The 88218-nt window shown below is 71.8% G+C and carries 67 protein-coding genes and 2 pseudogenes; 45 read left to right on the forward strand and 24 right to left on the reverse strand.

What is annotated here, in order from left to right; genetic code table 11:
* Together EOE48_RS21445 and EOE48_RS21450 are read right to left on the reverse strand one after the other, a co-directional pair.
* On the reverse strand, window positions 1-287 hold a 287-nt coding region (locus tag EOE48_RS21445), incomplete at its 3' end, for a hypothetical protein (protein WP_148239793.1).
* Between the two features lie 180 nt (window positions 288-467).
* Window positions 468-917 (reverse strand): CesT family type III secretion system chaperone, encoded by a 450-nt coding sequence (locus EOE48_RS21450; protein ID WP_127732929.1) that lies wholly within the window; start codon window positions 915-917, stop codon window positions 468-470.
* A 425-nt stretch (window positions 918-1342) separates the two neighbouring features.
* On the opposite strand from EOE48_RS21450, the gene lhpI reads away from it, so the two are divergent.
* The 8 genes from lhpI (at window position 1343) to EOE48_RS21490 (ending at window position 11051) form a co-directional block, all read left to right on the forward strand.
* Window positions 1343-2290, forward strand: coding sequence for a bifunctional Delta(1)-pyrroline-2-carboxylate/Delta(1)-piperideine-2-carboxylate reductase (gene lhpI, locus EOE48_RS21455; protein WP_246154673.1), 948 nt, complete (start codon window positions 1343-1345; stop codon window positions 2288-2290).
* Between the two features lie 129 nt (window positions 2291-2419).
* A complete protein-coding gene (repA, locus tag EOE48_RS21460) occupies window positions 2420-3649 on the forward strand; it encodes a plasmid partitioning protein RepA (RefSeq protein ID WP_127732930.1) in 1230 nt (409 codons plus the stop codon).
* A gap of 146 nt (window positions 3650-3795) precedes the next feature.
* On the forward strand, window positions 3796-4650 hold the full coding sequence (gene repB, locus EOE48_RS21465; protein ID WP_246154674.1) for a plasmid partitioning protein RepB: 855 nt from the start codon (window positions 3796-3798) through the stop codon (window positions 4648-4650).
* Window positions 4651-4989: 339 nt separating this feature from the next.
* On the forward strand, window positions 4990-5883 hold the full coding sequence (locus tag EOE48_RS21470; RefSeq protein ID WP_127732932.1) for a class I SAM-dependent methyltransferase: 894 nt from the start codon (window positions 4990-4992) through the stop codon (window positions 5881-5883).
* A 138-nt stretch (window positions 5884-6021) separates the two neighbouring features.
* Entirely contained in the window at window positions 6022-7131 is a 1110-nt protein-coding gene (locus tag EOE48_RS21475; protein WP_127732933.1) for an ABC transporter substrate-binding protein, read from the forward strand.
* Entirely contained in the window at window positions 7128-8870 is a 1743-nt protein-coding gene (locus EOE48_RS21480) for an ABC transporter permease (RefSeq protein ID WP_127732934.1), read from the forward strand. Before EOE48_RS21475 ends, EOE48_RS21480 begins: the two co-directional genes overlap by 4 nt.
* Window positions 8863-9906, forward strand: coding sequence for an ABC transporter ATP-binding protein (locus EOE48_RS21485; RefSeq protein ID WP_127732935.1), 1044 nt, complete (start codon window positions 8863-8865; stop codon window positions 9904-9906). The genes EOE48_RS21480 and EOE48_RS21485 overlap by 8 nt, the downstream gene beginning before the upstream one ends.
* Before the next feature lie 257 nt (window positions 9907-10163).
* The gene (locus tag EOE48_RS21490) at window positions 10164-11051 is read left to right on the forward strand and encodes an HpcH/HpaI aldolase/citrate lyase family protein (protein ID WP_127732936.1); all 888 of its coding nucleotides are present in this window, start codon (window positions 10164-10166) and stop codon (window positions 11049-11051) included.
* Window positions 11052-11070: 19 nt separating this feature from the next.
* On the opposite strand, the gene EOE48_RS21495 is transcribed toward EOE48_RS21490, so the two are convergent.
* The 5 genes from EOE48_RS21495 to EOE48_RS21515 all read right to left on the reverse strand — a co-directional run bounded on the left by EOE48_RS21495 (window position 11071) and on the right by EOE48_RS21515 (window position 18939).
* Window positions 11071-13281 (reverse strand): SLC26A/SulP transporter family protein, encoded by a 2211-nt coding sequence (locus EOE48_RS21495; RefSeq protein ID WP_127732937.1) that lies wholly within the window; start codon window positions 13279-13281, stop codon window positions 11071-11073.
* 469 nt (window positions 13282-13750) lie between these two features.
* Window positions 13751-14668 (reverse strand): glutathione S-transferase family protein, encoded by a 918-nt coding sequence (locus tag EOE48_RS21500; RefSeq protein ID WP_127732938.1) that lies wholly within the window; start codon window positions 14666-14668, stop codon window positions 13751-13753.
* A 16-nt stretch (window positions 14669-14684) separates the two neighbouring features.
* Window positions 14685-15902, reverse strand: a complete 1218-nt coding sequence (locus tag EOE48_RS21505) for an iron-containing alcohol dehydrogenase (RefSeq protein WP_127732939.1) — start codon at window positions 15900-15902, stop codon at window positions 14685-14687.
* Between the two features lie 361 nt (window positions 15903-16263).
* Entirely contained in the window at window positions 16264-17778 is a 1515-nt protein-coding gene (locus EOE48_RS21510; protein ID WP_127732940.1) for a fumarate hydratase, read from the reverse strand.
* A 12-nt stretch (window positions 17779-17790) separates the two neighbouring features.
* Complete coding sequence (locus EOE48_RS21515; protein WP_127732941.1) at window positions 17791-18939, reverse strand: CaiB/BaiF CoA transferase family protein; 1149 nt, start codon at window positions 18937-18939, stop codon at window positions 17791-17793.
* A 398-nt stretch (window positions 18940-19337) separates the two neighbouring features.
* On the opposite strand from EOE48_RS21515, the gene EOE48_RS21520 reads away from it, so the two are divergent.
* Entirely contained in the window at window positions 19338-20549 is a 1212-nt protein-coding gene (locus EOE48_RS21520) for an ABC transporter substrate-binding protein (protein ID WP_127732942.1), read from the forward strand.
* Window positions 20550-20563: 14 nt separating this feature from the next.
* On the forward strand, window positions 20564-21157 hold the full coding sequence (locus EOE48_RS21525) for a glutathione S-transferase family protein (protein ID WP_127732943.1): 594 nt from the start codon (window positions 20564-20566) through the stop codon (window positions 21155-21157).
* Window positions 21158-21200: 43 nt separating this feature from the next.
* On the opposite strand, the gene metC is transcribed toward EOE48_RS21525, so the two are convergent.
* Both metC and EOE48_RS21535 read right to left on the reverse strand, forming a co-directional pair.
* Window positions 21201-22388 (reverse strand): cystathionine beta-lyase, encoded by a 1188-nt coding sequence (gene metC, locus EOE48_RS21530; protein ID WP_127732944.1) that lies wholly within the window; start codon window positions 22386-22388, stop codon window positions 21201-21203.
* Window positions 22389-22459: 71 nt separating this feature from the next.
* On the reverse strand, window positions 22460-22909 hold the full coding sequence (locus EOE48_RS21535; protein ID WP_127732945.1) for a hypothetical protein: 450 nt from the start codon (window positions 22907-22909) through the stop codon (window positions 22460-22462).
* A 226-nt stretch (window positions 22910-23135) separates the two neighbouring features.
* Here EOE48_RS21535 and EOE48_RS21540 point away from each other — a divergent pair, with 226 nt between their 5' ends.
* Genes EOE48_RS21540 through EOE48_RS21555 form a run of 4 tightly spaced genes read left to right on the forward strand, consistent with a single transcriptional unit; the run spans window position 23136 to window position 27407 of the window.
* Entirely contained in the window at window positions 23136-24155 is a 1020-nt protein-coding gene (locus EOE48_RS21540; RefSeq protein WP_127732946.1) for an amino acid ABC transporter substrate-binding protein, read from the forward strand.
* Between the two features lie 58 nt (window positions 24156-24213).
* Window positions 24214-25422 (forward strand): amino acid ABC transporter permease, encoded by a 1209-nt coding sequence (locus EOE48_RS21545; RefSeq protein WP_246154675.1) that lies wholly within the window; start codon window positions 24214-24216, stop codon window positions 25420-25422.
* A 12-nt stretch (window positions 25423-25434) separates the two neighbouring features.
* Window positions 25435-26592, forward strand: a complete 1158-nt coding sequence (locus EOE48_RS21550; RefSeq protein ID WP_127732947.1) for an amino acid ABC transporter permease — start codon at window positions 25435-25437, stop codon at window positions 26590-26592.
* A 5-nt stretch (window positions 26593-26597) separates the two neighbouring features.
* Complete coding sequence (locus tag EOE48_RS21555) at window positions 26598-27407, forward strand: amino acid ABC transporter ATP-binding protein (protein ID WP_127732948.1); 810 nt, start codon at window positions 26598-26600, stop codon at window positions 27405-27407.
* A 199-nt stretch (window positions 27408-27606) separates the two neighbouring features.
* Here the strand turns inward: EOE48_RS21555 and EOE48_RS21560 are convergent, their stop codons facing one another.
* A complete protein-coding gene (locus EOE48_RS21560; RefSeq protein ID WP_187371505.1) occupies window positions 27607-27942 on the reverse strand; it encodes a helix-turn-helix domain-containing protein in 336 nt (111 codons plus the stop codon).
* 166 nt (window positions 27943-28108) lie between these two features.
* On the opposite strand from EOE48_RS21560, the gene EOE48_RS21565 reads away from it, so the two are divergent.
* The 9 genes from EOE48_RS21565 to glgB all read left to right on the forward strand — a co-directional run bounded on the left by EOE48_RS21565 (window position 28109) and on the right by glgB (window position 48357).
* Window positions 28109-28843, forward strand: coding sequence for a LuxR family transcriptional regulator (locus EOE48_RS21565; protein ID WP_127732950.1), 735 nt, complete (start codon window positions 28109-28111; stop codon window positions 28841-28843).
* A 148-nt stretch (window positions 28844-28991) separates the two neighbouring features.
* The gene (locus EOE48_RS21570; protein WP_127732951.1) at window positions 28992-29648 is read left to right on the forward strand and encodes an acyl-homoserine-lactone synthase; all 657 of its coding nucleotides are present in this window, start codon (window positions 28992-28994) and stop codon (window positions 29646-29648) included.
* A 48-nt stretch (window positions 29649-29696) separates the two neighbouring features.
* Entirely contained in the window at window positions 29697-29969 is a 273-nt protein-coding gene (locus EOE48_RS21575; RefSeq protein WP_127732952.1) for a hypothetical protein, read from the forward strand.
* A 79-nt stretch (window positions 29970-30048) separates the two neighbouring features.
* Window positions 30049-32160 carry a glycogen debranching protein GlgX gene (gene glgX / locus EOE48_RS21580; RefSeq protein WP_127732953.1) on the forward strand — a complete coding sequence of 704 codons (2112 nt, stop codon included), beginning with the start codon at window positions 30049-30051 and terminating at the stop codon, window positions 32158-32160.
* A 147-nt stretch (window positions 32161-32307) separates the two neighbouring features.
* Window positions 32308-34128 carry a malto-oligosyltrehalose trehalohydrolase gene (treZ, locus tag EOE48_RS21585; protein ID WP_127732954.1) on the forward strand — a complete coding sequence of 607 codons (1821 nt, stop codon included), beginning with the start codon at window positions 32308-32310 and terminating at the stop codon, window positions 34126-34128.
* Window positions 34129-39057 carry a malto-oligosyltrehalose synthase gene (locus EOE48_RS21590; RefSeq protein ID WP_127732955.1) on the forward strand — a complete coding sequence of 1643 codons (4929 nt, stop codon included), beginning with the start codon at window positions 34129-34131 and terminating at the stop codon, window positions 39055-39057.
* A 191-nt stretch (window positions 39058-39248) separates the two neighbouring features.
* Window positions 39249-42629 (forward strand): maltotransferase domain-containing protein, encoded by a 3381-nt coding sequence (locus EOE48_RS21595; RefSeq protein WP_127732956.1) that lies wholly within the window; start codon window positions 39249-39251, stop codon window positions 42627-42629.
* A gap of 163 nt (window positions 42630-42792) precedes the next feature.
* On the forward strand, window positions 42793-46059 hold the full coding sequence (treS, locus tag EOE48_RS21600) for a maltose alpha-D-glucosyltransferase (RefSeq protein ID WP_127732957.1): 3267 nt from the start codon (window positions 42793-42795) through the stop codon (window positions 46057-46059).
* 42 nt (window positions 46060-46101) lie between these two features.
* Window positions 46102-48357, forward strand: a complete 2256-nt coding sequence (glgB, locus tag EOE48_RS21605) for a 1,4-alpha-glucan branching protein GlgB (RefSeq protein WP_246154684.1) — start codon at window positions 46102-46104, stop codon at window positions 48355-48357.
* A gap of 76 nt (window positions 48358-48433) precedes the next feature.
* On the opposite strand, the gene EOE48_RS21610 is transcribed toward glgB, so the two are convergent.
* Window positions 48434-49960 (reverse strand): sensor domain-containing diguanylate cyclase, encoded by a 1527-nt coding sequence (locus EOE48_RS21610; RefSeq protein WP_246154676.1) that lies wholly within the window; start codon window positions 49958-49960, stop codon window positions 48434-48436.
* 516 nt (window positions 49961-50476) lie between these two features.
* Between EOE48_RS21610 and EOE48_RS21615 the strand changes: the two genes are divergently transcribed.
* The 10 genes from EOE48_RS21615 (at window position 50477) to trpB (ending at window position 59260) form a co-directional block, all read left to right on the forward strand.
* Window positions 50477-50887 (forward strand): hypothetical protein, encoded by a 411-nt coding sequence (locus tag EOE48_RS21615; RefSeq protein WP_127732959.1) that lies wholly within the window; start codon window positions 50477-50479, stop codon window positions 50885-50887.
* A gap of 96 nt (window positions 50888-50983) precedes the next feature.
* Window positions 50984-51229, forward strand: coding sequence for a DUF4170 domain-containing protein (locus tag EOE48_RS21620; protein WP_127732960.1), 246 nt, complete (start codon window positions 50984-50986; stop codon window positions 51227-51229).
* A 130-nt stretch (window positions 51230-51359) separates the two neighbouring features.
* Complete coding sequence (locus EOE48_RS21625; RefSeq protein ID WP_127732961.1) at window positions 51360-52304, forward strand: ribose-phosphate pyrophosphokinase; 945 nt, start codon at window positions 51360-51362, stop codon at window positions 52302-52304.
* 246 nt (window positions 52305-52550) lie between these two features.
* Window positions 52551-53273, forward strand: coding sequence for a DUF1013 domain-containing protein (locus EOE48_RS21630; protein WP_127732962.1), 723 nt, complete (start codon window positions 52551-52553; stop codon window positions 53271-53273).
* A gap of 288 nt (window positions 53274-53561) precedes the next feature.
* Window positions 53562-55271: a 30S ribosomal protein S1 gene (gene rpsA / locus EOE48_RS21635; protein ID WP_127732963.1), complete on the forward strand. Its 1710-nt coding sequence runs from the start codon at window positions 53562-53564 to the stop codon at window positions 55269-55271.
* A 251-nt stretch (window positions 55272-55522) separates the two neighbouring features.
* The gene (sppA, locus tag EOE48_RS21640; RefSeq protein ID WP_127732964.1) at window positions 55523-56500 is read left to right on the forward strand and encodes a signal peptide peptidase SppA; all 978 of its coding nucleotides are present in this window, start codon (window positions 55523-55525) and stop codon (window positions 56498-56500) included.
* Between the two features lie 20 nt (window positions 56501-56520).
* The gene (locus tag EOE48_RS21645; protein ID WP_127732965.1) at window positions 56521-56841 is read left to right on the forward strand and encodes an integration host factor subunit beta; all 321 of its coding nucleotides are present in this window, start codon (window positions 56521-56523) and stop codon (window positions 56839-56841) included.
* Between the two features lie 57 nt (window positions 56842-56898).
* Window positions 56899-57270, forward strand: a complete 372-nt coding sequence (locus EOE48_RS21650) for a lipopolysaccharide assembly protein LapA domain-containing protein (RefSeq protein WP_127732966.1) — start codon at window positions 56899-56901, stop codon at window positions 57268-57270.
* Between the two features lie 8 nt (window positions 57271-57278).
* Complete coding sequence (locus tag EOE48_RS21655) at window positions 57279-57920, forward strand: phosphoribosylanthranilate isomerase (protein ID WP_127732967.1); 642 nt, start codon at window positions 57279-57281, stop codon at window positions 57918-57920.
* A gap of 119 nt (window positions 57921-58039) precedes the next feature.
* Entirely contained in the window at window positions 58040-59260 is a 1221-nt protein-coding gene (gene trpB / locus EOE48_RS21660; protein WP_127732968.1) for a tryptophan synthase subunit beta, read from the forward strand.
* A 97-nt stretch (window positions 59261-59357) separates the two neighbouring features.
* Here the strand turns inward: trpB and EOE48_RS21665 are convergent, their stop codons facing one another.
* Window positions 59358-60143: an HpcH/HpaI aldolase family protein gene (locus EOE48_RS21665; RefSeq protein ID WP_127732969.1), complete on the reverse strand. Its 786-nt coding sequence runs from the start codon at window positions 60141-60143 to the stop codon at window positions 59358-59360.
* Between the two features lie 344 nt (window positions 60144-60487).
* Here EOE48_RS21665 and purC point away from each other — a divergent pair, with 344 nt between their 5' ends.
* Window positions 60488-61282, forward strand: a complete 795-nt coding sequence (gene purC / locus EOE48_RS21670; RefSeq protein WP_127732970.1) for a phosphoribosylaminoimidazolesuccinocarboxamide synthase — start codon at window positions 60488-60490, stop codon at window positions 61280-61282.
* Between the two features lie 91 nt (window positions 61283-61373).
* On the opposite strand, the gene EOE48_RS21675 is transcribed toward purC, so the two are convergent.
* On the reverse strand, window positions 61374-62234 hold the full coding sequence (locus EOE48_RS21675) for a DMT family transporter (protein WP_127732971.1): 861 nt from the start codon (window positions 62232-62234) through the stop codon (window positions 61374-61376).
* A 123-nt stretch (window positions 62235-62357) separates the two neighbouring features.
* On the opposite strand from EOE48_RS21675, the gene EOE48_RS21680 reads away from it, so the two are divergent.
* On the forward strand, window positions 62358-63749 hold the full coding sequence (locus EOE48_RS21680; protein ID WP_127732972.1) for an aminotransferase-like domain-containing protein: 1392 nt from the start codon (window positions 62358-62360) through the stop codon (window positions 63747-63749).
* A gap of 67 nt (window positions 63750-63816) precedes the next feature.
* Entirely contained in the window at window positions 63817-65085 is a 1269-nt protein-coding gene (locus tag EOE48_RS21685) for a serine hydrolase domain-containing protein (RefSeq protein WP_127732990.1), read from the forward strand.
* A gap of 3 nt (window positions 65086-65088) precedes the next feature.
* On the opposite strand, the gene EOE48_RS30395 is transcribed toward EOE48_RS21685, so the two are convergent.
* The 4 genes and pseudogenes from EOE48_RS30395 to EOE48_RS21700 all read right to left on the reverse strand — a co-directional run bounded on the left by EOE48_RS30395 (window position 65089) and on the right by EOE48_RS21700 (window position 70473).
* Window positions 65089-66711, reverse strand: a complete 1623-nt coding sequence (locus tag EOE48_RS30395) for a glycosyltransferase (protein WP_342791868.1) — start codon at window positions 66709-66711, stop codon at window positions 65089-65091.
* A 219-nt stretch (window positions 66712-66930) separates the two neighbouring features.
* A pseudogene (locus EOE48_RS30015) lies at window positions 66931-69234 on the reverse strand (Tex family protein); the annotation flags it as partial.
* Between the two features lie 77 nt (window positions 69235-69311).
* A complete protein-coding gene (locus EOE48_RS21695; RefSeq protein ID WP_127732974.1) occupies window positions 69312-69722 on the reverse strand; it encodes a hypothetical protein in 411 nt (136 codons plus the stop codon).
* A 40-nt stretch (window positions 69723-69762) separates the two neighbouring features.
* Window positions 69763-70473, reverse strand: coding sequence for a chemotaxis protein (locus tag EOE48_RS21700; protein WP_127732991.1), 711 nt, complete (start codon window positions 70471-70473; stop codon window positions 69763-69765).
* Between the two features lie 239 nt (window positions 70474-70712).
* Here EOE48_RS21700 and EOE48_RS21705 point away from each other — a divergent pair, with 239 nt between their 5' ends.
* Entirely contained in the window at window positions 70713-71477 is a 765-nt protein-coding gene (locus EOE48_RS21705; protein ID WP_246154677.1) for a L,D-transpeptidase, read from the forward strand.
* Window positions 71478-71515: 38 nt separating this feature from the next.
* On the opposite strand, the gene EOE48_RS21710 is transcribed toward EOE48_RS21705, so the two are convergent.
* Window positions 71516-72289, reverse strand: coding sequence for a DUF2076 domain-containing protein (locus EOE48_RS21710; RefSeq protein ID WP_127732975.1), 774 nt, complete (start codon window positions 72287-72289; stop codon window positions 71516-71518).
* Between the two features lie 280 nt (window positions 72290-72569).
* Here EOE48_RS21710 and EOE48_RS21715 point away from each other — a divergent pair, with 280 nt between their 5' ends.
* Together EOE48_RS21715 and aqpZ are read left to right on the forward strand one after the other, a co-directional pair.
* Window positions 72570-74741, forward strand: a complete 2172-nt coding sequence (locus EOE48_RS21715) for a malate synthase G (RefSeq protein ID WP_127732976.1) — start codon at window positions 72570-72572, stop codon at window positions 74739-74741.
* 524 nt (window positions 74742-75265) lie between these two features.
* Window positions 75266-76005, forward strand: a pseudogene (aqpZ, locus tag EOE48_RS21720) (aquaporin Z).
* 156 nt (window positions 76006-76161) lie between these two features.
* Here aqpZ and parE read toward each other — a convergent pair.
* Entirely contained in the window at window positions 76162-78261 is a 2100-nt protein-coding gene (parE, locus tag EOE48_RS21725; protein ID WP_127732977.1) for a DNA topoisomerase IV subunit B, read from the reverse strand.
* A gap of 272 nt (window positions 78262-78533) precedes the next feature.
* On the opposite strand from parE, the gene EOE48_RS21730 reads away from it, so the two are divergent.
* From EOE48_RS21730 to EOE48_RS21740, 3 genes are all read left to right on the forward strand, one after another.
* Window positions 78534-78728: a hypothetical protein gene (locus tag EOE48_RS21730; protein ID WP_127732978.1), complete on the forward strand. Its 195-nt coding sequence runs from the start codon at window positions 78534-78536 to the stop codon at window positions 78726-78728.
* 178 nt (window positions 78729-78906) lie between these two features.
* Window positions 78907-81582 carry a pyruvate, phosphate dikinase gene (gene ppdK, locus EOE48_RS21735; RefSeq protein WP_127732979.1) on the forward strand — a complete coding sequence of 892 codons (2676 nt, stop codon included), beginning with the start codon at window positions 78907-78909 and terminating at the stop codon, window positions 81580-81582.
* Between the two features lie 231 nt (window positions 81583-81813).
* Complete coding sequence (locus tag EOE48_RS21740) at window positions 81814-83016, forward strand: cell wall hydrolase (protein WP_425463682.1); 1203 nt, start codon at window positions 81814-81816, stop codon at window positions 83014-83016.
* A 141-nt stretch (window positions 83017-83157) separates the two neighbouring features.
* Here EOE48_RS21740 and EOE48_RS21745 read toward each other — a convergent pair whose 3' ends face one another.
* Complete coding sequence (locus tag EOE48_RS21745) at window positions 83158-83430, reverse strand: hypothetical protein (RefSeq protein WP_127732980.1); 273 nt, start codon at window positions 83428-83430, stop codon at window positions 83158-83160.
* Window positions 83431-83826: 396 nt separating this feature from the next.
* On the opposite strand from EOE48_RS21745, the gene EOE48_RS21750 reads away from it, so the two are divergent.
* The 3 genes from EOE48_RS21750 (at window position 83827) to greA (ending at window position 85967) form a co-directional block, all read left to right on the forward strand.
* Window positions 83827-84408: a hypothetical protein gene (locus EOE48_RS21750; protein WP_127732981.1), complete on the forward strand. Its 582-nt coding sequence runs from the start codon at window positions 83827-83829 to the stop codon at window positions 84406-84408.
* Window positions 84409-84477: 69 nt separating this feature from the next.
* A complete protein-coding gene (gene acuI / locus EOE48_RS21755) occupies window positions 84478-85464 on the forward strand; it encodes an acrylyl-CoA reductase (NADPH) (protein ID WP_127732982.1) in 987 nt (328 codons plus the stop codon).
* Window positions 85465-85505: 41 nt separating this feature from the next.
* Window positions 85506-85967, forward strand: coding sequence for a transcription elongation factor GreA (gene greA, locus EOE48_RS21760; protein ID WP_127732983.1), 462 nt, complete (start codon window positions 85506-85508; stop codon window positions 85965-85967).
* 164 nt (window positions 85968-86131) lie between these two features.
* Here the strand turns inward: greA and EOE48_RS21765 are convergent, their stop codons facing one another.
* The 4 genes from EOE48_RS21765 to EOE48_RS21780 form a co-directional block, all read right to left on the reverse strand.
* Complete coding sequence (locus tag EOE48_RS21765; RefSeq protein WP_127732984.1) at window positions 86132-86719, reverse strand: CarD family transcriptional regulator; 588 nt, start codon at window positions 86717-86719, stop codon at window positions 86132-86134.
* 465 nt (window positions 86720-87184) lie between these two features.
* Entirely contained in the window at window positions 87185-87523 is a 339-nt protein-coding gene (fdxA, locus tag EOE48_RS21770; protein WP_127732985.1) for a ferredoxin FdxA, read from the reverse strand.
* A gap of 216 nt (window positions 87524-87739) precedes the next feature.
* The gene (locus EOE48_RS21775; protein WP_127732986.1) at window positions 87740-88015 is read right to left on the reverse strand and encodes a S4 domain-containing protein; all 276 of its coding nucleotides are present in this window, start codon (window positions 88013-88015) and stop codon (window positions 87740-87742) included.
* A gap of 6 nt (window positions 88016-88021) precedes the next feature.
* Window positions 88022-88218, reverse strand: a 197-nt coding sequence (locus EOE48_RS21780; RefSeq protein ID WP_148239794.1) for a hypothetical protein, incomplete at its 5' end; no start/stop codon positions are given.

Genomic DNA, 88218 nt, shown 5'->3' on the forward strand with positions numbered 1-88218 from the left:
GCCGCGACCGCCGGTGCCGCCGCCGCGACGGGCGCCGGGGCCCGGGGCGGCGCGAAGGCCCGCTGCAGCCGGCCGAGCATCAGCGCCCCGCGGCCGGTCGGCCGCGCCAGGACGTCGTCCCCCTTGAAGCGCCCCGCGCTCACCTTCGGCCGCTCGTCGGTCGGCGCGCGCTTGAACGACGGCAGCCCGATCGTCCGCGCCTTGTTCTCCGCCCTGCCCCCGCCGGCCGGAGCCGTGGGCGTGAGGGCGTGCTTCAGGGTGACTTGAGCGCTGATGGGCGGGGACATGGCCGACTCCCTCGGACGATCCCGGATTCCCGGCGCCCGGCGTGGTCTGCCGGTGCCGGCCGGTCCGCCGCCGCGGCGGCGTTGGAATGGAACTGTCTCGGGGCGTGACCGCCCCGGGCCGCGCCGCGGCGGCGTTGGAATGGGACTGTTCCGGGGCGCGACCGCCCCGGGCCGCGCCGCTCAGATGCGGATCCAGTTCGGGCCGTCGGCGACCGGCGCGGTCGCCTCCTCGGCCGCCGGTGCGGTCCGGCGCGCCTGCAGGTCCCGGGCCGCTCCGGCCATCGCCTCGATCAGCGCGGCGAGGTCGTCGGGCGCGAGGCCGGCGCTGCGCGCGGCCGAGCACAGGACGACCTCGTCGCTCGCCCCGTCGAGGGCGAGCCACGCGCCCGACAGCGGCAGGCCGAACAGGTTGGCGCGCATCGCCTCCTCGATCTCCCGCGCACGGTCGGGCCCGAGGCGCCACAGGGCGGCGTGCAGGTAGAGGAACGGGCTTTCCTCCGGACATTCGATCGAGATCCTGACGCCGTCGAGCAGGACGGTCGCGACGCCGTCCGCGTCGGGGGTCAGGTCGATGCCGGCCAAGTCGCCCAGCTCGGCCAGGAGCCGGTCGGTGTGCTGCCCCAAGCCCATCGGTGTCTTCCCGGCCTCTCGCCTCCACTTAACCGGGGCCGTCGTGGCGGGCAATCCATCGCAGAATCCCACAGGGCAATCGGGTGACCCCGCTTGCCCTGGGTTCCTTGCTTGGCCTCAGGCGCCGGCAGTCACATCCGTGACTTTGGCTTTCGCTCCGCTCTGCGTCCGAGAGGACATTCGTCCTCCCGGACCCGCTGCGCGGGGCGCTCTTCGCGCCCGCCGGATCGACAATCGGGTTTCACCCGATTGCCCTGGAGTCCCACAGGAGAGCGAGCCGGCTCATCTTCCCGGGAGTGATACCCGTCCCCGCCCCGACCGCCGGGCCTGGACCGGCGACCCGCGCGGGTCCATCAAGCACCCGGTTCATCGGAGGCCGGGGGACGGCAGCCCGCCGGCCTCCCTGCGGGATCGAGGAGGAACCGGTGTCGAGTACGCTGCGCCACTACACCGCCGCCGAGGTCGAGGCCGGGCTCGACTATCCCCGGCTGATCGACGCCCTCGACGACGCCTTCCGGCGCGGCGGCGAGCCGATGCCGGTGCGCCGCGCCTACGAGGTCGGGGCCGAGGACGCCCCCGGCCACCTCCTGACGATGCCGGCCTGGGAGCGCGGCCGGCGGCTCGGCGTCAAGCTGGTCTCGGTGTTTCCGCGCAACGCCGAGCGCGGCCTCGGCGCGGTGTCGTCGCTCTACGTGCTGTTCGACGGCCGCACCGGGGTGCCGCGGGCGCTGGTCGACGGCGAGGCGCTGACCAACCGGCGCACCGCCGCCGCCTCGGCGCTGGCGTCGCGCTACCTGTCGCGCCCCGACAGCCGAACCCTGCTCCTCGTCGGCACCGGCCACGTCGCCGCCCACCTGCCGCAGGCCCACCGGGCGGTGCGGCCGATCGAGCGGGTGCTGGTCTGGGGCCGCAGCCCGGAGCGGGCCCGCGACCTCGCCGCGACCCTGTCGGAGCGCGGCTTCGACGCGACGCCGGCCGCCGACCTGCCGGGCGCGCTGGCGCAGGCCGACATCGTCTCCTGCGCCACCACCTCCCGCGCGCCGATCGTCCTCGGGCGCGACCTGAGGCCCGGCACCCATCTCGACCTCGTCGGCGCCTTCACGGCCGCGATGCGCGAGACCGACGACGAGGCGGTGGCGCGCGCCCGGGTCTACGTCGACACCCGGGCCGGGGCGCTCGCCGAGGCCGGCGACCTGCTCCAGCCGGCCGCCGCCGGGGCGTGGTCCACCGACGCCATCGTCGGCGACCTGCACGACCTCGCCAGCGGCGCGCGGCCCGGCCGCGGCGGCGGCGACGAGATCACGCTGTTCAAGTCGGTCGGCGCCGCGATCGAGGATCTCGTCGCCGCCGGGCTGCTCGCCGACGCCGGATAGCCGGGCCGCCGGAATCCGTTGCTTGCGCGAGGCTTGCGCCGGCCTCGGCCCCGGGCACGGAAGCGGTCCCCCCGGCTCGCTTGCGGTGCTATGACGGTTTTCGCCGTTTCGCCGCAAACGAGAGGGGACATGAACCAGCACGTCCAGGCCAGCGGGGCGCCCGTGCCGCCGCCGAGCGAGACCGCCGGGCACGACGCCCGCCTCCTCGGCGCCAAGCTCCGCGAGATCGCCTCGGTGGTGTTCTCGCCGGCCGAGGCCAAGACCCTCCGGCGCTTCACCTCCGGCGAGGTCGCGCGGATCCTCGGGCTCACCGACAGCCGGGTGCGCCAGCTCTCGCCCGACCTGCTCGTCTCCCCGCCCGAGGTCGCCCCGGGCGGGCGCCGGCTCTACACCCTCGCCGACATCCACGCCCTGCGCGCGCATCTCGACGGCATCGACCGGGTCGGGCGCCGCTACCTCCCGCACCGCGACCCGGCGGCGGGCGAGCACCTCCAGGTCGTCGCCTGCGTCAACTTCAAGGGCGGCTCGGGCAAGACCACGACGGCGGCGCATCTGGCGCAGTCGCTGGTGCTGCGCGGCTACCGGGTGCTCGCCGTCGACCTCGACCCGCAGGCGAGTCTCTCGACCCTGCTCGGCGTGCGGCCGGAGAGCGAACTCGACCCCTATCCGACGATCTACGACGCAATCCGCTACGGCGCCGGCCAGCGCCCGCTCGGCGCCGTCATCCGGCCGACCTACTTCACCGGCCTCGACCTCGTGCCGGCCGACCTCGAACTCGAGGTGTTCGAGTTCGAGGCGCCGATGCACTCGGCCCGCCGCCGGCCCGACGACCCCGAGCCGCCGTTCTTCGCCCGGATGGGCCTCGTCCTCGACGAGGTCGCCGACCGCTACGACGTGGTGGTGGTCGATTGCCCGCCGCGGCTCGGCTACCTCACCATCGCGGCCCTGTGCGCCGCGACCTCGCTGCTCATCACCATCCATCCGCAGATGCTCGACGTGTCGTCGATGCGCCAGTTCCTGACGATGATGGACGAGCTGATGGAGCCGGTGCGCGCCCAGGGCGGCGCTCCGACCCACGACTGGTTCCGCTACCTCGTCACCCGGTTCGAGCCGCAGGACACGCCGCAGACCGAGGTGGTGGCGATGCTGCGCGGGCTGTTCGGCGAGCGGGTCCTCACCAAGGCGATGCTGCAATCGGCGGCGGTGTCGAATTCCGGCCTGCGCGGCCAGACCGTCTACGAGACGCCGTTGCGCCGCGACGAGGTCACCGGCTCGACCTACCGGCGGGCGCTCGACGCCCTCGACGCGGTCAACGGCGAGATCGAGGGGCTGATCCGCAGGGCCTGGGGGCGGGCATGAGCCAGAAGAAGCGACTGAGCGCCATCATGGGCGCGCCGCTGCGCAGCGACGCGCCGGCACCGCCGGACTCAGACATCGCAACGACTTACGCCCCTGTAGCAGGTGCTACGGCCACGCCCGAGAAGCGCCCGAGCGCCGCCCGGTCGATGGCCGCGATGTGGGCCGCCTCCCGGTCCGGGCCGGCCGACCCGGAGGCGACGGTGGTCGAGATCGACCCCGACCTGTGCGACCCCTCGGCGATCGCCGACCGCGTGCCCGACGCCACCGACGCCGCCTTCGCGGCCTTCGTCGAGCAGATCCGCGACGAGGGCCAGCATACGCCGATCCTGGTGCGCCGCCACCCGTCCTCGGCGGGCCGCTACGAGATCGCCTACGGCCGCCGCCGGACCCGGGCGGCGCGGGCGATCGGCCGGCCGGTGCGGGCCCTGGTGCGGGACCTGAGCGACGCCGACCTCCTCGTCGCGCAGGGCTCGGAGAACCTCGCCCGCGAGGACCTGAGCTACATCGAGCGCGCGCATTTCGCCCGCAACATGGAGCGGGCCGGCGTGGCCCGCGAGGTGATCCTGAAGGCGATGGGCGTCCACCGGCCCGACCTCGCCAACTACCTCGCGGTGGCGCAGAGCATCCCCGAGGCGGTGATCGCCGCGATCGGCCCGGCGCCGAAGATCGGCCGCCCGCGCTGGCTCACCCTCGCCGACCGGATCCGGACCGCCGATCGCGACCGCATCGACGCCGCCCTGGCCTCGCCGTCCCTCGCCGGCAAGACCTCCGACGAGCGCTTCGCCGCGATCCTGGCGGCCCTGGCGACGGCCCCGAAGGCGGCGGCGCGGCCGAAGGCCGAGACGGTGAAGGACGGCCGCGGCGTCAGGTTCGCCCGCGTCGAGCGCAGCGCCGCGGGGCTGCGCGTCACGGTCGAGGAGGCGGCCGAGCCCGGCTTCGGCGAGTATCTCGCCGGCCGGCTGCCGGAACTGATCGCAGCGTACCGCGCCAGCCGGGGCTGAGCCCGGGTTCGGCCGCCGGGAGGGGAGGGGACTGTCGGGTGGGCTGGTCGAAAGCGAGCCTGTCCCCGGCGGAACGGCAACCGGGGCCGAAAGGTATTTATGATGAAATAATTGAGGTATTTTTAAATATGCAAGATATTTTGAAATATCGACGCTCAACCAGGATGCAAAACTCCCCTCTCCAGGCGATCCCGCGCTTGATCCGCAAAGGACTTTCCCCGGATCGCTGTCCGCTCGCGGTCCCACGGCGCGGCGGCCCAGCTTCCGAAGCACTCCCCCCCTGCGCGGCCCGGAGTCGCCTCTCGACGCCCCCGCCCGGGCTACCGTAAGGTCCCGGCCATGCATCCAGGCTCCCTCTCCCTCGACGCCTTCCTGAACCGCCGGTCCGCCGACCGGCGCCTCGCCCGGCTCACCCACGACATCGTGCTGCCGGAGGCGAGGGGGCTCGAATTCGGTCCCGGCACCAATCCGACGCCGCTTCCGGAGGGACTGTCCGTCGCCTATGTCGACCACGCCGCCGCCCCGCCCGACGCGCCCCCCGGCACGGCGCCGGTCGACCACGTCTGGGCGGGCTCCGGCCCGCTCGCCGCGGTACTCGACCGGACCGGCCACGACTTCGCCATCGCGGCGCAGGTGGCGCAGTACGTGCCGAACCTCCTCGGCTGGTTTCGCGGCATCCACGCGGTGCTGCGTCCCGGCGGCGTGCTCAACCTGTCGCTGCCCGACCGGCGCTTCATGTTCGACGTCGCCCGCCGCGAGAGCACGATCGCCGAACTGGTCGAGGCCGACCTGCTCGCCTATGCCCGCCCGAGCCCGCGGCAGGTCTTCGCCCACACCTACGAGGCGCGCGCCGTCGAGCCGGCGGCGATCTGGGCCGGCGAGGATCCGGCCGGGGCGCCGCGCCTGTGCGGCGAGGCGGCGCTCGCCCTGGCGCGGCTGCGCGCCACCGAGGCGCTCGATCCGGAGCGCACGCTCGACTGCCATTGCTGGGTGTTCACGCCGCTGTCGTTCCTCGACGTGATCGAGGAGGCGGTGCGGCTCGGGCTGTTCCCGTTCGTGTTCAACCAGATCGCCGGGACCGAGCCGGGCGGCTTCGAGTTCTTCGTCTCGATGCGCCGCGACGCCGAGGAGGACCCGGACGCTCTCCGGGGATTGCAGACCGGTGCGATCGGCCACCTGCGCGGCATCCTGGAGCGGCAGCGGCGCACGGCCCGGCTCCTCGCCGGCGCCTGAGGCATCCCCCCGGTCATCAGGAAAACCGGGGACCGCCCTCGCAAAACGCGATACCGCCCCGGCCGCGAACCGCTCTACACTCCCCCACAACGATCATCGAGCAGCCCGTCCGAGCGCTGCCGGGGAGGAGACATCGCCGTGCCGAAGACACTGCTGTGGATGGCCGTGGCCGCGCTGACGCTCGCGCCGGTCGCGGCCCGGGCCGAGGGGGCGCCGGCCGGCTACCCGGCGGACTACGCCAAGCTGATCGAGACCTCGAAGGGCGAGCAGGGGGTGCTGGTCTACTCGGTGATGGCCGCCTTCAACTGGAAGCCGGTGATCGAGGGCTTCGCGAAGAAATACCCCTGGATCAAGGTCGAGACGCTCGACATGTCGAGCGAGCTCTGGGACCGCTACAACACCGAGAAGGCGAGCGGCGCCCGCACCGCCGACCTCATCGCGTCGTTCGGCGTCGACCGCTGGAACGAGTTCATCGCCAAGGGCGAGGCGGTGGCGCACGCCTCGCCCGAGGAGTCGCACCTGCCGGCCTGGGCGCGGCTGGCTCCCGGTGTCTACGGCCTCTCGGCCGACCCGGTGCTGATCGTGTGGAACAAGCGTCTCGTGCCCGAGGGCACGAAGCTCGACTCGATGGCGGCGGTGGCGAAGTTCGCCGAGGCCAACGCCGCCAAGGTGAAGGGCCGCCTCACCACCTACGACAGCGGCTCGGGCACCGTGAACGCCTCGTTCAACTGGCTGTGGAGCACGATGCACCCCGACGCCTGGACGACGCTCCAGGCGCTCGCCCCGGCGACGAAGTTCGAGCGCTCCGGCGGCTCGATGCTCGAGAAGGTGACCTCGGGCGAGTACACCGCCGCCTATCTCACCAGCGCGATCACGGTCTACACCAAGATCAACGAGCCGGCCCGCAAGGCGATCCTCGACTGGTCCTACGTCAAGGACGGCCAGCCGATGTTCGTGCGCGCCATGGCGGTGGCCAAGGGCGGGCGCAACCCGGCCTCGGCCCGGCTGCTGATGGACCACATCCTGTCGAAGGACGGGCAGATCGCCTTCGCCAAGGGCGGCCTGACCCCGGTGCGCGACGACATCGCGGCCGGCGAGATCCCGTACGGCACGATCGGTCAGGTCGCCGAGGCGGTCGGCGGCGCCGACAAGCTGCGCTTCATGCCCTACGACGAGGCGAGCGTCGCGAGCATCACCGGCTTCGTCGAGCGCTGGAAGCGCGACGTGGCGACCGGCGGGCGGCCATGACCTCGCTCACCGCCCCGGCCCTGGGGGCGGCCCCCGCCGAAGCGGGGCTGCCCCGGGCGACCGGCCGCGTCGACCGGCCGCTCCAGGCGCTCACCTACGGCATCGTGGCGGTGTTGGTGCTGGCCCCGATCGTCCCGATCGTGATCCAGTCCTTCTCCTCGAAGCCGCTCTACGACGACACCGGAACCTGGACGCTCGCCGACTACGCCGAACTGGCCCAGGATCCGGCGTTCTGGCGCGCCACGGCCAACACGCTGCTGTTCGGCGCCGCCTCGACCCTGATCGCGCAGGTGGTCGGCGTGTGGCTCGCCATCGTGATCGGCCGCACCGACCTGCCGGGGCGCCGCGTGCTCGGCGCCGTCGCGACCTGGCCGCTCTTCGTCAGCCACCTCGTCCTCGCCTTCGGCTGGATCATCGCCTACGGGCCGGCCGGCATCGTCACGGCGTGGCTCACCGGCCTGATCGGCGTGGAGCCGTGGAACCTCTACACGCTGGGCGGCCTGTCGCTCGCCGCCGGCCTGTCGATGGCGCCGCTGACCTATCTCTACTGCGTCGGCGCCGCCCGCACGATCGACGGCTCGTTGGAGAACGCCGCCCGCCTCGCCGGGGCGGGGCCGTTCCGCACCCTCGTCACCGTCACCCTGCCGCTGCTGCGCCCGGCGATCCTCGCCAGCACGATCCTCAACTTCGTCCTGGCGATCGAATTGCTGGTGCTGCCGCTGCTGCTCGGCGCGCCGAGCGGCCTCGAATTCCTCACCACCTTCATCTACACCCGCGGCTTCGAGGATTCGACGCCCCGCCACGGCATGGTGGCGGCGGTGGCGGTGATCCTGTTCGTGGTCGTGACCGGGCTGGTCCTGGCGCAGATGCGCCTCGTCGGCGACGGGCGGCGCTTCACCACCGTCGGCGGCAAGGCGGCCCGGCCGCGCCGGCTCGCACTCGGCTGGGCGAAGTGGCCGACCTTCGGCCTCGTCCTGGCCTTCGACGCCTTCTTCGTCGTGGCGATCCTCGGCGGGCTGGTGCTGCGCGGCTTCACCAGCGTGCTGTCGCCGTTCGTGCCGCTGTCCGAGGCGCTGACCCTCGACAACTTCCGCACCATCTTCGCCTACGAGCAATACGTCCGCTCGATCGGCAACACCATCGCGGTGGCCGTCGCCGGCGGGGTGATCGGCACCGCGCTGGTGGCCGCCGCCGCCCTGGTGGCGCTGCGCTCCGACGTGCCGGGCCGGCAGGGGCTCGCCTTCCTGGCGGTCTATCCGCGGGCGGTGCCGGGCATCCTCATCGGCATGGGCTTCCTGTGGGCGGCGACGTGGCTGCCGGGTCTGAGCCTGTTGCAGAACACGATCTGGATCCTGGTGCTCGCCTTCGTGATGCGCCACCTGCCGACCGGCTGGGGCGCGGTGCAGCCGGCCCTGCTCCAGATCACCCGCGACCACGACCGCTCGGCCCGCATCGTCGGGTCGAGCTGGACCCGGATGGCGACCGCGATCCTGCTGCCGCAGATGCGCCCGGCGCTCGCCGCCTGCTTCATCCTGCTGTTCGTCCATTTCGTGAAGGAATACGCCGCCGCGGTGTTCCTGTTCGCGCCGGGCAGCGAGGTGATGGGCACCACGATGCTGACCTTCTGGGTCCAGGGCGAGAACGGTGCGGTGGCGGCGCTCGCCACGCTCCAGGTCGCCATCGTGGTGGCGTTCATGGCCCTGCTGTCGCGGCTGCCGGGAGTGCGCCACCATGACTGACCTGACGGTCTCGCACCTCGTGGTGCATTACGGCGGCGTTTCGGCGGTCGAGGACGTGAGCTTCACCGTCCGGTCCGGCGAGTGGGTGACGCTGCTCGGGCCGTCCGGCTGCGGCAAGTCCACGACGCTCTCGGCGATCGCCGGACTGGAGCGGCCGACCTCCGGGCGGATCGCCGCCGGCGACAAGGTCTATGTCGACGGCGCGACGGGAACGTGGCTCGAACCCGAGCGGCGCGACCTCGGGCTGGTGTTCCAGTCCTACGCCCTGTGGCCGCACATGAGCGTGGCCGAGAACTGCGCCTATCCGCTCAAGCTGCGCCGCATCGGCCGGGCCGAGCGCCGCGACAAGGTCCGCGAGGCCCTGGCGCTGGTCGGCATGGAGGCTTACGCCGACCGCTACCCGCACCAATTGTCCGGCGGCCAGCAGCAGCGGGTGGCGCTCGCCCGCACCCTGGTCTACCGGCCGCGGGTGCTGCTCCTCGACGAGCCGCTGTCGAATCTCGACGCTCGGGTGCGCGAGCGCGCCCGCGACTGGCTGAAGGACCTCCAGAAGAAGGTCGGGCTGACCACGATCTTCGTCACCCACGATCAGGTCGAGGCGCTGGCCTTGTCCGACCGGATCATCGTGATGGAGGCGGGGCGGATCGTCCAGGACGGCACGCCGACCGGGATCTACGAGCGCCCGACCAGCCGCTTCGTGGCCGATTTCGTCGGCACGATGTCGTTTCTGCCCGCCACCTTGGCCGAGGGCGGCGCGGTGCTCGGCGACGGCCAGCGCCTCGCCCTCGGCGCCGGTCACGGCCGGCCGGCGGGCGGCATTACCCTGGCTTTGCGCCCCGAGGCGGTGGCGTTCGCGCCGGCAGGGGAGGGGGGGCTGACCGGCGAGGTCGTCACCACGAGCTATCTCGGCGGACGCTACTCCCACGTCGTGTCGGTCGCCGGAACCCCGGTGCGGGTCGAGGCGGAGCGCGCGGTGCCGCCCGGTCCCGCGACGCTGACGGTGCGGCCGGAGTCGGTGCTGGTGTTCCCGGCCTGAACCGCGGCCCGCCGTCGAATCAGACCCCGCCCTTTTCCCGGACGACTGCAACGAAGTGGAAGGAGATCCGGGATCCAGACGTGAGACTTGCCGCGAAGCAGCTCTGTATTTGGCGCCGTTGCAGACGGACGGACGCTTCGCGGATTCTTGTGCTGGTTCCCGGATCTCCTTCCGCTGACGCTTCAGTCGTCCGGGAAAGGGGCGGGTATGAGTCAACTCATCTGAAAAACACGAATAGCCTCACTCAAGGAATCCCCATGAACTGGCTCGATGTCGGAACCTTCCTGTTCATGCCGGCGGACGGTGCGCGCATGGTCGCGGGCGCCCACACCCGCGGCGCCGGCGCCATCATCCTCGACCTCGAGGACGCCATCGCGCCCGCCCGCAAGGATGCCGCCCGCGAGGCGCTCGCCGGCTCGGTCGCGACCCTGGCGCGGCACGGCCTGACCGTGGTGGTGCGGGTCAACAACGACTCCGACCGCCTCGTCGACGACCTGCGCGCCGCCGCCCTGCCGGGCGTCCACGCGGTGATCCTGCCGAAGGTCGAGGACGCCGCCCTGTGCCTGTTCGCCGACGGGGTCCTCGCCGCCTCCGAGCGCGCCGGCGGCCTGCCGCAGGGCGGGATCGGGATCATCGCGGTGGTGGAGCATCCCGCGGCGATGCGGGCGCTCGACGCCATCGCGGCCGCGACCCCGCGGGTCGTCGCCCTCGGTTTCGGCTCGGAGGACTACGCCTCGGCGATCGGAACGCGGGCGACCTTCGAGGCGATGGCGATGCCGGCCCAGGCGGTGGCGATCGCCGCCCGCGGCCGCGGGCTCGCGGCCTTCGGCGTGCCGGGCTCGGTCGGCATCATCGACGACGAGGCGGCGTTCAAGGCGCTGGCCCGGTCGGCAGCGGCCTTCGGCTATACCGGCATCCTGTGCATCCACCCGCGGCAGGTGGCGATGGCCGACGAGGCGCTGGCGCCCTCCGCCGAGGAGGTCGCGGCGGCGCGCCGGATCGTCGAGGCGTTCGACCGCTCGGTCGCCGAGGGCACCGGCGCGGTGGCGATCGACGGGAAGATGATCGACATCCCGGTGGCGCTCCAGGCCAAGCGCGTCGTCGCGCTGGCCGAGCGGAGCGCGGCGCGGCGGCCGGCGGCCTGACGGCCCCGCCGCCGGGCGATCACCGCGTCTCGGCCTCCAGCAGCCGGGTCGTGTCGAACAGCTTGGAAGCCAGTTCGACGATCAGGAAGCGCTGGACGACGAGCGCGAGGTCGGGCCGCTCGCGCTCCATCCGGTCGAGGGCGGTGCGGTCGAGCCGGCCGAGGCGGCAGGCGGTCTCGGCGACGGCGGTCGCGGTGCGCCGGCCGCCCTGCAGCATCGCGACCTCGCCGATCACCGTCCCGGCCGCCATGGTGCGCAGGCGCAGGTTCGCCCGGCCCGCGACCTCCAGTTCGATCGAGACGAGGCCGCTCTCGACGAAGTAGAGCGCGTCGGCGGCCTCGCCCTGGCGCACCAGGGTGTCGCCGGCGCCGAGGGTCTCGACCGCCAGATAGGGCGTGAGGTCGATCGCCCCGACGGTGCAGTTCAGCGTCCGGCCGATCTGCCCGGCGAAGTCGGCCGCCTCCGGCCGCGCCGCCACCCCGATCCGGGCGAGGAGACGATCCTCGGCGGTCCGCAGGGCGTGGTCGAGGGTGTCGGCCACCCGCAGGTGCGGCAGCGCCGAAAGGCCGCTGCGCCTCACCTGGGCCTCGACCTCCGGGGCGAGGTGGACGAGCAGCAGGTCGAAGCCGCGCTGGCGGGCGAGCTGCGCCATCTTGCGAAAGACCAGCAGCGCCGAGCTGTCGAGGCCGACGCAGTCGCGGAAGTCGAGGACGAGGGTGCACAGGTCGTCCTCCGTCCCGGCCCGGCGGTAGATCGCCTGGGCGTTGAGGAAGAACAGGTAGCCCTGCAGCGTGTAGATCGCGGTGTGGCGGCTCGCCTCGCGCAGGGCGCGGGCGACCTCGGGCGCCCGGATCACGCTGCTGGTGCGCTCCGCTCCGGTCTGGGCGAGGCGCACCGCCGGGATCCGGGCGTAGCGGGCGGCGAAGATGAGGATCGCCAGGGCGATGCCGATGAGGAAGCCCGAGGCGGCGCCGAACGCGGTCGTCCCCGCGCAGACCGCGAGCGCGACGACGCTCTCCCACAAAGGCAGCGTCCGCAGGGTCCCGCCGAGTGCCGTCAGCAGGTTGAGGCCGAGGAAGACCAGCGTGCCGCCGGCGAGCGGGCGCGGCAGCATCGCGAGCGGGGCGGCGCCGAACACCAGCAGCATCGCCATCGCCCCGACCGTCAGCGACCAGCCGAGCCAGTTGCCGCCGCCGAGATTGTGCAGGAGCACGGTCGGCGTGCGCCCCATGCCCATCGCCGTGCTGCCGAACAGGCTTCCCAGCAGGTTGGCCGCGCCCGACGCCACGAAGGTCCGGTCGATGTCGAGGTCGCGCTGCAGTTCCAGCTCGACCGACAGCACGTAGAGGATCTGGATGATGACCGCGACGAGGGCCTGGGTGAGGATCTTCGGTAGCAGCGGCACCAGCACGTCGGGATCGAACCCGCCGCCGAGCCCGGCGGGCAGCCGCAGGAGGGACCCCGAGGGGAACGGGTCGAGGAGCCAGCCCGCCGCCTGCGCGGCCGGAAGGCCGATCCCGCTCCACCACAGCCCGCCATGCACCGCGGCCACGGTGGCGAGGATGACCCCGGGCAGCACCGCCCAGTGGCGAAAGTGCCGCGACAGGCCGAAGGTGAGCAGCCCGACCGCGAGGGTGAGGCCGAGCCGGGCGAGGAAGCCCGGATCGGCCGCGGCGGACAGGTCGAGCGGACCGGCATGCGGCGCGCCCGATTGCACGCCGCCCTCGACGAAGAGCAGGCCGACGCCGCCGAGGAAGCCGGTGAGGACCGGATAGGGCAGGAGCTGGGCCAGCAGCGAGGCGCGCAGCGTCCCGAGCAGCAGGAAGACGAGGCTGGTGGCGAGCGTCGCGAGGCCGCAGGCGAGGAGCACCCCCGCCGCGATCACCTCCGGGTCGGTGACGCCGGTCGCCGCCAGCCGCTCGGCGACCGACGCCGCGATGGCGGCCTGCACCACCGCCGCCGCCCCGATGAAGGTGTGCGTGACCGGCACGCCGCGCCGGATCACCGCGAAGACGAGGCTGCCGGAGACGAAGGCGAGCAGCATCGCGGACAGGCCGGTGGCGCGGCTCGGCGCCAGCGGCCCGCTGTAGATCAGCTGCATGAAGCCGACGAGCTCGACCACCAGCAGGATCGTCACGACCAGGGCAGCGACCGCCGTGCGCAGCCCCCATCCGGCGCCGGCGGCCCGCCGCGACACGCCGGCCGGCGCCGACGAAACCCCTGTGCTCATGGCATCATCACTCGCTGTCCCGGATTCCGGCCGTCGCGGCCCCGCCGCGCGACAGGGTCGGGTGCGGAACGAGGAGCGTCCATGAACGGCCGGCCCGATCGGGACGACGCGCCCCCCTCGCCGGGATCGATGCAGGATCCGTTCCTGGTTCCCGTCGCGGTGCCCGGTCCGTGCTGCATCGATTCAGGATCGGCGTCATCCAACCAGATCATCCGCCGCGACGCAAACGATGTCTCGGCGGATGAGCGAGTCGACGTCTCGGGTGTGTCTCCCCGTCAACACGGGAAAAACCATCCGGCCCCGTCGCGACAGATGTTCCGTGGATGCGACCAGACACATCATTCTGCCACATCGGGCATCGATTGCCGGCTTATCTTGCGGCCGTCGGCGTCCGCGTGTGCGCCGGCCGGACCGGGGCGGGCGGTCCTGCCGACGCTTCCGGCGATCCCGGGCCGCGGCGGGGGCGTCCTCAGCCCGGCATCACCTCGTAGCCGGCGCGCGGGAAGTGGACGTGGACGGTGCCGACCCGCTCCTCGGCGTGACGGATCACCACCTCCTCGGCATCGGCCCCGACGAGGATTCCGCGGATCGGGTCGTGGCTGGTGTCGTCGGTGCCGATCGCCACCGCCTGACCGGCGCGCAGGCCGGACGGGTCGGCATCGGCGATCCGCACCGGGTCCGGCTCGGCCGCACGGGCGGCGGCGAGGGCGTCGGCCGGGCTCATGGCGTGCCGGCGCCCGTGCCCGAGGGCGGCGACCCGGTCCATCCAGGCGCGCAGGGGATCGAGCGGCAGCATCGCCTCCGCCGCCGCACCGCCGTTGGTGCGGGCGAACCAGATCGGGTGATAGGCCGCGAGGTCGGCAGCCGAGACCGCGGCCCCGAGCAGGAACGGTCGCCCGTCGCGCAGCATGTCGGCGAGCCGGCTGAGGCTGGCATGCAGGCGCTGGCGGTTCAGCGGCTGCTCGCGCAGGGACGCCTCCTTGCCGAAATCATGGCGCATGAAGGTCTTGCGTTCCTCGACCAGCGCCGCCGGCACCGCGTCGCCGAGGATGCTGGTGGCGAGCGTCGCCGCCTGCATGAAGGTCGTGCGCTCGGCCCACCAGCTCAACGCCTCGGCGAGCCCGACCTGACCGCCGGGATAGAGCGTCGGCTCCGGGTGGCGCCGCTCGATCTCGCGCAGGATCAGGTGGGTGTCGCAATACACGTCGGCGCCGATCTGGAGCACCGGGGCGCGGCGGTAGCCGGCGGTCAGCGGCACGAGGTCGGGCTTGGGCGGCCAGGCCGGCGTCTCCACCGCGTGCCAGTCGAGGCCCTTGTGGCCGAAGGCGAGGCGGACCTTCTCGCTGAATGGCGAGAAGTCGTAGTGGTGCAGGATGGGGGCGGACATCGGGGTCTCCCGCGGCTCAGCGGCCGGGCTGCGACAGGCAGCGCTCGAACATCTCCTCGGCCTGCCGGACGGTCATCCGGCGCGCCGACGGGCAGGCGATCACCGTGCGGTCGGTCGCGGTGGCGGGGTCGAAATCCTGCGCCGCGATGCCGGCATAGAGGCCCGGCACCGCCCGCCGCGCCATCTCGCGCACCCGGTCGGGCGGCAACTGCTCGGGGGTGAAGCGGTTGGGGAAGCCGATATCGGCGTAGAGCGCGCGGATCGCGTCGGCGCAGGCGGCGATCGTCTCCGCCCGGGTCAGCCCGGCGGTCTCGACCTCCAGCGCCTCGGCGAGCGGCCGCACCTTCTCCGGCAGCACCGCGAGGTTGAACGCGGTGACGTGCGGCAGCAGCACGCCGACGCCGTAGGGATGCGGCAGGTCGAGATGGCCCTCGAGCGGCAGCGACAGGGCGTGGCCGTGGCCGAGGCGGGCGTTGCCGCAGGCGATGTTGGCCATGCAGGAGGCGACGAGGTTCTGCTCGCGGGCGCGGTCGTCGTCGGCGTTGATCGAGGCGCGCAGCGAGGCGGTCTGGAGCCGCACCGCCGCGAGCGCCACCGCGTCGGTGAGCGGCGAGGCGATGCCGCTGAGATACGCCTCGACGCCGTGGGTGAGCGCGTCCACCGCCGGCAGCGCCGCGACGTGCATCGGCAGCGAGCGCAGGGTGACCGGATCGAGGATCGCCGCGTCGGGGAAGCTCAGCGGACCGCCGCCGAGGAGCTTGAGGTGGCGCTCCTCGTCCTTGACGATGGTCCATTGCGACACCTCGGAGCCAGAGCCCGCGGTGGTCGGCACCATGATCATCGGCAGCGCCTTGCGGTCGAAGCGGCCGATTCCGGTGCAGTCGCGCATCGGCTTGTGGTTGGTCGCCACGATGGCGATGCCCTTGCCGGTGCACATCACCGAGCCGCCGCCGACGCAGACGATCCCGTCGATGCCCTCGCGCCGTACCCGCTCGCCCTGGTCGTCGATGTGCGAGCAGCGGGCGTCGATGCCGCATTCGTCGAACCGCGCGGTCGCGATTCCGGCCTCGCCGAGGGCGGCGAGGGCCTCGGCGTGGAAGCCCTGGGCCGAGATGACCGGGTCGGACACGACGAGGACCCGCGTCATCCCGAGGTCGCGGGCCAGCCTGCCGATGGTCGCGAGCGCGCCCTGGCCCGAGACGATGCGGGTCGGCATGAAGAAGGTGGAGATCATCGGGCGTGTCCTCGGGGGATGGCGGGACCCTGTGCCGGGTCCTCGTGTGTCGAAGGCAGTGTTCGATGGATCGCGGGTCCCCCTCTCCCGAGTGGGAGAGGGGACAGGGGTGAGGGTGGCTCGGCTTCAGTATAAATTACCAAGTGTTGAGCTGCATAGCTCGACGCTCGGCGTTCAATCCGGCGCCGTCTCCACCCTCACCCCTACCCCTCTCCCACCCGGGAGAGGGGATCAAGAGCTTGGATTAGATTATGGGAATGAGCCTGTGGGCGACGTCTCAACTGGGACTCGCAAGCCTTCCGTCGCCCAAACACCGCTCCCTCACTATCTGGAGCTCCGGCGATGGACCGGAGCCCCCGGCTCACGCCGGCACCGGCTCCCGGGGCGCCGGGCGGCGCCAGCGGGCGGGGCCGTCGCGGTGGATCGAGGTGCCGGCGGAATCGACCGCCACCGTCACCGGCATGTCGGCGACGACGAATTCGTGGATCGCCTCCATGCCGAGATCCGCGAAGGCGAGGACCCGCGACGCGCGGATCGCCTGCGACACCAGATAGGCCGCCCCTCCCACCGCGATGAGATAGGCGCAGCCGTGCCGGGCGATGGTCTCGACCGCGGCGGGGCCGCGCTCGGCCTTGCCGACCATCACCAGCAGGCCGGTCCGCGACAGGATCGGTTCGAGGAACTTGTCCATCCGGGTCGCGGTGGTCGGGCCGGCGGGACCCACCGCCTCGTCGCCGACCGCGTCGACCGGGCCGACGTAGTAGATCGCCCGGTCGCGCAGATCGACCGGCAGGTTCTCGCCGGCCTCCAGCATCCGGGTGAGGCGCAGATGGGCGGCGTCGCGCCCGGTCAGCAGCCGGCCCGAGAGCAGCAGCGTCTCGCCGGCGCGCCAGCCGGCGACCTCCTCGCGGGTGAGCCGGTCGAGGTCGACCCGCCGCCCGGCCGGTCCCGCCGCCCGGATGTCGTCGGGCCACAGGTCGGGGGAGGGGGGCTCGAACGAGGCCGGCCCGCTGCCGTCGAGGACGAAATGGACGTGCCGGTCGGCGGCGCATTGCGGGATCAGGGCGACGGGCAGCGAGGCGGCGTGGACCGGGAAGGTGCGGATCTTCACGTCGAGCACGGTGGTGAGCCCGCCGAGCCCCTGCGCGCCGATGCCGAGCGCGTTGATGCGGTCGCAGATCTCCAGCCGCAAGTCCTCCTCGCGCGAGGACGGGCCGCGGGCGCGGATCTCCGGCAGGTCGATCGGATCGAGCAGCGACAGCTTGGCCAGCGTCATCGCCTTGTCGGGCGAGCCGCCGATTCCGAGGCCGATCAGGCCGGGCGGGCACCAGCCGGCGCCGAGGGTCTCGACGGTGCGCACCACCCAGTCGGCGACCGAGTCGCTCGGGTTGAGGGGCGCGAACTTCGCCTTGTTCTCGGAGCCGCCGCCCTTGGCGGCGACGTGGACCTCGACCGTGTCGCCGGCCACCATCTCGACATGGAGCATGGCGGGGGTGTTGTCGCCGGTGTTGCGGCGGGAGAACAGCGGGTCGGAGACGACGGAGGCGCGCAGCGGGTTGCGCTCGGTGCGCCACGCCTGCCGCACGCCCTCGTCGACGATCTCCTGCAGCGAGCGCCGGCTGTCGATCCGGGCGCCGAGGCCGACCTTGACGAAGACCTGGGCGGTGCCGGTGTCCTGGCAGATCGGCCGGCGGCCGAGCGCCGCCATGCGGGAATTGACCAGGATCTGCGCCATCGCGTCCCGGGCGGCCGGGCTCTCCTCGCGCCGCCACGCCGCGACGAGATTCCGGACGTAGTCGGCCGGGTGGTAGTACGAGATGAACTGCAGGGCGTCCGCGATCGAGACGACCAGATCCTGTTCGCGAATGGTGGCCATGGCGTCCTCCGCTCAGGCGGCGCGCGTCGCGAATTCGCGCCGGATCGTCTCGCTGTGCTCGCCGATCGCCGGCACCGGGCCGAGCACCGGCGCCTGCCCGTCGCGCAGGGCCGGCGGCGCCACGATCGAGGCGGTCCCGGCCGGGGTCTCGACGCTGACCCGGCGCAGGGCCGGGTGGGACGACAGGTCGGCGGCGCCGTTGACGAAGCCGTAGGCGGTGCCCGCCGCCCGCAGCCGGTCGGCCGCCGCCGCCCGGTCGAGCCGGGCGAAGACCGCCGCCACCACCGCATCGACCGCCGGCCGGTTGGCGACGCGCGCGTTGTTGCTCTCGAAGCCCTCCCGCGACGGCAGGTCGGGATCGCCGAGGAACTCGGCGCAGAACCGGCGCCACTCGCGCTCGTTCTGGATCGAGATCAGCACCAGCGCGCCGTCGGCGGTCGGGAAGGCGCCGTAGGGGCAGATCGACGGGTGGGCGAGCCCGACCCGCTCCGGCGCCCGCCCGGTGCCCTCGGTGTAGAGCAGCGGCACGTTCATCCAGTCGGCCATGCCGTCGAACAGGCTCACCTCCAGCCGCGCGCCCCGGCCGGTGATGCCGCGGGCGATCAGCGCCTCGAGCACCGCCGCATGCGCCGCCATCCCGCAGGCGATGTCGCAGACCGACACGCCGACCCGCCCCGGCCCGGCCGGGTGCCCGGTGATCGCCGCGAGCCCGCTCTCGGCCTGGACCAGCAGGTCGTAGGCCTTCATCTCGGCGTAGGAATGGCCCCGCCCGTAGCCGGTGACGTCGACGGTGACGAGCCGCGGGTGGCGCTCGCGCAGGGCCTCGCTGCCGAACCCGGCGCGGGCGGCGGCGCCCGGCGCGAGGTTCTGGATGAACACGTCGGCCCGCTCCAGGATCGCGTGCAGCAGGCGCGCGTCGTCCGGGTCCTTGATGTCGGCGACGAGGCTCTCCTTGCCGCGGTTGAGCCAGACGAAGTAGCTCGCCAAACCGTTGACCGAGGCGTCGTAGCCGCGGGCGAAGTCGCCCTCCGGCCGCTCGATCTTGATGACCCGGGCGCCGGCATCGGCGAGGCGCGACGAGCAGTAGGGCGCCGCCACCGCCTGTTCCAGCGCCACCACCAGCAGGCCCGAGAGGGGCTTGTCCTGAGCGTGAGGAGTCATCGTCACGCTCCCGGCGCGAGGGCGACGGGCGCGGTGGCGCCGAAAGGATGCCGATGGGCGTTCATGCCGTCCTCCCTTGTCGGCCCGACCGGCCGCATGCTGGCGGCCCTGCCGGCCGCGATTGGCCGGGGTGATGATCCCCCGACGGACCCAAGTCCAATACAATCGGCATGCGCCTGCAAGAGCCGAAATGTATGGCTCGCGCCGGGCTCGTCTTCCGGCCGCCGGTGCCATCGGCGAAACATATGGCACATGCATCCCTAAAGTATTTGACGGCGATCGGTCCGGACGCCGATATCGCGGCGTTCCGCGAGCATCCCCGGTGTCCGGCGACGGACCTCAACGAGGCATGCCGCGAGAGGAAACGCTCCAAGGAGGGATCGCCGATGTCCGTAGGGATGACACGCCGCCTGTTCACCGTCGCCGGCTCCTTGGCCGGCTCCCTGGCCGCGCTCCTCGGCCCGGGGACCGGGGCGTTCGCCCAGACGCCGCTGCGCATCGGAGTGGTCGAGGACCTGTCGGGCATGTATTCGGGCAATGGCGGCCCGAACATGGTGCTGGCGACCCAGCTCGCGGTCGAGGATTTCGGCGGCAAGGTGCTCGGCCGGCCGATCGAGGTGACCGGCGTCGACCACCAGAACAAACCCGACATCGGCTCGTCGCTGGCCCGCCAGCTCGTCGACCAGCGCGGCGTCTCGGCGCTGGTGCTCGGCGGCGCCAGCTCGGTCGGGCTCGCGGTCCAGTCCTACGCCAGGGAGCGCAAGGTCACCACGCTGGTGACCGGCGGCTACGCCTCGCAGTTCTCGGGAGCGGGCTGCTCGCCCTACGGCACGCAGTGGACGCCCTCGACCGGCGAGCTCGCCAAGGCGGTGGCCGGCGCCGTGGTCCAGGGCGGCGGCAAGTCCTGGTACTTCATCACCGCCGACTACGTGTTCGGCCACGGCCTCGCGGCTGATGCCAGCAAGGCCGTGAAGGCCGCCGGCGGCAGCGTCGTCGGCGAGATCCGCCACCCGCTCGGCGCCACCGACCTGTCGTCGCAGCTCATCCAGGCCCAGTCGTCCGGCGCCGACGTGATCGGGCTCGCCAATGCCGGGCCGGACCTCGTCAACACGATCAAGCAGGCGCGGGAATTCGGCATCACCTCGAAGGTGGTGGCGATGCTGGTCTTCACCAACAACACCGTGGCGCTCGGCCTCGACGTGGCCCAGGGCATCCGCATGGCGGTGAACTTCTACTGGGACGCCAACGATCCGAGCCGCGCCTTCGCGAAGAAACTGATGGCCCGCAACGGCAACGTGGTGCCGACCATGGGCCACGCGGTGGCCTACGTCTCGACCCTGCACTACCTCCGGGCGGTCGAGAAGGCCGGGACGGACGACGCCGCCGCGGTCGACAAGGCGATGAAGGAGATGCCGATCACCGACGGGATCCTGAGCAACCCGCGCATCCAGAAGAACGGCCGCGTGGTGATGGACATGTACCTCGTCGAGGTGAAGAGCCCGAAGGACTCGAAGAGCAAGGCCGACCTGTACCGCATCGTCGAGACCATTCCCGGCGACACGCTGTTCACTCCGGCCGAAAAGAGCGGCTGCCCGCTGACCGCGGGCTGAGGGAGGATTTTTCCATGACGACGCTGTTTGCCAACCCGACCTCGCCCTTCGTGCGCGTCGTGCGGATGGCGCTGCACGAGAAGGGGCTCGCCGGGACGGTCGAGACCCGGTTCGTCGACGCCTGGGCCGACGACCCGGCCTTCCTCGACGCCAACCCGGCCGGGCGCGTCCCGGCCTTCGTGACCGCGGACGGCGCCCGGCTGACCGAGGCGATGCTGATCCTGCGCCACCTCGAGACGCTGCGGCCCGAGCCTCCCCTGTTCGGCGACGACGCCGCCCTGTCGCGGGCCGGGCTCGCGGTCGGCGTGTTCGACGCCGCCGTCGCGGTCATCATCGGGCGCAAGTCGAATCCCGACTTCGACACCCACCTCGTCGGGCGCAAGCGCCACCGCACGATGCATGACGGCCTCGCCCGCCTCGACGCGGCGCTGCCGGACGGCCAGGGCGGCGCCCTCGACCTCGCCGGCATCGCGGCGATCACGGCGCTCGACTACCTCGTGTTCCGCTTCCCCGGCGAGGACTGGCGCGGGATCGCCCCGCGGCTCGCCGCCTTCCGCGACGCCCATGCCGACCGGCCGTCGGTGGTCGAGACGGTGCCGAGAGGGTAGGGGCGGCGCCCCCGCGGCGCCGGGATCCTGGGCCGCCCGGACCTCAGCCCGCAGCCCGCAGCCGGGCGAAGCCGGCATCGAGGTCGCGCTTGAGGTCGTCGAGATCCTCGAGCCCGATCTGGAAACGCAGGCCCGGACCGCCCGGCGCCCAGGCGGTGGCGGTGCGGTAGGGCTTGCAGTCGAACGGGATCACGAGGCTCTCGAAGCCGCCCCACGAGAACCCCATCCCGAACAGTTCGAGCCCATCGAGCATCGCCGCGACGGCGGCCTCCGGGACCGGGTTCAGCACCACCGAGAACAGCCCCGACGCGCCCTTGAAGTCGCGCTTCCAGATCGCGTGGCCGGGATCCTCCGGCAGGGCCGGGTGCAGCACCCGGGCGACCTCGGGCCGGTCGCGCAGCCACTCGGCCATCGCGAGGCCCTGGCGCTCGTGCTCGCGCAGGCGCAGGGACATCGTGCGCAGCCCGCGCAGGGCGAGGAACACGTCCTCGGCGCCGGCGCACATCGCGAACTGGTCGAAGGTGCGCCGCAGGGCCGGCCAGTACCGGGCATTGGCCGAGGTGAGGCCGAGCAGCAGGTCGGAGCCGCCCGACAGGTACTTGGTGCCGGCCTCGATCACGATGTCGACCCCGCGCTCGTGGGCCGAGAACAGCAGCGGCGTCGCCCAGGTGTTGTCCATCAGCACGGCGGCGCCCCGGGCGTGGGCGGCCGCGGCGATGGCCGGGATGTCCTGCATCTCGAAGCTCTGCGAGCCCGGCGCCTCGGTCAGGACCGCGGTGGTGTTCTCGCGCATCAGGTCGGCGAGGCCGGCCCCGACCAGCGGGTCGTAGTAGGTCGTCTCGACCCCGAACCGGGCCAGGAACCCGTCGCAGAACACCCGGGTCGGCCGGTAAGCGGAATCGGTCACCAGCAGGTGGTCGCCGGCCTTGAGGCAGGCGAGCAGCCCGACCGTGACGGCGGCGAGGCCCGAGGGCGTCAGCACCGTGCCGGCGGCGCCCGACAGCTCGGTCCAGGCCGCTTCGAGGGCCCGGATCGTCGGGGTGCCGGCGGTGCCGTAGGTGTACTCCGCCCGGCGGTGCTGGAGGTCGTCGTAGGACGGGAACAGCACCGTCGAGCCGCGGTAGATCGGCGTGTTGACGAAGCCGTGCTGGGCCGACGGGTCGCGCCCGGCATGGACGAGGCGGGTGCGCTCGCCGAGGCGGCTCGGATCGCGGGGAGGGGTGATGCTCATCGGGCCTGCGGGTCGACGGAAGACTGCGCCCGACCTCGCCCGCCGGTGCCGTCGCCGTCAAGCCGCGGCCGTCAGCAGCCGCGACAGATCGGCTTGACCGAGACCGACAGCGCCTTCTCCAGCCGGGACAGCACCACCTGGCTGTCGGGCGAGGGCGTCTGCGGCCGGCCCGTCTCCCCCGGCGTCGCGCCGGCCGAGACGAGGCCGCCGGGCTTCCACACCAGCGTGGCGTAGTCGGTCGGCACCTGCCGCGCCCACCGTCGCCGGTCGGTGGAGGACCGCAGGAGGGCCGCGAACGGATCGACCATCATCGGGTCGGCGGCGGAGACCCGCGCGAGGCGGGTCCACGGCGCCGGGTCGGGGTCGGGCGACCGGGTCGCGGCGAAGGCCTGGACCGGCGGGGCCGACAGATCGGCCCAGCCCTGCGGCGGCGGGGCACGCGTGCAGGCCCCGACCGCGACGAGGACGAGCCCGACCGCAACGCTTTGCCACCACGCCATCGTCCACCCGCGACGCCGCACCGGCGTCGTCCCCCACTGGCCGCACCGGGGGCAGTCAACACGATCGTGGTTAACGGCGCGTTCCGGGCCGTGCCGGCAACGTCCTGCGGCGAAACCGCTCCGGCTGTTGAGCGCGTTTCGTTAGCACTTGACCGGATCGAGGCACACCGTTGGAATGCCACTTGCTTAGGCACTTACCACGGGCGCCCCGGCGCCTCTTCATTCGTTCGAACGAGACGGAAACCGGATGACGATCATCAAAGCGGCCCTCGCCCTGGGGCTCGGCCTGTGCCTGTTCGGCGGCGCGGCCCAGGCGCAGGCCACGCTCACCGGGGTCAAGCAGAAGGGCTATCTCGCCTGCGGGTCGAATCCCGCGCTCGCCGGCTTCGGCGTGCCGGACGCGCAGGGACGCTGGACCGGCCTCGACGTCGATTTCTGCCGGGCGCTCGCCGCGGCGATCTTCAACGACCCGACCAAGGTCCGCTTCATCCCGCTCTCGGCCAAGGACCGCTTCACCGCGCTGCAATCGGGCGAGGTCGACATCCTGTCGCGCAACTCCACGTGGTCGATGTCGCGCGACACCACCCTCGGCCTCGACTTCCCGGCGGTCAACTTCTACGACGGCCAGGGCTTCATGGTGAAGAAGAAGCTCGGCGTCACCTCGGCCAAGCAGCTCGACGGCGCCTCGATCTGCACCCAGCAGGGCACCACGACCGAGCTCAACCTCGCCGACTACTTCCGCGCCAACAAGCTGAAATACGAGGTCGTCGCCTTCGCGAGCGCCGACGAGACCTTCAAGGCCTACGATTCCGGCCGCTGCGACGCCTTCACCACCGACGCTTCGGGCCTCTACTCCGAGCGCCTGCGCGCCACGGCGCCCGACGACAACGTCGTGCTGCCGGAGATCATCTCGAAGGAGCCGCTCGCCCCGGCGGTGCGCCAGGGCGACGCCCAGTGGGCCGACATCGTGCGCTGGACCCACTACGCCATGCTGAACGCCGAGGAGGCCGGGATCACCCAGGCCAACGTCGATCAGATGAAGTCGTCCGACAATCCCGACGTGAAGCGCATCCTCGGCACCGAGGGCAAGTACGGCGAGGCGATCGGCCTGACCAGCGACTGGGCCTACCGGATCGTCAAGCTCGTCGGCAATTACGGCGAGGTGTTCGAGCGCAACGTCGGCCAGGGCTCGCCGCTGAAGATCCAGCGCGGCCTCAACGCCCTGTGGTCGAAGGGCGGCCTCCAGTACGGCCCGCCGATCCGCTGACGGCTTTCGTCCGGCCGGGCCGCGAGCCCGGCCGGCCCTCACGACGGAGCCCATACCCGTGCAGACGCCCGCTCCGGCGACCCCGCGCTCCTCGCCGAAGGTCTCGCCGCTCTACGATCCGCGCATCCGCGGCGCCGCCTACCAGCTCCTGCTGCTGGTCGTCGTCGGCCTTCTGGCCTGGACCGCGATCGACAACGCCGCCGACAACCTGCGCAACGCCCGCATCGCCTCGGGCTTCGGCTTCCTCGGCAACACCGCCGGGTTCGACGTCAACCAGTCGCTGATCCCGTTCGCCGCCGCCTCCTCGACCTACGGCGCCGCCTTCGTGGTCGGCCTCATCAACACCCTGATGGTCGCGGCGATCGGCATCGTGCTCGCGACGATCCTCGGCTTCCTCGTCGGCATCGCCCGGCTGTCCGAGAACTGGATCGTCGCGCGGCTGGCCGAGATCTACATCGAGGTGATCCGCAACATCCCGCTGCTGCTGCAACTGCTGTTCTGGTACATCGCCGTGCTGTCGGCGCTGCCCTCGGCCCGCGACAGCTACGCCCTGCCGGGCTCGGTGTTCCTCAACCAGCGCGGGCTGTTCCTCCCCAGGCCCCTGCTCGCCGCCGACGCCTGGGCGCTGCCCCTGGTGCTGGCGCTCGGCATCGCCGGCGCGGTCGCGTTCCGGATCCATGCCGGCCGGGTGCAGCGGCGCACCGGGCGGCGCCTGCCGGTCCGGCGCGTGGCCGCCCTGCTCGTGCTGGGCCTGCCGCTCGCCGTCTGGGGGCTGCTGGCGCTGCTCGGCCTCGCCCCGGTGACCTTCGAGCTGCCGGTGAAGGGCACCTTCAACCTGCGCGGCGGCCTGCAGCTCTACCCGGAATTCGTCGCCCTGGTGCTCGGGCTGGTGATCTACACCGCCGCCTTCATCGCCGAGGTGGTGCGGGCCGGCATCCAGGCGGTGTCGCGCGGCCAGCGCGAGGCGGCGCGGGCGCTCGGCCTGCAGTCCGGCACCACGCTACGCCTCGTCGTCATCCCGCAGGCGATGCGGGTGATCGTGCCGCCGCTGACCAGCCAGTACCTCAACCTGACCAAGAACTCGTCGCTCGCCGTCGCGGTCGGCTACCCCGACCTCGTGCAGATCTTCATGGGCACGGTCCTCAACCAGACGGGCCAAGCGGTCGAGGTGGTGGCGATCACGATGGCGGTCTACCTCACCATCAGCCTCGTCACGGCCTCCGTCATGAACCTCTACAACCGGCGCGTCGCGCTGGTGGAACGCTGAGGAGCCGCCGCGATGACCGCCTCCTCCGGCCTCCTGGCGCAGCCCTTCGTCCGCCGCGACCCGGTCCCGGCGGCGCCGCCGCCGGCCCTGGTCGGCGGGCCGGTCGCCTGGATCCGCCGCAACCTGTTCTCCAGCCTCACCAGCACCGCGCTCACCCTCGCGGCCGTCCTGCTGCTCGCCCTGATTCTGCCGCCGCTGCTGCGGTTCCTGGTCTTCGACGCGGTCTGGACCGGCGAGAACCGCGACGCCTGCCGGCCGGAGGTGCTCGGCCGCCCGGTCGGCGCCTGCTGGGCCTTCGTGGCGAACAAGATCAACTACTTCGTCTACGGCTCGTACCCGATCGAGGCGCGCTGGCGGGCCGACGTGTTCTTCGCCCTGCTGGCTTTCGGCCTCGCCTGGATGCTGTGGCTCGACGCCCCGCGCCGCGACCTCGGCGCGGCGTACTTCTTCGTCGTCTTCCCGCTCGCCTCCTACGCGCTCCTCGCCGGCGTGCCGGCGCTGGGGCTCCCCGCGGTGCCGACCTCGCTGTGGGGCGGCATGCTGGTGACGATCGTCGTCTCCCTCGTCGGCATCGTCGTCTCGCTGCCGTTCGGGGTGCTGCTCGCCCTCGGGCGGCGCTCGCGCCTGCCGGTGGTGCGGCTCGTCTGCGTCATCTTCATCGAGTTCTGGCGCGGCGTGCCGCTCATCACCGTGCTGTTCATGGCCAACGTGATGCTGCCGCTGTTCCTGCCCGGCGACGTCACCGTCGACCGGCTGGTGCGCCCCCTCGTCGGCATCGCGCTGTTCTCCTCGGCCTACATGGCCGAGATCGTCCGCGGCGGCCTCCAGGCGATGCCGCGGGGCCAGTTCGAGGGCGCGATGTCCCTCGGCCTCGGTCCGTGGCTGACGATGCGCCTCGTGATCCTGCCGCAGGCCCTGCGCATCGTGATCCCGGGCATCGTCAACAGCTACATCGCACTGTTCAAGGACACGACGCTGGTCTCGATCGTCGGCATCTTCGACTTCATCCGCACGATCGAGTCGGCCCGCGTCGACCCGAACTGGGCCGCCCCGACGGTGAGCGTGACCGGCTACGCCTTCGCGGCCCTGTTCTACTTCCTGTTCTGCTTCGGCATGTCGCGCTACTCCCGCTTCGTCGAGCGGCGCCTGTCGGCCAGCCACGCACGGTGACCTCCATGACCGCTCAAGCCCTGCCGGAGATCGATCCGGACCTCGCCCCGGCCAACACCTCGGTGACGCGCCTCGCCGCGGCGCCGACCGTCGTGACCCTCGACCGCGTCAACAAGTGGTACGGCGCCTTCCACGTCCTGCGCGACGTCGACCTGACGGTGCGCAAGGGCGAGCGCATCGTCATCTGCGGGCCTTCGGGCTCGGGCAAGTCGACCCTGATCCGCTGCATCAACCGGCTCGAGGAGCATCAGGCCGGCCGGATCGTCGTCGACGGCATCGAACTGACCAACGACCTCAAGAAGATCGACGAGATCCGCCGCGAGGTCGGCATGGTCTTCCAGCACTTCAACCTGTTCCCGCATCTCACCGTGCTGGAGAACTGCACCCTCGCCCCGATCTGGGTGAAGAAGATGCCGAAGGCCCAGGCCGAGGAACTGGCGATGCGCTACCTCACCCGGGTCAAGATCCCGCATCAGGCGAGCAAGTATCCGGGCCAGCTCTCGGGCGGGCAGCAGCAGCGGGTCGCCATCGCGCGCTCGCTGTGCATGAGCCCGAAGATCATGCTGTTCGACGAGCCGACCTCGGCGCTCGACCCCGAGATGGTCAAGGAGGTGCTCGACACCATGGTCGGCCTCGCCGACGAGGGCATGACCATGCTGTGCGTGACCCACGAGATGGGTTTCGCCCGGCAGGTCGCCGACCGGGTGATCTTCATGGACGAGGGGCAGGTCGTCGAGGTCAACACCCCCGACGCCTTCTTCCGCAACCCGCAGCACGAGCGGACCCGGCTGTTCCTGAGCCAGATCCTGCATTGATCCGCAATCCGGAAGTCATTGTCCGGATTGCGTATCGCCAGCCCGCGCGGTGAAGCCGGAGGCTCCACACGCATGAGCGAAGCCGGTTGCCGCATCGCGGAAGCGATCCCGCCGGGGTTGCCAGAAGCGATCGATTGGAAACCGGATGATCGTCCGGGAATCGTATCATACCGAAGGTCATTTTCCATGACCTTCGGTATCACCCGTTCCGGTCGGCCAGCGCCAGCGCAAGGGCGACGAGGTGGTCGCGCAGGGCCGGATCGGCGATCCGGTCGAAGGCGGCGACGAGCTGGGCGCGGGCGTCGCCGGTCTCTGTCTCGACCGCGGGAGCACCCCGCTCCGGCTCGGGGAAGAAATATTCGATCGGCGTCTGGAGCGCGCTCGCGATCGACCACAGCAGGCCGGCGCTGATCGAGTTGTGGCCGGATTCGTACTTGGAGATCTGGTTCGACGAGACGCCGATCCGCCCGGCGAGCTCGGCGATCGAGATGCGCCGGGCCCGCCGGGCCGACCGCACCCGATCGGCGATGGACATCGCCGCGTCCCGCTCTGGTGTCACGTGGTTGCCCCCTGTCCGGCGCCACCGGCGCCGCGCCGCATGACGCGGCTGTTTCAGGTAGCGAATCCGCCGAAAATCCAGTAGCGTCAACCAAAAATTGTACTGAGTGGCCGATGCCGGCGCGCTCCTCCCGGGCCAGGCTGTGGATACCATACGGCAGATCTCCTTCGACGTCGTTCATCGCCTCAAGCGAGCCGAGACCAGCGAGCAGCTGTTCCAGGAGTTGCAGAGCGCCGGCGGCGATTTCGGCTACGATTCGTTCATCGTGACTGGACTGCCTCAGAGACCCAGCGAGCTCCTGGCCGATTGTTCGCTCCTGGTCGGCTGGCCGCTGGACTGGGCACAGCGTTACATCGAGCGGGACTACGTCCGCATCGATCCGGTGATCGAGCACATCCGCCACACCATCGATCCGTTCGTCTGGAGCGAGGTGGCCTACGACCGGTCCGATCCGGGGCCCGCCCGGGTCATGAACGAGGCGCCGTCCTTCGGGCTCGTCGACGGCTACTGCGTGCCGGTCCACCGTATCGACGGGCGCGAGGCGGGCGTCAGCTTCGGTGCCGCCCGGCTCGACCTGTCGGACGACGCCCGGGCCGGCCTGCACATGATCGCGGTCTACGCCTTCTCGAAGGCGGCGTCCCTGCGCTCCGAGGCGGCGGCGGCGCCCGAGCGCGGCGCCGCCGGGCGCTGCTCGCAACGCGAGATCGAGTGCATGAGATGGGCGGCGGCCGGCAAGACCGGCTGGGAAACCTCCGAGATCCTGTCGCTGTCGCAGCGCACCGTCGAGTGCTATCTCGCGTCGGCGGCGAAGAAGCTCAAGGCCGTGAACCGCGTGCAACTCATCGCCGAAGCGATGCGCCGGGGCCTGATCGAGTGACGGGCGTCAACGGCTGAGTGCGAACCCGGCGTCATGCCGGTACGGCGCCCGTCTCTCAAGTCCGCGGCCCCGCGCTCCCGTAAATTTACGGAATACCCGCCGCACGGTCGATCGGAGACAACTCCCCGCGGAACCGGGGAGACGTCGCATGATCCAGATGATCGAAGGCCGATACGGCAGGCATCACGCCGATCTCATGGAAAGAGTTTTCCGTTTCCGGCACCGTTTCTTCGTCGATCATCTGAAGTGGGAGGCCCTGCGCCGGCCGGACGGCCGCGAGATCGACGCGTTCGACGGGCCGGACTGCGTCCACCTCGTCGGGCTCGACGGGGACGAGGTGGTCTCCTACGCCCGCCTGCTGGCTACGACGCGCCCGCACCTCCAGAGCCACGTCTACCCGCAGATCCTCCAGGGCGCCGTCGCCCCGACCGGTCCGCACATCTACGAATGGACCCGCTGCGCCGCCGCGCCGTGGAAGCGCGACGGGACGCGCGCCCTCGACCCGATCAGCGGCTACCAGTTCGCCGCCGTCGCCGAGGCCGCCGAGCGGCTCGGCCTCGACGGCCTGCTGGTCCAGACCCACCCGATCATCGTCGAGCGCCTGATCTCGATCGGCTGGGACGTCGAGCCCCTGGCGCTGCCGTTTCCCTACGACGGCAAGCCCCTGATGCCGATCTACGCCCGGCTGACGCCGGATACCGCCGCGACGACGCTCGCGGTCTACGGGCTTGCCGGGCCGGCCCTGGAAGCGCCCGCGGAGCGACCGGGCGAGGGGCCGGCGCCGTGGGCGCCCGCCGACCGCTGACGCCTCCCCGGAGCCGGCCCGTTCCGGCGCTCGATTCTCTCGGACCTCATGCCAGACCTCGATCCGACCCCGGACGCCCACCCGACCGCCGACGAGGCCGCGGCCCTCGCCCGCGGCGTCCCGGACTACTTCAGGAATCGCGTCGCTTCCGACCTGCCGCTCCATCGCCGACTGGTGGATCTCGCCTGCCGCCTCGGCGGCGCCTCCGAGATGCTGGCCGAGGATCTCGAGGAACTCGGCCAGCGCTACCTCGACCTGTCCCGGGCGGTGAGCGCCGCCCTGTACCGGGAGGAGGGCGCCGAGCGCGACGAGCCCGGTTGACGACGCCGGATGGCCGCCTTGACCGTTGCGCGCCGATGGGCAACCGATCGGGTTCCCTCAGGCGATGGACGGCATCGGCATGTTCGCACTCGACGACGGCGCGCCCGCGCCCCTGGGCGCCCATTTCGACGGGCGCGGCGTCAACTTCGCGCTGTTCTCGGCCCACGCCACCGCGGTCGAGCTGTGCCTGTTCGACCCGACCGGCCGCACCCAGACCGACGCGATCCGGCTGCCGCGCCGGACCGACGACGTCTGGCACGGCTACCTCGCCGGGGTGCTGCCGGGCCAGCTCTACGGCTATCGCGTCCACGGCCCCTGGGAGCCCGCCCGCGGCCACCGCTTCAACCACCACAAGCTGGCGCTCGATCCGTACGCCCGCGAGCTGCACGGGCGGGTGCGCTGGCACGACGCGCTCTACGCCTACCGGCGCGGGGGCCCGCGCGACGACGTCCCCGACCGCCGCGACAGTGCCGCGATGATGCCCAAGGGCATCGTGACGGCGCCCGACGCCGAAATCCGCGACGACCCGCCCCTGCGCCGGCCGATGGTCGACACCGTGATCTACGAGGCCCATGTCCGCGCCCTGACCCAGACCCATCCGGGCGTGCCGGTGCCGTGGCGGGGCAGCTACGCCGCCCTCGGCCACCCGGCGATCGTCGATCACCTCGTGAAGCTCGGCGTCACCGCGCTCGAATTGCTGCCGATCCAGGCCTTCGTCGACGACCGCTTCCTCGTCGACAAGGGCCTGAGCAACTTCTGGGGCTACTCGCCGCTGAACTACTTCGCGCCCGAGCCGCGCTATCTCGGACCCGCAGGCATTCCGGGCCTCAAGGCGGCGATCCGCCAGCTCCACGCCGCCGGGATCGAGGTGCTGGTCGACGTCGTCTACAACCACACCTGCGAGGCCGGCCGCACCGGGCCGAGCCTGTCGTTCCGCGGCGTCGACAACGCGAGCTACTACAAGCTGCGCCCCGACGACCCGCGCGAGGACATCGACTGCACCGGCTGCGGCAACAGCCTCGACGTGGCGCATCCGCGGGTGATGCAGATGGTGCTCGATTCCCTGCGCCACTGGGTCGAGGCGTACGGGATCGACGGCTTCCGGTTCGACCTCGCCTCGACCCTCGCCCGCTCGCCCCACGACTTCACCCCGCGGGCGGCGGTGCTGCAGGCGATGGCCCAGGACCCGGTGCTGTCGCGGGTCAAGCTCATCGCCGAGCCGTGGGACCTCGGCATGGGCGGCTACCAGCTCGGCGGATTCCCGGTCGGGTGGAGCGACTGGAACGACCAGTTCCGCGACGCCGCCCGCGGCTTCTGGCGCGGCGACGACGGCCAGTTGCCGAAGCTGACCCAGGGCCTCACCGGCTCCAAGGAGATTTTTTCCGCGTCCGGGCGGGGCCCGTCGGCGAGCGTCAACTTCATCGCCTCCCACGACGGCTATACGCTGGCCGACGTCGTCGCCTACGAGACGAAGCACAACGAGGCCAACGGCGAGGGCAACCGCGACGGCCACGGCCACAACGTCTCGCGCAATTACGGCGTCGAGGGGCCGACCGGCGATCCCGCCATCCTGGCGGTGCGGGCACGCCAGAAGCGCAACCTGCTCGCCACGATCCTGCTCGCCCAGGGCGTGCCGATGCTGCTGATGGGCGACGAGCGCTCGCGCAGCCAGGGCGGCAACAACAACGCCTATTGCCAGGACAACGCGACCTCGTGGGTCGACTGGTCGAACGACGGCGGCGACCCGGCGCTCGCCGAGTTCGTGCGCAACCTGCTCGCCCTGCGCCGGGACCACCGGGCGCTGCGGCGGCGCCACTTCCTCACCGGCGAGACGGTGGCGGCGGGGCTGAGAGACGTCCACTGGCTCGCCCCCGACGGCACAGAGATGGGCGACGCCGACTGGGGCGATTCGCGCCGGCGCGCCTTCGGCATGCAGATCGGCAACGACGCCCCGGACGGACGCCGCCTGCTGCTGCTTGCCAACGCCGATCCCGACCCTCGCGAATTCACCCTGGCCCGCGTCGTCGGCGGGCCGTGGAGCGCGGTCTTCGACACCCGGAGCGCCGACGGCCGGCCGCGGGACAAGCTCGCCCTCGCGGCCGGCGGCAGCCTCGTCCTCGACGGGCGCTCGCTCCTGGTGCTGTCGCGCCCGGGCGGGAGAGCGGGGAAAACCGTCGAAGCGCGGCCGTGAGGCGGTTGCCGTAACGTCGCCCCGCCATACCTGCCGGCGGGCGGTTCAGGCTCGCTCGCGGGCCGGAACCAAGCGGGGCCGGAGGGTTTCTTGTGTCAGTGCCCCCCGGCATGAACCCGTGAGCCCGACCGGAAGGATGGTGGCCCGATGCGGCGCGCCCACAGCATGCCATTTGGCGCAGAGATCGGGCCGGAGGGGGTGCGCTTCGCCCTCTGGGCGCCGAGCGCCGAGCGCGTCGCGCTCGTGCTCGACGGGACCGAGCACGCGATGGCGGCAGGGGAGGGCGGCTGGTATCGCCTCACGGTTCCGGGGGCGAAGGCCGGCGGCCGCTACGGCTACCGCATCGACGGCGACCTCGTGGTGCCGGATCCCGCCTCGCGCTTCCAGCCGGAGGACGTGTCGGGCCCGAGCGAGATCGTCGATCCCGGCGCCTTCGCGTGGGGGGACGAAGCCTGGACCGGCCGCCCCTGGGAAGAGGCGGTGATCTACGAGGTGCATGTCGGCACCGCGACTCCGGCCGGCACCTATGCCGGCCTCGCCGAGAAGCTGGAGGATCTGCGCGACCTCGGCGTCACCGCGATCGAGCTGCTGCCGCTCGCCGACTTCAAGGGCAGCCGCAACTGGGGCTACGACGGCGTGCTGCCCTACGCGCCGGATTCCGCCTACGGCACCCCCGACGACCTCAAGCGCCTGATCGACAAGGCGCATTCCCTCGGCCTGATGGTCATCCTGGACGTGGTCTACAACCACTTCGGCCCGGCCGGGAACTATCTCCACGCCTACGCCAAGAGCTTCTTCACCGACCGCCACCAGACCCCGTGGGGCGCCGGCATCAACTTCGACGGCGAGACCTCCGGCCCGGTGGTGCGGGACTTCTTCGTCCACAACTCGCTGTACTGGCTGGACGAATTCCATTTCGACGGCCTGCGCTTCGACGCCGTCCATGCGATCCAGGACGATTCGGAGACCCACTTCATCGCCGAGCTGTCGCAGCGCATCCGCGCCGCCCTGCCGGACCGGCACGTCCACCTGATGCTGGAGAACGAGGCCAACCAGGCCCGCTGGCTCGCCCGCGACGAATCCGGCCGGGCGATCGGCCACAGCGCGCAATGGGCCGACGACCTCCATCACGGCTGGCACGTCCTGCTCACCGGCGAGGAGGCCGGCTACTACGAGAGCTTCGCCGACAAGCCCTTCGAGCGCCTCGCCCGCAGCCTCGCCGAGGGCTTCGCCTACCAGGGCGAGCCGTTCAAGACCCTCGACAACCATCCCCGCGGCGAGCCGTCCGCCCACCTGCCACCCTCGGCCTTCGTGACGTTCCTGCAGAACCACGATCAGGTCGGCAACCGGGCGCTGGGCGAGCGGTTGAGCGCGCTCGCCGACCCGCAGAAACTCGCGCTGGCCCGCGCCGGCCTGCTCCTGGCGCCGCAGATCCCGATGCTGTGGATGGGCGAGGAATGGTCGGCCTCGACGCCGTTCCTGTTCTTCGTCGACTTCGCCCCCGACGAGGAGCTGAACAAGGCGGTGCGCGACGGCCGCCGCCGCGAGTTCAAGAGCTTCGCTGCCTTCGCCGACGAGGAGAAGGCGAAGACGATCCCCGATCCGACCGCCAGGACCACCTTCGACGCCTCGAAGCTCGACTGGTCGGAGCGCGACCGCCCGCCCCACCGCGCGGTGCTGGAGGACACCACCCGCCTGCTCGCCCTGCGGCAGGCGGAGGTCGTGCCCCTGACCAAGACCGCCTGGAAGGGCGGCCGGGCCGAACGGCCGCGGCCCGACGTGATCGACGTCACCTGGACCTATGCCGGCGGCACCCTGCGCCTCGTCGCGGCGCTCGGCGACGAGAGCTTCGACCTCGCCGCCCCCGCCGGCACCGTCGTCTGGCAATCCCCCTCCGTCGTCCCCGGCGACGGCGGCTCCCTGGTGTTGGCCCCCTGGTCGGGCGTGTTCGTGAAAGAGGTCGCGTAGATGTCGGCGTCCGAGGAACGGGTCTCGCAGCTCGCCGATCTGGCCGGCATCGCCGACCGCTACACCGACGCCTTCGGCAAGGGGGTCGAGACGCCGCTCGCCGTCCGCGCCGGCGTGCTCGCCGCGATGGGCCTGCCGTCGGGCAGCGACGACGAGGCGCGGGCGAGCCTCGAGCGCGTCCGCGCGCTGCGGCACGGGCTGGTGCCGCCGCTGCTGCCGGCCGAGGCCCGCCGGGTGCTGCGGGTGCCGGTGCGGGTCGAGGGCGGCAGCGCCGGCCTGCTCAACTGGCGCCTCGTCGACGAGCGCGGCAGCGCCCGCGACGGCCGCGTCACCGTCACGCCGGGCGACGACACGGTCGCGATCGAACTGCCGCCGCTGACCCCGGGCTACCACCGCCTCGTCGTCACCCTCGGCGACCGGCGCGCCGACGCGATGGTGATCGCCGCGCCGCAGCGCTGCTGGCGCCCGCGGGCCTTCGCCGACGAGGGCGCCAGCGACTGGGGCCTCGCCGCCCAGCTCTACGGCCTGCGCTCGGAGCGCAACCTCGGCATCGGCACCTACGCCGATGCCGGCCAGGCCGCCGCCGATGCCGGGGCGCGGGGCGCTTCGTTCCTCGGCCTCAGCCCGGTCCACGCGCTGTTTCCCACCGACCGCCAGAAGGTCTCGCCCTACTCGCCGTCGTCGCGGCTGTTCCTCGAAACCCTCTACATCGACCCCTCGGAGATTCCGGGCTTTCGCAACAGCGCCGCGGCCCGGCTGCTGGAGGAGGCGCGGCCGCGCATCGAGCGCCTGCGCGAGGCGTCGCTCGTCGACCATGCCGGGGTGTGGGAGGTGCTGCGCCCGGTCCTCGACGCCCTGTGGCAGGAGTCGCGCGCCCGCGCCGGCCAGGATCCCGACTTCCTCGCCTTCCGGGCCTCCGGCGGCGAGAACCTCGAAGCCCACGCGGTGTTCGAGGCCCTGTCCGAGCACTTCGCCGCATCCGGCGCGCACTGGCTCGGCGACTGGCCGGAGGAGTACCGCCGCAACGGCACCGCGGCCGTGCGCGACTTCGCCGGCACGCACGAGGAGCGCGTGGCGTTCCACGTCTGGCTCCAGTTCGTCGCCGATACCCAGCTCGCCGGTGCCGCGTCCCGGGCGCTCGGGGCCGGCATGCGGCTCGGCCTCTACCGCGACCTCGCGGTCGGCGCCGACCGCGGCGGCTCGGAACTGTGGTCGCATCCCGAGCGGTTCGTCCCCGGGCTGTCGATCGGCGCGCCGCCGGACCTCCTCGCCCCCAACGGCCAGGATTGGGGCCTGCCGCCCTTCGACCCTCTCGAACTGGAGCGCAACGGCCTCGCGGCGTTCCGCGCCCTGGTCCAGGCCAACATGCGCCACGCCGGCGCGATCCGCATCGACCACGCCTTCCAGCTCGCCCGGCTGTTCCTGATCCCGACCGGCGAGGGCGCACGGGCCGGCGCCTACGTGGCGATGCCGTTCGAGGCGATGCTGGCGGTGTTGCGGCTGGAGAGCCACCGCGCCAAGTGCCTCGTCATCGCCGAGGACCTTGGCACCGCGCCGGAGGGCTTCTCCGACGCGCTGATGCAGGCCGGCATCCTGAGCTACCGCATCCTGTCGTTCGAGCGCGAGGGCGAGGGCCGGTTCAAGCCGCCCTCGGCCTATCCGCGCGACGCGCTCTGCGCCGTCACGACCCACGACCTGCCGACCTTCGTCGGCTGGTGGCGCGGGGTCGACACCGACCTGCGCCAGTCGCTCGGGCTCTACGACGCCGAGCGGGCCGAGGGCGAGCGCGGCGAGCGCGTCCACGAGCGCTGGCGCCTCGCCGAGGCGCTGGCCCAGCAGGGCCTGCTGACCGCCCCCGAGCCGCCCGAGCAGCCGCCGTTCGAGGCCGCCGCCCGCTTCCTCGCCCGCGCGCCCTCGGTGCTCACCGCCGTCCAGTACGAGGACGTGCTCGGCGAGATGAGCCAGGCCAACATGCCGGGCACGATCGACGGCTACCCGAACTGGCGCCGCAAGCTCGACCGCGATCTCGACGCCATCGCCGAGCCCGGCGGGCCGCTCGCCAAGCTCGCCGCCGCCCTCGCCTCGGAGGATCGCGGGCCGCGCTCGGGCGCCGCGCGCCTCGCCTCGGCCCCGCCGCGGGCGACCTACCGGCTGCAGTTCCACAAGGACTTCACCTTCGAGGACGCCACGAAGGTGGTGCCGTACCTCGCCAAGCTCGGCATCAGCCACGTCTACGCCTCGCCGATCCACAAGGCGCGGCCGGGCTCGATGCACGGCTACGACATCGTCGACCACCGCGAGATCAACCCGGAACTCGGCGGCGAGGACGGCTTCGTGCGCTTCAGCGACGAACTGAAGCGCCACGGCCTGAAGTTCCTGCTCGACATCGTGCCCAACCACATGGGCGTCGGCGGCGCCGACAACCCGTGGTGGCTCTCGGTGCTGGAATGGGGGGCGCTGTCGCCGGCCGCCAACGCCTTCGACATCGACTGGGGCCGGCTCGGCGCCCACGAGAAGCTGGTGGTGCCGTTCCTCGGCGACCGCTACGGCGAGGCGTTGGAGAAGGGCAACCTGAAGCTCGCCTTCGACCCGCAGGACGGCGGCTTCAGCGTCTGGCACTACGAGCACAAGTTCCCGGTCTGCCCGCTGAGCTACCCGATCGTCCTCGACCGGGCGCTCGCGGCCCTGCCCGAGGTCGGCGACGCCGCCTCGGCCGAGGTGCTGGCGATCTCCGAGCGCCTGCGCCTGATGAGCGAGGAGACCAACGCCGACCGCCTCGCCGGCTTCCCGGCCGAGGCCGACGGGCTCAAGCAGCGCCTCGCCGAGGCGGTGACGCGGGCGCCGGCCCTCAAGAGCGCGATCGAGCGCGCCGTGACGCTGGTCAACGGCTTCGAGGGCCACCCGGAAAGCTTCGGCACCCTGCACCGGATGCTGGAGAGCCAGTCCTACCGCCTCGCCCACTGGCGGGTGGCGGCGAGCGACATCAACTACCGCCGCTTCTTCGACGTGAACTCGCTTGCCGGCCTCAAGGTCGAGGTCGGCCCGGTCTTCGAGGCCGCCCACGCGATGCTGTTCCGGCAGATCCGCGAGGGCCGCATCGATGGCTTGCGGATCGACCACATCGACGGCCTCGCCGACCCGGCCGGCTACGCCCGGGCGCTCCAGGCGTCGGTCGGCCCGGGCTTCTACGTCGTGGTGGAGAAGATCCTGGAGCCGGGCGAGAAGCTGCGGCCCTGGCCGATCGCCGGCACCACCGGCTACGACGTGCTCAACCAGATCGACGGCGTGTTCGTCGATGGCGCCCGGCGGCAGGCGGTGAGGACGCTCTACGCCGAGGCGACCGGCACCGACGAACCCTACGGCTGGCTCCTGCGCAGCGTGAAGGCCGAGATCCTCGAGACCAGCTTCGCCAGCGAGCTCGAGGTGCTCACCTCCGACATCAAGCAGGTGGCCGACGCCGACCGGCGCACCCGCGACTTCTCGGTCAACGCCCTGCGGCAGGCCCTGTCGGAGATCATCGCCCGCTTCCCGGTCTACCGCAGCTACCTGCCGCAGGACCTCGACGAGGGCGAGATCGAGGCCGAGGACCTGAAGCTCATCGACGGCGCGGTGCGCAAGGCCAAGCGCCGCTCGATCCTGCCCGACCGCTCGGTGCACGACTTCGCGCAAGCCGTACTGCTCGGGCGCATCGACACCGAGGGCCCGGGCAAGCCCGACCCGGAGATCGTGCGCCGCTTCCGCCGCCGCTTCCAGCAGCTCACCGGCCCGGTGATGGCCAAGAGCCTGGAGGACACGCTGTTCTACCGCTTCGTCGAGCTCCTGGCGCTCAACGAGGTCGGGGGCGATCCGGGCGAGTACGGCATCGACGCCGAGCACTTCCACGCGCTCCAGGCCGCCCGCGCCCGCGACTGGCCGAACGCGATGATCACCACCGCCACCCACGACACCAAGCGCGGCGAGGACGCGCGGACCCGCCTGCTCGCCCTCTCGGAGATGCCCGAGGAATGGCGCGCCGAGTGGGAGCGCTGGACCGCCCTCGTCGCCCCGCACCTGTCCGAGGTCGAGGGCGAGGCGGCACCCGACGCCAACGACCAGTGGATGTTCCTGCAGGCAATCCTCGGCGCGTGGCCGCTCGAACTGCTCGACGGCGAGGCGGCGGGAGACGTGGAGGACTTCCGCAAGCGTCTTGGCGCCTACGCCGAGAAGGCCTTGCGCGAGAGCAAGCGCAAGTCGAGCTGGGTCAACGTCGACGAGGGCTACGAGGGCGCGGTCTCGCGCCTGTTCGACGCCTTGATCGCGCCGGGCTCTGATTTCCTGCGCGAGTTCCGGCCGTTCGCCAAGCGGCTCGCCGAAGCCGGGATGGTGACGGGCCTTGCCCGCACGGTGCTCAAATGCACCCTGCCGGGCCTGCCCGACACCTACCAGGGCACCGAGTTCTGGGACTTCTCGTTCGTCGACCCCGACAACCGCCGGCCGGTCGACTACGAGGAGCGCAGCCGGGCGCTGGCCGGATCCGCCTCGATCCCCGAGATGCTGGCGACGTGGCCGGACGGGCGGATCAAGCAGTCGGTGCTGGCCCGACTGCTCGCCGACCGCGCCGCCGAGCCGGTCTTCTACGCCGAGGCCGATTACCGGCCGCTCGCCGCGCAGGGCAGACGGGCGGAGGGGGTCCTCGCGTTCCTGCGCGCCGACGCAACGGCCGGCGCCGAGGCCGGCGACCTCCTCGTCGCCGTGCCGCGGGGCGTCGCCGCCGAGGGCGTGGGCCGGGTCGGCGGGGCGTTCGACGGCACGACGCTGCCGGTGCCGGAGGGCAGCCGCTGGCGCGACCTCGTCACCGGGCAGGAATTCGGCGACCGCGGCGGCCATCTGGCGGTGTCGGAGCTGTTCGCAACCCTGCCGGTCGCTGTGCTCCGCCAGATCGCGACCTAGATCCGACCCGTGGCCGGTGCGGCGCTTCTTCCGGGAGCGTCACACCCTCGTGAGGCCGGGCGGCGTACATGCCGCCGAAAGCCGCGGCTCCCGTCGCGGCCGAGAGCCGGTCGGCCGGGCGCGTGGCGCCCGCCGGCCAGGAACGTCCGTCGCGGGCCGCGACGGGACAGGATGCCAACAGGAACGGGACGATGAACGCACCCCGCACCAGCACCGAACCCGCCGAGCCGGCCGACGACCTGGTTGCGCCGCTGCCCGCCACCCTGGCGCCCCTCGCCGCGGGCCCGCGGATCTACAACCTGTTTCCGCTGCTGATCGGCCGCGTCGCCGACTGGAGCGCCGAACTGCCCCGCATCGCCGGGCTCGGCTTCGACTGGGTCTACCTCAACCCGTTCCATCAGGCCGGCGGCTCGGGCTCGCTCTACGCCGTCGCCGATCCCGACCGCCTCGACGAGCGCTTCCGCGACCGGGACGGCACGCCGGACGACGAGCAGATCCGCCGGTTCGTCGCCGCCGCCGCCGAGAACGGCCTGAAAGTGATGACCGACCTCGTGGTCAACCACGCCGCCAATGACGGCCGGCTGGTGCGCGAGCGGCCCGACCTGTTCCTGCGCGACGCGCAGGGCGTGCCGGTCAGCCCCTCGGCGGTCGATCCCGACGATCCGACCAAGGTCACGGTGTGGGGAGACCTCGCCGAGTTCGACTACCACGCCGAGCACGCCCGCCATGCGCTGACCGAATTGTGGGACGGCTACGTCGCCCGGCTCCAGGCCCTCGGGGTCGCGGGCTTCCGCTGCGACGCCGCCTACAAGGTGCCGCCCGACGTCTGGCGTATTCTGATCGGACGGGCCAAGGAACGCGACCACGGCGCGCTGTTCGCCGCCGAGACCCTCGGCTGCACCTTCGAGGAGGCGCGTGCCACTGCCGGGGCCGGGTTCGACTACCTGTTCAACTCGTTCGCGTGGTGGGACCTCAAGGCGCCGTGGGCGCTGGAGCAGTACGAGCGCCTGCGCACCATCGCGCCCTCGATCGCGTTCCCGGAGAACCACGACATGGCCCGGCTCGCCGCCGGGCTCGGGCACGATCCGGCCCGGGTCGCGGCGGCCCTGAAGGCCCGCTACGCGCTGGCGGCGTTCTTCTCCGCCGGCGTGCTGATGCCGGTCGGCTACGAGTGGGGCTACCGCCGGGCTTTGCACGTGGTCGAGACCACGCCGGCCTCGCGCGAGACCGACAGCGGGGTCGACATCTCGCCCTTCGTCGCCGCGATCAACCACCTGCGGGCCGAATTGCCCGCCGCCAACGTCGAGGGCGCGCAGTGGCGCCTCTCGGCGCCGGACGCGCCCTACGTCGCGCTGCTGCGCTTCGACACCGGCCACCAGGGCTCGGCCCGCCACGCGGTGCTGGTGCTGTTCAACCCGACCGACGCCCCGGTCGCGGTCGATCCCGGCCCGCTGATCGCCCGGGCCGGCGGCGAGATCGGCCCGTTCGAGGACCTGACGCCCGACGCCAGCCCGCTGCCGTTCCGGCCCGACGCCGCGGTCTCGCTCGAACCCGGCGCGGTCCACATCCTGGCCGCCCGCCGGGTGGCGCCGCTGGAGCAGCCGCGCCCGCCGGAGGAGCCGTCCGGCGACGGCCGGGTCATCATCGAGGCGGTGAGCCCCGAGATCGACGGCGGCCGCTCGGCGGTCAAGCGCGTCGTCGGCGAGCGCCTGCGGGTCGAGGCCGACATCTTCACCGACGGCCACGACATCATCGCCGCCGCCGTGCTGTCGCGCCTCGCCGGCGAGACCGAGTGGCGCCGCGACCCGATGGTGTTCGTCGACAACGACCGCTGGGCCGGCCACTTCCCGCTGCTGCGCAACGCCCGCTACGAGTACACGATCGAGGCGTGGCGCGACGACTTCTCGTCGTGGCTGCGCGGGCTGGAGAAGAAGCGCGTCGCCGGCGTGCCGATCCACCTCGAGACCCGCGAGGGCGTCGAGCTGGTGAGGCGTGCCGCCGACCTCGCCGACGGCAGCGACGCCGCGACCCTGCGCGGCCTCGTCGGGGCGCTCGACGCCGAGGAGCCGGGCTCGCCCGCCCAGCTCGACCGGATCCTGGAACAGGCGAGCCTCATCCGCCGCAACTCCGAGCGGGTGAACCTGTCGCGCTATCCGGTGGTGCTGGAGGTCTTCGCCGACCGCCTCGCGGCCCGGTTCTCGGCCTGGTACGAGATCTTCCCGCGCTCGCAATCCGGCGACCCGAACCGCCACGGCACCTTCGACGACGTGATCGCGCGGCTGCCCGAGATCCACCAGCTCGGCTTCGACGTGCTGTACTTCACGCCGATCCACCCGATCGGCCGCACCAACCGCAAGGGCAAGAACAACTCGCTCAAGGCGCGCGAGGGCGATGTCGGCTCGGTCTACGCGGTCGGCGCGCCCGAGGGCGGCCACGAGGCGATCCACCCGGAACTCGGCTCGTTCGACGACTTCCGCCGGCTGATCGCCGCGAGCCACGCCTACGGCATGGAGATCGCCCTCGACTTCGCGATCCAGTGCTCGCCCGACCATCCCTGGATCAAGCAGCATCCGGAGTGGTTCGACTGGCGCCCCGACGGCACGATCAAGTTCGCCGAGAACCCGCCGAAGAAGTACGAGGACATCGTCAACGTCGAGTTCTACAACGGCGGCCTGCCGTCGCTGTGGATCGAACTGCGCAACATCCTGGCCGGCTGGTGCGAACTCGGCGTGCGGATCTTCCGGGTCGACAACCCGCACACCAAGCCGATTCCGTTCTGGGAATGGGTGATCCGCGACCTCAACGCGGTCTATCCCGACGCGATCTTCCTCGCTGAGGCCTTCACCCGGCCGAAGATGATGAAGAAGCTCGCCAAGGCCGGCTACCAGCAGAGCTACACCTACTTCACCTGGCGCAACACCAAGGCCGAGCTGACCGCCTACGCGCTCGAACTGGCCGGCGAGATGGGCGAGTACTACCGCCCGAACTTCTTCGCCAACACGCCGGACATCAACCCGGTCTACCTCCAAACCTCGGGCCGCCCGGGCTTCATCGTGCGCGGCACGCTCGCCGCGACGCTGTCGAGCGTCTACGGCATCTATAACGGCTTCGAGCTGTGCGAGGCCGCCCCCGTCCCGGGCAAGGAGGAGTACCTCGATTCCGAGAAGTACGAGCTGAAGGCCTGGGACTACGACCGGCCCGGCAACATCCGCGACCACGTCATCAAGCTCAACCGCATCCGGCGCGACAACCCGGCCCTGTGGGACTTCCGCAACGTCAGCTTCACCCAGGCCGGCAACGACCAGATCCTGGCCTATGTCCGGACGACGCCGGACCGCGACAACGTGCTGTTCGTGATGGTCAATCTCGATCCGAGGAACCGTCAGGAATGCACCTACGAGGTGCCGCTGTGGGAGTTCGGCCTGCCCGACGACGGCGCGGTCGAGGTCGAGGATCTGCTGCTCGGCTACACCTTCGAGTTGCGCGGCAAGACCCACCGCATCGCCCTCGACCCGGCCGAGCGCTCCGTGGTGATCTGGCGTCTGCGCCGCCCCGCCCGGGTTGCGGCGTAGGCGAGCCCGTGGCAGCACGACGGGGCGGCCCGCTGCCGCTCCGCCGCATCCGGACGAGGCTTCCCGCCCGCGACCTCCGAACAATCCGTGGTTGCCCGGCGTTCCCGCAGGGCACCCCGTGGCGTTGGACCTGACGCCACGAAACCGACGAGGCTCTGACGCGATGATCGATCGCAACGATCCGCAATGGTACCGTGACGCCATCATCTATCAGGTCCACGTCAAATCGTTCTTCGACGCCAACAACGACGGCATCGGCGACTTCGACGGCCTGACGGCGAAGCTCGACTACATCCGCGACCTCGGCGTCACGGCGATCTGGGTGATGCCGTTCTACCCGTCGCCGCTGCGGGACGACGGCTACGACATCGCCGATTACCGCGGCATCAACCCGTCCTACGGCACGATGCGCGAGTTCCGCCGCTTCGTGACCGAGGCGCACGACCGCGGCCTGCGGGTCATCACCGAACTCGTCATCAACCACACCTCCGACCAGCACCCCTGGTTCCAGCGCGCCCGCGAGGCCCCGGAGGGCTCGGAGTGGCGCAACTTCTACGTCTGGTCCGACACCGACGAGAAGTACACCGACACCCGGATCATCTTCCTCGACACCGAGGCGTCGAACTGGACCTGGGATCCGGTCGCCAAGGCGTATTACTGGCACCGGTTCTACTCGCACCAGCCCGACCTCAACTTCGACAACCCGCAGGTGCTGGACGCGGTCATCGAGGTGATGCGCTACTGGCTCGACATGGGCGTGGACGGGTTGCGCCTCGACGCGATCCCCTACCTGATCGAGCGTGAGGGCACGAACTGCGAGAACCTCGCCGAGACGCATACCGTCATCAAGAAGATCCGCGCCGCCCTCGACGAGGGCTACCCGGACCGGATGCTGCTCGCCGAGGCCAACCAGTGGCCGGAGGAGACCGCGCAGTATTTCGGCGACGGCGACGAATGCCACATGGCGTTCCACTTCCCGCTGATGCCGCGGATGTACATGGCGATCGCGCAGGAGGACCGGCACCCGATCACCGACATCATGCGGCAGACGCCGGAGATCCCGGACGGCTGCCAGTGGGCGATCTTCCTGCGCAACCACGACGAGCTGACGCTCGAGATGGTCACCGACAAGGAGCGGGACTACCTCTGGAGCTTCTACGCCGCCGACAAGCGGGCCCGGATCAACCTCGGCATCCGCCGCCGCCTCGCGCCGCTGCTGGAGAACGACCGGCGCAAGATCGAGCTGATGAAGTTCCTGGTTCTCTCGATGCCCGGCACCCCGGTGCTGTATTACGGCGACGAGATCGGGATGGGCGACAACATCTATCTCGGGGACCGCGACGGCGTGCGCACCCCGATGCAGTGGTCGCCCGACCGCAACGGCGGCTTCTCCCGCTCCGACCCGGCCCGGCTGTTCCTGCCGACGATCCAGGATCCGATCTACGGCTTCGACGCGGTCAACGTCGAGGCACAGTCGCGCGCCCAGACCAGCCTGCTGAACTGGACCCGGCGGATGATCGCGATCCGCAACAACTACGCGTCGCTCGGTCGCGGCGTGCTGCGGTTCCTCTATCCCGACAACCGCAAGGTTCTGGCGTGGCTGCGTGAGATCGACAACGAGCGCATCCTGTGCGTCGCCAACCTGTCGCGGGCGCCGCAGGCGGTGCAGCTCGACCTGTCGGAACTGCGCAGCGCCGTGCCGGTCGAGCTGACCGGCGGCACCTCGTTCCCGCCGATCGGCGAATTGCCCTACCTGCTCACCCTGCCGGCCTACGGCTTCTACTGGTTCTCGCTCTCCACCGCCCATGCCGGCGCGATCGGGCCGCAGCCCGAGCCGCCGGAACTGTTCACCCTCGTGCTCACCGGGGGTATCGAGACCCTGATGAAGGGCCGCGAGCGGCAGGCCTTCGAGCGCACGGTGGCGCCGCTGTTCATCGGCTCGCGGCGCTGGTTCGGCGCCAAGGGCAGCCGGATCAAGTCGGTCCAGGTGGTCGACAGCGCCTCGCTGAAGAACCGCGAGGGCAAGCCGAGCTTCCTGCTGCCGCGCCTCTCGGTCTCCCTCGCCAACGGCGAGCGTCAGGACTACTTCGTGCCGCTCGCGGTCGACGAGGCCAGCGAGGAGGAGAGCCTGATGGAGCACGCCGTGGCGCGGGTGCGCCGCGGCCCGCGCATGGGCCTGCTCTACGGCGCCGCCTCGTCGCCGGAATTCGCCCTCGCGATGGTCGAGGGCGTCCGGCAGGGCCTCGAGATCCCGTCGGAGAACGGGACGATCCGGTTCTCGGCGACCTCGCTGTTCGACCCCGAGATGGATCTCGACCCGGCCGACATCCGCCGGCTCTCGGCCGAGCAGAGCAACACCTCGATCGCCTTCGGCTCCCGGCTGATGCTGAAGCTGCTGCGCCGGCTCCAGCCCGGCATCCACCCGGAGGTCGAGGTCGGGCGCTTCCTGTCGGAGACCGCGGAGTTCCGCAACACGCCGGGGCTCTACGGCGTGGTCGAGCACGTCGCTCCGGACGGCACCGCGACCGCGCTCGCCCTGGTCCAGGCCTTCGTGCGCAACCAGGGCGATGCGTGGCGGCTGATGCGCGAATACCTGCGCCGCGACCTCGACGCGATGGTGCTGGTGCCCGAGAGCGAGGCGCCGGCGGCCGAGGAGGCGTTCGGCGGCCACCTGCGCTGGGCGGCCCTGCTCGGCCAGCGCACCGCCGAGATGCACCGCGCCTTCGCGATGGAGACCGACGACCCGGCCTTCGCCGCCGAGCCGTTCACCGCCGACGACCTCGCGGTGCTGGTCGAGGACACCCGCCGGCAGGCCGCCAAGGCCCTGCGCGGGGTCGAGGGCATCGGCCCGAACGCCTCCGAGGGCGCCCGCGAGGCCGCCGCCGCGATCCTGTCGCGGCGCGACGCCATCGCGGCGGCGATCGACGCGCTCGCCGGCCACGCGCCGCAGGGCACGTTCAAGACCCGCATCCACGGCGACTACCACCTCGGTCAGGTGCTGGCCTCGCAGGACGACCTCATCATCGTCGATTTCGAGGGCGAGCCGTCGCGGCCGGTCGAGGAGCGGCGGGCGAAGTCGACGCCTCTGCGCGACGTCGCCGGCATCCTGCGCTCCTTCGCCTATGGCGGCGAGACGGTGACCCGCGAGCTGGTCTCGCGCTTCGCCGAGGCGTCCGACCGGACCGGGGCCGTGGTCTCGGCCTGGCGGCGCATGGTGTCGGAGGCGTTCCTTGAGGCCTACGGCAACACCGTGCGCGGCAGCCGCGCCGCGGTGTCGGACGACGCCACCCACGACCGCCTGCTGCGCCTGTGCCTGCTCAACAAGGCGCTCTACGAGATCGACTACGAGGCCAACAACCGCCCGGACTGGATCGAAATTCCGGCCCGCGGCGTGCTCTCCCTCCTCGACGACATCCGAAAGGTCGCCTGAATGACGGACGACGACACCCGCGCCGCACCCGTGTCCCGCGCCATGCCGCTGACGGCCGCCACCGGCGCCACCGTGTCGGAGCGGACGGCCCGGCCGGCTCCGGCCCGGGACGACGGCCTGCATCCGGACGCGATCGAGGCGGTGATGGCCGCCAACCACGGCGACCCCTTCGCGATCCTCGGCCCGCACGAGGTCGCCCCGGGGCAGTGGGAGGTGCGCGCGGTGCTGCCGGAGGCCCGCGCCGCCTCGGTCCTCGTCGGCGAGCAGCGCCACGACATGGTGCGCCGCCACCCGGGCGGGTTCTTCGTCGCCGCCTTCGCCTCCGAGCGGCGGCCCGACTACCGCATCGCCATCGAGGGCTGGGACAACCTCGAGCGCACCCGCCGCGACCCCTACGAGTTCGGCACCACCCTCGACGCGGAGGAAATCCGCCTGCTGCGCGACGTCGGCAACGACGCGGTGCAGCGGGTGCTCGGCGGCCAGGCGATCACGGTCGGCGGGGTCTCGGGTTTCCGCTTCGCGGTCTGGGCGCCCAACGCCCGGCGGGTCAGCGTCGTGGGCGACTTCAACGCCTGGGACGGACGCCGCCACCCGATGCGGCTGTGGCAGGACGGCGGCATCTGGGAGCTGTTCATCCCGGACCTGCCGGCCGGCACCAACTACAAGTTCGAGATCCGCGGCCCCGACGGCTCGCTGCTGCCGCTCAAGGCCGATCCGGTCGCCTTCGCCGCCCAGCACCCGCCGGAGACCGCCTCGAAGCTCGTCGGCCGGCCGCAGCCGGTGTGGCGCGACGGCGCCTGGATGGCGGGGCGCGGCAGCCTCGACCACCGTCACGGCCCGATCTCGATCTACGAAGTCCATCTCGGCTCGTGGGCCCGGGTGCCCGAGGAGGGCAACCGCTACCTCACCTACCGCGAACTGGCGCAGCGCCTGATCCCCTACGTCAAGGAGATGGGCTTCACCCATATCGAGTTGCTGCCGATCACCGAGCACCCGTTCGACGGTTCGTGGGGCTACCAGCCGGTGTCGCTGTTCGCGCCGACGAGCCGCTTCGGCTCGCCGGAGGATTTCTGCGAGTTCGTCAACGCCGCCCACGAGGCCGGCATCGGCATCCTGCTCGACTGGGTGCCGGGGCACTTCCCCCTCGACGCCCACGGCTTCGGCCAGTTCGACGGCACCCACCTGTACGAGCACGCCGACCCGCGCCAGGGCTTCCACCAGGACTGGGGCACCTACATCTACAATTTCGGCCGCACCGAGGTCTCGGCGTTCCTCGCCGCCAATGCCCGGTTCTGGCTCGAGGACTACCATCTCGACGGGCTGCGGGTCGATGCCGTGGCGTCGATGCTCTACCTCGACTACTCGCGCCGGGCCGGGGAGTGGATTCCCAACCGCTACGGCGGCAACGAGAATCTCGAGGCGATCGACTTCCTGCGCAAGACCAACGAGGCGACCTATTCCCACGCCCCCGGCACGATGACGGTGGCGGAAGAGTCCACCTCGTGGCCGGGCGTCTCGCACCCGACCTATACCGGCGGCCTCGGCTTCGGCTTCAAGTGGAACATGGGCTGGATGCACGACACGCTCCAGTTCATCTCCAAGGAGCCGGTGCACCGCCGCTACCACCACCACGACCTGACCTTCGGGCTGCTCTACGCCTTCTCGGAGAATTTCATCCTGCCGCTGTCCCACGACGAGGTGGTGCACGGGAAGGGCTCGCTGATCGGCAAGATGCCGGGCGACCGCTGGCAGAAATTTGCCAATCTGCGCGCCTATTTCGGCTTCATGTGGGGGCATCCCGGCAAGAAGCTGCTGTTCATGGGCGGCGAGTTCGGCCAGGAGCGCGAGTGGAACCACAACCAGTCCCTCGACTGGCACCTGCTCGACGATCCCCTCCATGCGGGGCTGAAGGCGCTGGTCGGCGACCTCAACCGGCTCTATGTCGCGACCCCGGCGCTGCACGCCCGCGACACCGAGGCGGCCGGATTCCGCTGGCTGGTGGCCGACGACGCCGAGAACAGCGTCATCGCCTGGGCCCGCCTCGGCCGTGAGCCGGGTCAGGTCGCCGTGGTGGTGTCGAACTTCACGCCGATCCCGCGCCACGGCTACCGGATCGGGGTGCCGGCGCCAGGGCTCTACCGCGAGGCGATCAACTCGGATGCGGCGGCCTATGGCGGCAGCAACGTCGGCAATTACGGCGGCGTCGCTACCTCCGACGAGCCGTCGCACGGCCAGCCCTGCTCGCTGACCCTGTCGCTGCCGCCGCTCGGCACGGTCATCCTGGTCCTGGAGGGGTGATCCGGCTTCCGGCAGCCGGATCGAAGCCCACGCGGCGCTTGAGCGAGGCCGTCTTCCGCCCTCCGGCCGCCGACGCTCAAATCTGTCTGGCGTGAACCAGGCGCAGTGCGGCGGTGGCAGCCGGCGCCGCCGCGCTGCGGGTCTGGTTGCGGCCGCCGTTCTTGGCGGCGTAGAGCGCCTCGTCGGCGAGCCGCACCAGATCGGCCGCATCCCTGGCCTGGGCGGCCGAGGCCGCGCCGATGCTCACCGTGACCGAGCCGCCGCCGATCCCCGCGGAGGCCAACGCGACCTGCGCCACCGCGTCGTGGATCCGGTCGGCGACGCTCAGCGCGCCGGTTCCGTCGGTGCCGGGCAGCAGCACGACGAACTCCTCGCCGCCGATCCGGCAGACGAGATCCCCGGGGCGGAACACGCTCTCCGACAGGGCGCCGGCGAGGCCCTTCAGGATCTCGTCGCCGACCCCGTGGCCGTAGCGGTCGTTGTAGCGCTTGAAGTGGTCGGCATCGACGACGAGGAGCGACAGCGGCCGGCCCGAACCCGCGGCCCGGCCCCAGGCCCGGTCGAGTTCGTCCTCGAAGCGCCGGCGGTTCGGCAGCCCGGTGAGCATGTCGGTCATCGACAGGCGGGCGAGCTCCGCCTCGATCCCGGTGCGGCGCTCGAGTTCGCGGGCGAACATCACCACGAGGGCGATGGTCAGCCCGCCGAGGACCAGCACGACCCCGCTGATCACCGCCGCCTTCGTTCGCCACTCGGCGTCGATCTCGTCGACCGACAGGGCGACGTTGAGCAGCAGCGGCAGGTCGCCGACACCCGTGAAGGTGTAGTGCCGCAGGAGGCCGTCGCGCACCGAGGCGCTCGTGAAGCTGCCCGACCCCTCGCGCCGGAACCGCTCGAAATTCGCCGTCCCGGCGATGCTGGTGCCGAGGTCGGCCTCGACATAGGGGTGGCGCATGATGCGCGTCCCGTCGCGGTGATAGAGGTTGATCGCGCCGTCGCGGCCGAGTCCGAGGCGGTCGAGCAGCCGGCGGAAGTAGGACAGCTTCAGCGTGGCGACCGCGACGCCGCCGAACGTGCCGTCCGGCTTGGTGATCCGCCGGCTGAGCGGGAGCATGCGCTCGCCGTTGAGCCGCGAGACGACCGGCGGACCGAGATAGAGGCCGAGATCGGGCCGCGCCACGTGGACCCGGAAGTAGTCGCGGTCGGCGAAGCTGCCGGTCGGGGCCGGCGAGCGGGGCGAACTCTCGGTCGGTCTCCCGTGCTCGTCGAGGACCATCATCAGGCCGATGTCCTGGGCGCTCGTGGCGCGGTCGAACAGGGTGAGTTGGCGGATCTCGGGGCTGGCCGCGTCGAGCCCCGGTGCGCGAAGGTTGTCCTGGACGCCGCGCAGGGACAGGTCGAGGAGTTCGATGTTGCGGGCGACATCGCGCTCGATGACCTGCAGCAGGTTGCGCGACGTCTGCTCCGCCTTGTCCCAGGCATCCTGCCGCAGTTCGAGCAGCATCAGGGCCGAGACCGCCATCATGCCGAGAGGGGCGATGATCCCGAGCAGGATCCAGGTTCCGGGCGAGGCGGGACGGAGGAACGTGAGGCGCGAGGGTACCACCGGGGTCGCTCCCGAGCGGACAGGCCCGCTCTGAACGACGTCTCATGCGCCGCCTAAGGCGGCGTTGCGCCGATCCGGTGCATTGTCGCGATCGGGTGAGGTTCCGCCGCCGGCCGGCTCCGGCGAGCCGCGATGGTGATCGATTCACCACACCGTCCGGAAACGGGCCGGACACGGACCCCGGCCGCTTGCGCCGCGCGGCGCGGCACACACTAAAACATCACGAGCGCGATGGCGTCGCGCCCGTGTCGCCCTTCTCGGGCGTTTCCTCCCTAGACTTCGGGCCGCTCGCAAGGGCGGCCCTTTTTATGTCCGGGCCGTGGTCGTACCGGGTCCGCGATCGACAAACAAGCAAAATTCTTCCGGTTCGGTATTCGGTAGCATTTTCGTGCCGTCCGGGCCGCCTCGGGAGGCCGGGCGCTCGCGCGAACCATCCCGTCGGGCTGGAACCGCCAAGGCGGCGGACAGTTCTGCCATGATCTTCGGCAGTCGAGATCGCCGGCAGGATTGCGCTCCATGACCCAGCTCCGTTCCCTCGTCGCCGGGCTCCTCGCCGCCGCCATCGCCGGGCCGGCCCTCGCCGCGTCTTGCGGCGCCGAGATCGCGGCGCTCGAACCCCGGCTCGACGAGAAGAGCCGCGAGGTGATCGCGACCTCGTCGGCCGGCAAGGAAGTCGCGTCGCGCCGCGAGGCCAAGGCCGAGGAGGCGGCGGAGAACAAGGTGCCGCCGACGGCGCTGCCCTCCGGCCCGGCGCCGGGCAGCATCGAGGCGCAGGCGACCGCCAAGGCGGCGGAATCCGGCGGCGGCACCGGCGCCATGGAGGCGCGCGCCAGCCTCAACCGCGCCCGCGAACTGGACAAGAAGGGCGACGAGGCCGGCTGCCTCCAGGTGCTCGGCGAAGCCCGCAAGCAGATCGGTTCGCCCTGAACCGCGCGCCTGCCGCCGCCGGGGGTTGACGACGGGCACGCCGTTTGCGACCGGCCTTCGGGACCAGACCGGTTCCCCGGCGGGAAGAGGCAGCGGATGAGCATGCAGACCAGCGGACCGACCTCCACCGAGCCCGGGCAGCTCCTCCATCTCGTGTTCGGCGGGGAGCTGACCGACCTCGACGGCATCACCTTCCGCGACCTGTCGAAGCTCGACGTCGTGGGGATCTTCCCGGACTACGCCAGCGCCGCGATGGCCTGGAAGGCCAAGGCGCAGCAGACCGTCGACAGCGCCCAGACCCGCTACTTCATCGTGCATCTGCACAAGCTGCTCCAGCCCTGATCGGGCGGGGCGCGGCGCCGTGGCTCGGTCCGCGGCGGGATGAAGGCGTTGTGACGCTTCGTCGCCGCTGTTAAGAGCCGGCCGCGTCGCGCCGATTCGGTTCCACGGGCGCGGCCTCCATGGGAAGACGATGAAATCCTCCATCAAGATCGTGGCGGGCAACGCGAGCCGGCCGCTCGCCGAGGCGATCGCCGCCTATCTCGAAGTCCCGCTGGCGCTCTGCTCGGTGCGCCGGTTCGCCGACATGGAGATCTTCGTCGAGTTGCAGGAGAACGTGCGCGGCGAGGACGTGTTCATCGTCCAGTCGACCTCGTTCCCGGCCAACGATCACCTGATGGAACTGCTCATCATGATCGACGCCGCGCGGCGCTCGTCGGCGCGGCGGATCACGGCGGTGCTGCCGTATTTCGGCTATGCCCGGCAGGACCGGCGCACCTCGGGCCGCACCCCGATCTCGGCCAAGCTCGTCGCCAACCTCATCACCGAGGCCGGCGCCGACCGGGTGATGACCCTCGACCTGCATGCCGGGCAGATCCAGGGCTTCTTCGACATCCCGACCGACAACCTGTTCGCCGCCCCCGTGATGGTGCGCGACATCAAGGAGCGGCTCGACCCCGCCGACATGATGGTGGTGTCGCCCGACGTCGGCGGCGTGGTGCGGGCCCGGGCGCTCGCCAAGCGCATCGACGCCCCGCTCGCCATCGTCGACAAGCGCCGCGAGCGGCCGGGCGAGTCGGAGGTCATGAACATCATCGGCGACGTCGAGGGACGCTCCTGCATCCTCGTCGACGACATCGTCGATTCCGGCGGCACCCTGGTCAACGCCGCCGAGGCGCTGCTCGCCCAGGGCGCCAAGGACGTCTCGGCCTACATCACCCACGGCGTGCTGTCGGGGGGCGCGGTGTCGCGCATCGCCTCCTCGAAGCTGAAGGAACTGGTGATCTCCGACTCGATCCAGCCGACCGCCGCGGTGAAGCTCGCCCGCAACATCCGGGTCGTCACCATCGCGCCGCTGCTCGGCGAAGCCATCGGCCGCACCGCCGACGAATCGAGCGTGTCGAGCCTGTTCACCTGACCGGTCGCAGGGGGCCGGAGACGGTCGCCCCGGCCGAAGGGCCGGGGCGAAAACCGCTTTGCGCCGGTCCGCGACCTGCCTATATATTCGGCCATTCCCTCGCAGCGTGAGACGGGATGTCCCGGCCTTTCCCGGGACGGCGGTGCCGCCGCGCCGCCGGCGGCTTGCTGTCGCGCTGCGAGCCGATGGATTCGCCCGAACGGGCGCGTCCCCGCCGCCGTGCCGGGACGCCGTAGGAGGTTAGGTATGTCCCAGGGTCCGTTGATGCCGAAGGCGACGGCCGTGTGGCTGGTCGAGAACACCTCGCTGGCCTTCGATCAGATCGCCGATTTCTGCAAGCTGCACCCGCTCGAGGTGAAGGGCATCGCCGACGGCGAGGTCGCCGCCGGCATCAAGGGCCTCGACCCGGTCTCGACCGGACAGCTCACCCGCGAGGAGATCGAGAAGGCGCAGAAGAACCCGAACCACCGCATGAAGGTCGCGGTGTCGAAGGTGAAGCTGCCGGAGGTCAAGCGCTCGACCAAGGGCCCGCGCTACACGCCGCTGTCGCGCCGCCAGGACCGGCCGAACGCGATCCTCTGGCTGCTGCGCAACCACCCGGAGCTGAAGGACGCGCAGGTGATGCGCCTCGTCGGCACCACCAAGTCGACGATCCAGCAGATCCGCGACCGCACGCACTGGAATTCCGGCTCGCTCCAGCCGATGGATCCGGTCACCCTCGGCCTGTGCACCCAGATCGACCTCGACTTCGAGGTCCAGCGCGCCGCCAAGGACCGGCCGGCGGTGGAGCCGGGGGAGGGCGGGCCGACCCTGATGCCGACCGAGATGTCGCTGGCGCCCGAGCCCGACTTCGAGGAGGCGCCGCGCCGCCCCGGCGGCCGCGACGACGAGCGCCTCGACGCCGACTCGGTGTTCGCCCGCCTCAAGCCGCTGCGCCGCGGCGAGGAGGACGAGGACGACGACGTCTGATCCTGCCAGCCGGCGCCTTGCCGCCGGCGCGTTTCTGCGTTAAGGCGCCGGGATCCGAGAATGGTGTCCGGTGGGCGGAAGGGGCTGGACAGGCCCCTTTTTCGCAGACCGCACCCGGTCCCGGAGCACACGTTTCCGCGCGTCGTCCATGCGCCGGCCCGTCCCCGCGAGGGACGGCTGTTCCGCCCCGCCGAGAAGGCAGGCGGACACCGACGAGCGGAAGCGGCCCGTTCACACGAGCCGCCGGCGCCGCCCCGTTCCGATGACGGGGTGAGTTGAGGAGCATCAATGTCCGCAGGTTTGCAAGGCGTCGCGTCGAGCCGCGAAGATTTCGCCGCCCTCCTCGAGGAGTCGTTCCGCCAGCACGAGATCACGGAAGGGTCCGTGGTCAAGGGCCGGGTCGTGGCGATCGAGAAGGATGTCGCGGTCATCGACATCGGCGCCAAGACGGAAGGGCGCGTCGCCCTCAAGGAATTCACCGGCCCGGGCCGTGACCAGACCATCGACGTCGGCGACGAGGTCGAGGTCTACGTCGACCGGATCGAGAACGCGCTCGGCGAGGCCGTCATCTCGCGCGACAAGGCGCGCCGCGAGGAGAGCTGGGTCAAGCTCGAGAAGGCGTTCGAGAACAACGAGCGCGTCTCCGGCACGATCTTCAACCAGGTCAAGGGCGGCTACACCGTCGACCTCGACGGCGCCGTGGCGTTCCTGCCGCGCAGCCAAGTCGACATCCGTCCGGTCCGCGACGTGACGCCCCTGATGGGCACGCCGCAGCCGTTCCAGATCCTCAAGATGGACCGCCGCCGCGGCAACATCGTGGTTTCGCGCCGCACCGTGCTCGAGGAGAGCCGCGCCGAGCAGCGCTCCGAGCTGGTGGCCAACCTCGAAGAGGGTCAGGTCATCGACGGCGTGGTCAAGAACATCACCGAGTACGGTGCGTTCGTCGACCTGGGCGGCATCGACGGCCTGCTGCATGTCACCGACATGGCGTGGCGCCGCGTCAACCACCCGTCCGAGGTGGTCAACATCGGTCAGACCGTCAAGGTCAAGATCATCAAGATCAATCACGAGACGCACCGCATCTCGCTCGGCATCAAGCAGCTCCTGGCCGATCCGTGGGAGGGCATCGCCGCCCGCTACCCGGTCAACGCCAAGCTCAAGGGCCGCGTGACCAACATCACCGATTACGGCGCCTTCGTGGAGCTGGAGCCGGGGATCGAGGGCCTGATCCACGTCTCGGAGATGAGCTGGACCAAGAAGAACGTCCATCCCGGCAAGATCGTCTCCACCTCGCAGGAAGTGGAAGTTCAGATCCTGGAGGTCGATCCGGTCAAGCGCCGCATCTCGCTCGGCCTCAAGCAGACCCTCCAGAACCCCTGGGAGGCCTTCGCCGAGAAGCACCCGGTCGGCACCGAGGTCGAGGGCGAGGTCAAGAACAAGACCGAGTTCGGTCTGTTCATCGGCCTCGAGGGCGACGTCGACGGCATGGTCCACCTCTCGGACCTCGACTGGAACCGTCCGGGCGAGCAGGTCATCGAGGAGTTCAAGAAGGGCGACATGGTGCGCGCCCAGGTTCTCGACGTCGACGTCGAGAAGGAGCGCATCTCGCTGGGCGTCAAGCAGCTCGGCGGCGACCCCTTCGCGGATGCCGGCGAGATCCGCAAGGGTCAGGTCGTCACCTGCGAGATCCTCGAGGTGAAGGAATCCGGCCTCGAGGTGAAGATCGTCGACACCGACCTGTCGACCTTCATCCGCCGGGCCGAGATCGCCCGCGAGCGCGGCGACCAGCGCCCCGAGCGCTTCGCCGCCGGCGAGAAGGTGGACGCCCGCGTCACCCAGTTCGACCGCAAGGCGCGCCGCGTCCAGCTCTCGATCAAGGCCCTGGAGATGGCCGAGGAGAAGGAGGCGATCGCCCAGTTCGGTTCGGCCGATTCGGGCGCCTCGCTCGGCGACATCCTCGGCGCGGCCCTCAAGGCCCGCGCCGGCGACAAGAAGTAACCGCCGCGTCCCGGGTCCCGCGAGGGACCCGGAGACCGGCAGCCGACGAAGGCCCGCGCGGACGGTTGTCCGCGCGGGCCTTTTTCGTGTGCCCCGGCGACCGCAGCGGAACAGCGAAACCGGCTCTTGCCGCTGCGCGACAGGGAAGGGTAGAACTCCCGGGCCGCGAGGCGCAGCAAGGACTTGGGCGGCGGTCGTCCGGCCGGTCCGGCCGCCGCGCGGGACCGGGACAGGAACACCACGGGCGCCGCATGGGCATCGATGCCGAACTCCTCCTCGACCGGCGCGCGCTGCGCCGGAAGCTCTCGTTCTGGCGCGTGGTCGGGATCGGCGGGCTGATCGTCGCGGCCGGCGCGGTCGGCTGGCGCGCCGCCGGCGGGGGAGGGGGCTTCGGCGGCGTGCGGCCGCAGATCGCCCGCATCACCATCGACGGCTTCATCGCCGGCAGCGAGAAGACCCGCGAGCTGATGAAGCGGGTCGGCGAGTCGCGGGCGGTCTCGGGCGTGGTCGTGTCGATCAACTCGCCGGGCGGCACCACCACCGGCTCCGAGGAGCTGTTCCGCAACCTGCGTCAGCTCGCCGAGAAGAAGCCGGTCGTCGCCTTCGTCGACGGCACGGCGGCGTCGGGGGCCTACATCACGGCGCTCGCCGCCGACCACATCGTGGCGCGCGAGACCTCCCTCGTCGGCTCGATCGGCGTGCTGTTCCAGTATCCCGAGGTCTCGGGCCTGCTCGACAAGGTCGGGGTCAAGGTCGAGGAGGTGAAGTCGGCGCCGCTCAAGGCCGAACCGAGCCCGTTCCACCCCACCTCGCCGGAGGCGCGCGCGGCGCTGCAATCGATCATCGGCGACACCTACGGCTGGTTCAAGGGACTGGTGGCCGAGCGCCGCGGCATGAACCCGCAGCAGCTCGCCGCGGTCTCGGACGGGCGCGTGTTCAGCGGCCGCCAGAGCGTGCCGCTCAAGCTCGTCGACGAGCTCGGCGGCGAGCGGCAGGCGGTCGAGTGGCTGGAGCGCGAGAAGGGCGTCGCCAAGGACCTGCCGGTGCGCGACTGGAAGCCGACGAGCGATCGCAGCTTCGGCGTCCTGTCGGCGGCGGCGTTCGGCGCCGACCTCCTCGGCTACGGCGAGTTCGCGTCCCGCCTGCGCGCGGCCTCCGACGAGACCGCGACCCTCGTGCGGGGCGGCCTGCTCGCGGTCTGGCGCCCCGGCGCCGCCCCCGCTCCCTGATCGATCCGAGACGCCAGGCCATGATCAAGTCCGAGCTGGTCCTCCGCATCGCCGAGCAGAACCCGCATCTCTACCAGCGCGACGTCGAGAACATCGTCAACGCGATCCTCGACACGATCGCCGACGCCCTGTCGCAGGGCGACCGGGTCGAGCTGCGCGGGTTCGGGGCGTTCTCGGTCAAGCGCCGCGAGGCGCGCCGCGGCCGCAACCCCCGCACCGGGGCCGCGGTGGCGGTGGCCGAGAAGGCGATCCCGGTGTTCAAGACCGGCAAGGAGATGCGCCTGCGCCTCAACGCGGCCGGCATCGGCGCCGACGACAAGGTCGAGGCGGCCGCCTCCTGATCCCCACCGGAGACCGGCCGCACGGCGCTCCGTCCCCAACCCTGACCGGGACTTCCGATGATCCGCTTCCTCAAGGGCCTGATCCTGCTTCCCATCGCGGTCGTGGTCGTGCTGCTCGCGGTCGCCAACCGCCAGCCGATCCTGCTGTCCCTCGACCCGTTCTCCGAGGGCGCGCCGGCCTTCAGCGTGACGCTGCCGCTCTACGCCCTCGTGTTCGGCGCCGTGGCGGTCGGGATCGTCGTCGGCGGCATCGGCGCATGGCTGGCGCAGGGCGAGACCCGGCGCGACCGCCGCCGCAAGACCCGCGAGCTGCGCCGGCTCCAAGTCGAGACCGACCGGCTGCGCAGCGACGCGGCCCCGGCCGGCCGCCCCGGCAATCCCGGCCGCTCCTCCGCTCCGGCCCTGCCGGCGCCGGCCGCCCGGGCCTGACCGCCGCCATGGCGCCGGTCGCCGTCAAGATCTGCGGGCTGAGCACGCCGGAGACCCTCGACGCGGCGCTGCTGGCCGGGGCCGACATGGTCGGCTTCGTGCATTTCCCGCGTTCCCCGCGCCATCTCGATCTCGACGCCGGGCGCCGCCTGTCGGCGCGGGCGAGGGGGCGGGCGGAGCGGGTCGCCCTCGTGGTCGATCCCGACGACGCCCTGCTCGACGCGGTGGTCGAGGCGCTCGACCCCGACTGGATCCAGCTCCACGGCCGCGAGAGCCCGGAGCGCGTCGCCGCGGCCCGCGCCCGCACCGGCCGCCCGGTGATGAAGGCGCTCGGGGTCGCGACCCTCGACGACCTCGCCCGCGTCGCCGACTACGCCGCCGCCGACCGGGTGCTGCTCGACGCCAAGCCCGCCCCGGGTGCGCTGCCCGGCGGCAACGGCCACGCCTTCGACTGGGACCTGATCGCCCGCTCGGGCCTGACGACGCCGTTCATGCTCTCGGGCGGCCTGACGCCCGAGACCGTCGCCGGAGCGCTCGCCGCCACCGGCGCCCGGGCGGTCGACGTGTCCTCGGGCGTCGAGCGCCGGCCGGGCGAGAAGGACCCGGACCGCATCGCCGCCTTCGTGGCCGCCGCCCGCGCCGGATCATGAGTTCGCCACGGGCGATCGCCGAGATGCCGGCCCCGGCCGCGACGCCCTGGAAAATTGCCCTTCCGGCAAAATGGTCCTAAGCCGCGGGAAAACCCCGTCCGCGCCCAGGGATCGACGCCGTGACCATTCCCCAGACTCCGAACTCGTTCCGCACCGGCCCCGACGAGCGCGGCCGTTTCGGCATCTTCGGCGGCCGCTTCGTCGCCGAGACGCTGATGCCCAACATCCTGGAGCTGGAGCGGGCCTATGCCGAGGCGAAGGCCGACCCCGCCTTCCAGGGCGAGATGGAGTCCTACCTCACCCACTATGTCGGCCGGCCGAGCCCGCTCTACTACGCCGAGCGGCTGAGCCAGCACTTCGGCGGCGCGAAGATCTACTTCAAGCGCGAGGAGCTGAACCACACCGGCTCGCACAAGGTGAACAACGTGCTGGGCCAGATCCTGCTGGCGCGGCGGATGGGCAAGCCGCGGATCATCGCCGAGACCGGCGCCGGCCAGCACGGCGTCGCCACCGCGACGCTGTGCGCGCGGTTCGGCCTCAAGTGCGTCGTCTACATGGGCGCGGTCGACGTCGAGCGGCAGAAGCCGAACGTCTTCCGGATGAAGATGCTCGGGGCCGAGGTCGTGCCGGTGCAGTCGGGCACCCGCACCCTCAAGGACGCGATGAACGAGGCCCTGCGCGACTGGGTCACCAACGTCGCCGACACGTTCTACTGCATCGGCACGGTCGCGGGCCCGCATCCCTATCCGGCAATGGTGCGCGACTTCCAGTCGATCATCGGCCGCGAGACGAAGACGCAGATGCTGGAGCTGGAGGGCCGGCTGCCGGACTCGCTGGTCGCCTGCATCGGCGGCGGCTCGAACGCCATGGGGCTGTTCCACCCGTTCCTCGACGACCGCGAGGTGGAGATCTACGGCGTCGAGGCGGCCGGGCATGGGGTGTCGAGCGGCCTGCACGCCGCCTCGCTCACCGGCGGCAAGCCCGGCGTGCTGCACGGCAACCGCACCTACCTGCTGATGGACGGCGACGGCCAGATCGCCGACGCGCACTCGATCTCGGCCGGCCTCGACTATCCGGGCATCGGCCCGGAGCACGCCTGGCTGCACGAGATGGGCCGGGTCACCTACCTGTCGGCCACCGACGGCGAGACCCTGGAGGCGTTCCGGCTGTGCTCCCTGATGGAGGGCATCATCCCGGCCCTGGAGCCCGCCCACGCGCTCGCCAAGGTGGCGGAGCTGGCGCCGCAGAAGTCCCGCGACCACCTGATGGTGGTCAACCTGTCGGGCCGGGGCGACAAGGACATCCCGCAGGTGGCGGAGATTTTGGGGGACGCGCTCTGAGCGGAAGCCGCCGGGGGGCGGGCTCGCGGCATTCCCCGGGGCCGTAGGGCCGGGTCGGCGCCTCCGCGGGGACGCAGGGGCGCCGGGTGCCTTCGGCTCAGCCCTCCCGCGCCCGGGCGAGTTCGGCCTGGGCGCCGGTCCGCAGCAGGGCGACGTCGCTCGACAGGGTGATGAGGTCGAAGCCCTGGCGGACCAGCTCCCGGGTGCGGAGGCCGGTATGCGAGAAGATGCCGATGCGCTTGCCCGCGGCGCGGGTGCGCGCGAGGGCGTGGGCGAGGGCCTCGCGGACCTGGGTTCCCTCGGGATCGAGGCTGCCGCCCGACAGCGCGATCGACAGGTCGGACGGCCCGATGAAGATGCCGTCGATGCCCTCGACCCCGAGGATGCCGTCGATGGCGCCGAGCGCCTCGCGGGTCTCGACCATCGCCAGGGTCAGGCAGAGGCCGTTGGCCTCCTTGAGGTAGGTCTCGGGGGCGAGCCCCGACAGCATCAGGCCGCCATGGGGGCCCCAGCTGCGCTCGCCGAGCGGCGGATACTTGGCCATGGCGGCGAAGACCCGCGCGTCCTCGACCGAGTTGACCATCGGGGCGATCACCGCCGCGGCGCCGGCGTCGAGCATGCGCGAGACGGTGGTGAAGCCGCCGACCGGAACCCGGGCGATGGTCGGCTTGCCCTGGGCGGCGATCACCGGGATCGTCCGCATGATGCTGTCGATGTCGTGCGCGCCGTGCTGCATGTCGAGGGTCACGGCGTCGAAGCCGGCCTCCGCCGCGAGCAGGCCCGCGATCGTCGGCTCGGGAATCGAGCACCAGGCCGAGATCAACGGCCGCCCCTCCCGCAGCCGCGCCGACAGCGCCGCCACCGCTCCACCCCGTTCCGCCATCGCGTTCCTCCATGCCGCCGCCTCTTGCGGGGCGTGCCGGTCGCCAGCTTAGAGGCGACCGGCGGGGCCAGGAAGCCCGGCGGCGCCGGGCGGTGCGGCGCCGCTTTCTTGAAACCGCCGCACTCGCCCGCCATATCCCGGCCTCATCGCCTCCCTTCGCAGCCCGGGCTGCACCGCGTCCGTCCCGTCCCGTCGCGACGGGGCTAACGCATTGTACTGATTTCGGGCTTCGGGTACTTTGCGGGCCGGCAGCCGGGATGCGCCCTGTCGAGGCGTCCCCTGCCCGACCCGGTTCCGGGTCGCCGCGCCGCGGGTCCCATACGTCGCCAGGAGCCACGGCCCCCATGGACTTTCTCAAACCACGGTACACGCCTATGAACCGCCGCCGTCGCATCTACGAGGGCAAGGCGAAGGTCCTCTACGAGGGTCCCGAGCCCGGCACGCTCATCCAGCATTTCAAGGACGACGCGACCGCCTTCAACGCCAAGAAGCACGAGGTGATCGACGGCAAGGGCGTGCTGAACAACCGGATCTCCGAGTTCGTGTTCCAGCACCTCAACGACATCGGCGTGCCGACGCACTTCATCCGTCGGCTGAACATGCGCGAGCAACTGATCCGCGAGGTCGAGATCATCCCGCTCGAGGTGGTGGTGCGCAACGTGGCGGCCGGTTCGCTCGCGACCCGGCTCGGCCTGGAGGAGGGCACCCAGCTCCCGCGCTCGATCATCGAGTTCTACTACAAGAACGACCAGCTCAACGACCCGATGGTGTCGGAGGAGCACATCACCGCCTTCGGCTGGGCGACGCCGCAGGAGATCGACGACATCATGGCCCTGGCGATCCGGGTCAACGACTTCCTGTCCGGGCTCTTCCTCGGCGTCGGCATCCGCCTCGTCGACTTCAAGATCGAGACCGGCCGGCTGTGGGAAGGCGACATGATGCGCATCGTCGTCGCCGACGAGATCTCCCCGGATTCCTGCCGCCTGTGGGACATCAAGAGCCAGGACAAGCTCGACAAGGACCGCTTCCGCAAGGATCTCGGCGGCCTGATCGAGGCCTACACCGAGGTCGCCCGCCGGCTCGGCATCGTCGGCGAGAACGAGAAGATCCAGACCGGCGGTCCGCGTCTGGTGCAGTGAGCCGGACGCACGGACCGGCCGATGAAGCGGGGCCCTCGGGGCCCCGTTTTCGTGTCCGGGGTCGGGCGAATCTCGGTCAGGCGAACCGCGGTCAGGCGAATCTCTTGGCGCCCGCCACGCACAGCACCACGAGCCCGGCCACCGCCACCATCGCGGGGGCGACCGGCTCGCCGAGCAGCAGGGCGGCGAGCGCCAGCCCGAGGAACGGCTGGAGCAGTTGCAGCTGCCCGACCCCCGCGATGCCGCCGAGCGCCAGCCCGCGATACCAGAACACGAACCCGACCAGCATGCTGAACACCGAGACGTAGGCGAGCCCGATCCAGGCCGGCGCCGCGACCGCCCCCCAGCCGCCGGGCCACGTCGCCAGCGCCAGCACCGCCATCGCGGGGGCAGCGAGCAGCAGCGCCCACGAGATCACCTGCCAGCCGCCGAGCCGGCGCGACAGGGCCGCACCCTCGGCGTAGCCGAGCCCGCACAGCAGAACCGCCGCCACCATCAGCAGGTCGCCGGTGAGGGCGCCGGCTCCCCCCTGCGCCAGGGCGAAGCCCGCCACGGTCAGGCTGCCGAGCCCCGAGAACAGCCAGAACGCCGGACGCGGGCGCTCGCCGCCGCGCAGCACGCCGAACACGGCCGTGGCGAGCGGCAGCAGGCCGATGAACACGATCGAATGCGCCGAGGTGATCGAGCGCAAAGCCATCGCGGTGAGCAGCGGAAAGCCGACCACCACGCCGAGCGCCACCACCGCGAGCGAGGCGAGGTCGCCCCGCGCCGGGCGGCGCTGGCGCAGGCCCCACAGCAGCAGCGCGCCGAGCGCGGCCGCGATCACCGCCCGCGCCGAGGTCAGGAACAGCGGCGAGAACCCGCCGACCGCCACCCGGGTCGCCGGCAGCGAGCCGCTGAAGATCACCACCCCGAGGAGGCCGCTGCCCCATCCGTCCGTCGCGCGCTGCATCGAGTCCTCCCGCCGTGCCGACCCGGGATAGCCCGCCGGCGGCTGGCGGCGACAGGCACGGTCCGGTACGGTCGCGCCGAACCGTATGGGTGCCGTGACCGATACAGCGAACGGAGCCGGCCGATGGGCGAGGGACCGCGCACCGCCGCGGTGATGGACACGATCCGCCGCCGCATCGGCAGCCGCGCCCTGGCGCCGGGCGACCGGCTTCCGTCGATCCGCGGGCTGGCGGCGAGCCTCGGCGTCTCGCCCTCGACCGTCGTCGAGGCCTACGACCGCCTCGCCGCCGAGGGGTTGGTGCGCTCGCGGCCGGGCTCGGGCTTCTACGCCGCCGGCCCGGTGCCGCCGCCGGGGCTCGCCGAGATCGGGCCGCGGCTCGACCGCGCCGTCGATCCGTTCTGGGTCTCGCGCCAGTCGCTCGACGCCGACGCGGCGACGCCGAAGCCCGGCTGCGGCTGGCTCCCGGCCGAGTGGATGCCGAACGCCGCCCTGCGCCGCGCCGCCCGCGGGCTCGCCCGGGCCGACGACGCGGTGCTGTCGTATTACGGCGGCACCCGAGGGCCGCTCGCCCTGCGCCGCCTGCTGGCGCGCGGATTCGCCGGCGAGGGGCTCGACATCGGCCCCGACCGGATCCTGCTCACCGGCTCGGGCACCCAGGCGATCGACCTGATCTGCCGTTTCCTGCTGCGCCCGGGCGACACGGTGCTGATCGACGACCCGGGCTACTTCAACTTCCAGGCGCTGCTGCGCGCCCACCGGGCCGAGATCGTCGGCGTGCCCTACACCGCGTCGGGGCCCGACCCCGACCGCTTCGCCGAAGTGCTGGCGGCCCATCGCCCGCGCCTCTACCTGACCAACTCGGCGCTCCACAACCCGACCGGGGCGACGCTGTCGCCGGCGGTGGCCCACCGGCTGCTCAACGCCGCGGCGGCGCACGACGTGACGATCGTCGAGGACGACATCTTCGCCGAGTTCGAGCCCGAGCCGTCGCCGCGCCTCGCCGCCCTCGACGGGCTGGCGCGGGTGATCCGCGTCGGCAGCTTCTCCAAGACCCTCTCGGCCTCGGTGCGCTGCGGCTACGTCGCGGCGCGGGAGGACTGGATCGAGGCGCTGGTCGACCTCCAGGTCGCGACGAGCTTCGGCGGGGTCAGCCCGGTCGCCGCCGCCCTGGTCCTCGGCGCGCTCGGCGACGGCGGCTACCGCCGGCATCTCGACGCCGTGCGCCGGCGCCTCGCCCGGGCCCGGCGCGACGCCGCCGCGCGCCTCGACCCGCTCGGCATCCGGCCGTGGCTGATGCCGCGCGGCGGCTTCTACCTGTGGTGCCGCCTGCCCGGGGGCCGCGACGCCGCGAGCGTCGCCCGCGCCGCCCTGCGCGACGGCGTCGTCCTGGCGCCGGGCGACGTGTTCAGCGTGTCGCGGACCGCGGGAGGCTTCATGCGGTTCAACGTCGCCCAGATGGACGACCCGCGGGTCGTCCCGGTGCTGGAGCGGGCGCTGGCGACGGCGGGGGATTGAGCGGCGCGTCCGCTGGCTCTCCGGGAGGGCGCCGCCTATGCTGCGTCCAAACAGGGAGGAAAACATGATGCGCAACGCCACGCGCGCGGCTTCGCTCGCGCTCGCCGCCCTGCTGTGGGCCGGCCCGGCCCCGGCCGCCGACACGACCGTGCAGGAGGGCTTCTCGACCGAGCGGCTGGCCCGCATCGGCCCGGTGATGAAGCAGGAGATCGACGTCGGCACGGTTCCGGGGGCGGTGACGCTGATCGCCCGCAACGGCAAGATCGTGCATTTCGAGGCGCACGGCTTCCTCGACTCGGCCAAGACCAGGCCGATGCCCCGCGACGCGGTCTTTCGCGGCTTCTCGATGACCAAGCCGATCGTCTCGGTCGCGGCGATCGCCCTGATGGAGCAGGGCAAGCTCGGGCTGCGCGATCCGCTGTCGCAATACTTCCCCGAATTCAAGGACATGAAGGTCTACGGGGAGGTGCGCGACGAGCGCGGCCGCACCAGCCGGGTCGCGGTGCCGGCCAAGCGCCCGATCCTGATCTGGGACCTGATCCGCCACACCGCCGGCTTCACCTATGCCGGCTCGGCGCCGTTCCCGGAGATGAAGGAGGCCTACGAGAAGGCCGACGTCGAGAGCCTCGACAGCGACGTCTCGAACGACGAGTTCGTCAGGCGCCTCGCGGCGATCCCGCTCGCCTACGAGCCGGGCACGCGCTGGGAGTACTCGGTGGCGACCGACGTCCTCGGCCTCGTGGTCGAGAAGGTGGCGGGCAAGCGCCTCGACCTCCATCTCGAAGAGACGATCTTCAAGCCGCTCGGCATGACCGAGACGAGCTTCCAGCTCCGCCCCGATCAGGCGGCGCGCTTCGCCGACGCCTACGATGCCGACCCGCTCAAGGCCGGGCTGTGGAAGCTCGCCCGCAGCGAGCAGGATCCGGGCAAGCGCTACGTCCATGGCGGCGCCGGCGCGGTCATCACGGCGGCCGACTACCTGCGCTTCGCCCAGATGGTGGCGAATGGCGGCGAACTCGACGGCGTGCGGATCCTGTCGCGGGAATCGGTCGAGTTCATGCTCGCCAACCACCTCCAGGGGCTCGAGGGATCGCCGCTGCCGACGACGGGTCCGGGCTACGGCTTCGGCCTCGGCTGGGGCGTGCGGCTCGACGAGGGCGGGGCGTGGATCCCCGGCTCGAAGGGTGACGCGATGTGGGCCGGGGCCGGCGGCACCAGCTTCACCGTCGACCGCAAGGAGGGGATCGTCGGGATCTTCCTCTCGGCCGGGCCGAGCACCCGCCAGAAGACGCGGTTCCTGTTCAAGAACCTGATCTACGGGGCGCTGGTGCAGTAGGGATCAGCGCGGCGCCTGATCGACCGGTCGGCGCAGGCGCAGATAGCTGCCGAAGCGCGGATCGAAGCCGGGGCTGTACCAGGGGTCGGCGGCGAGCGCCGCCCCCCAGCGGGCGCGCAGCCGCTCCGCCTCGGCGGCGTGGCGCTGCCGCGCCGCCGGCGTCCAGCGCCGGCTCGCCGCCTCGCGGTGATGGAGCACGGCGCCCGGCACCATCAGGCTGCGGTAGCCGGCCCGGTCGAGGCGCAGGCACAGGTCGACGTCGTTGAAGTCGACCGCGAAGGCGCCGGCGTCGAAGCCTCCGACCTCCCGGAACTTTCTCGCCTCGACCACGAGGCAGGCGGCCGTCACCGCCGAGACCCGGTGCGTCGCCCGCAGGCGGTGCAGGTAGCCCGGGGCGTCGCCCGGGAAGTGGCGGTGGGCGTGATCGACGAGGCCGCCGGCGCCGAGCACGATGCCGCCGTGCTGGATCCGGCCCTCGCCGTCGAGGAGCTTCGCCCCCACCGCCCCGACCTCCGGCCGCAGCGCCTCTTCGGCCATGCGGGCGAGCCAGTCGGGATGGATCGCCTCGACGTCGTTGTTGACGAAGGCCAGCAGCCCGCCGCGGGCCTGCTCCGCCGCCCGGTTGTTCATCGCCGCGAAGTCGAACGGGCCGGGGCAGGGCACCACCCGGGCGGTGCCTTTGCGCTCCAGTTCGCGGAAATACGCCAGGGTCTCGGGCTCGCGGCTGTCGTTGTCGCAGACGAGGATCTCGCGCTCCGGCCAGTCGGTGCGGGCCGTGAGGCTGGCAAGGCAGGTGCGCAGCAGATCGATCCGGTCGCGGGTCGGCACGATCAGGCTGACCGCCGGCACCCGGACGGGGAGGGGGCGCCGCAGGGCGAGCACGCCGCCGGGACCGGCCTCGCTCGGGACTCCGGCGAGTTGCCGCCGCGCCTCGCGCAGCGCATCGGAGGCGACCGGGAGCGGCGCGTCCCAGGGGCGCCAGACCGAGAGCATGGCGGGGAGGTGACGCACCGCCCGCTCGCCCTCGGCCGCGGCGAGGCGCAGCAGCAGGCCGGCGGCTTCGAGGCCCGGCCGATCGGCCGGCACGCCGCCGAGGCGGGCGAGGGCGGCCGTCCGGAATGCCACGACCGGGCCGACATGATCGACCGCCTCGAGGAAATCCGGGTCGAACGCCGTCCGCAGCAGCGGCAGGGCCTTCCCGGCGCGGTCGAGGGCGACGGCGTCGCCGTAGAGCGCCTGCATCGCCGGCTCGGCGGCGAAGGCCGCGGCCACCCGCGCCGGCGTGCCGGGGAGCAGGGCGTGGCCCGGGCCGGTGAGAAGCACGATGCCGGCCCGGCCGGCGCCGTTGCGGCGCAGGGCCTCCGGCGTCAGGACGGCGACCTCGGGATGCGGCTCCGGGGCGGCCGCGGCGGCCGGGGCCGGGCAGCGCCAGCGCGGCGCGGCGCCGACCAGCGCGGTGGTGAGATTGTGGGCCCGCACCCGCTTGCCGGTGGCGAGCGCACGCAGGATCGCCGCCGCCTTCACGGGGTGGCTCGCCATGGTTTCGAGGGTCGCGATGGTGCCCGGCGTCTCGCTCCCGAAGCGCAGGACGTCGAAGGCCGGGTGGTCGGGGAAGACGAGGGTCATTCGTCGAGGAAGGTCGCGACGGCCGAACCCTCCCCCCTCTGCGGGGGAGGGTGCCCGGCGGAGGCCGGGCGGGCCGGGACGAAGTCCCGCAAGAGGGGAGCGCGACGGCTCAAAACAAAGCGCCCTGCACGGCTGCCAAGCCAAATCCGGCAGCGGTGTCCCCTCTCCCGGCTCGCTTCGCTCGCCACCCTCCCCCGCAGAGGGGGGAGGGTTAGAGCGTGCTGCTCTCCGCTTCCCGGCACGCTCAGCGCCGGGTCTGCCGGTCGAGGCCGGCGCGCCGCAGCGCCTCGGCCATCGCGCCGTCGCCGCCGGCCGCCGGAGCCTCCCGCCGGGGTGCGCCCGGGCGCCGGCCTCGTCGTCGAGGCGCATCGACAGCGAGATCCGCTTGCGCGGCACGTCCACCTCCAGGACCTTCACCCGCACCACGTCGCCGGGCTTCACCACCGCGCGCGGGTCCTTCACGAAGCTGTCGGCCAGCGCCGAGATGTGGACGAGGCCGTCCTGGTGGACGCCGACATCCACGAAAGCGCCGAAGGCCGCGACGTTGGTCACCACCCCCTCCAGGGTCATGCCGGGGCGCAGGTCCGAGATCTTTTCCACGCCCTCCTGGAAGGTCGCGGTGCGGAAGCTCGGGCGCGGGTCGCGGCCCGGCTTCTCCAGCTCGGCCAGGATGTCGGTGACGGTCGGCAGGCCGAAGGTGTCGTCGGTGAAAAGCTTCGGGTTCAGCCCTTTCAGCACTGCGCCGTTGCCGATGACCGCCCGGATGTCGCTCTTCGTCGCCGCCAGGATGCGGCGCACCACCGGGTAGGCCTCCGGGTGGACGCCCGAGGCGTCGAGGGGATCGTCGCCGCCGGTGATGCGCAGGAAGCCGGCCGACAGCTCGAACGCCTTCGGGCCGAGGCCCGCGACCTTCTTCAGCCCCGAGCGGCTGCGGAACGGCCCGTTGGCGTCGCGGTGGGTCACGACGTTCTGAGCGACCCGCTCGGACAGGCCCGAGACCCGGGCGAGCAGCGGCGCCGAGGCGGTGTTGACGTCGACCCCGACGCCGTTGACGCAATCCTCCACCACCGCGTCGAGGGAACGCGACAGCTTCCCGCCGGCGAGGTCGTGCTGGTACTGGCCGACGCCGATCGAGCGCGGCTCGATCTTGACCAGCTCGGCGAGCGGGTCCTGGAGCCGGCGGGCGATCGACACCGCGCCGCGCAGCGACACGTCGAGGCCGGGCAGTTCCTGGCTGGCATAGGCCGAGGCCGAGTAGACCGAGGCGCCGGCCTCGGAGACCATCACCTTGGTGAGTTTCAGTTCGGGCTGCCCGGCGATCAGTTCGGCGGCGAGCCGGTCGGTCTCGCGCGAGGCGGTGCCGTTGCCGATCGCAACCAGCTCGACGCGGTGGGCGCGGCACAGCCGGGCCAGCGCCACCAGCGCACCGGTCCAGTCGCGGCGCGGCTCGTGCGGGTAGACCGTGTCGGTCGCCACGACCTTGCCGGTGGCGTCGACCACCGCGACCTTGACGCCGGTGCGGTAGCCGGGATCGAGGCCCAGAGTCGGGCGGGCGCCGGCGGGTGCGGCGAGCAGCAGGTCGCGCAGGTTGCCGGCGAAGACCCGCACCGCCTCCGCCTCGGCCGCCTCCCACAGGCGGGTGCGCAAGTCGGATTCGATCGACGGCCGCAGCTTGGTCTTCCAGGCCGCCCGCACGGTCTCGGCGAGCCAGCGCTCGCCCGGCCGGCCGCCGTCGCGAATGCCGAAGGTGAGGGCGATGCGGCCCTCGTAGAGGTTCGGCGCCTTCGGGTCGGCGTTGGCCGGCGTCTCGTCGAGGCGCAGGTCGAGCACCTCCTCCTTCTCGCCCCGGAACAGGGCGAGCACCCGGTGCGAGGGCAGGCGGGTCAGCGGCTCGGCGAAGTCGAAATAGTCGCTGAACTTCGCGCCGGCCTCGGCCTTGCCCTTGCGCACGGACGAGGCGAGGCGGCCGGCCTTCCAGAATGCTTCGCGCAACTGGCCGACGAGCTCCGCGTTCTCGGCGAAACGCTCGACCAGGATCGCCCGGGCGCCCTCCAGGGCGGCCTCGGGCGTGGCGATGCCCTTCGCCTCGCTGACGAAGGCGCCGGCGGCGGCGTGCGGGTCGCGTTCGGGATGGGCGAGACGATCCTCGGCGAGCGGTCCGAGTCCGGCCTCGCGGGCGGTCTGCGCCCTGGTGCGGCGCTTGGGCTTGTAGGGCAGGTAGAGGTCTTCGAGCCGCGCCTTGGTCTCGGCGGCGAGGATTCGGCCCTTGAGTGCCGCGTCGAGCTTGCCCTGGGCCTCGATGCTGTCGAGCACCGCCTTGCGGCGTTCCTCCAGCTCGCGCAGGTAGCCGAGGCGCTCCTCCAGCGTGCGCAACTGCGCGTCGTCGAGGGTGCCGGTCGCCTCCTTGCGGTAGCGGGCGATGAACGGGACGGTCGAGCCTCCGTCGAGCAGGTCCACCGCCGCCCTAACCTGCCATTCCTGCGCGCCGAGTTCGTTCGCGATGCGCTGGGCGATGGGGGGCATGGACACTCCGCGGTTCCGGCGACGGGCGAGGGGTTGTCCCTTACCGGCGACGGGCGGATCTTGGAAGTCCGGCCGTCTCAGCCCGGGGCCGGTGAGGAGCCGCGTCGTCCGCGGGCAGCCTCGATCTCGGCCCGCGTGAACAGCGCCCGCTGGGCCAGGACGGTCAGGGCGACGACCGGGGCGATCAGTGCGAGCCAGACGACGAACCGCGCCCCGGCCGAGTCGATTCCCCACAGCGGCAACCCGTCGACGAGGCCGAGGGTCGGTCCGAACACCGCGGAGGTGACCCAGGCGATCCGCCGCCGGACCGTCAGCCGCTGCTCTACCGGAGGAAGCGTCGCGATCACGATCGTGACCGACCACGCGAACAGCCCCGCCGCCGCCGGCACCAGGGCGAGGGTCAGGGTTCCGGCCAGCAGGATCCGGGCGGCGCCGTAGATCGCGGCGTTGAACAGCGCGGGAGCGAGCGCGATCAGGATCCTGCGCATGAGCCGTCCCGGAGCCGACGTTCCGTCAGCGTCGCACTCCTCAATCGAACAGCGAATCGATGTCCGACTGGTCGACGTGACCGGCATCCTCGGCGAGCTTGGGGCCATTGAGCAGGCTGCTCTCGTCGTCGAGCTTGCTCGGCGCCACGTCGCCCATCAGGTCGCGGAACGCCTCGAGTCCGCCCCAGGCCTCGATCATCCGGTCGATGTGGTCCTCGACGAACTTCAGCACGCTGACGATCTTGCTGATCCGCTGGCCGGTCAGGTCCTGGAAGTTGCAGGCCTCGTAGAGCGTCACCGTGCGCTCGAGGATCGCCTCGATGTCCGAGACGTCGCCGTTCTTGTTGGTGGCCTTCAGCACCGAGGCGTGGGTCTCGATGTCCTCGACCGCCGATAGGATCGAGGTCGCGGCGCGCTCGGTCGCCTCGACGACCGCGTCGAGTTCGTCGGCGGCGCGGCGCACGCCCTTGCCGTCGTTGTCCTGCCGATGCAGCATCGCGATGTCGCGCTTGGTGCGCCCGATCGCGTCCTTCATCACGTCGAGTTCGTGGCGCAGGCCGTAGACCTCGGTGATCTCGCGCCGGCAGGCCTCGACCACGTCTGTCGTCGTCGTCTGGGTCAGGCGCTTGAGTTCGTTGACCGCGGCCAGGATTTCTCCGATGCGCTCGTCCGCCGCTGCCGGAGCAGTCGGGACCTCGGCCGGCGCCGTGGTGGCGAGGTTGCCTTCGATGCGGAAGCGCTTGTTCTTCATGGTGCCGAGAGAGCCCGCCATCGCGGCCGTCGAGCCGCCGATCCGTTGCAGGCTCGGCTGAATTGATTGCGATTTGCTGAACGTTGCCGGGGCGGAAGCGCGATTCCGAGACGATTCACGCTAGTTGCGAATTTACGAGTCGACGCAACCATTTAGCGAAACGCACACCATGTTCCTTCACGACCCGCGAGCGTCCCCGGGCGTCTGTTGCGCCGTTGCCGAGGACACGGAGCGCGGGGATGTCGGGAGGCGGAATGATGCGGGTCGCCGGGGTGGCGGCCCTGCTGCTGGCGGGGCCGGCGGCGGCCCAGGAAGCCGGCCAGTACGGCGGCGGCTTCATCGAGTTCCTGATGACCGGGCGCGATCCGGGCGCCGTCGCCCGGCCGCTGCGGGCCTCGCCGGTGGCGGCGGACGGCACGATGCTGGCGCGGCCGGCGCCCCGCTCCGGCGACTGGGTCGGCCGCGCCGACGAGGCCGACCCGCTGGCGGTGCCGCGCCCGCCCGCCGCGCCCCGCGTCGCGGCGCAGCCGCAGGAGCCCGCCGCTCCGGCGCTCGCCATGGATCCGCGCTACGCCCGCCAGACCGTGCCCTACGAGGGCCGCCACGGCGCCGGCACCATCGTGATCGATACGCCCTCGCGCTTCCTCTACCTCGTGCAGGGCAACGGGCAGGCCCTGCGCTACGGCATCGGCGTCGGCCGGCCGGGCTTCACCTGGTCGGGCGTCAAGACGGTGAGCCAGAAGCGGGAATGGCCGGGCTGGACGCCCCCGCCCGAGATGCTGCGCCGCCGGCCCGACCTGCCGACCCACATGGCGGGCGGCCCGGCCAATCCGCTGGGGGCGCGGGCGCTCTATCTCGGCTCGTCGCTCTACCGCATCCACGGCACCAACGAGCCGCACACGATCGGCCAGAACGTGTCGTCCGGCTGCATCCGGATGATGAACCAGGACGTGATCGACCTCTACGACCGGGTCCCGGTCGGCGCGCGGGTCGTGGTGATCTGAGGTGGCGGCCCCGCCGTGAGGCGGCGGGGCCATCGGGCTCACACCCAGTCGTCGTCCCCGCCGCCGACGTCGCCGTCGTCGTAGGACGCATCCTGGAAGTCGGCGCCGCCGCCGCTCAGCGGCGACCCGAAATCCTCGCCCCCGACGGGCTGCCCGCCGGAGCCGAAGTAGTTGTTCTCGACCACCGTCTCGCCGCCCGCGCCCGCGCCGCCGCCGAGGGCGCCGAGCGAGGAATGCCCGCCCGCGAAGGCGTTGCTCAGCGCGCTGCCGAGCAGCATGCCGCCGGCGGCGCCCGCCGCCATCGGCAGCGCGGTGGCGAGGAAGCCGCCGCCGCGGGCCGGCTGCTGCGGCTGGCCGGCCCAGGGGCCGCCCTGCTGCGGGCCGCCGTAGCCCTGCTGGGGCGGGAAGCCGCCGGGCTGGCCGTAGCCGCCCTGCTGCCCGTAGCCGCCCTGCGGACCGCCCGGCTGGCCGTAGCCGCCGCCCTGCTGGCCCCAGGCCCCCTGGCGCGGCGGCTGCTGCGGCTCGGGCCGCGAGCCGCCGCCGAAGATGCTCGACAGGAAGCCGCCGCCCGACGACTGGCCGGTACCCTGGCCGCGCTGGGCCTCGGCCCGGGCCTGTTCGAGCTGCTGGTTGAGGCTCTTGATCGCCTCTTCCTGCACGTAGATGAGCTGGGCCATCGCGTAGGGGGCGTAGGGCTGGGTGCGCAGCTTGTCGGCGATGAAGCGCTCCGCGTCGGCATCGCGGGGCTGCTGCGAGGCCTGCTCCAGGCGCTGGAAAATGCCGTTGATGACGTCGCGTTCTTCGCTGTTCATGGCGGCGTACTCCGTTCGGGCACCGTGGCGGTTTCACGCCGTGGCGACCACGAGATGGGTGGCTGGACCCGGTTTGTCAGGGGGCGTCCGGGCCCGGGCGTCGCGTTTTCGACGCTCCTGCAGATTACGTTTTCGTCATGACGGACAATCCCGTGCCGTCGCGAAAGGATCCCGCCCGCGGAAGATCCCCGCGGCGCTCCCCGTCTACCTGGCCGGCGTCTTGCCTGATAAGGACGGCCGGCGCGGCGGGCGTGACGGGCTCGCCGCTGGGAGGACGAACATGGATCGACTGAGTGTCGGCGGCCTGAAGGTGGCGCGTGTGCTCCACGACTTCGTGGTCGGGGAGGCGCTGCCCGGCACCGGGATCTCGCCGGAGGTGTTCTGGGGCGGGCTCGGCGCGATCGTGCGCGACCTGACGCCGAAGAACCGCGCCCTGCTCGCCAAGCGCGACGCACTCCAGGACCGGCTCGATTCCTGGCACCGCGAGCATGCCGGCAAGCCGGCCGACCCGGCGGGCTACGAGGCGTTCCTGCGCGAGATCGGCTACCTGCTGCCCGATCCCGGCCCTGTCCAGGTGCGCACCGAGAACGTCGACGACGAGATCGCCCGCATCGCCGGGCCGCAGCTCGTGGTGCCGGTCTCGAACGCCCGCTACGCGCTCAACGCCGCCAACGCCCGCTGGGGCTCGCTCTACGACGCGCTCTACGGCACCGACGCGGTGTCGGAGGAGGGCGGCGCCGTGCGCGGCGGCGGCTACAACCGCACCCGCGGCGCCCGGGTCGTCACCCGCGCCCGCTCCTACCTCGACCGGACCGTGCCGCTCGCCGGCGGCCGCCACGCCGACGTCGTGACCTACGCGGTCGAGAACGGGGCGCTCGTCGGCAACATGAACACCGGCGAGACCGTGCCGCTGGCGCGGCCCGACGCCTTCGCGGGCTATCGCGGCCGGGCGAGCATGCCCTCGGCGCTGCTCCTGCGCCACAACAACCTGCACATCGAGGTCGTGCTCGACCGCACGCATCGGATCGGCCGCTTCGATGCGTCCGGCGTCGCCGACATCCTGCTTGAATCCGCGGTCTCGACGATCATGGACCTCGAGGATTCGGTCGCGGCGGTCGATGCCGACGACAAGGTCGTGGTCTACCGCAACTGGCTCGGCCTGATGAACGGCACCCTGGCGGCGGCGTTCGAGAAGGACGGCCGCACCCAGGAGCGCCGCCTCAACCCCGACCGGCACTACATCGCGCCGGGCGGCGGCGAGGTGGTGGTGCCGGGCCGGTCCCTGATGCTGGTGCGCAACGTCGGCCACCACATGGACACCGACGCGGTGCTCGACGGCGAGGGCCGCGAGATCCCCGAGGGCATGCTCGACGCCGCCGTGACCGCGGTGATCGCGATCCACGACCTCAAGGGCGATTCCGGCTTCCGCAACAGCCGCAAGGGCTCGGTCTACATCGTCAAGCCGAAGATGCACGGCCCCGAGGAGGTCGCCTTCGCGGTCGAATTGTTCGGCCGGGTCGAGGCGATGCTCGGCCTGGAGCGCAACACGCTCAAGATGGGCATCATGGACGAGGAGCGCCGCACCACGGTCAACCTCGCCGCCTGCATCCAGGCCGCGGCCGAGCGGGTGGTGTTCATCAACACCGGCTTCCTCGACCGCACCGGCGACGAGATCCACACCTCGATGGAGGCCGGCCCGGTCATCCGCAAGAACGACATGAAGGCGACGCCCTGGATCAAGGGCTACGAGGAGAACAACGTCGATGTCGGGCTCGCCTGCGGCCTGCTCGGCCGGGCGCAGATCGGCAAGGGCATGTGGGCGGCGCCCGACGCCATGGCCGACATGCTGATGCAGAAGGGCGGCCACCCGAAGGCCGGCGCCAGCACCGCCTGGGTGCCCTCGCCGACCGCCGCGACGCTGCACGCCCTGCACTACCACGAGACCGACGTGCGCGCCCGCCAGGAGGAGCTCGCCCGCCGGCCGCGCTCGGCCCTGCACGACATCCTGCAGATCCCGCTCGCCCGCTCGAACTTCGCCCCCGACGACGTGCAGCAGGAGATCGACAACAACGCCCAGAGCATCCTCGGCTACGTCGTGCGCTGGATCGACCAGGGCGTCGGCTGCTCGAAGGTGCCGGACATCCACGACGTCGGCCTGATGGAGGACCGCGCCACCCTGCGGATCTCGTCGCAGCACATCGCCAACTGGCTGCACCACGGCGTGGTCAGCGAGGAGCAGGTGATGGAGACGATGAAGCGGATGGCCAAGGTGGTCGATCGCCAGAACGCCGGCGACCCGCTCTACCGCCCGATGGCGCCGGATTTCGACGGCCCGGCCTTCCGGGCCGCCTGCGACCTGGTGTTCAAGGGCCGGGTGCAGCCGAACGGCTACACCGAGTGGGTGCTCACCGCCCGCCGCCGCGAGGCCAAGGCCGCCGGCGCGCCGGCCTGAGGCGCGACGGCCCGCTCGCCTTGCGTCCCGACCCTCCCCCTCCGCGGGGGAGGGTCGGGGTGGTGCGGAGGTCCGGGACCTGCCGCTGACCTAGAAGACCGGCGCGGCCCCGACGCGGCGTCGAAGGCCGCCGCGGACGATTCCGCCGGCCTCCCGTCGCGTGCCGCAGGGTCCCGGCCGCCGCCCGGTCTCGCCTCGTCGCACGACGATTTTCGTCCTTCGACCTCGACGCTTCGCCTCATCGTCGCCGGACCACGCGGCGAGCCGTCTCGGTTTTGGCAGATCGATGCACCTCGAAATCTGCAAAGATCTGATCTTCGTTCGTGAGGTTCGACATATCCCAAGGTCATCCCGAAAATAAACATTCGGCATGATTGATGGCGCCGGATCTTCATGTAATCATCCGATCCCGTCGACTGGCAGGGGCCGTAACGGATCAGCAAACCCCGATCGCGCGACGCACAGGTCATCCGCGCCGCCTGCCTCATGAGTGCCTCGCGACGTCATCAGCGGGAGGTTTCGGCATGGATCACGATACGATGCGCCGGGCGACGGCCGAGTTCTTCGGCACGTTCTGGCCACCTTCGGCGGTTGCGGCGCCGCGGTGCTCTCGGCGGCGTTCCCGGAACTCGGCATCGGCTTCCTCGGCGTCGCGTTCGCGTTCGGCTTCACCGTGCTGACGATGGCCTACGCCGTCGGCCACATCTCCGGCGGCCACTTCAACCCGGCCGTCACGCTCGGCCTGTGGTCGGCCAACCGCTGCGCCACCCGGCACGTCCTGCCCTACATCGTCGCCCAGGTGATCGGTGCCGTCCTGGCGGCGGCGATCCTCTACGCCATCGCGTCGGGCAAGGCGGGATGGACCCCGAACGGCTTCGCCTCGAACGGCTACGGCGACCTCAGCCCCGGCAAGTACGGCCTCGCCGCCTGCCTGCTCACCGAAGTCCTGGCGACGTTCTTCTTCCTGTTCATCATCATCGGCACCACCTCGCGCGGGGCCGCGGTCGGCTTCGCCGGCATCCCGATTGGCTTCGCCCTGGTGCTGATTCACCTGATCTCGATCCCGGTGACCAACACCTCGGTCAACCCGGCCCGCAGCACCGGCCCGGCGCTGTTCGCCGGCGGCGAGCATGTCGGGCAGCTCTGGCTGTTCTGGCTCGCGCCGATCGTCGGCGCGATGGCGGCGGGCGCCCTGGCCCGCTGGCTCTACGAGCCGGCGGACGCCGTCGAGACCACCGTGGTCGAGAAGCGGGCCACCGCCTGACGCCCGGCGCCGGGGCGATCGCCCCGGCCCGCGGCGCTCATACCCTCGCGCCTTCGAACAGACTTGTTCGAAGGCGCGAGGCAAGCCCGAATGGGCGTCGGCGCTGATGCACGGTACGCCTTCGCATCGACCCGTCGGTGCGAAGGCGCCAGGATATCAGATGTCGAGCCCGGCCTCGTCGGCGAAGACGGCGCGCTCGGAGATGAAGGCGAAGCGCGCCTCGGGCTTGTTGCCCATCAGCCGCTCGACGGTGTCGCCGGTCGCCTCGCGCGCCTCCTCGACCACCGCGACCCGCAGCAGCGTGCGCTTCGACGGGTCCATCGTGGTCTCCTTCAACTGCCCCGGCATCATCTCGCCGAGGCCCTTGAAGCGGCCGATCTCGACCTTGCCGTTCTTGAACACCGTCTTGAGCAGCTGCTCCTTGTGGCGGTCGTCGCGGGCATAGGCGCTCTTGGCCCCCTGCGTCAGCCGGTAGAGCGGCGGCACCGCGAGGTAGAGGTGGCCCTTGTCGATCAGCCGCGGCATCTGCCGGTAGAAGAACGTGATGAGCAGCGAGGCGATGTGGGCGCCGTCGACGTCGGCGTCGGTCATGATGATGACCTTCTCGTAGCGAAGGTCGTCCTCTCGGAAATGCGAGCCGAGACCGCAGCCGAGCGCCTGGGTCAGGTCGGAGAGGAGCTGGTTGGCGCCGAGCTTGTCCCGGCTCGCCGAGGCGACGTTGAGGATCTTGCCGCGCAGGGGCAGCACCGCCTGGGTGGCGCGGTCGCGGGCCTGCTTGGCTGAGCCGCCGGCCGAATCGCCCTCGACGATGAAGATCTCCGAGCCGGCGGCGCCGGCCTTCGAGCAGTCGGCGAGCTTGCCCGGCAGGCGCAGCTTGCGGGTCGCGGTCTTGCGCGCGACCTCCTTTTCCTGGCGCCGGCGCAGGCGCTCCTCGGCCCGGTCGATCACCCAGTCGAGGAGTTTCGCGGCTTGCGCCGGCGAGGCTGCGAGCCAGTGGTCGAAGGCGTCGCGGATCGCCGCCTCGACGATGCGGGACGCTTCCAGCGTCGCGAGCTTGTCCTTGGTCTGGCCCTGGAACTCCGGCTCGCGGATGAACACCGACAGCATCGCCGCGCAGGTCACCATCACGTCGTCGGTGGTGATGGCCTGCGCCCGCTTCGCCTGCCCGATCCGCTCGGCGTGGTCGCGCAGGCCACGCAGCAGCGCCACCCGCAGCCCGCTCTCGTGGGTGCCGCCCTCCGGCGTCGGCACGGTGTTGCAGTAGGACGACGAGAACCCGTCCTCGCCGCCCGACAGCCACGCCACCGCCCATTCGAGCGAGCCGTGGCTGCCGGGCTTGGTGATCTTGCCGGAAAACACCGCGTCGGTGACGAGGTCCTTGCCCTCGATCTCCCGCGACAGGTAGTCCTTGAGCCCGGCCGGGAAGCGGTGGACCGCCTCGGCCGGCACGCCCTCGACGCCCTCCAGCAGGGCCGGCGCGCAGCGCCAGCGGATCTCGACCCCGCCGAACAGGTAGGCCTTGGAGCGGGCCATCCGAAACAGCCGGCGCGGGTCGAAGCGCTGCTCGCCGAAGATCTGCGGGTCGGGGTGGAAGCGCACCCGGGTGCCGCGGCGGTTCTGCACCCGGCCGACCGTCTCCAGCCCGCCCTGCGGCAGGCCGCGGGAGAAGGTCTGGCGGTAGAGGGTCTGGTTGCGGGCGACCTCGACCTCGAGCAGGTCGGAGAGCGCGTTGACCACCGAGACGCCGACGCCGTGCAGGCCGCCCGAGGTCTCGTAGACCTTCGAGTCGAACTTGCCGCCGGCATGCAGCGTGGTCATGATGACTTCCAGCGCCGACCGGCCGGGGAATTTCGGATGCGGGTCGACCGGGATGCCGCGGCCGTTGTCGGTGACGACGAGGGTGCCGCCCTCCTCCAGCTCGACCTCGATGAAGCTGGCGTGGCCCGCCACCGCCTCGTCCATCGAGTTGTCGATCACCTCGGCGAAGAGGTGGTGGAACGCCTTCTCGTCGGTGCCGCCGATATACATGCCCGGCCGGCGCCGCACCGGCTCCAGCCCCTCCAGCACCTCGATCGCCGAGGCGTCGTAGCCTGCTTCCGCCGGAGCGGGAGTCGGATCCGGCACGGCGACCGGCTTGGCGCGCTTCGCCAGCGCGTCGGCAGGCTTGTCCGCCGGCTTGGCGGCCACCTTGGCGGCCGGGTCCGCGGGCTGCGGCGACGCGCCCGGTCCGAAGAGATCCCGTGCGGCCTGGGTCACGCGGCGGCCTCGCGGCGAGGGGAGGGCTCTGGCAGCATTCGTCTTCATCCTCTCCCTATACCGGAACAAACCGGAAACAGAAAGGGCGCCCGTGGCCGGGCGGGCGTGGTGGAACGGCGCGGCTCGCCGGCCGATGGTCACCGGATCGTAAACAGGATCGGTTAAGAACGCGTCATCCGGATGTCGTCGGAATGCGGCAGGGAACCAAACCGGTGCTTTACGGGTTCCTGCTACGACGCTTGCGTGATCCCGACGCCACGGAGATGCCCGCGATGACCGCCGCCGCCCGACACGCGCATCACATGTCCCTGCGCCGCGCCGAGCACGCCGCTGGCCTCGCCTTCGGCTTTCACGACGAGCCGACCCTCCGGCCGGTGACCGCCCTGCGGCGGTTCGTGGCGCCGGTCGCCGTCGTGGTCACGGCCACCGGGGCGGCCTTCGCGGCGACCTTCGCCTGGGCGCTCTGACGTCCTCCACGCCGGTCCAGCTATCGTTTTTCCACCGCGTTGCGAACCTCCGCAGCGCGGTTCCGCCTGTCTAGGCATTCGTCCGCCCGCCGCGAGCGTGACCGTTCATCTTGCGTTGTGCTGCGGGATGGTCCAACCCGGCGGAATGGCGGAACCCCGCACAACGGACGGAAGCACCATGGCGAAGTGGGTCTACACCTTCGGCGACGGACGCGCCGAGGGTCAGTCGTCGATGCGCAACCTGCTCGGCGGCAAGGGCGCGAACCTCGCCGAGATGTCCAATCTCGGCCTGCCGGTGCCCCCGGGCTTCACCATCACCACCGAGGTCTGCACCTACTACTACGACCACGGCAACCAGTACCCGCCCGAGCTGGAGGGCGAGGTCGCCGCCGCCCTGGAGGCCGTCGGCACGCTGACCGGCCGCCGCTTCGGCGACGCGACCCTGCCGCTGCTGGTCTCGGTGCGGTCCGGCGCCCGCGCGTCGATGCCCGGCATGATGGACACGGTGCTCAACCTCGGCCTCAACGACGCCACCGTCGAGGCCCTGGCCAAGGATGCCGGCGACCCGCGCTTCGCCTACGACAGCTACCGCCGCTTCATCACCATGTACTCGAACGTCGTGCTCGGCGTGGAGCACCACACCTTCGAGGAGGCGCTGGAGCACTACAAGGATTCGAAGGGCCTCACCCTCGACACCGAATTGTCCGCCGACGACTGGAAGCACCTCATCGGCCAGTACAAGGCGATCGTAAAGCGCGAGCTCGGCGAGGACTTCCCGCAGGACCCGCAGGCCCAGCTCTGGGGCGCGATCGGCGCGGTGTTCGGCTCGTGGATGAACCCGCGCGCCAACAAGTACCGCGAATTGCACAACATCCCGGCGAGCTGGGGCACCGCGGTCAACGTTCAGGCCATGGTGTTCGGCAACATGGGCGAGACCTCGGCCACCGGGGTCGCCTTCACCCGCAACCCCTCCACCGGCGAGAAGGCGCTCTACGGCGAGTTCCTCATCAACGCCCAGGGCGAGGACGTGGTGGCGGGCATCCGCACGCCGCAGGACATCACCGAGGCCGCCCGCATCGAATCCGGCTCCGACAAGCCGTCGATGGAGCGGGCGATGCCCGAGGCCTACGGCGAGCTGGTGCGGATCTACGGCCTGCTCGAGCAGCACTACCGTGACATGCAGGACATGGAATTCACGGTCGAGAAGGGCAAGCTCTGGATGCTCCAGACCCGCAACGGCAAGCGCACCGCCAAGGCGGCCCTGCGCATCGCCGTGGAACTGGCGGGCGAGGGCCTCATCACCCACCGGGAGGCGGTCGGCCGCGTGGAGCCGGCTTCCCTCGACCAGCTCCTGCACCCGACCATCGACCCGAAGGCCGAGCGCAAGGTCATCGCCACCGGCCTGCCGGCCTCGCCGGGCGCGGCGAGCGGCGAGATCGTGTTCAACTCCGAGGAGGCCGAGGCCGCCCGCAAGGCCGGCCGCAAGGTGATCCTGGTCCGGATCGAGACCTCGCCCGAGGACATCCACGGCATGCACGCCGCCGAGGGCATCCTGACGACGCGCGGCGGCATGACCTCGCACGCGGCGGTGGTCGCCCGCGGCATGGGCAAGCCCTGCGTGTCGGGCGCCGGCTCGATCCGGGTCGACTACGCCGCCCGCACCCTCACGGTCGGCGGCGTCAGCCTCAAGGCCGGCGAGCGCATCACTATCGACGGCGCCAACGGGCAGGTGATCCAGGGCGAGGTGGCGATGCTGGAGCCCGAGCTGTCGGGCGACTTCGCCACCCTGATGGTCTGGGCCGACGAGGTCCGCACCATGAAGGTGCGCACCAACGCCGAGACCCCGAAGGACGCCCGCGCCGCCCGCAACTACGGCGCCGAGGGCATCGGCCTGTGCCGGACCGAGCACATGTTCTTCGAGGGCAACCGCATCACCGCGGTGCGCGAGATGATCCTCGCCGACGACGCCGAGGGCCGCCGCGCCGCGCTCGCCAAGCTGCTGCCCTACCAGCGCCAGGACTTCGTCGAGCTGTTCACGATCATGTCGGGCCTGCCGGTGACGATCCGCCTGCTCGATCCCCCGCTGCACGAGTTCCTGCCCAAGCCCGAGGAGGTCGAGGCCTTCGCCGCCGAGACCGGCCTGCCGGCCGACAAGCTGCGCTCGCGCATGAACGAGCTGCACGAATCGAACCCGATGCTCGGCTTCCGCGGCTGCCGCCTCGCGATCCTCTACCCCGAGATCGCCGAGATGCAGGCGCGGGCGATCTTCGAGGCCGCGGTCGAGGCCGGCAAGACCACCGGCGCGCCGATCATCCCCGAGGTGATGGTGCCGCTGGTCTTCACCAGGGCCGAGCTGGACCTCGTCAAGGCCCGCATCGACGCGATGGCGGCGGCGGTCGCCGAGGAGACCGGCACGCGGGTCGAGTATCAGGTCGGCACGATGATCGAGCTGCCGCGGGCGGCGCTGAAGGCCGCCGACATCGCCGGCTCGGCGGAGTTCTTCTCGTTCGGCACCAACGACCTGACCCAGACGACGCTGGGCATCAGCCGCGACGACGCCGGGACGTTCCTCGGCACCTACACCAAGAAGGGCATCCTGCCCGCCGACCCGTTCGTGTCGATCGACCAGGAGGGCGTCGGCGAACTGGTGAAGCTCGCCGCCGAGCGCGGCCGGGGCGTGCGCGCCGGGCTGAAGCTCGGCATCTGCGGCGAGCACGGCGGCGACCCCGACTCGGTGGCGTTCTGCCAGGAGGTCGGCCTCGACTACGTGTCGTGCTCGCCCTTCCGGGTGCCGATCGCCCGCCTCGCCGCCGCCCAGGCGGCGCTGAGCACCAAGGCGCCGAGCCAGGCCTGAGCCCAGGCGTCGACCGGCCCCGGGACAGCCGTCCCGGAGCCGGGTTAACCCTCCCGCAACCATACCGTCGCGATAGTTCGCCCGGGCCGCGTTCCGGCCCACGGGTTCATCGCGGGGCCGGGTGGCGTGCGTCAGAGGCGAGTGCAGCGAGTGATCTGGCCGGCGGACGGGTCGCCCGTCCGTGCCGTGGCGCCCCGCCCCGGGCGGACCCCCGCCCTCCGGCTGCGCGGCGTGCGCTGGCTCTGCGCCGCGGTGGCGCCCTGGATGATGGGCGCCGGCCTCCTCGTCTCCTTCACGGCCTCCGCCGGCTACGAGACCTCCGCCGGCGCGAGCGCGGTCGCGGGCCTCGCCGCCCGGGCGGTGCCGCCGCTGCCGCGCGGCGGCCTCGTCGGGCCGGTCTCGCTGTCCGGGATGCTGCGGCCCGGCCTGACCCTCGATTCCGAATCGCTGCACGACGCCCTGAAGGCGGGCGCCGGCCTCCATCCGCTGCCGCAGCGCGACCACAAGGCCGACCCGCTCGCCCCGGTCCGGGTCGGGGCGGAACGGCGCGGCCCAGTCCCGGCCCGGGGCTGGCTCGGCGCCCCCGCGGCAGGGATCGCCGCGGCCCTCACCCCCGGCCCGGCGACCTGGAACCCCGACCTCGAACCCGAGGCCGGCTTCGTGCCGCTCCCGCCCGACGCCGCCGACCGCGCGGCGGAGAGTTCGCCGGTCGGCGGCGCCTCGGACGCGACCCGCGGCGACGGCGCCGGCGGCCAGACCCGCGAGGAGGCCGGATTCGGCCCGCGCAAGGGCCGGCCGGGCGGCGCCACGCCGGCGGTGCCGCGGGCGGTCGCCCTGTCCTCGACCCCCCCGGCGCCCGCCGACGCGACGCCGGTCGAGGTCGCGGCGGCCCCGGTGTCCGGCGGCCTGCTGTCGCCGCGCCTCGACCGCCGCCCCGGCGTCACCGCGGCGGCCCGCCTCACCCCCGAGGCCGCCCCGGACGACGAGGCGCGGCGCCGCTACGCCGACGTCATCACGCCCGATCAGGCCGAGAAGGAGCAGCGCTGCCTCGCCGAGGCGGTGTATTTCGAGGCCCGCGGCGAGTCCGAGCAGGGGCAGGCGGCGGTGGCCCAGGTGGTGCTCAACCGCACCAAGAGCGGGCTCTACCCGTCGAACATCTGCGGCGTGGTCTACCAGAACCGGCACCGCTTCATGGGCTGCCAGTTCTCCTTCGCCTGCGAGGGCAAGTCCCTGCGCATCACCGACGACGCCTCGTGGCAGACCGCGACCCGCGTCGCCCGCGAGGTGGTCGAGGGCCGCACCTACCTCGCCGATGTCGGCAACGCGACGCACTACCACGCCGACTACGTCAAGCCGCGCTGGTCGCGCCGGCTCAAGAAGATGGACGTGATCGGCCGCCACATCTTCTACCAGCTCAAGCCCGGCCAGACCTGAGCCGGACGCTCGTCATCCGGTTGCCGACTGATTGCTTCAGGCGATCCTGGCGGATCGCCTCCGCAATGCGGAAACCGGCTTCGCTCAGGCGCCGCGCGGGCTGGTGATACGGATTTCGGACGGGATCGTCCGAAAACCGTATCAGATCCCGTTGTCCCACTGCCGCTCGATGAAGCGGCGGCGCCGGCGCCAGGACACGAACGAGCGGGCGGCGTAGCCGAGGGCGGCGCCGGTGAGGAGCAGCACCAGCAGGGCCGCCGGGGCGACGAGGAAGCTCAGCACGCAGCCGGCGGCGATCCCGGCCGCGAAGGCGAGCGGCAGGTGACGCCGCAGCACCACCTCCTGCCGGCCGGCCGCGATGTCGGCCCGGGCCGTTTTCAGGCTGTCCTCGATCCAGACCTTCAGCGTGTTCATCGGAGATCCGGCCGTTCCGTCGTCCCGGGTTGCGCTCGCGCGCGACGATAGGGAGGAAGCCGCCCGGCCGCAATCCGGACGCGCCGCGGCGATCGCGGCCGCCGGCCGGCTCCGGCCGATCGGGAATCCACAGATTTTTATGAATCCGCGACAGGGTTGACGAAGTCTTCCGCCGGTATCGTGTCGCGAGCAGCAGGTCCGACCTCGTCGAATTCGCTTAAAGTTGAGAGATCCTGACACCGTTGCAGAGAAGTGCGTAGTCGTCCCGGAGGACGGTTTTACCCTCCCGGGGGATTCGGCTTGCCGGTGGGGCGGGAAGGCGGCTTCTTGGACTCCACGAAGCGTGGCCGCGGAAGGCCCCGCGCCGCCACCTGCCCCAACCCGAGGATTGCTCCCATGACGACCCCGGCCGCCCGCCTTACGGCCATGCTCGCCTTCGCGGCGGGCTCACTCCTCGCCGCCCCGGCCTTCGCGGGCGGGTACGGCTGCACCACCGACTGCTACCGTCGCGTGTCGACGCCGCCGGTCTACGACACGGTGTCCGAGCAGGTGATGGTGCGGCCGCCGCGCACGATCCGCCGGGTGGTGCCGCCGGTCTTCGACGTGGTGAGCGAGCAGGTCGTCGTCGCCCCGGCCCGCCGGGTCTGGCAGACCTCGATCGACGCCTACGGCCAGGAGGTCGGCTGCTGGGTGACGATCCCGGCCCAGGTCGCCACCCGCCAGCGCCGCGTCATGGTCTCGCCGCCGCAGGCGGTGGCCGAGGTGGTGCCCCCGGCCTACGCCACCGTGCAGCGGCAGGTCCTGGTCGCGCCCGCCCGCTCCGGCTGGGTGCCGGCCGGCGGCCCGGCCCCGTTCGCCGGTCCGCGCCCGGTCGGCTATCCGGGCGTCTACGGCCCGGCCGGCGGCGGACTCGGCTTCAACCTCGGCGGCTACGACTACGTCGTCGGTGCCCGCGGCAGCATCTACGACGGATACTGACGAACCCGCGAGGCTTGCCGCTGCGCCCGGAGCGACCCACAACCACCCCGAACGACAGGGGAGGACGAGATGGGCAGCTTCCGGGCCGTGGTGATCGAGAAGGGCGAGGGCGGGCAGCGCGCCGCGCTCGCGACCTTCGACGAGGCCGACCTGATGGAGGGCGACGTCACCGTGCGGGTGACGCACTCGACCCTCAACTACAAGGACGGGCTCGCGCTGACCGGGCAGGCGCCGGTGGTGCGCCGGTTCCCGATGATCCCCGGCATCGACTTCGCCGGCATCGTCGAGACCTCGGACCATCCGGACTGGAAGCCCGGCGACGCGGTGGTACTCAACGGCTGGGGCCTCGGCGAGACCCATCTCGGGTCGTACGCCGAGAAGGCGCGGGTGAAGGGCGAGTGGCTGGTGCCGCTGCCGGCGAGCCTGACGCCGCACCAAGCGATGGCGATCGGCACCGCCGGCTACACCGCGATGCTGAGCGTGCTGGCGCTGGAGCGCCACGGCCTCGCCCCGGGCGCCGGCCCGGCGGTCGTCACGGGCGCGGCCGGCGGCGTCGGTTCGGTGGCGGTGGCGCTGCTCGCCCGCGCCGGCTGGCACGTCCTCGCGGTCACCGGGCGTGAGCAGGAGGCCGAATACCTGCGCGGCCTCGGCGCCGCCGAGATCCTGCCGCGCGACGAACTGGCCAGGCCCCCGAAGCCGCTCGCCAAGGAGCGCTGGGCGGCGGGCATCGACGCCGTCGGCTCGACCACCCTCGCCAACGTCCTGTCGATGACCCGATACGGCGGGGCGGTGGCCGCCTGCGGGCTCGCCGCCGGCATGGACCTGCCGACCTCGGTCGCCCCGTTCATCCTGCGCGGCATCGCGCTCTACGGCATCGACAGCGTGATGGCGCCGCCGGCCCTGCGCCGCGAGGCCTGGACCCGGCTCGCCCGCGATCTCGACCCCGCCGCCCTCGCGGCGATGACCACCACGATCGGCCTCGACCGGGTGTTCGAGGCGGCGCCGGAGATCCTGGCCGGCCGGGTGCGCGGCCGGACCGTGGTCGAGATCGGCTGAAGGCGCGGAACCGCGGCGGCGCTTCCGGCATTGCTCACGGCATGAGCATCGCCTTCGTTCGCGAGAAGGAGGGCGGGGAGGCCTTCGAGGATCTCCCCGACCGCCCGGTCTCGCCCCACCCGAACTTCGTCACTTCCGAGGGTCTCGCCCTGATCGAGGCCGAGCTCGAGCGGCTGCACGCCGAGCATGCCGGGCTGGCGCCCGACGACAAGCCCGGCCAGTCCCGCGTCGGCCGCGACCTGCGCTACTGGACCGCCCGGCGCACCTCGGCCCAGGTCGTCGAGCCGTCGTCCGGCGACGAGGTGCATTTCGGCTCGACCGTCGAAATCGAGCGCGACGACGGCGTGCGCCAGACCTTCCGCATCGTCGGCGAGGACGAGGCCGACCCGGCCCGCGGCACCCTCGCCTACGTGGCGCCCCTCGCGGTGGCCCTCACCGGCAAGCAGGCCGGCGACACCGTGACGGTGGCCGGGCACGAGACCGAGATCGTCGCGGTGCGGTGATCCGGCGACCGGCACGGAAAGCCGGTCGTCCCCGCCAAGGGCATCCGCTCCGGGGTGTCGATGTCGGGCGGGACAGGCCCAACGACGCAAAAAGCCCGGCCTTTCGGCCGGGCTTTCTTCGAGGATGATCCGACCGGGACCGGACCTGCGGCCGGGGAGGGGCCTCAGGCAGCCTCGTCCTGCATGTCGTCCGAGTCGCCTTCGCCGTCGGCCTCGGCGCCCTTGGCGCGGCGGGGCGACTTGGCGAGGCTCTGCTCGATGAGCTTGAGCGATTCCGTGTCGGTGATGCGGTTGACCGCCGCGATCTCCCGCACGACGCGGTCGAGGGCCGCCTCGTAGAGCTGGCGCTCGGAATAGGACTGCTCGGGCTGGGCGTCGGACCGGTAGAGGTCGCGGACCACCTCGGTCACCGCGATGAGGTCGCCCGAGTTGATCTTCGCCTCGTATTCCTGGGCGCGGCGCGACCACATCGTGCGCTTGACCCGGGCGCGGCCGGTGAGCACGTCGAGCGCCTTCTTGACCAGTTCCGGCTCGGCGAGCTTGCGCATGCCGACCGAATTGGCCTTCGCGGTCGGGACCCGCAGGACCATCTTGTCCTTCTCGAACGACACGACGAACAGCTCGAGCTTGTAGCCGGCGATCTCCTGCTCCTCGATGGCGGTGATGCGGCCGACGCCGTGGGCCGGGTACACGATCGCTTCGCCGGTCTTGAAGCCCTGCCGGGCAGCTGTCGTCTTCTTGGCGGTCGTCATGCGGGGGTGGCCTCCAGATCACCGTTCGCGGCGGCACCACGAAAGGAGCGTTCGTCCGGGTCAGGGCGCCCGGGGACATACCTCCCTGCCGGCCGCCCGAAGAGCACCCGTCAGGCCCTGTTCAACCGATAGCTAAGGAACGTCCGAACGGCCGCGGACCCGGGAACAACCCTGGCCGCGGGAGATGTCGTGCAACAGGGCCCTTCCGAGAAAAATCCCGCTCGGCTGGCGGATGCTGCACGTCGAACGAAAGCGACGGCGAGGTGGACCCTAGCACGCAGAGCACGAAAAATCAAAAAAATTCAGAAGCCGGCTGCGTCCGGGAGGGCAGCCTGCACTTGGTTTCATCGTTGCGGCGGCCGTGCTTCACCAGGGCGGCGAGACGGCTCCGCTGGTCCGGCGGGGGCGGAACTGCACCTCTGCGATCCGGCCGGGACGCGGCCGCCGGTGGCCGCGCGGCTGCGATCAGTCGCCGGCACCGGGGTTGGCCGAGAAGTGCTCCTCGAACTTGCCGGACTTGCCGTCCCAGTCCTTGGCGTCGGCCGGGGGGCTTTTCTTCTGCGTGAGGTTCGGCCACGACTTGGCGTAGTCGGCGTTGAGCTTGAGCCAGGACTCGAGACCCGGCTCGGTGTCGGGCTTGATCGCCTCCGCCGGGCATTCCGGCTCGCAGACGCCACAATCGATGCACTCGTCGGGATGGATGACGAGCATGTTCTCGCCCTCATAGAAGCAATCGACCGGACAGACCTCGACGCAGTCCATGTACTTGCACTTGATGCAGTTCTCTGTGACGACGTAGGTCATGAGTCGGTCGGTCCTCAGGGAGGGGAACGGCGCCCGGGCCATTCCAGGGGGTTCTTCGACCCCGTGGGTGTTGCGCCGCGCTCTACCGCCACCCCGGAGCGGAGGCAAGCGTTCCGGCACCACGGCCAGGGCGGAATCGTTCCAGGGTCCGGGCCCCGGCCGGGCGCACTCCGCTGGACGCGGAGCTGACCCGCGATGCGTGCAGGTGCCGCGCGATCACGTCCCGTCGGGGCCGATCTCGGCATAGAGCCGGCGGGCTTCCTCGGCCGGGCCGCGGCGCTGGCCGAGGTCGACGACCCGCACCGCCGCCGTGACGTGGGCCGCCGCCACCGTGACGACGTCGCCCACCGCGAGCCCCTTCGACGCCGCCTCCGCCCGCTTGCCGTTCACCCGCACGAAGCCGTCGGTGACGAGGCGGGCGGCGAGCGAGCGGGTCTTGGCGAAGCGGGCGAACCACAGCCACTTGTCGAGGCGCTGCCGGTCGTCCCGCATCGCCGGTCAGCGCTTGTCGCCGTCCCGCGACTCCATCTGCGCCTTGAGCGCGAGGAGCTTGGCGAAGGGCGAGTCCGGATCCGGCGCCCGCTCGCGCCGCGGCGGGCGGGCGTCCTTCGCCGCCCCGCCATTGCGCGGGGCGTCGCGGCGGTCCTGCGGCGGACGCGCGCCGCGCTCGCCCTCGCCCGGCCGTCCGCCGGGAT

The organism is Methylobacterium oryzihabitans (genome assembly GCF_004004555.2).
GTDB lineage: Bacteria > Pseudomonadota > Alphaproteobacteria > Rhizobiales > Beijerinckiaceae > Methylobacterium > Methylobacterium oryzihabitans.

What these genes read in the sequence shown, in the direction of transcription:
- acuI (WP_127732982.1), top strand. Translation starts at nt 84,478, where the DNA reads ATGGGCAGCTTCCGGGCCGTGGTGATCGAGAAGGGCGAGGGCGGGCAG.
- EOE48_RS21450 (WP_127732929.1), bottom strand. Translation starts at nt 917, where the DNA reads ATGGGCTTGGGGCAGCACACCGACCGGCTCCTGGCCGAGCTGGGCGAC.
- EOE48_RS21625 (WP_127732961.1), top strand. Translation starts at nt 51,360, where the DNA reads ATGAAATCCTCCATCAAGATCGTGGCGGGCAACGCGAGCCGGCCGCTC.
- EOE48_RS21510 (WP_127732940.1), bottom strand. Translation starts at nt 17,778, where the DNA reads ATGGCCACCATTCGCGAACAGGATCTGGTCGTCTCGATCGCGGACGCC.
- EOE48_RS21490 (WP_127732936.1), top strand. Translation starts at nt 10,164, where the DNA reads ATGAACTGGCTCGATGTCGGAACCTTCCTGTTCATGCCGGCGGACGGT.
- EOE48_RS21665 (WP_127732969.1), bottom strand. Translation starts at nt 60,143, where the DNA reads ATGGCGGAACGGGGTGGAGCGGTGGCGGCGCTGTCGGCGCGGCTGCGG.
- ppdK (WP_127732979.1), top strand. Translation starts at nt 78,907, where the DNA reads ATGGCGAAGTGGGTCTACACCTTCGGCGACGGACGCGCCGAGGGTCAG.
- EOE48_RS21645 (WP_127732965.1), top strand. Translation starts at nt 56,521, where the DNA reads ATGATCAAGTCCGAGCTGGTCCTCCGCATCGCCGAGCAGAACCCGCAT.
- EOE48_RS21620 (WP_127732960.1), top strand. Translation starts at nt 50,984, where the DNA reads ATGAGCATGCAGACCAGCGGACCGACCTCCACCGAGCCCGGGCAGCTC.
- EOE48_RS21765 (WP_127732984.1), bottom strand. Translation starts at nt 86,719, where the DNA reads ATGACGACCGCCAAGAAGACGACAGCTGCCCGGCAGGGCTTCAAGACC.
- EOE48_RS21555 (WP_127732948.1), top strand. Translation starts at nt 26,598, where the DNA reads ATGACCGCTCAAGCCCTGCCGGAGATCGATCCGGACCTCGCCCCGGCC.
- EOE48_RS21500 (WP_127732938.1), bottom strand. Translation starts at nt 14,668, where the DNA reads ATGTCCGCCCCCATCCTGCACCACTACGACTTCTCGCCATTCAGCGAG.
- repA (WP_127732930.1), top strand. Translation starts at nt 2,420, where the DNA reads ATGAACCAGCACGTCCAGGCCAGCGGGGCGCCCGTGCCGCCGCCGAGC.
- EOE48_RS21705 (WP_246154677.1), top strand. Translation starts at nt 70,713, where the DNA reads ATGTCGGGAGGCGGAATGATGCGGGTCGCCGGGGTGGCGGCCCTGCTG.
- EOE48_RS30395 (WP_342791868.1), bottom strand. Translation starts at nt 66,711, where the DNA reads ATGACCCTCGTCTTCCCCGACCACCCGGCCTTCGACGTCCTGCGCTTC.
- EOE48_RS21750 (WP_127732981.1), top strand. Translation starts at nt 83,827, where the DNA reads ATGACGACCCCGGCCGCCCGCCTTACGGCCATGCTCGCCTTCGCGGCG.
- EOE48_RS21655 (WP_127732967.1), top strand. Translation starts at nt 57,279, where the DNA reads ATGGCGCCGGTCGCCGTCAAGATCTGCGGGCTGAGCACGCCGGAGACC.
- EOE48_RS21470 (WP_127732932.1), top strand. Translation starts at nt 4,990, where the DNA reads ATGCATCCAGGCTCCCTCTCCCTCGACGCCTTCCTGAACCGCCGGTCC.
- EOE48_RS21480 (WP_127732934.1), top strand. Translation starts at nt 7,128, where the DNA reads ATGACCTCGCTCACCGCCCCGGCCCTGGGGGCGGCCCCCGCCGAAGCG.
- EOE48_RS21700 (WP_127732991.1), bottom strand. Translation starts at nt 70,473, where the DNA reads ATGAAGAACAAGCGCTTCCGCATCGAAGGCAACCTCGCCACCACGGCG.
- treZ (WP_127732954.1), top strand. Translation starts at nt 32,308, where the DNA reads ATGCGGCGCGCCCACAGCATGCCATTTGGCGCAGAGATCGGGCCGGAG.
- treS (WP_127732957.1), top strand. Translation starts at nt 42,793, where the DNA reads ATGATCGATCGCAACGATCCGCAATGGTACCGTGACGCCATCATCTAT.
- EOE48_RS21590 (WP_127732955.1), top strand. Translation starts at nt 34,129, where the DNA reads ATGTCGGCGTCCGAGGAACGGGTCTCGCAGCTCGCCGATCTGGCCGGC.
- EOE48_RS21525 (WP_127732943.1), top strand. Translation starts at nt 20,564, where the DNA reads ATGACGACGCTGTTTGCCAACCCGACCTCGCCCTTCGTGCGCGTCGTG.
- EOE48_RS21695 (WP_127732974.1), bottom strand. Translation starts at nt 69,722, where the DNA reads ATGCGCAGGATCCTGATCGCGCTCGCTCCCGCGCTGTTCAACGCCGCG.
- EOE48_RS21575 (WP_127732952.1), top strand. Translation starts at nt 29,697, where the DNA reads ATGCCAGACCTCGATCCGACCCCGGACGCCCACCCGACCGCCGACGAG.
- EOE48_RS21615 (WP_127732959.1), top strand. Translation starts at nt 50,477, where the DNA reads ATGACCCAGCTCCGTTCCCTCGTCGCCGGGCTCCTCGCCGCCGCCATC.
- EOE48_RS21560 (WP_187371505.1), bottom strand. Translation starts at nt 27,942, where the DNA reads ATGTCCATCGCCGATCGGGTGCGGTCGGCCCGGCGGGCCCGGCGCATC.
- EOE48_RS21595 (WP_127732956.1), top strand. Translation starts at nt 39,249, where the DNA reads ATGAACGCACCCCGCACCAGCACCGAACCCGCCGAGCCGGCCGACGAC.
- EOE48_RS21730 (WP_127732978.1), top strand. Translation starts at nt 78,534, where the DNA reads ATGACCGCCGCCGCCCGACACGCGCATCACATGTCCCTGCGCCGCGCC.
- glgB (WP_246154684.1), top strand. Translation starts at nt 46,102, where the DNA reads ATGCCGCTGACGGCCGCCACCGGCGCCACCGTGTCGGAGCGGACGGCC.
- greA (WP_127732983.1), top strand. Translation starts at nt 85,506, where the DNA reads ATGAGCATCGCCTTCGTTCGCGAGAAGGAGGGCGGGGAGGCCTTCGAG.
- sppA (WP_127732964.1), top strand. Translation starts at nt 55,523, where the DNA reads ATGGGCATCGATGCCGAACTCCTCCTCGACCGGCGCGCGCTGCGCCGG.
- fdxA (WP_127732985.1), bottom strand. Translation starts at nt 87,523, where the DNA reads ATGACCTACGTCGTCACAGAGAACTGCATCAAGTGCAAGTACATGGAC.
- EOE48_RS21630 (WP_127732962.1), top strand. Translation starts at nt 52,551, where the DNA reads ATGTCCCAGGGTCCGTTGATGCCGAAGGCGACGGCCGTGTGGCTGGTC.
- EOE48_RS21650 (WP_127732966.1), top strand. Translation starts at nt 56,899, where the DNA reads ATGATCCGCTTCCTCAAGGGCCTGATCCTGCTTCCCATCGCGGTCGTG.
- EOE48_RS21685 (WP_127732990.1), top strand. Translation starts at nt 63,817, where the DNA reads ATGCGCAACGCCACGCGCGCGGCTTCGCTCGCGCTCGCCGCCCTGCTG.
- EOE48_RS21495 (WP_127732937.1), bottom strand. Translation starts at nt 13,281, where the DNA reads ATGAGCACAGGGGTTTCGTCGGCGCCGGCCGGCGTGTCGCGGCGGGCC.
- repB (WP_246154674.1), top strand. Translation starts at nt 3,796, where the DNA reads ATGGCCGCGATGTGGGCCGCCTCCCGGTCCGGGCCGGCCGACCCGGAG.
- EOE48_RS21715 (WP_127732976.1), top strand. Translation starts at nt 72,570, where the DNA reads ATGGATCGACTGAGTGTCGGCGGCCTGAAGGTGGCGCGTGTGCTCCAC.
- EOE48_RS21680 (WP_127732972.1), top strand. Translation starts at nt 62,358, where the DNA reads ATGGGCGAGGGACCGCGCACCGCCGCGGTGATGGACACGATCCGCCGC.
- EOE48_RS21745 (WP_127732980.1), bottom strand. Translation starts at nt 83,430, where the DNA reads ATGAACACGCTGAAGGTCTGGATCGAGGACAGCCTGAAAACGGCCCGG.
- rpsA (WP_127732963.1), top strand. Translation starts at nt 53,562, where the DNA reads ATGTCCGCAGGTTTGCAAGGCGTCGCGTCGAGCCGCGAAGATTTCGCC.
- metC (WP_127732944.1), bottom strand. Translation starts at nt 22,388, where the DNA reads ATGAGCATCACCCCTCCCCGCGATCCGAGCCGCCTCGGCGAGCGCACC.
- glgX (WP_127732953.1), top strand. Translation starts at nt 30,049, where the DNA reads ATGTTCGCACTCGACGACGGCGCGCCCGCGCCCCTGGGCGCCCATTTC.
- purC (WP_127732970.1), top strand. Translation starts at nt 60,488, where the DNA reads ATGGACTTTCTCAAACCACGGTACACGCCTATGAACCGCCGCCGTCGC.
- EOE48_RS21570 (WP_127732951.1), top strand. Translation starts at nt 28,992, where the DNA reads ATGATCCAGATGATCGAAGGCCGATACGGCAGGCATCACGCCGATCTC.
- EOE48_RS21775 (WP_127732986.1), bottom strand. Translation starts at nt 88,015, where the DNA reads ATGCGGGACGACCGGCAGCGCCTCGACAAGTGGCTGTGGTTCGCCCGC.
- EOE48_RS21485 (WP_127732935.1), top strand. Translation starts at nt 8,863, where the DNA reads ATGACTGACCTGACGGTCTCGCACCTCGTGGTGCATTACGGCGGCGTT.
- EOE48_RS21675 (WP_127732971.1), bottom strand. Translation starts at nt 62,234, where the DNA reads ATGCAGCGCGCGACGGACGGATGGGGCAGCGGCCTCCTCGGGGTGGTG.
- EOE48_RS21505 (WP_127732939.1), bottom strand. Translation starts at nt 15,902, where the DNA reads ATGATCTCCACCTTCTTCATGCCGACCCGCATCGTCTCGGGCCAGGGC.
- EOE48_RS21710 (WP_127732975.1), bottom strand. Translation starts at nt 72,289, where the DNA reads ATGAACAGCGAAGAACGCGACGTCATCAACGGCATTTTCCAGCGCCTG.
- EOE48_RS21550 (WP_127732947.1), top strand. Translation starts at nt 25,435, where the DNA reads ATGACCGCCTCCTCCGGCCTCCTGGCGCAGCCCTTCGTCCGCCGCGAC.
- EOE48_RS21515 (WP_127732941.1), bottom strand. Translation starts at nt 18,939, where the DNA reads ATGACTCCTCACGCTCAGGACAAGCCCCTCTCGGGCCTGCTGGTGGTG.
- EOE48_RS21540 (WP_127732946.1), top strand. Translation starts at nt 23,136, where the DNA reads ATGACGATCATCAAAGCGGCCCTCGCCCTGGGGCTCGGCCTGTGCCTG.
- EOE48_RS21520 (WP_127732942.1), top strand. Translation starts at nt 19,338, where the DNA reads ATGACACGCCGCCTGTTCACCGTCGCCGGCTCCTTGGCCGGCTCCCTG.